This window comes from uncultured Draconibacterium sp. (assembly GCF_913060805.1).
GTDB lineage: Bacteria > Bacteroidota > Bacteroidia > Bacteroidales > Prolixibacteraceae > Draconibacterium.
The window spans coordinates 1-113,672 of the sequence record NZ_CAJXTC010000018.1 but is presented as its reverse complement, the minus strand read 5'-3'; the positions used below and the strand labels follow the sequence as shown (position 1 = coordinate 113,672).

The window sequence follows — 113,672 nt, the reverse complement described above, 5'->3', positions numbered from 1 at the left end:
TTCTTTTTGATGTTTATGGTTTTATTCAAAATTAATCCATTCTATTTCACCGATAATTAATACCTCAAATCTAAGGTCAAAGGAGGAGAATTGACCGTATTCCAATTCAACTTTTGGAGTAACAAACAAAGTCACAGCACAAAAATTACTATCATTGCACAACAAATCGCTTTGCGCCCGGCGCTTTGCTCCATGCCGTTATTATGACTTTTACATTCAAACATTTCACAGAACTCACTACAAACGAGCTTTATGATATCCTTCAACTTCGGGCAGAGATTTTTGTGGTTGAACAGGACTGTGTTTACAACGATATCGATGGTCTGGACAAAGATGCCATCCACCAGTTTTTGGAAAAAGACGGGCAAATTGTGGCCTACTCGCGTTTGTTAAAACCGGGAACTCGTTTTAATGATTACTCGATTGGACGTGTTGTGGTAAAAGAATCGGAGCGAGGAACAGGGCTGGGAATTCGGATGATGGAAGAAGCAAAAACTTACATTCTGGAAAACTGGAAGCCGGATAAAATAAAAATCAGCGCTCAAAAATACCTGCGTAAATTTTACGAAGACCTGGGATTTAAAATTGTAACGGACGAATACCTCGAAGATGGTATCCCGCACTACGGAATGTTGTTTGAAAACCAAGCCGATTAAAGAGATGCGAAAAATTGCAATTCTACTATTTGTTTTCCTGAGCAGTCAGTGTTTTGCGTCGCCGCAGGACAGTTTGGTTGAACGCATTTTCAACGAAATGTATAACCAGCATTATGGGCGGGCTGAAGAAATGCTTCGCGAAAACGAAAACAATATCGACTCTATTTTTTTCGCCGTTCTTTCTGTCGACATGAGTTACTGGAAAAATGTTACCGGCACCGACACTCCCGATTACCCGGCTTTTGAAAACGATTTGCAACAACTTTCGCCAATCAATCCCACATCGTCCACCCAGCAGGCGATTCGGCTGGTTACTTTGTCGTACCAATTGCGTTATGAGCTCAAACGTTTCAAACTCATAAAAGCCATTTCAACGCGACAGGATACAAAAACGCTATTCGCCTCGCTAAAAACAAACGAAGAATTACCGCCCGAACAACAGGAATTGTACCAGTTGTATTCCGCGTTATTTCAATATTTCGACAATTATCTGAAACCGTTTTTTGTTTCGGACAAAAAAGAAAACTGTAGCGAAGCATTAAAAACGATGACAAGTTTGTACCAATCGGAAAGCCGGATTACAAAAACGCTGGTTGCCTATTTCCTGGGAAAAACATGGCTGAAATACGAGAACGATCCTCAAAATGCCGTCGCCTATTTTCAGTGGCTGCACAAAAGCTACCCCGAAAATATCAGGTTCGAAGAACTATTGGATGAATGCAACAAGCAGTTAAAATAGGTTTTCAAACATTTCGTGCAATTTTCTGTATCTCCCGTAAGTTTTGATGAAAGAAACTTTTTACTTTACACAAAATTTGTGAGATGATTCAAAGGGTACTTTTTTCGATTTTTTTAGTTTGTTTTAGCTTGTCAACCTGGGCCAACAATGTCAATAACGACAGCATTGCCAACCGGGTATTCACCTTAATTTATCAGCAAAAACTTACTGAAGCTGAAAAAACTTACACAAACGGCAAAAACGAACTGAACGAATTTTACCGTACTTTTTTGAACCTCGATTTGCACTGGTGGAAATACCGCACCACCTATTCAAAAGAAAACTCGGACAAATTGGATGAGTTGATCGATGCATCGTTACTGCCCGAAACCGAAACGTACGAGCAAAAAATGCGTCAGATAATCGTTCGCTCGTACCAACTGCGTTACGACAAAAAGAAATTCAACATATTCGGAATGCTTTCGGCACGCTCCGACATCAGAGACCTGATTGCTGATATTGAAAAAGAAGATCCGCCTTTTACCGGCGATGAACAAAAGCTTTTCGAGAGTTATGTGATCATGTATCAGTACATCGAAAACATCAACTTTTTTGCCAACGCTAAAAAATCGGAAGCACGTGAAAAGAAACTAAAGCGGATGGAAAAATTTGCATCTGAAGATAACGTGATCTTAAATACGGTGGCCGATTTCTTCCTGGCACGCATGTATCAAAAAATTGAGGATAAGCCGGAGGTGGGACTGCAACACTTTAAAATTCTCACAAAAAAATACCCAACAAACAAAACCTTTGCCGAGTATCAAACGGAGTGCGAAGAAAAAATCTAATCCCAAAGCTCGTGCTGCGCATAATCGCGATGAAAAGTGCGCTGCCGGCAACGCGGGCAAATTGCCTTTTTCAGCCGATGAATATTCGTAAGTTTTAAGCGCGCATTACAATCGCGGCAACGGAATTCGCTTTTATGCACAACTGCTTCTTCATCAAAAACAGTTACTTCAATTTTATCATATAAAGTTTTGCAATGCGGACATTTATAAATCTGGAAACCGGCTTTCAAATGCAGATTACTGGAACTTTGTGCCATCTTCCGAAGCAGGTTGTGCGTTTTGTAATGAAAAATCCGAGTGCGCTGTTTCAGGTAGTCGCTAACCGGCTGCGAGTGAACCAGAAAACCATGACCCTGATTAAAACTTTCGGTAAAACCACAATGATCGCAACGATATGAATAAGCGTGTCCCATCGTTTAAAATTAAATATTTTCGGGCGGCTTTTTAATGTTATACAAATTGTTCTTTAAAAAAATCAACTCCACAGAAACATTTTTTAAACTCATCTGTATTAATGACATACATTAAAATATTCAGTAATGAAACGATTAATAATTGCAGCACTTCTACTAAGCATTACATTTGGCAGTTTTTCGCAGGAATTAAAAGTTGGCGACAAAGCACCTGCTTTTTCTACTGTGGCCGACGATGGCTCAACCTGGAATGTAGATGATTATTTAGGCGACAAGTTTATTGTGGTTTATTTTTACCCGGCGGCAATGACCGGCGGTTGTACAAAACAAGCCTGTGCCTACCGCGACATGAAAACACAGATTGACGCAGCCAATGCGGTTGTAGTTGGAATTAGCGGCGATAATGTTGATGGACTCCAACTTTTTAAAAAAGCCAACGACCTGAATTTCCCATTGCTTTCAGATGAAAATGGTGAGATAGCCAAAAAATTTGGAGTTCCGTTGCGCGACGGCGGAACCATTACCCGCGAAATTGATGGCCACAGTTTTGATCTTGTTCGGGGAGCTACAGCATCACGCTGGACCTTCATAATCGACAAAAAAGGAACAATTGTTTATAAGAATACAGAAGTGGATGCGACAAAAGACTCCGCTGAAATTTTGGATTTTATTAAAAACAATTCTTAAATTGCAACAATTACAAACCCATAAATAAGTGAAGATGATAAAATTAAGAGTTATTTTAATTATTAGCCTGCTGTGTTTTTTACTTCCTGTGAAGGATAGTAGTGCACAGGCAAAACCAACAGTTACAAATGATGTCACCATTACTTTTGGAAATGATGTAATTTCATTTACACTTGATTCAGGTGTCGAGATGACTAAAATTACACCATCGGGAAATTTTATGCGAATCCTTACTTTCCAACTGGATCCGGCTGATCCTCTGCTTGATTTGGCAATGCCATATGCAGTAGTAAAGGTTTCGTTAAATGCAGATACGGATGGTGATGGAGAAACAGACATGAGTTTAAAGGACAAACGGGCTGTAATTACACCAAGTGGAGTAGTAAAGCTTGTTTATCATCTAAATGGTAAAAAGAAAGAATAGAATAAAAAAAGGGAGCAAAATTGCTCCTTTTTTATTTCCAACTCTGCGTTAAAAACTATCTTTGCGCAAAACTCAGGTTTTGGAAACAACCACGTTTCTAAAATATTTCGAGGGGCATAGCGCTACTGCCAAAGTGGTAAAAAAGGCCGCTGCCCCCCCGGGTGAAAAAATTCACCTGCATGGGCTTATTGGCTCTGCCAAGACCGTTTTACTCGCCAACATCTTTCAGGAAACTCAAAAAAACTGTGTTGTGCTGCTTAACGACCGCGAGGAGGCAGCCTATTTTTTCGACGACCTGAACAACCTGGGATTTGCTGAAAACACGCTGTTTTTGCCATCGTCGTACAAACGATCGGTGCAGTATGATAATCCCGAGCAGGAAAACATTGTGCAGCGCACTGAGGTATTAAACCTGCTGTCGACGGCCGAAAAACCTTACTTTGTTATTTCGTATCCCGAGGCGATCATCGAGAAAGTAATCTCGAACGACAGTCTCGTAAGCAATACGCTGCAGGTAAAAAGTGGCGATAAAATCTCCATCGATTTCATCAACGAGTTTTTGTATGAATACGGTTTCGAGCGGGTAGATTTTGTCTATGAACCCGGTCAGTTTTCGGTGCGCGGAAGTATTGTCGACATCTTTTCGTTTTCGCATGAAGATCCGTTTCGCCTCGATTTTTTTGGCGATGAAGTAGACTCAATCCGAAGTTTCGATATTGAAAACCAACTTTCGAAACAGCGCTTAAACCATATCACCATCGTTCCGAATATTCAAAACAGTTCGGTTGAAGGCGAGCGCATTTCATTTATCGAATTTCAGAATAAAGAGAGCCTGTGGTTTGGTAATAACTCGAACCAGTTTGTCGATCGGATTGCTGAATTACACCGCCAAACAATAATCGCACGCGAAGATGAAGATATTGTTGACCTGCTTTTATCTGCCGGCGAATTAGAAAAGCAACTGAAGGCAAAAACGGTTTTTGATTTTGGTAATGATGTGGCTTTTACTCCTGACGAAAAAATAGAGATCAACACTTCGAGCCAGCCGGTTTTTAATAAGAATTTTGAATTGCTGGGATCGAACCTGACGGAGCATCAAAAAAATGGTTACGAAATTTTTATTCTCTCCAGCCAGGAAAAGCAAATCGAACGGTTACAAGCGATTTTTAAAGATACGGGGGTAAAAGTCTCGTTTAATCCGGTAAATTTTGTGCTGCACGAAGGGTTTATCGATCACGAATTAAAAGCTTGTTTTTACACCGACCACCAGATTTTTGAGCGTTACCACCGCTTTAAATTAAAAAACCGAAAAGCGCAACGCGAAGCAATTTCGTTAAAAGAACTGAATAAGTTGCATCCGGGTGATTATGTCGTTCACATCGACCACGGAATTGGGAAATTTGCCGGGTTGGCGCGCACCGAGGTGAACGGAAAAATGCAGGAAGCCATTCGTTTGGTTTACAAAGATAACGACTCGCTTTTGGTGAGTATTCACTCGTTGCACCGTATTTCGAAATACAAAGGCAAAGACGGTGGCGAGCCCAAAATTAACAAACTGGGCACGGGCGCGTGGCAAAAAATGAAAAACCGCACCAAGTCGAAGGTGAAGGACATTGCCAAAGAACTGATAGCCTTGTATGCCCAACGCCGCGCTGAAAAAGGGTATGCTTTTTCGCCCGACTCGTACTTGCAAAACGAATTGGAAGCATCGTTTATTTACGAAGATACACCCGACCAGGAAAAGTCAACTGCCGCGGTAAAAGAGGACATGGAAAAAACCATGCCGATGGACCGCCTTGTCTGTGGCGACGTTGGTTTTGGGAAAACAGAAATTGCCATCCGAGCAGCTTTTAAAGCCGTTACCGACAGCAAACAAGTAGCCGTTTTGGTGCCAACAACCATTTTGGCATTTCAGCATTTTAAAACCTTTACCGAACGTTTGCAGGATTTCCCGGTGAAAATAGATTATGTGAGCCGCCTGAAATCAACCGCGCAGGTAAAAGCTGCATTAAAAGATGTTGCCGACGGAAAAACAGATATTATAATTGGTACGCACCGTTTGGTTAGCAAGGATGTAAAGTTTAAAGACCTTGGCTTGCTGATTATCGATGAAGAGCAGAAATTTGGCGTTTCAGTGAAAGAAAAACTGAAGCAGTTTAAAGTAAATGTCGATACCCTGACTTTAACAGCAACGCCAATTCCACGTACGCTGCAATTCTCGCTGATGGGTGCCCGCGATTTGTCGATTATACAAACACCACCACCCAACCGTTATCCGATTGTTACCGAGGTGCACGGCCTGAACGAGCAAATGATAAAAGAAGCCATCCTATACGAAATGGATCGAAACGGGCAGGTATTCTTTATCCACAACCGCGTCCAGAATATTTACGAGGTTGAAGACATGATAAAGCGTATTGTTCCGGGTGTAAAAACGGTGGTTGGCCACGGGCAAATGGAAGGTCCGAAACTGGAAAAAGTAATGCTCGACTTTATAAACGGGAAATTCGATGTGCTGATTGCTACAACAATTATCGAATCGGGACTTGACATACCAAATGCCAACACCATTATAATTAACCACGCGCAGAATTTTGGATTAAGCGACCTTCACCAGTTGCGTGGTCGCGTTGGCCGCTCAAATAAAAAAGCTTTCTGTTACCTGATTGCGCCGCCGCTTTCAACAGTGAGTGCCGAAGCGCGCAGGCGTTTGCAGGCCATCGAACAGTTTTCGGAACTGGGCAGCGGTTTTAACATTGCCATGCAAGACCTCGATATTCGTGGTGCCGGAAACATGCTGGGCGCTGAGCAGAGTGGTTTTATTGCCGACATTGGTTTCGAGACTTATCACCGCATTTTAAACGAAGCGATTCAGGAATTAAAACAAGACGAGTTTAAAGACCTGTTTGCCGAAGAAGACAAAGCGCAATCGCAGGCATTCCTGAATATAAAATACGTAAACGACTGCACCATCGACACCGACATGGAGTTGCTGTTCCCAAGCGATTACATTCCGGGTAACTCGGAGCGCATGATGCTTTACCGCGAACTTGATAATATTGAAAGCCAGGACGCGCTGGACAATTTTACCAAAGGACTGCAAGACCGTTTTGGCGAACTTCCGCGCGAAAGCCGCGAACTGATAGATATTCTGCCACTACGTTGGAAAGCCATCGATTTGAGCATGGAAAGGATCATTCTGAAAAACAAAAAAATGATCTGCTACTTTGTTGCCGACCAGAAGTCGTCGTTCTACCAATCGGGCGATTTTATTAAAATTGTGCAGTACGTACAAAAAGGAAAATCGAAAGGCCGTATGAAAGAAACAAATGGAAAACTAACGCTGAGTTTTTCAAATGTTCCGAATGTTGAAACGGCCGATTACATCCTTCGAGAGATTATTGATGAAGTAAAAAGTTGATCGTAGCTTCACAAAAAATGCAATTTTTTACGAAGTTCAACGTTTCCAATACACTCAAATTGATGCATTTAGTAAACGGCATTTAAAAAAAATTCACGATATTGGCATTTCGAGACAACCAAATGAAGAGAAACAACATCTAAGAAATAACTTAACTCAAAGAAACATTTAAAATTAGAAATATGGACACAATGATGAAAATTGGAAAAACACTAACGATCTTTTTAATTGTTGCCGGGTTTTTTGCCTGCAGCGACGACGACAATTCAGTACCGTTCGAGGTAATTGGCGATGTGTTTGTTATTAAACGTAATATTGATGGCGAAGATCAATACGCCAATTCGTATGTAGCCTGGGGAAACCAGCCAATGAGCCACGCCGAGGTAACAACTCCCGGCGCCGCGAGTTTAACTCTTGATCCGGCATCTGAAAACATGAATACTTATGCCAAAGAGCCAGCTCTGGCTGAATACAGCTCTGCTGCTCCGGTTGAAGGCAACTACCAGTTTTTGGTAATAAATGAAGACATAACACATCAGGCAGTTGATCTGCTCGATTTTGATAATATTGCTTTTACTACCATCACTTCGGCCGAAGTTGACAACCAATTACTTGCCGTACATTGGGAGACAAACGCTAATGCCGATGCTTATGTGATACGACTGATAAATGAAGCCGGCGAAATGGCTTTTGTGAGCCAAACCCTTCCTACGCAAATGACAAGTTTGCAGGAAATTGGTGTTGGAACGGCTAACGGTTCGTGGCAAGAAACGCCTGAAGTTGGAAATGTTTACAACATTGAATTCCTGACGATAAGGTTTGAAGATGACGCCGTTAGTAGCGACGCAGCCTACCATATTCAGGAAATTGCTGTTACCGAGCAAGAAACTACATGGCAATAATAAAATTGCAAAAAATAGATCAACCGTCTGAATTTCAGGCGGTTTTTTTATGCCCTATTTTCTTTTTACTATTTTTATAGTAGTTTTTCTATTAAAATAGTTTTGTTTCTAAAATAATAGTACTATGTTTGTAGTAGAAAATAATTTGGCACGATAATAGAACCGATGAATAAGATGAAAACATTAACAAAAGCAGAAGAACAGGTAATGCATATTCTCTGGAGTTTAAAAGAAGGAGTTGTTAAGCAGGTAGTTGACGGATTTGGCGATGACAAACCAGCCTACACCACCGTGGCAACGGTTTTAAATGTTCTGGAAAAAAAGGGATTTGTTACCCACAAAAAAATTGGCAACACGAATCTTTTTTCGCCTGCAGTTAGTAAAACGGACTACACAAAAGTCCAGTTTTCGTCTTTATTGAAAAACTATTTCAACGGCTCGTTCCCGAAAATGGCCACTTTTTTTGCCAAAGAGAATAACCTGGGAATGGAAGAGCTGGAAGAAATGCTAAAAATGACAGAAAACGAGTTAAACAAAGAAAAGAAAGAATAGCCATGGAAACTTCTCTGTTCTATTTATTAAACGCATCCGGAGGAATTTTACTTTTCTACCTGGTGTACTGGTTGTTTCTTCGCAACGAAACGTTTCATGCAGCCAACCGCTGGTTTTTAGTAGCATCATTGCTTTTGGCTATCCTGCTACCTTTAATACCGGTTCGCTACGAGGTTTTAATTGAAGCAACCGAAGGAGCAAAAACCGGAGCACATACCATTGCCGATACGTTTAAATACATTCCGGTTTTTAAAGCCACCGAAGAAAGTACCACAACGTTTGGCTGGCAACAAGCAATTCTGTTGATATATCTTACCGGAGCAGCTATTTTTCTGCTTCGCCTGCTTACCCAAACCTTTGTTCTCATTCATTTAATGATAAAATACCGCGTTAGATCGCTATACGGCATGCGCGTAGTAGAAAACGAAAAATACGGACTCCCCTTTTCATTTTTTAATGTTGTATTTATCAATCCGAAATTTCATACACAGGACGACCTGCCGGAAATTCTGGCTCACGAAAAAGTGCACATCCGTGAGAATCACTGGTTCGACCTGCTTTTTATAGAACTGTTAACAGTCATCTTTTGGTTCAACCCATTTATTTGGATGTTTGAACGAGCAATTAAACAAAACCATGAGTACCTGGCCGACAAAGGTGTTCTTGCGCAGGGACACACTGTGGGCCGCTACCAGGCTTTATTAGTAAACCAGCTGATGGGCATGCAAATTATTGGTATCACCAATAACCTGAATTTTGCCCTTAGCACAAATCGATTAAAAATGATGACGAAAAAGAAAACATCGGCCCGCCGGCTGATACGATTTACCTGGGCGCTGCCCGCTCTTGCGCTGTTGTTGTTCGCTTTTGCCGAACCGCAATACAGTTACACCGAGACTGAAATTGTTGGAAACAAGCTTGTTTCTGCCGAAACGCAATCGGGAAAACAACTTACCATTCACGGAAAAGTAGTTTCGAAAGAAACCGGCGAAGTAATTCCCGGAGCATCGATTGTTATTAAAGGAACAACCGTAGGACGTGTATCCGATCGCGATGGAACTTTTACTCTGGTTGACGACAACCCGACGGTAAAAGCTGATGGAAGTTTAAGTACTGAGGTTGTGGTTTCGTTTGTAGGAATGCAAACCGTTGTAAACACAATTACTGCATCAGGTTCCGGAGTGGATAAAACGAAGTACACTTTTAAAATGGAGGAAGCAGTGCAGGTATTGTACAATCCGAATTATTCGGGCGAACAAATGGTTCCACCGCCACCTCCGCCACCACCAGCTCCGGAAAAAGCAAAACGGGCAAACGGAGAAACTCCTCCGCCGCCTCCACCACCTGTTGCTGATGGCGAAAAAGAAGTATTCTTTGTAGTGGAAGATATTCCAAAATATCCGGGTGGTTTTGGGGCTTTACAAGAACAAGTGGCAAAAATGCAGAAAAAACTCGCCCGTGAGAAAAATCTTAAAGGAAAAGCCACAGTTACGTTTACTGTTAATCCAAAAGGAAAAGTAACGGATATTAAAGTAGTAGAAAAAGACAACGATGCTGCAGCTAAAGGCGCTTATGCAATTGCGAATGAATTGGAAGACTGGAAACCGGGAAAACAGCGTGGAAAAGCTGTTCCGGTAAAATACATGCTTCCGGTAGAGTTTAAGTAAACAGAAAACAAGTGTCGTATCAGGTCTGAAATGACAGTTAAGTTGCGGTTATTTTTTTGAGTTTTACGAAATCAGAAAAAGTAAGCATAGCCGCAGCTACGTGAGTCTTTTTATGATGAGTAAAAACAAAAAAGAACAAAACTTGGGCTGTTAGAGCAGGCGTGACACGACACTTAAAATAATCCTTATTGATTCACCCGTTTTTCGTTATGGAAAGCGGGTGTTTTTATATAACTTGTTGGAATATTACGGTGGCATGAAAAAGCAATACTTTAAAAACGAGGAAGATTGGGCTGGATGGCTAGATAAAAACCATGATAAAGAAAAAGAATTATTGCTGGTCTATTACAAAAAGCACACCGGGAAACCGTGTATTTCTTACGACGATTCGGTGGAAACAGCGCTGTGTTATGGCTGGATCGACGGCTTGGTAAAACGAATCGACGATGAATGTTACACCCGGCGATTTACGCCGCGAAAAGAAAACAGTGTATGGTCGTCAGTAAATAAAAAACGCATTGCCAAATTATTGCAAGAAGGAAGAATGAAACCTCAGGGTTTAAAACTTGTGGAAGCCGCCAAACAAAACGGGAATTGGGAAAGGGCTTATTCCTTTCCACGAACTGGACTTGAAATATCTGATCAGTTTAAAGCTGAGCTAAACAATAACAGCAAAGCCAGTGCTTATTTTGACAGTCTGACTCAGACACAAAAAAATCATTTTATATTGTGGATTAATACAGCTAAACGACCTGAAACAAAAGAAAAAAGGATTAATGAATCGATTGAATTACTTACCAATAAAAAGAAGTTGGGTTTAAAATAGGGGCTGATTGAAATATAAAAGAAGCTACGATTTAGAATTGTCTTTCCAGACAGGAAATCCTTTTTCCTATAGCTGAAAAAGGATTCAAAAAAGCCACCGCTGACGATAAAAAACTAAAAATAAATTCCTTTCACTAAAATCAAGAAACTCCTCCTTTTAGCCCTTCATTCTTCAGGTCTAACGAGCGTTAAACAAACTTGATTTCTTGACGTTCTCTCCATTTATTTTCCTAACGCTTTTTCTCGAAGGCGGACTTGAGGGCAAATTTTGTGCGGGCGCATCAAAAATCCGTCAGTCGAGCTAATTGGCTACATTGAAAAAACGCAAAGGTTATTTTTTGATCCCGATTAATCGGGAGTCCCTTTTGATCGAATGCAAAAGGAACTGCCCGTCCGGCATTAGGACAAAAGCTTCTATAACATTTTAGCAATTCAATAAAATGGGTTTGTTCCAAATAAGATCAATTAGTGAAAATTAAAGCTGTAAAGAGAAAAACCTGACCGTTATAAAAAACGAAAGGCCGGTTCAACAACCAGCCCTTTCTCAATCAACCTAAACCTAAACTAAACCAAAAACCAAACCATCTTTTATGGTATGTAAATCTTTATGAAGAAAGATTTGTAACACTAAAACACCAGTTACTAGAAAAGGTTTACCGAATTGTGATTTTTTTTATTTCAATGCTAATTTTTCACGCAGATCGCGCGGATAATCGCAGGAACTTGTTTGTTGTATTTTATTCTGAAACATCTGAAAGCACATCCATTTTCAAAATGAATGATTCGAGTTCTGCCAATTCCAATTCAACCTTACCCTTTCCGTTTTTAACCTCCAGTACAAATTCATCTTCATTTGTCAGTTGTTCAGTTAGCTGATAAAACCCGTCTGTTAAATGCAAAGCTTTCACTGTTTTCTCATCCAGTTTAAGCTGAAACCTGTGCGAAACCTCTTCGAAATTACTCACTACTATCAATCGGTCATCTCCGTTCCAACGCACAAACGAAAATAATTTATCGGTATAACCTTCTGTATTTTGTCGATTGTACGAGTGAATCTCTTTATAATCGCCCATCAAAGCCGCAGAATTTGCAGAAAAACTCAGCAGGTTTTTGTAAAAAGTATTGAGTTCTTTCTCTGCATCGGTTGACTGCCCGCCATCAAATTTTCCATAATTCATCCAACGTTGATGCGCTGGTACACCGCAATAATCAAAAATAGAAGTGCGTGTTTCATCTCCAAATCCCATGTCGCCATCACCGGGTTCGCCAACATTTTGTCCAAAATATATCATGGTCGGCGATGTGCTCAAACAAGTTGAGACCACCATTGCCGGTTTTCCTTTTTCAGCTTTTCCTGCAAAATCTGCACTTGCAATACGTTGCTCATCGTGGTTCTCCAAAAAGTGCAGCATGTGATGCTCGATATCTTCCAATCCATCATAAATCGCCGGAAGATTATCGGTACTGCCGTGTCCTTGCATAATGTGTTTCAGCGTATCGTACAACTCCACTTTGTCGTACAGGTAATCCATTTTCCCTTTGTGGATGTAATCGCGATACAGAGCAGGATTATAAACCTCTGCCAGCAGAAAAGCATCCGGATTTTTCATTTTTATAGCCGAGTTCATGTAACTCCAGAATTCAACCGGAACCATTTCGGCCATATCATAACGGAAACCATCCACTCCTTTTTCCAGCCAGTAAACGGCAATGTCTCTGAACTTCTTCCACGAATCCGGCACGTCTTTATTTTGCCAGAATTCAAAATGAGCTTCATAATCTTCCCTGTCATAACCTTCGGGAAGCAAATCAAAATCGTAAGTTCCATCGGGTTTTACACCGTAATTTACTTTTACCGTTTCGTACCAGTCGTAAAATCCGGGTTGTGCCAGGCGCGCACCGTTACCGGTCCATTTGGCCGGATTCTCATCAAACTTCCCATCCGAAAGCGGATTGTCATCGCCTCCCAAAGGTTGGTAACCATTCAAAAACTCGGGTACCTGAAATGCCTCGCCGGGAATGTAATAGAAGTTATTATCGCGTTTGTATTCCACCGAAGTATCGTCGTTCTCTCCAAAATCGGAAACACCTTCAGGTTTCGAAATCGACTGGTAATTCCGGGCAACATGATTGGGAACAATATCGATGATCACCTTCATGCCGTGTTTATGTGTGCGTTCAATCAGGGCTTCAAACTCTGCCAGTCGGTTTGCAGGATCAATCGCCAGATCGGGATTTACATTGTAATAATCTTTCACCGCGTAAGGTGAACCGGCACGGCCCTTTACCACATCGGGATCGTCGTTTGAAATGCCGTATTCTGTATAATCGGTTATCACATCATGATGCGGCACTCCCGTGTACCAAATGTGCGTAACACCCATCGATTTAATCTCGTCGAGTGCCCGATCGGTAAAATCGTTGAACTTCCCAACACCGTTCTCTTCAATGGTTCCCCACGGTTTATTGGTGGTATTGGTATTACCAAACAAACGGGTAAACACCTGGTAAACCACAAATTTTCCTTTCGGCGAATCGGGTTGTTCAGGCTTCTGTTTTTGCGCTGGCTGGCAGGCAAAAAGAGCCAAAATTAAAAAAGATGCGGGAACAAAATTTTTCATTGGTTTTATGCTTTGATGTGTGTGCGGCGCATGTAACGGCATCATTTCATAAAACACGAGTGAATGCGCCTTTAGCTAATATACATTAAAAACCCGGGGCGCTGCCCCGGGCTAAAATATTTCGCCCTTACAGGGCTTTTGCTCTATTTACTTAATTCAACAATTACTGCTGATTTTGCAGGCACTGTAACTTCCGAGATATCAGAAATCGTATTACCAAAAATTATTTCTTTTCCAGAAGTATATCCGTCGATCACTTCCTCAAAACGATCGGTTTTAAGCGTTTTTGCTTCAGTGTTTTTATTCAGAATCACCATTACTGCTTCATCATCGTTGTAACGGAAATAGGTATAAGTACCATCCTCCGGAACAAAGTGCATCAATTTTCCATCGTGAATTACATCGGCATTTTTACGCCAGTTCTGGATTTTGGAAACATACTGCTGCATATCTTTTGCGGCTTCGCTCATTCCTTCGCCTGTAAAAGCATTTACTTTGTCGCCTTCCCAACCACCGGGATAATCAGCACGAATATCGCCGTGTTCACTTCCGTCGTGACGCATTAGAATTTCGGTACCGTAATAAATTTGCGGAATTCCACGGGTCGTTAAAAAGAACGTAACTCCCATTTTCAGCAGATCAACATCTTCGCCAACCTGCACATAAAACCGCGACATATCGTGGTTATCCGGAAAAATGGTCAGCTTGTAAGGATCAGGATACAAAAAATCGTTCGACAATGCATAATAAAGCTGAATCAAGCCAAAGTCGAAACTTTCTTCGTTTCTTAATCCTTCGGCAGCGGCGCTCTGCAACGGGAAATCCATCATACTCGGGGCATAATTCTTATAGCCGTCCTGATTGTATTTTCCCTTTTGCCAGTACGAAACAATCGCCGGATTGGTGGTCCACTCTTCGCCAACCACATTAAAATTCGGATATTCTTCCAGCAGTTCTTTTGTCCAATCGCTCATCATATTCTTGTCGGGATAAGGCCACGTGTCCTGTCGAATTCCTTCCAGACCAACATATTCAACCCACCAAATACTGTTTTGAATGAGGTATTTTGCCAGAAATGGATTTTTCTGGTTCATGTCGGGCATCGATGGAACAAACCAACCGTCCACCATCGCCTTTTTATCTGCTTCCGAAGCGTGTGGATCTTCATTTACGTTACGACGGTGACTGGTAATTTTCATATCAGGATAATTGTTGATCCAGTCGCTCATTGGCATATCATGCATCCACCAGTGTTCTGATCCACAGTGATTAAAGATCAAATCCATGATCAGTTTCATGCCACGTTTATCCAGCTCTTCATTTAGCTCCTGGTACTCTTCATTCGAACCATAACGCCGGTCAACCTGGTAAAAATCGGTACAAGCATAACCGTGGTACGACGATTCGGGCATATCGTTTTCAAGCACAGGATTTAACCAGACGGCAGTAAATCCCATGTCCTGCAGGTAATCCAGCGAATTGATAATACCGCGAATATCGCCACCGTGGCGGCCATAGTTATAATCGCGATCGAGGCCTTCTTTCATTCCTTCCACCTCATCGTTGCTGGTGTCGCCATTCACAAATCGGTCGGGTGTAATCAGATAAATTACATCCGATGAATTAAAACCTTCACGTTTTGCCGATCCTTTTTCGCGATCCCATAATTCGTAATTGTAGCTATCTACAACTTTATCGCCTTGTTTAAATTGAATCTCAAACTCGCCGGGTTTTACATCCTTTGCCAACTTCAAGTCGACAAACAGGTAATTCGGATTTTCCACTTTTGTGGTGGCCTCCAAAGTTACTCCCGGGTAATCGATTACTACATCGGTTTTTGAGATATCCTCGCCATAAACCAGCAACTGCAAATCTGGGTTTTTCATTCCGGCCCACCAGTTTGGCGGCTCAACCCGAGATACTTCCTGCCCCACAACATTCAGGGTAAGCAGGATGATAAACAAAGTGATAAGTTTCTTCATTTTATAACGTTTTAGTCGTTTCAAATTTGCGTTACCCCTTACCCTGTCGGGAGTTCCCCTAATTAGGGGAACATGAATCAAACCAGCTTTTACCTTAATCAAAGCTCCGGCTTATTTGTAACTGTTTTCCCTCGCGAGGGAAAATGTCGACAGACAAAAGGGTAAATTATTTACTTTTTAATTTCAAGAGTAGAGTTTCCGGCAATCTTGTGCTCAGTTCCCCAAACCGTTGCTTCAACAACAACCGAAGAATGATTGATTATAAAAAACTCCCCATGTTTCATTTTTACTTCGAGATGCGCACCTCCAAAATCGATTCGGAATCCGTATGATTTCCAGGATTCAGGCAGAAACGGATTAAAGGTGAGTTTGTTTTTCACCACGCGCATTCCGCCAAATGCCATTACAAACGACATCCATGTTCCGCCCATACTTGTAATGTGCAGACCGTCTTCGGTGTCGTTATTGTAATCATCTAAATCGAGGCGCGACGTGCGCAAATACATTTCGTAAGCTTTCTCCTGGTAACCAATTTTTGCTGCCAGAATGGAGTGAACACATGGCGACAACGACGATTCATGAACGGTTAAAGGCTCGTAAAAATCGAAATGTCGTTTCAATTCTTCGGTAGTAAAATTCTCCTGGAACAGATACAAACTCTGCAAAGTATCAGCCTGTTTTATGTAAGGAGCGCGCAAAATGCGGTCCCACGACCAGTTCTGGTTAATAGGTAAATCCTCAGCCGGAAGTTCGGCCACTGGTGTCAAATCCTTATCCAAAAATCCATCCTGCTGCAGGAAAATACCACGCTTTTCATCTCTTGCGAAATACATTTTATCAATGATATCTTTCCAACGTGCCGTTTCGTTCAACTCGTTGAATTTCCATTTTTTCACCAATTCCTCGAACAGGAACGGGAATTCCTTTTTCAGGTATTCAATGGCTTCAAGCGTATATTTTAATGTCCACACGGCCAAATAGCTGGTGTGGAAATTATTGTTTACGTTATTCTCGTATTCGTTTGGCCCGGTAACGCCCAGCATTACATACTTTTCTTTGTCGGCCGACCAGTTTACGCGCTGGCTCCAAAAACGACTAATACCCAGCAACACCTCAAAACCCATCGGAGCAAGGTATTCCTTATCGCCTGTGTAATTTATATAATCGAAAATGGCATAAGCAATCGCTCCGTTTCGGTGAACCTCTTCAAAGGTAATTTCCCACTCGTTGTGGCATTCTTCGCCGTTAATGGTAACCATCGGGTACAATGCTGCGCCATTTTTAAAACCAAGTTTTTCTGCATTCTCAATCGCTTTTTCCAGATGTTTGCGACGGTAAACCAACAAGTTACGCGAAACTTTTTGTGGGGCTGTACTCAGGTAAAAAGGCAAACAATACGCCTCTGTATCCCAATAGGTTACACCGCCATATTTTTCGCCGGTAAATCCTTTCGGACCGATATTCAGTCGCTCATCTTCGCCCGAATACGTTTGATTGAGCTGAAATATATTAAAGCGAATTCCCTGCTGGGCAGCAATATCGCCTTCAATTTTAATATCACTGGTTGCCCATTTTTGCAGCCAGCGGTTTTTATGACTTTCGAACAGAGCATCGAAACCGGCTTCAACAGCCAAATCAACGGCTTCTTTTGCCTTTTCGGGAAGCGATTCCTTTTCATAATCAAGGGAAGAAACAATAGAAGAGAATTTCTCAACTACTATTTCATCACCCTTCTCTACCGAAACATTTTGAGATGCCTCGACATATTTCTCACTTTCCCTGTTCGTGATATCTGTTTCTACTTTATTTCCGTTTTTTAGCAGCTGAAACCACATTCCGGTACTTACCTGAAATCCGGTTTTTAAGGTTTCAACCGTCAGATAACCTTCAGGTCCGCCAACGGCGCGGGCAATTTCTACCCAGAATTTCTCATCGTAATTGGAGTCTTCGTTCACCACATCGCCATCCAGATAAGGCGTAACTGTTATCTCACCGTCAAAATTCAGCGCTTTTACGGTGTATCGGATAGCGCCAATTTCGGTGGCTACAGTGCTTACAAAACGGTGCGAACAAACCTCAACCTGGTTTCCGTTTTTCATTTCAGCAACAAAACAACGGGTTAACAAACCGTGTTGCATGTCGAGCTCGCGTTTAAACGAAAGTACATTTGCCTTGGCAAGATCAAGTTCTTCACCATTAATGGTAACTCCAATTCCTATCCAGTTGGTAGAATTGATGATCTTGGCAAAATACTCCGGATAGCCGTTTTTCCACCATCCCACGCGGGTTTTGTCGGGGTAATAAATACCCGCAACGTATGTTCCGTTCAGCGTGTCGCCTGAATACTTCTCCTCGAAATTGGCGCGCTGGCCCATTTTTCCGTTTCCGATACTAAAGATACTTTCGGAAATCCGGTTATGTTCGGGAACAAAACCCTCTTCAACTATTTTCCAGTCGTGATGAATGATATAATTCTTCATCTCAGTGTTTTTAATTTTTTAATTTTCTGTTGCAATGTCTTTTACAAAAAGTACCAGCACGGCTGCTATAACCATTGATACTCCTCCAAAAACGAGTGCTAAAATCGACTCTCCTCCAAACAGATCTTTTACCATGAACCCCAAAATGGTTGCCGCCAGAATTTGCGGTATTACAATAAAGAAGTTGAAAATCCCCATGTAAATTCCCATTTTGTTCGATGGCAGCGATCCGGTAAGAATGGCATAGGGCATAGAAAGAATACTTGCCCACGCGATGCCAACTCCAATCATTGGCACAATTAGCCAGTTTGGATCGTTAAAAAGGTAGATGGAAGCCAGGCTCACACCACCAATTATTAAACTAATGAAGTGCGTAAATTTTCGGTTGGTGTACTTTGCAATTACAGGCAAAGTAAATGCCATTAGTGCGGCAACACCATTATAAACGCCAAAAAGAATGGTCACCCAGTCGGCACCATCGTTGTACAGTTTTGTCGTGGTATCCGAAGTTCCGTACACATGGCTGGTAATTCCTGCAGTGGCATAAATCCACAATGCAAACAAACCGACCCAGGTAAAAAACTGCACCAGCGCCAGTTGTTTCATGGTAACCGGCATGCGCAATAAATCGCTGAAAATCTCCACCAAAGCATTCTTGTCCTTCTTCTGCGATTTTAGCAGGGCAGCCATCATCATCAGTAAAAAGAACAGGAAAAGTATGCCTCCAAGAATGTACAGCTCTTTTTCAAGCTCCATCAGTTTCGTAACTACTACTATCAGTAAACCCAGCAGCCCCAGCATTCCGCCAACTTTGGCGAACCGGCTGCCGGCCACTTCTTTTTCATTAACTACCTCATCTTTATTGGTTGTCTGTCTTTCGCTTTCTTCAAACGCTTTCAAATCTTCAGGCGGGTATTCTTTGGTTGAAAAAATAGTCCACAAAATGGCCAGAAAGAAAACGACACCTCCAATGTAGAATGACCAGCGCACCGACGGAGGAATAACTCCTTCGGGAGCGGTATTTGGAATATTCAGCCAATTGGTCATTGCATACGGAAGCACCGATCCCACAACGGCACCGGTACCAATAAAAAAGCTCTGCATGGCAAAACCCTGCGTGCGTTGTTCATTGGGCAACATATCGCCAACAAAAGCGCGGAAAGGTTCCATTGAAACATTAATGGAAGCATCCATTATCCAGAGTGTTCCGGCAGCTACCCACAAGGCGGGCGAGTTTGGCATTAACAGCAGTGCCAGCGAAGCAAAAATGGCTCCGAATAAAAAGTATGGCCGTCTTCGTCCGAGTCGGTTCCAGGTTTTATCGCTCATGTGCCCTATAATTGGCTGAACAATTAACCCGGTAACCGGTGCGGCAATCCACAAAATCGGGATGTCCTCAACGTTGGCCCCAAGTGTTTCGAAAATACGGCTTACATTGGCATTCTGCAGGGCAAACCCAAACTGGATACCCAGAAAACCAAAACTCATATTCCAAATCTGCCAAAAACTTAACGTAGGTTTTTTGCGCATAATAGTAGTTTTAATTTGTAGCAAAGCTGTATGTATAAACAAGATAATACAGCAAAAAGAACTTTTGCTGTTAAACACGAAGTGTGTGAATTGAAAAATTGCCTGCACAAATATAAGTCAGAATCGAAGTAATTTCCAAACCTCCGATTGTGCGAACAGCTGTAAAACAGGGCTATTTAGCCAAAAATGATCATTTCAAACGTTTGCGGAAAGTGAAAATATATTCTACAACATGTTTTTGTGGATGACTAGTGATACACTCACTCTGAGTGAGGATATCACTATTTTATATTAAATGATGGAGGAGCCACGAACGATTAGATCGGCATTCAGCACTTTTGTCTCCGCCGGATATTCATCGTCTTCCGAAAGGATTCGTTTAAGCAGCATTTGTGTTGCCAGCGTTCCCATTTCGTAGCCATGCTGATCGACCGAAGTAAGCGTAGGATCAGTAATTCCTGAAAAGCGGCCATCGGAAAAACCAACAATTGCAATCTCATCGGGTATCTTGTAGCCCTTTTTCTGAATGGTTTGCATGGCGCCAATTGCAGTAAGATCGTTGGTGGCAAAAACGCCGTCAAACTTAATCTTCTGGTTAATCAGTTTCATTATTGCCATTCGGGCTTTTTCAAACGAGTCGGCTTCCACAATCAGGTTTTCGTCGGCAGGAATACCGGCTTCGTTCAACGCTTTCAGGTAACCATCTTTTCGGTTTTGCCCAATTAACAAGGCCATTGGCCCGCCCAAATGCGCAATCCGCGTTCTTCCACTATCTATTAAATGACGGGTTGCACGGTAGGCAGCGTCAAAATCGTCGATTATAACCTGGTCGGCAGCAATGCCCGGAACTACGCGGTCATAGAAAACCATCGGCACTTCGTTATTCTGGAAGTTATTTAAATGTTTATAGTCGGTAGTTTCTTTTGATATCGACACCAAAACACCGTCGACACGGCTCGAAAGTAATGTTTTTGCATTGGCCACTTCACGCTCGTAACGTTCGTTGCTTTGGCAAATAATTACGTTAAAACCGGCATCGTAAGCCACATCTTCAATTCCGCTAATTACCGACGAGAAAAAATAGTGTACAATTTCGGGGATGATAACACCAATAGTATTACTGCGCCTTTGTTTCAAACTTAGTGCAACGGCATTGGGCTGGTAATTCAGCTTTTGCGCCAGTTCCTGAACTGCTTTCTTGGTTTCTTTGCTGATATCGGGGTGGTCTTTCAACGCACGCGACACCGTAGACGCTGAAATATTCAATTCACGAGCCAAGTCTTTTATTGTTACCAGTCCGCTTTTCATCTTCCTCTATTCCCCTCTTGTTGATTATTGATTTTACTAACTCCTCGGTTTAAGGCTATACACAAATGTAACAATTTAGCCCAAATCTTCATATAAAATCGACCCGTTAAATAGGGCAACCAGTAACCACCTGTTTTATAACATATTGGGCGCAAACGACACCGCAAACGTTTGCATAAACAGGTGTGTTAAAAAACGTAATTTTTTCTTAACAATTATTATACATTCGCCCTTGAATTTTAGCATTTGTTGAGCACAAAGTCTCTGTAACGAATTGATTTATTGCCTATTTAAATGAGTTAAAGAGAATTTAACAAACAGGAAGATTCATAAACTAATAACATGTAAAATGAGGATTATTCGTAAAAACCTTAAAGTAGTCTTGTTTTTGTTTGCCATGCTGAGCTTTAGTCTTGGATATGCGCAGGTAAAAACAGTTACAGGTACTGTTAGCGACGCCGGCAACGACGAGCCTTTACCTGGTGTTACCATTGTAGTTAAAGGAACTACACAAGGAACAATTACCGATTTTGACGGAAATTTCAGCATCGATGTTGAGCAAGGACAAACCATTGTTCTCTCCTACATTGGCTACACTCCACAGGAAGTAGTTATTTCCGCTTCAAATCAGTTAAATGTTAAGTTGGAACAATCAATGGAAAACCTCGACGAGGTTGTAGTAATTGGTTACGGACAAGTTAAAAAAGAAGATGCTACCGGTTCTGTATCGGCAGTTAGTTCTGAAGATTTTAACCAGGGTGCAATTACATCGGCACAAGAGCTGGTAACCGGTAAAATTGCCGGTGTACAAATTACAAACAGCGGTGGTGCTCCCGGAGAAGGATCAACAATCCGTATCCGCGGTGGTTCTTCACTTTCGGCAAGTAACGACCCGTTAATTGTAATTGATGGAGTACCGGTGTCGAGCGATGGAGTTAGCGGCATGAGAAACCCGCTGAACATGATTCACCCAAGCGATATTGAAACAATGACCGTACTTAAAGATGCATCGGCAACCGCCATTTATGGTTCGCGCGCATCAAACGGTGTAATACTTATTACCACTAAAAAAGGTAGAAAAGGTGCAGGCCTTAAACTAAGCTACAACGGATTTAGTTCGTACAGCACTCCTTCGGGTAAAGTTGATATTTTGTCGACCGATGATTTCAGACAAGCAATTATCGACCAAAACGGAGCAGGCTCAAATGCAGCCAGCCTAATGGGTACAGCTGATACCGACTGGCAAGATGTTGTTTTCGATCCGGCGGTTAGCCACGACCACAACTTTAGTGTTACAGGTAGTGTTGCAGATATGCCTTTCCGTGCTTCAATTGGTTATTCTGACCAAAACGGTATTTTGCTAAAATCGAGCATGGAACGCTGGACAGGAACTGTTGGTTTAAACCCAAGTTTCTTCGACGATCATTTAAAAATGAACCTGAACTTTAAAGGAATGTTGATCGACAACAATTTCTCTAATCAGGGCGCTATTGGTACTGCAGTAAGTTTCGATCCAACACAGTGGATTTATTCCAGCAGCGATCGTTACGGCGGTTACTTTACCTGGTTGCAGGGCAACGGAAATCCAAATACGCTGGCACCAACCAACCCGTTGGCAATGATTATGATGCACGACGACACCTCTACTGCAAAAAGAGCGGTGACCAATGCACAGTTCGATTATAACTTCCATTTCCTTCCTGATTTGAAAGCCACCCTTAACCTTGGATACGAATACACCGATTCTGAGGGAACAACCATCGACGATGACGATGCTCCTTGGACAATTGGTAACGGTGGTGGTTATTACGGCGAATACACTCAGGAAAAGAAAAATAAATTGTTGGATTTCTACCTGACTTACGACAAAGATCTGGAATCGATTGATAGCAGACTTAGCGTAATGGGTGGTTACTCATGGCAACATTTCTGGAGCGAAAACTACAACTTTGCTCGCAGTGGTATTACCAACGAAATTATCAATCCTAAAAACTGGGATCCAACAGAATATTACCTGGTTTCGTTCTTCGGACGTATGAACTACACGTTTAAAGACAGATACCTGCTTACTTTAACTGTTCGTCAGGACGGAACTTCACGTTTCTCGCCTGATACACGTTGGGGCCTTTTCCCATCGGCAGCTTTTGCATGGCGTATTAAAGAAGAAGAATTCCTGAAAAACAGCGCTGTAGTTTCTGACTTGAAACTGCGTTTAGGATACGGTATTACCGGTCAACAAAACATTGGTAGCGGCGATTACCCATATTTGGCACGTTACACTTATAGCCAGGAAAATGCGCAGTACCAGTTTGGCGATCAGTATTATACAACGATACGCCCTGAAGGTTACGACTCGGAAATTAAGTGGGAAGAAACCACAACTTACAATATTGGTTTAGATTACGGTTTTATGGACGACCGCATTACCGGTACATTAGACGTTTACAAACGTGTTACCGACGACTTGCTGAACTTTATTCCGGTTCCGGCAGGTACCAACCTTACCAATATGCTGTTAACCAACGTGGGCGACCTTGAGAACCGCGGTTTTGAGTTCTCTATTCTTGGTCGTATCATCTCGAAACAAGACCTTTCGTGGGAAGTTGGTTTTAACGCCACCTACAACGAAAACGAAATTACCAAACTTACTGCAACACAAATGTCGCTGGAAGAATATCCTGGTGTAGAAACAGGTGGTATTTCGGGTGCTGTTGGTAACAACATTCAAATCCACTCGGTAGGTTACCCAGCCAACTCGTTCTTTGTATACGAACAGGTATACGACGATGCAGGAAACCCAATCCAGGGACTTTATGTTGACCGTAACGGCGACGGACAGATTAACAGCGAAGACAAATACCGCTACGAAAAATCGGCACCCGACTGGTTTATGGGTTTCAACTCGAAACTGTACTGGAAAAACTGGGACTTCGGTTTTGCAGGACGTGTTAGCTTAGGCAACTACGTTTACAACAACGTTTGGTCGTCAAGCGGTTCGTTGAACAACCTTTACTGGTCGTCGAACTATCTGCTTAATGTAAACCAAAATGCATTGACAACAGGATTCGAAAATCCTGAATATTTCTCTGATTACTATGTAAAAAATGCGTCGTTCCTGCGTTTAGACAACATTTCGCTGGGGCACACATTTAAAAATCTGAATGCAGACAAGATGAGTCTTCGTTTATACGGTACGGTTCAAAACGTATTTGTAGTTACAGATTACGAAGGTCTTGACCCAGAGGTTAATGGTGGAATCGACAACAACATTTATCCACGCCCACGCGTGTTTATGATGGGCTTAAGCATTGATTATTAATCTCTAAAAACTGATAACCATGATAATAAAGAAATTTAAATATTTAAGCATAATTGTACTTGCAGCACTGCTTGCAATTACATCATGTACCAACGATTTGGACACCGTGCCGATCGATGAAGATGTGGTTACCTCGGAAAGCGTTTACGAAAATCCGAACAACTACATCAATGTTCTGGCAAAACTTTATGCAGGTTTGGCAGTTAGTGGCCAGCAAGGACCAAGCGGAAACAACGACCTTAGTGGTTTGGATGAAGGTTTCGGTCAGTACCTGCGTGCCTACTGGTATGCACAGGAACTTCCAACCGATGAAGCAGTTATTGGCTGGAACGATGCTACTTTACGCGATTTCCACGATATGGATTGGTCGGCCGACGACGGTTTTATTACCAACCTGTATTACCGTATTTTTTACCAGGTTTCGTTGTGTAACGAGTTTATTCGCGAAACAACTGCTGAAAAATTAGACGGACGCGGAATCGACGGCTCTATCCGTACCGATATTGAATTATACCGTGCAGAAGCTCGTTTCCTGCGTGCATTAAGTTACTACCACGCTGTTGACTTATTTGGTAGCGTACCATTTGTTACCGAAGAAGATAACGTTGGCGCATTCTTCCCTGAGCAGATTTCAAGAACCGACCTGTTCAACTATGTTGAATCGGAATTACTGGCTGTTGAAAACGAACTTTCAGCACCGGGAAGTGCCGAGTACGGAAGAGCCGACCAATCAACCGTTTGGATGGTTTTGGCAAAAATGTACCTGAATGCCGAGGTTTACACCGGAACAGCAAGATACAGCGATGCACTCGAATACTCAGAAAAAGTAATTAGCGCAGGCTATTCACTCGATCCTGACTATACGCACATGTTCCTTGCCGATAACCATACATCAAGCGAAACCATTTTCCCTGTTATTCAGGATGGAACTAACATTCGTACCTGGGGTGGAACAACTTTCCTAGTTCACGCACCTGTAGGCGGAACAATGGATCCAGCTGAATTCGGTATCGACGGTGGTTGGAGCGGTTTAAGAACTACCAAAGAGTTTGTAGGCAAATTCCTCGATTTGGAAACTTTGGCTCCAAAGCTGAAAAGTGTTAATGCAACTACTGATTATCCGGTAATTTATGTTCCGGGTGGATACCAGAGTGGCGCAGGTTACAGCGAAGGCGACTGGGCTCCTGATGCAGCTCCAACACTGGCTTCAGTTAATTCTGACGACAACTACGAAGGTTATGTATATTTTGCCGATGCAGCCGAATTTAAATTCACTGCCGGACCAAACTGGGATTTAAACTGGGGAGACGACGGTGCTGATGGCTCACTGGAAGAAAACGGTGCAAACCTATCGGTTGATGAGGCCGGTTATTACAAAATCAATGTAAACACCGCTGACGGTACGTACTCGGTAATGAAAACTGACTGGGGAATTATCGGATCGGCAACTGCAGGTGGTTGGGACTCGGACCAAAACATGGAGTTTGATGCTGAAAGCAAAACATGGATTGCAGAAATTGACCTTGCTGCAGGCGAAATTAAATTCCGCGCTAACGACGGTTGGGATTTAAATTATGGTGATGCGGGTGCCGACGGTATTCTTGAAGCAGGTGCCGACAACATTGCAATTGCAGAAGGCGGTAGCTACAAAATTACCATGAAACTGGAATCTCCTGATTATACTTACACAGTTGAGAAATTCAGCTCTGACGGCCGCGCCTTGTTCTTCACCGACGGGCAAACGCTTGAAATTGACGACCTGTTTGAGTTTACAAACGGTTATGCCATTACCAAGTGGAAAAACGTAACTTCTACCGGCGAAACCGGATCGGATTTAACACATCCTGACACTGATTTCCCAATGTTCCGTTTAGCTGATGCTTACCTGATGTATGCCGAAGCAGTATTGCGCGGTGGTGGCGGAAGCATGAGCACTGCACTGTCGTACGTTAACGAATTGCGCGAAAGAGCTTATGGCGACGACTTTGGAAACATGACCGAAGCCGATCTTACTCTCGACTTTATTTTGGATGAACGTGCACGCGAATTGTACTGGGAAGGACACCGCAGAACCGACCTTATCCGTTTTGGCAAATTCACCGGCTCAGACTACGTTTGGGCATGGAAAGGAGCTGAAAAAGATGGTATTGGTGTTGATGCGAAATACAACTTGTATCCACTTCCTTCTTCAGATGTAAGTGCCAATCCAAATCTAACTCAAAACTCAGGATATTAATCACTTGCAAAAATTTAGATCATGAAAAAGATAAATTATATATTAAGTATTCTGGCTGCTTTGCTGGTGTTTGTTTCTTGCGAGGACGAGACATTCGACCCGGTGATTAGTTACGGAAACAGCCCGGTTCTTACCGCCTCAGAGGCAGCGGGTGGCACTTATTTGCTTACTGAAGAAGACGCAGATAATGTGTTATTCTCTTTCGACTGGACGGAAGCTGACTTTGGTTTTCAGGCAGCAATTTCTTACGAGCTAAAAATTGACGATGCCGGTAACGACTTCGCAAATTCTTCAATTATTGCTTCATCAGCTGAATTAGGCTACGAAATTACAGTTGGCGAATTAAACTCGTTGTTAACATCGATGGAATATCCGACAGGTGTTGAAACTCCGCTTGAAATCAGAGTTGAAGCATCGGTAAGCGATTATGCTCAGGCATTGCCATCACAAACGTTCAATTTCAATGTAATTACTTATTCCATTAAATTGCCACCGTTGTACTTGTTAGGAGACGCAACCGACGCAGGATGGGATAACAATACTACTCTGGAAGCACCTTACATGTCGAGCGGCAAGTACGGAATTGCAGCCCACTTACAAGCCGATGCGTACTACAAGTTTATTCAAACTCAGGGACAATGGGCTCCGATGTGGGGAACTGACGACGCTGCAACAACTACCGGTGGAAATCTGGTTTATCGTCCAACTGAGGATGATACTGACCCACCATCAATTCCATCTCCTTCGGTTGAAGGCGACTACCGCATTGATGTAGACATCACCAACCTTACCTACTCGGTTTATCCAATTCCGGATGAAATTTACCTGGTAGGTGGTGCAACAACAGTTGGCTGGGATCCGGCAAACGGAATTGCATTCACAAAAGACGGCGTTGGCAAATACTCAGTAGTAACCGATCTTTCTGTTGGAAACGGCGGAATGAAAATTATGGCTACCAACAGCGGTGCATGGGCTCCACAATGGGGTTCAGATGGTAACGGAAACAGCTTGTTGGGTAAACTTGCTTACCGTTCGGGCGACGCTGATCCTGATCCGGCAGAAATTCCGGAACCGGCTTCGGCAGGTACTTACAAAATCCAGATTGATTTCTCAGAATATACCTATAAAATTACAGCACAATAACTGTAAGCTATAATACAACAGGTAGTGCTTTTTAGTAGGCACTACCTGTTTTTTTATCCTAAAACAATTACAATGTACAAGCCTTTTTTATTTCTGATAAGCCTGGTTGTTTTTGCCCTAAATGCGACAGCCCAAATAACAACCGAGCCCGAATTTCCGGTGGCCAGCCAGCCTGTAAAAATTACGTTTAACTCGGCAGAAGACAGCCGGCTTAATTATTTTACCGGAGACTTGTATGCCCACACCGGAGTTACGATTGGCGAAGACCCTTGGCAATATGTAATTGAATCGTGGGGAAACAACGATACGCAACCTCAGCTAACTTACATTGGCGATGGCATTTATGAACTGGAAATTACTCCGGACATCAACAGCTTTTATGGTGTTGACGCTGGTGATGTAGTTACAGAACTCTGCCTGGTTTTTCGATCGGCAGATGGTAGCCAGCAAACAAACGACATTTTTATAACCATTTTCGAAGAAGGACTGGTTGTGAATATTACTGAACCTTCCGGCTCTTCAATTCTCAACACCAACGAAGAAGTTACTTTTTCGGCCCAAACATCGGTAGAAGCCGATTTAAAACTCAGCCTCAACGAAACGTTATTAACCGAAACCACAGGCACCAACATTACCACCACATATACTTTTACCGAAAGCGGAAACTACTGGCTGATTGCCGAAGCCACCGCTAACGGTGAAACGGTTTTCGATTCGCTGAATATTTTTGTGGGCAGCGAAGTGGTTAACGAACCGCTACCCGCCGGATACAAAAAAGGAATCAACTACATCGACGATAACACCGCAGCATTGGTACTGTGGGCACCATTAAAAGAATTTGTGTACGTACAGGGCGACTTTAACGACTGGCAACTTTCCGACGAGTACCTGATGAAGAAAGACGGTGACTATTTCTGGCTCGAACTTAACGGTTTGGAAGCCGGAACTGAATATGCCTACCAGTACCTCATCGACGGAAACATTCGCATTGCCGACCCGTACACCGAAAAAATATTAGATCCCTGGAACGACAGCTACATCGAAGAAGCAACTTACCCCAACCTGAAAGCTTATCCTGAAGGGAAAACCGAAGGAATTGTGTCGGTACTGCAAACGGCTCAAACAGATTATAATTGGCAGGTTACAGATTTTGATACTCCCGATAAAAGTAAACTGGTGATTTACGAATTGCTGGTACGCGATTTTATGACGGAGCATACTTACCAGGCCGTTATCGACCAGCTGGATTATCTTGAAGATTTGCGCATAAACGTGCTGGAGCTTATGCCGGTAAACGAGTTTGAAGGAAACAGCAGCTGGGGATACAACCCGTCGTTTTACTTTGCACCCGACAAATATTACGGGCCGAAAGATAAACTGAAAGAATTGATTGATGAATGTCACCAGCGTGGAATTGCGGTGGTAATTGATATGGTACTGAACCACAGTTACGGACAAAGTCCGTTTGTGCAAATGTACATGGACAACTGGGTGGTTACATCCGATAATCCGTGGTATAACCAGGAAAGTAATTTCCAGAATTCGAGCCTGCGATGGGGTTACGATTTTAACCACGAAAGCGACCCAACAAAAGAGTTGGTTGACAGTGTTTCATCTTTCTGGATGAACGAATATAAAGTTGATGGTTTCCGTTTCGATTTTACAAAAGGTTTCTCGAATACGCCTTACAGCTCATCGAGCTGGGGCAGCGAGTACGATGCTGATCGTATCGCCAACCTTAAACGAATGAGCGACGAGATTTGGAATCGCAATCCGGATGCGCTGGTAATTTTCGAGCACCTGGCTGACAATTCGGAAGAAACAGAGCTGGCCAACCACGGAATACTTCTTTGGGGAAACATGCACGGAAGTTACCAAAACGCAGCCGCCGGACAAACCGGAGATTCAGACCTTAGCTGGGCCGTTTACTCCGAAAGAAACTGGAATGAGCCAAACCTGGTTTCGTACCCCGAAAGCCACGACGAAGAGCGTATAATGTACACCATAAAAAACTCGGGACTTAGCAACGACGATTACAATGTAAGAAACCAAACAACCGCCTTGCAGCGAATTGAATTGAATTCACTATTCCATTTGTTGTTGCCCGGCCCAAAAATGATCTGGCAATTTGGAGAGCGCGGTTACGACTTGTCGATAAACCGTTGCACCGATGGATCAATCAGTAACGACTGCCGCCTGTCGGAAAAACCTCCTTACTGGCAGTATTTGAATAATACCGATCGCACCGACCTGTTTCAGGTAATGGCAAAACTGAATGAGTTAAAACAAAGCTACAATGAGTTTTCGCCCGAGACTTTTACACACAGCCTTTCGGGAGCAACAAAATGGTTTATTTCAAGTAGTGCCGGTAATCACGCGATTGCACTGGGTAACTTTGGCATCACCGAAAACGATGTAGCTATCGATTTCCCGGAAACAGGAAAATACTACGAGTTTTTCAGCGGCGATTCAATTGAAGTAACAAGTACAAATCAGACGTTTACTTTTACTCCGGGCGAATATCGTTTATATTCAACACAACAGTTTGAAGAGCCAAGTATTGTAACCGACATTGACGAAATTGAAAGTACAAGCAGCGATTTGCAGGTTTATCCAAACCCGGTTTCGAGCCAATTAACGGTAGCTTCAGAAAAAACCATTTCTGCAGTTCAGGTATTTTCAGTTGCCGGAACGTTGCAATATCAAACTACCGACTTACACGAAAACAAAGTTGAAATTGATGTGCACGATTTTACGCCGGGTGTTTATTTAATCCGTGTTGTACAAAACGGAAACAGCACCACTCAAAAGGTTTTGGTAAAATAATTTTCTAGAAAATATATAATTCAGAGGCCGGGGTAACTCCCGGCTTTTTTATGCCCGAAAAATTACTTCGCAGCAGTTTCCGGCTGATGATCGCGGCCACGGCCAAAAAGATCGAGATTGTAGCTGAACATGATTTCGTGGGTTCCGTTGTTAAACGCGCTCAATTCGGAAATAGTGATATCATACGAATAACCGATCGACATTTTCGGCGAAGGATTAAACTTAACCAGCATTCCGTAAGCATCATCGAAACGGTACATGGCACCCACCCAGAATTTGTCGCGGAAACCACCCATCACCGTCATATCAAACGATGCCGGAGCACCACTCACCCAACGCATCATTCCATTGGTTTTTAACTGAAAGTCCTGGTTGAAATCAAATCGCTGACCGGCCACCAAATAAACGTGCATTAGCTGCTTATTGATGTAATCGGTGGTAACATCCTCGTGCGTAATGGTATTCTCAATCAGCTTGGGTACCGAAAGTCCGAAGTAAGTATTTTCAGAAAATAAATACATACCCACACCGATGTTGGGCAGAAAGTTCTCGTAAATATCGCGGCTAAATACCGGGTCGGCATCCACCGTTTTAAGTGCAACAAGATTAGCACGGTAAAAACTCACTCCTCCTTTAAGTCCGAATGCCAACTTAAATTTTTCCGAAACCTTGAGAAAGTAAGAGTAATCAGCATAAAATCCGGTTTGTTTTAATGGCCCGATCCGGTCTGACATTAGCGAGAAACCAACACCAACATTCTTCTCGTCGAACGAAGTATTATAGGTAAACGAGCGCGTTGCCGGAGCTCCATCGAACTCCACCCACTGGCTACGTGCTACCATCAGAATATTTCCAATTCCCTGAGATCCGGCATAGCCCGGATTTATTACCTGCAGATTGTCCATATACTGGGTGTACATGGGATCTTGCTGGGCACTGGCCTCTTTTCCTTGCATTAAAACCACAAGTGTAAGAATCAAAAATGCTGCTATTTTAGTTCGTCTTCCCATTATCTGTCGATATATACCGAGCCGGCAATTGGTTGTTCTCCGTTTCCTAAATCAAGTACATAAAAGTATGTTCCGGTTGGCAAGTCGCTGTCGCCGCCAAGCTGGTTCGATTTACCATCCCAAAATTTTGGCGATGTAGATAGACCATAACCACGGGCTTTGTACACTGTTTTTCCCCAGCGGTTTATTATGGTTATTGAATTTTGCTCAAACAACTCAATTCCTTTAATTTCAAAGTAGTCGTTTACGTTATCGCCGTTTGGTGTAAATGCTTCCGGAATAAAGAAATCGGCCGCCATTACATACACAAAAACATTGGCGTTATCGCACTTTTCGTAGTAGTTACAAATGCGGTACTGAAATACATCGCCACCCAAAAAGCCATCGTTTGGCGTGTAGGTTATCGTGCCGTCGCCATTAATGTCAACAAAACCATTCTCCGGGTTTTGCAGAATTTGTAACGACAACGGATCGAGCTCCTGCTGCGGATCTTCATCATTCGCAAGCAGATCAATTGTCACTGACTGTTGATATTCAGTGGTATCGTAATCATCGCGGGCAATTGGCGCCGAAATAAAACGGCTAACCACTACCGAGTCTGTGGCAGTACATCCGAAAATATCGGTAACCTGTAAATAATAAGTTCCTGCTGAACCGATCTCAGGAGTAGCCGTATTTTGTCCGCCAATAAAACTTCCGTTTTCTGTTGTCCAGTTAAATTCAATTTGCTCACCAACACTTCCCAGTCCGTTTAACAGAGCCGAAGTTTCCTGATCGAGCATAATATCTTCGCCGGCATTGGCAACCAGGTTCGCTACACTTATTGTAACCGTATCGGTAGCCGTAAGTCCTGATTGCGAGCTCACGGTCAACACATAAGTACTTGTTTCTTCCGGCGTAAATACCGGATTTGCGATAGTCGGATCACTTAAATACTGAGACGGTTCCCATTGATACGAAAATGTATCGGCAGTTGGAAATACTTCTGAAAAAGTGTAAGGCTCGCAAGCACCTACTGTGGTATCAGTACCGGCGTAAATGAATAAAATCGGAGGCTCAACAACTGTCGTGTCACCTTCTCCTTCTTCATCCGATGCAATCAACTCAACCAGTGTTTCAATAGTGTCAGCCAAACATCCGTTTCCGTCGGTAACTGTGGCCGAAAGCGTATAAATTCCTTCCGGTCCGTCCCAAAAAATATTCGCACTTGGTCCGGTCAATGCTTGCAAGTCTGTACTGGTGCCATCCGATGGTTCTACCTTCCAATTGTAAACAGCACCTTCAGTAGTTCCACGGGTCATTTCAACTTCATAGAAGCCATCACCTACATATTTAATTGTATCAGCTGCGGTAACAAATTCGATTTCAGGTTGTGCAAAAACTGTTATCCGATGCACATCACTTCCCGTAAGTGGTTTTATGCTTTGACCTTTTGCGTCAGTAGCTTCAAGAAGTGTTATCGCCACCTGCACATCCTCTTCAGGCGCAGTCAACATAAAACTATCGGGAACGCTAATTCCCCGATCGTCGTTATTTATCTGAAATGTAAATTCCGATCCGTTAATATCGACTTTTACCTCTACCGGAAATTTTGATGGATCAAGCTCTGCCCCCTCGTTGTCAAGCAATTGCAATAATCGGGATTCATCGGGGTGGGGATTAAAACATATTGCACTCGACCGGTTGGCAAAGGCCACACTTCGCGTGGTTGACAAAACAGTTACCACCACAACTTTGCGGTTAGTACAGCCTGAAATGTCGGTTTCAATTACATCGAGATAATACAAGCCTGCGCTCTTCCATCGGACAGTAATCTCGTTTGAATTCGAAGAACCTACGAAAGTATAATTATTCGCGGCTGCTTCTGTGTCGGGATTAAAACTGGTTAATACCCTCCAGGAATAGTCACTCCCCGAATGATTCTCAACAAAATAATTTTGTTCGGCACCTTCAAAAACGACAAAGTCCTCCTGAGCCGCCCCGTAAAGGGCAGCCAGAAGGGTTAATATCATTATGAAAAATGCCTTTGTTTTCAATTAGGTGGGGTTAATTCGTTCCGATACCACTGGTGTTTGGTCTTGATACATCAGTTGAATCAGAGTTATCATCATCAGTATTGTTTTCAGAAACACCATTTACCGTCTTACCATTTAAGATTTCAACTGTAGCTGTGAAATCCTGAGCATTAGGAAGAGACTCGTTATCATACGTATTTTCATTATCCACAAGGAAGCTAATTGTAACATCATTGTTATCTGATACAAATACCGTTGTCCCGTCAAAAGATGACACATTTGATGAGAAAGTAGTATCAGCCGAAAATCCGGCAGGAACAGTCAGAGATAAATCAAATTGATAACCACTATAAGATGAAGCTTGTAGTTCCTCTCCAGGAGATACGGTAAATTCCAGATCAGCTGTACCATGATAATATTCAGGAGAGTTGTTTACAATAGAAACAGAAACTGCATTATCATAACATGCCGTTGCATAAGTTGCCGCAAGCGTTAAGGTAAAGTCGCTTTCCTTTATTTGCACTGGAAGAACTTTAGTATTTGAGCAATCTCCTTCAGATTCCACAACTTGCACGTAATACCAGGTGTTAGGAGTGACAGTTGAAGCCCATGTGATATTTACAGAGTCAGAAGTAACGGTTACTACTGATGCTTCACTTGCCACCGTTTCAAAATCATCTTCATAAACGGTCCAGGTTATTGTATTCGAACTATTTCCCGGTGTAATAAAATAACTATGTGTTGCACCCGGAGCCGGATTTGTTCCAGTACTTTGTGCAAAAACACTCGAACTAAATGCGATTGCAATAACCGCAGTTAAAAGAAAGACTAATTTTTTCATACTCATAAATTTTATTGTGTGTTGTAATTTCTAATCTGTTTGAATTGCTGATGTGTTCGGTATTGGATTAATCGTTGCTGTTGCGCCCCAATCTCCACCGTCTGTATCTGTGGTGTTATACTGTAATTCTTTAGCGGAAGTAATAGTAAAAACTGAAGTTAACAACGAAAATGCATCACCGGCAACATCAACTGTTACAGTAACAGTGCCATTTCCCGATGTTGAACTTAATCCGGTAAGAGAATAAGAACCTCCACCAGTATCAGTTAACGAAACTCCTGAAACATTAACATCTTCAATTGACGGCGAACCAGTTCCTCCTGATACAGTGAACGCAACTTCCCAGTTTGGACTCCAAGTGGAAACCCCTGTTGTCATTTTAATGACATAATCAACCGATGTAATATTGTTGGCTGCATTTGCAGTATCAGCTGCAGAATTACAGGCCATTTCAGGTCCTGTTATACTTACCTCAAAAGCACTGGAAACGTTTACTTCCAACTGTTTTGTAGTTGAACACGAATTGGCATCGGTTTCGGTAACAGTAAGCATATATGTTCCTGCCTGCATCCATGTTATATTTACGGTACTTTCTGTTTGTCCGGAATTGATCATGAAACCTGTTCCTGTTTCCGCACCATCAACCTGCCAGCTTAATCCATTAGATCCATTGCCCGGAGTTACAGAATAATCATGAGCTGATCCGACATATGGGGCTTCTCCTCCCTGTGCCATAACTACTGCGCTAATTATTATAAAAGCTGCAGTTACAATTAAATTAGTTAATGTCTTTTTCATTTTTTTGTTTTTATCTTTTTGTTTGCTTAATCAGGTATTATGTCGCCGGTGTTCGGTAAAGGATTTACCACCACCGTAGTTGTTTCTGTTAAATTCTTTGAGCAAATTCCATCATCTACCGAAATCAGTTTTAAGATCTGGTCTTCATTTGCAATTGCAATATTTTTTTGTGCTGTTCCTCCGGTTAATTCCACTGTTTCGTTTACGCCATCGTTAATAGTATAGGTTACCATGGCTCCAATTGTACCCGAAAAGGTAAAAATGACTTCATCTCCTTCGCATACAGGGCCGTTAGTGGAAGAAATAGTTGCGGTTGGAAGCGGATTAACCGTCATCGTGATTTCGTTGGAAGTTGCCGGACTATTGGTTACACCACTTAAATTGCTTGTCATTACACAGGTGATCGCCTGTCCATCTGTTAATAAAGAACTTATGTAAGCTGCAGAATTAGCTCCCGTTATATCCACTCCATCAATCTGCCATTGATAAACCGGAGTTGCCCCTCCATTCGTCGGAGTGGCAGTAAATACAACTTCCTCTCCCTCACATATTGCAGTATCAGAAACAGCAATAATAACACCTGCTACACTAGTTGCTTCTACAATCGTCACCGTAATTGGATAACCGACACTTTCACATTCGACAAGATTATATGTTTTAACGGTTAATATACCATGGTAAATACCGGGTGTAATCCCCCAACCTCCATCCGGAATATTAATGGCCAAAGAATCTGGACTAAGTTTATAATTATTATGATCATCAAATCCTGCCGCCTCTGAAACTGCGTCAAAATCAATACTATAATTCGTTGGATTTCCTGTTGTTGATACATACGGAATATATGCAGCTCCTACCTCTGTTTCAATCACAGGCATTGTTCCGAGCGAAATCGTTGGAGGCTGAATTACAGTTACAGTTACAGATTCACATTCATCCGATTCACATCCGGTCGTTGAATTAATTGCTCTAGCATAGTATACAGTCGTTGTATCCGGACTAACAGACAGTGTGTTACCTGTACCAACCATAATCCCGGAACTACAACTTCCAGCATACCAATTGACATCATCGCTAGCGCTTGCCCCAATACTTGCAGCTCCACCAACGCAAATTACTCCTCCGTCGTTATTCCAAGCTGAGTATATGGCAGGAAGCGAATTCATCACAACTTTTGCTCTGTGTGAAATAGTTGGATTTTGATCGAGTTCAGAATCATATATTTTTACAAAATACTCGCCAGGTTCAGAAACTTCAAAACTACCGGTCGTATTTTCAGAAATTGGAGTGCCTGTTGAATCGCACAACTCATAAGAATCTGCAGATTCGTACACCGCAGAAAGTATAACAGAACTTCCGGAACACAGCTCAGAATAAACCGGAGTTACTCCTTTTTCAGCGTCGCCTAAAACAAACAAATCGTATATACCGGTGCTATCGTTTTCATTGTCTTCCAATGAAATTATATCGCCATAATTACAACTATTGTCCCCGGGTGGATCATAATTGGAGGTATTATCACATATAAAATCTGTACTGTTATCGGAAACCGTTCCTAAAATATAAAAAGCAGCTGATGGGTCAACGTACAAATTTACTTTGTTACTAGCGGATGGTGCTTCTACATTACCTCCTACGATGAGATGAGCTCCTACACTTAAATTTACAGAATTCTTGACAATTAAGTCTCCATAGATAATACAAACAGCATTCGTTTCAATAGTCAGTGTTGCTCCCTGCTTTAACTCAAGTGTTCCTGTGATTATAAGAGTATCATTTTCCGCAATTATTTTTGCTTGATTTGTTGCAACGAGAACATCACCTTCAACTACAGTTTTTGTTTGAGCAGTAGATCCCAAACTCAGAATAAGAAAAAACAAGACAAGCAGAGACATACCCCTGACCTTAGCAAACATCTGGTTTACTTGAGCCATCCGCATATTGATAGCATGGGGTATAGTCAATATGTCCCTACAGCACACTGTCCGCACAATTCTTTTACTCTTACTTTTCTATCTTTTTGTTCCTACAGCTATTCCCTGCACATGAGAATAGCAGTTTTGTTGGTTTTTCGGGCAAAATGCAACTTTACCATTTTGGGTCTTTTACATAAAACCTTTTGCTTGTGTTTTTACTAATTTTTAAAACAACAAATCCCAACATGCAATCACTCGTTCCAAATATAACAATTACAACTTGTTACACTTAAGCCGCCAAAAATAAAGAATTAACATAAACGTGTGAATTTAGAAGCCTTTATTGGCGGGGTTTGTTTCATTTTGGGACAAGATTTAACATTGAATATGGTTAATTGCAACAATTTACCGCAAAACAAAAGGTCGTTACAAGCACATAAGCTTATAACGACCTTCAGAAAAGTATCATTTGTCTGTCTTATTCCGACATATCCTGTCCCTGCGATTTTAGTTTATCAATATCATTTACATTAAAATCGCCAAAGAACGAAACAACAAAACTGTTGCCTTCAGCATTTTCACTGGTGATAAAAATATGACACTCAGAGTATTTTTTCTTTCCTCCCAATAAATAGATCTCCGCATCCGAATCTTCATCATCATCTTCGAACTTTTTGTATTTAGCTGGAAGAAGCGCAATAGCCTTTTTGGTAAACTCGCTGTTTTTCAAACTTCCTTTTTCAGGGTTATACGACATAAACCGAATTCGACTCAAATCGCCGGTTACATTCTTTTCGTCATCATCGCCTAAATCCATATCAATGGCATCGATCATATCCTTTGAGAACGAAAAGCTGGTAATGCCGTCTTTATTGGCAAAGACATCATACATTTTATCCGACTTGCTTTGCCCCGATGCCAGCAATCCTGCCAACAAAAGACCAAGCGCAAAAAGTAGTGTTGTAATTGTTTTCATCTGTTAAAGTTTTTTGGTAATTAACGTTCTAATTTCGAGGTGTTTTCTTATTTAAAATCCGCTCGGCTCTTAAACCGCGGGCAGCATAAAACATCATTGAAGACGAAATAATAAAAACGGGCAAACAAGTTTGAATGATCCAAAACCAGTTGATATTATGTAATCCGTTTTTTCCCATTTCATAGGCAAATGATGCTCCAAAGGTCAGCCATAAAAGCACGGCCGGTACTACCAGGTAAACGAGTGTTTCTATCTGTTTTCTATCTTCTTGCATAATAGCTGTTTAATCTTCGTTTTCTGTATCGGTTACTTTTTCTGTCAATCCTTCAGGTTTCATTTCCCAGTATTTTCCAACCATATCGCCATCCCAGGTGTTCGAAACGTTTTCAATATCATGAATTATCTCGTCCATGTCGTTTCCAAGGAATACTGCTTTTCCTTCAGGTACGCGTACTTTTATATCCACTTCCTGTCCTCTCCATTTGGCCTCGTCGCCGATAAAGAAATACGGATCGAAATAAAGCGTTGAATCAGTTCTCTCGTAAGTGTACACCATTTCTTCGCACCACTGTTTTGCATTGTCGCGTGTTTTACCGCGTGACGAATAGCGAACTGTTACCACAAAATCATCGCCCGACGAACGGATAACATCCAGCTGCGGATAACCAACCACTACTTCCTCGCCATCAATAACAGCTACTTTAAAACCTTCCACATCCCAGTCGATTTCGGCGTAATCATCCAATTTATCTTCGGCTACCCTGAGGTACAAGGTCTGACACGAATCGCACGAAATGGTTTCGCTTTTGGTAATCGATGAGCTTTGTTTGTAGTTTCCAACCTGACCAACCGAAAGAATTAACAGGGCGAAAAGCGATACCAACCATACACCAACCATCGACAAGGCAACTGCTGCATTGTTCGATTTATACCTGAAAACCAACTTGGTTCCGATATAAACAAGAGCAAGCAACGGAAGGCCTGCAATCAGTCCAACCAATATCAATCCCCAGGTAACTGCACCCGGCTCAATAAAGTGGTTCAACATATTTGGCACATGAATTTCGGGTCCCCAAACCAGTGGCATTCCTTCAACAAACGAATGGCCAATAATCATTGACGAAACCAATCCAAGTATTCCGAAGAAACCGGAAATGATAAGGAACACACCAAACACAATTACAAATACTTTCAGAATTACTTTGAAAATATTATAAACCACGTCGCCGGCTCCTTCCATCGACTTTTTTCCTTTCGAGTAGGTATCCGATTCTTTAAATTTCTTATAGCTTTCTTTTACTTCTTTTACCTCTTCTTTTATCGATTTCTCGATGTTTTTAACGGTAGCTTCCTGGCCACGCATTTCAAGACGTTGAGCAGTGCTAACCGCTTTCGGTACGGCAATCCACAAAATCAGGTAAGCCAGTCCGGCAGCACCCGATGTTACAAAGAACAGGATCACCAAAATGATACGCAGGATTACCGGATCCATGTTAAAGTAGGCTCCCAAACCTCCGCAAATTCCCCCCAGCACACGATGATCGGGATCGCGGTACAAACGACGTTTACGTTTGGCTTCCGATGCAATAGAAACATCTTCATCTTCGCCTTCTTCCTCGGCAAAATCTTCGGGAGTTCCCATTATTTCAACCATGTCGTTTACCCACTCAACGGTAATAACCTTTTTCTCGTCGGTACTTTTCGAGCTAAAAATCTCGGCAATACGTGCCTCAATATCAGCAATAATCTCTTTTCCTTCCTCGTCAACTCCAAAATGGTTTTTCAGGTTGATAAGGTATCTTTGCAGCACCTCGTAGGCATCCTCTTCAATGTGAAATATTGTGCCGCTTATATTTATTGTGAATGTCTTTTTCATCTTGTTTTTTGTTTGAAATTATTAGGATGGACTAAGCTTTGTTGTCTCTAATTGTTTGCACTGCGCCAACCAGTTCGCTCCACGAACCTTCAAGTTCAACTAAAAAAGTACGCCCGGTTTCGGTAAGCTCATAATATTTTCGAGGTGGCCCTTGTGTTGATTCTTCCCAGCGGTAAGCCAGCAACCCGGCGTTTTTCAGCCGTGTTAACAAGGGATACAACGTTCCTTCTACCACTATCATTTTTGCTTCTTTCAACGATTGAATAATATCGCTGGCATAAAGTGGTTTTCCGTCGAGAACGAGCAGGATACAGTATTCCAGTACTCCCTTTCTCATTTGTGCTTTTGTGTTTTCTATCTTCATTTTATGTCCCTTTCTATCTGTTAGTCCTCTATTTTCCTCACTGTTAATTGGCCATACCCGCTACTAAATAGCCCAGGTATTTTCCGAAACCATCCAGGCTTCCAGCTCCAGCGCTGCTTCCTCTTCTACAACCGGCTGAAAAAATGTTTCGTTCATCATCCAGTCTTCCACTTCAAGGCTTGTTTCTGTTGCCTCGCTGTATTCAAACTGAGTGGTGGTAAATCTTGAATCGTCGGTCATCCATGCTTCAACTTCCATGGCCGGTTCAACTTCGTTAACAAAGTAATAGTTAGCCTCGGTCTCTGCTGGAATTCCTTCCACATCTGCTATTTCAGCGGGTGCTGCCATTGCCATGGCAATATCGCTAAAACCTGTATTTTCCAATAAACGTTTCCAAAATGTTTGTGCGCTCACTGTAAAACTAATAAGAACAAAGCTAACTACTACTGCTGCTGATCGTAAAACTGCTTTCTGAACATTGTTTTTTGTTTTCATGACTTTGAGTTTTTGTTTTCTGTTTCTGTAATTGTTTTTGTTTTTTGGCTTTGCGATTTTTTCTGAAGTTCGCTCTTCATTCGTTTTCTAATTGTTTTCTGTTTCCGTCTTTAAGACGATTGTTTTTTGTTTCCGTTACAACCTGTAAAGAACTTTTTTTAAGAATGTACTTTTTTTTACATCGTTGTTTGCATTACAAATATATGTCATTAATCTAGTACTTTGCAACACATAGTACCATATTTTTTACATTCAAATTAGCAAAAACTTTCTTTTTCGCTGATTTACTGATACTTGCGAAATGCAATATTTTTCAATAATTTTTTAAGAAAATGAAAGTCCGTCACTCTGATTAACAATAAGATGCAGTTTTGCCATTTACATAACACCTACAAAGTGTTAAAATGTGAATAAAAATGTTAATAACTCAAACAATTTATTTAACAACTTAATTCGTGTTAGTTTGTTTTTACTGAGCATTAATAGGAATTTTATCTTGTTAGAAGTGGGGCAAAAGTTAAGGCATAGTACACAATAAGATAACATCTATTTAACAAAAACGACTGAAAGAAAAGTTTCCTTTGCTGCACGTTTAGGAAATTGGGGGGAGTTTGATTTTACAGTCAAAAAAAAAAGAAAAAGCACACAGATAAAAAATGAGAGCCACATTAGGATACACAAAAAAACATGTTCTAACTAACCGCGCCTACGATAGTGGGATGAAGAGCCTCAAACACATACAAGTCATTCAGAAATTGATTTAAATTCAATATTTATTTTTAATCCAAATTAATAATTCTATGAAAAAAGCAATTTTTTCGATTGTATTACTGGCTGTTTTTAGCCTGTATTCATTTGCAACTTACGCGCAGGGTACTATTACCGGCGTGGTTGTAGATGCAGAAACCAGTGAGGCACTCATTGGTGCAAACATTGTTGTTGAAGGAACAACAAAAGGTACTATCGCCGATATTGATGGTAAATTTAAATTGTCTGTTCCTGCAGGCGAAGTAAACCTTATCGTTACTTATATCGGGTATACGCTTGAAAAGATTACTGTATCAGTTTCAGGTGGTCAGACAAAAGACCTGGGAACGATTCAGTTAAAATCAGACGCAGTTGGTATTAACGAAGTTATGGTACTGGCATCGGTGGCAATTAGTCGCGAAACGCCTGTTGCTGTTTCTAACATTCCGGCCGAAATGATCCAAACAAAACTGGGAACGCAGGAATTTCCTGAGATCTTAAAAACTACTCCCGGTGTTTATGCAACAAAATCAGGTGGTGGTTTTGGTGACGGTCGTGTAAACCTTCGTGGTTTTACTTCAGAAAACGTTGCGGTAATGATCAACGGTGTTCCTGTAAACGACATGGAAAACGGTTGGGTATACTGGAGTAACTGGGCCGGCCTTTCTGATGTTACAAGAACAATGCAGGTACAGCGTGGTTTGGGAGCTTCTAAAGTTGCCGTTCCATCAATTGGTGGTACCATTAATATTGTAACCAAAACAACCGACATGGAACAAGGTGGTAACTTTATTTCAGGTTTTGGTAACGACGGTTACAAAAAATTTGGCGGAACATTGTCAACCGGTTTAATGGATAACGGTTTTGCTGCTACTGTATCGTTTGCCCGCACAACTGGTAACGGTTATGTTGACGGAACTGAATTCAGCGGTTACAACTACTTCGTAAACATCTCGAAAAAAATTGGTGAGAACCACCGTATCTCTTTAACTTCATTTGGTGCACCTCAGCGTCACGGACAACGTCAGAACAGAAGTTTGATTTCTGACTACAGAGAAGCAGAGAGCGGAAGAAAATTCAACCCTGACTGGGGTATTATGAATGGCCAGGTTACTCACGTTGAAGATAACTTCTACCACAAATCGCAAAACTCGTTGAACCACTATTGGTCAATTACACCAAATACTACTTTATCTACTTCGCTTTACGCATCGTGGGGTAACGGTGGTGGCGGTGGTAGAGGAGGCGAAAACAGCCTTTTCAACCAACGTTTAGGTGATTTCGATCAGCCAATGGATTTGGATGCAATTGTTGAAGCTAACCGTGCAAACGGTCCAAACGGTGCAATTTCGTGGTTAAGAGCATCGCATAACGACCACAGCTGGTACGGAATTTTATCTTCGTTAGATACAAAAATTACCGACGACCTTACTTTTGTGGGTGGTATTGACTTAAGAACTTACACCGGTCACCACTTTTACGAAGTTACCGATTTGATGGGTGCTGAGTATGCATTGAGCGACGACGATATTAACGAGCCAAACAAAGCCTTAAAAGTAGGCGACAAATACAACTACTACAACGACGGAGTTGTGGGTTGGCAAGGTGTTTTCGGTCAGCTTGAGTACTCGAACGATGTATTGTCAGGATTTGTTTCAGCATCTGTTTCAAACACTTCTTACAAACGTATCGACTATTTCAACTACCTCGATTCTGATCCACTTCAGGAAACAGATCGTTACAACTTCCTTGGTTTTATGGTTAAAGGTGGTGCAAACTACAACATTAACGAAAACCACAACGTTTTTGCCAACATTGGTTATTTCGAAAAAGCTGCCGGTTTTGATGCCGTTTTCCTGAACTACGATAACGAGCACATTAACGAGGATGCTGAAAACCAAAAAATCTTTAGTGTTGAGTTTGGTTACGGTTACCGTACTAAAAACTTCAGCGCTAACATTAACGTGTACCGCACAGCCTGGAACGACCGTACATTTACCGATGTATTATACGGACCGGAAAACGAAGAGTATTTCCTAAACCTGTTAGGTGTTAACGCACTTCACCAGGGTCTTGAGGTTGACGCAAACTGGGATGTAACAACAAGCCTGAAACTTACAGGTATGTTATCTCTTGGCGACTGGAAATGGAACAACAACGTAGAAAATGTTCAGGTATACGACGATCAGCAAAATCCAATTGGAGATCCTATCAACCTGTACATCGACGGTTTGAAAGTTTCGGATGCTGCACAAACTACAGCTGCTGTTGGTTTGGAATACCAGTTATTAAGCAAATCATACTTTACTGTTGACTATACTTATTTCGCCGATTACTATGCTGATTTCGAGCCAACAAACGTAACCAGCGAAGGCGCACCACAACCTTGGAAAGTGCCTGATTACGGTTTATTCGATGTAGGTCTTCGTCACGGTTTCAAAATTGGTGAATTCGATGCAACACTTATCGGAGCGATTAACAACGTATTCGACACCGATTACATTGCCGATGCAATTAACGGTAAAGGCAACGATGCTGCAACAGCTCTTGTATGGTACGGTTTCGGTAGAACTTTCAGTGCCAGCTTAAAAATTGATTTTTAATTAAAAAGACAATATTACGATGAAAAAGATAACATACTTATTCGCAATACTTGCATTGATTTTTGCAACTGCGTGTAATTCACTCGATGATATACACGAGGAGATTGATGCAATGGATAATCCAATTGTAGGAGATGTTGAGTACACGCTTACCGACGAAGACTACGATGATTTGGATCTGGGCTACGGAAGTTTCAACAGCGTTGACGATGCTAAAGAAATGCTTCCGGCTTTCTTAACCGAGAAATACCCGGTTTGGGGAAATGGTTCTTCAGTACTGGTAGGCTATAAATTATATGTAGGTTCTGCTCCTGGCGTTGGCGATTACACTTATGCCGACGAAGTTGAAATGGAAGACGCAGACTACCCACAAAGCGAAATTGGCGCTGTAGGTTTCTTGCCTTCAGAAGATGCTTTGGCACTTATCCCTGATTACCTGGATGGCGCTGTTGCTGATCCTGCAGAAGGCGATATCGTTTTAGTACGTTACGAAGAGCACGTATCAAACACAGTAGCGCAGTCAATTACTCTTCTTGAAGAAGGTTTTAACGGAACTTTGGGTGATTTTACTCCTGAATATGTTGCCGGACCAACTGAATGGGAAAACAGAGACTACAGCGGTGTTGAATACGCATACATGTCGGCTTACGGCGACGGTGTTGTTGAAAACTACCTGGTTTCTCCTGCAGTTGATTTATCAGACTACAGCAATGTTGTTGTACGCATCAACCAGGCAATCAACTACGCTTCGGGTAACTTAGATCTTGCAAGCGTTTTGGTTTCTACTGATTACGATGGCGATGTAACAACTGCAACATGGGATGTACTTACACTGGAAGAAATGCCAAGCGGTGGCGACTGGACTTTTGTTTTGTCTGAGCCAGTTGACCTGTCAGCTTACGAAGGTGAAACCATCAATATCGCTTTCAAATACCAATCAACTGAAGACGTAGCTCCGGCCTGGGAAATCGATAACATTGTAGTTTCAAGCGGTATTAAAGACGAAACCATCAGCAAAGCAGCTTACTTCACTTATAACGAAGATGGCGAATGGGAAGCTTCAGAAGGTGTTTACTTCTTAAGCAGTGCCGATTTAGATGCAATGGGCGAAGATTATGGCCGTCCGGGTTACTACAATAACTTCAGCAGCTCTATTTCTCCACTTGATTATTTACCTGCATTTATGGTAAATACTTATCCTTACGGACAGGAAGAGGATGCGATGACTATCGTTTACGATTATTACTCAAGTTCAACAGGTGCACAACTGCGTGGTACTTTGTTCACTTTCACAGCAGGCGAATGGGCTGCTTACGAGTCGACTCAAGACGTTACACTGCAATTTGCACACGACGGAACTACCTGGGTACCTGACAATACAATCAAGTACACTTTCACAAGCGGTGATTATGCCTTAGTTGTTGATCAGCTAGGTTCAACTTACCCATCAGAAACCGGTAACCTTGCCAGCTACGGTAACTTTAACCTGTTCTCGTGGACCGATGAAATGTTGCTTGAAGCAGTAACTTTGGTTATCGAAAACAACTACCCATCAGCAGAAGAAGGACAGAAGTTTGCAGTTACTTACACTGTTTACGATGGTTCTACTCACGACGATGTAATGAACATCATTCTTGAAGGTGGTGTTTACGTTATGCAATAAGGATCTACCTTAATTCAATATAAAGAAGCCGCTATTAAGCGGCTTTTTTTATGCTTCAAAACCAAACATTTAACCGTAATCACTGTTTTTTTTAAAGGAATTTATATTTTTGCGCCCTGTTTATTCAGAATCTAAGAGATGGAACAGCTTCAGATAAATAAAATGTTGGACGAGAAGGGTTATATTGAGGAAACAATTGATCCGAGCCTGAAATTGGTTGAAGAAATTAAGCGCCTGAAAAAGGAAAAGAATGCTGTAATACTCAGCCACTTTTACGTTGAAGGCGCGCTGCAGGACATTGCTGACTACGTTGGCGACAGTCTTGGATTGGCGCAGGCTGCAGCGAAAGTAGATGCCGACATGATCGTTTTTGTGGGGGTGCATTTTATGGCCGAAACAGCCAAGATCATCAATCCTGATAAAAAAGTGATCCTTCCCGACCTGAAGGCAAGCTGTTCGCTGGCAGAGTCGGCACCGGCAGATAAATTTGCGGCATTTAAAGCGAAATATCCCGACCACAAGGTAATTACCTATGTAAATGCAACGGCTGCATTAAAAACCATGTCCGACATTGTTTGTACATCGGCCAATGCCAAAAAGATTGTCGACAGTTTCCCTGAAGACGAAAAGCTGATCTTCGCTCCGGATAAAAACCTTGGAAACTATATTAACAGCATAACCGGCCGCAGCATGGTACTGTGGGATGGCGCCTGCATGGTTCACGAGCAATATTCGGTAGAAAAGATTATCGACCTGATGGACGCACATCCTGATGCCGAGTTTATCGCCCACCCCGAGTGTGAGAAACCGGTTCTTTTGCTGGCAAAACATATCGGATCAACAACTGCACTGCTGAATTACGTACAGAGCAGCGATGCCAAGAAATTTATTGTAGCCACCGAAAGCGGTATTCTGCACCAGATGACCAAAGCGTGTCCGGATAAGATATTTATTCCGGCGCCGTCGAACGATTCAACATGTGCCTGCAACGACTGTGAGTACATGAAATTAAACAGCCTGCAAAAGCTGTATATCTGTTTAAAACACGAACAGCCGGAGGTTACACTTCCACAAGATGTAATTGAAAAAGCCCGCATCCCGATTCAACGGATGTTGGAAATATCGAAATAGTTTAGGAAGACACGAGTGGCGAGTAACGAGTAACGCGAGCTACTGTCATTTCGAGCGCAGCGAGAAATCTGTTACTGGATACTGGTTACTGGATGCTAGATGCTGGATACTAGATGCTGTTTTCTCATCACATTCCTTTTGCCTTTCTACTTTTTCCTTTTGCCTTTTGACCAACGACTAATCGTAAAAGAATCCACGTTTGCGACCATGGCGTTTCAAATTCCGGTACTCCCAGGGCTGCATTTTTTTCTGGCTCCGGAAAAACTGCGAGAAACTGCTTTGCGAAAATCCCAAAATCTTACCAATGGTTTTAAACGTATAATCGGTGTGTTCCACTAAATCGCAAGCCACCAAACACAGGTAATTATTTATCCATTGGTGGGCGCTCATTCCCGACATACAGCGGATAGCCCCATCGAAATGCCGATAATTGGCATTTAACATTTTGGCATAATCTTTCGCATCGCGCTTGCCGTAAATCCGCACCAAATTGGCAAACATATCCATGTAGTTATTTTCGCTGGCATTATTCTCACGAACCAGCTCTGTGCGCTTTTTAATTTCTTTCCCGGGGTTATCAATCAAACCATTAAAGACTAATTCGGGCGTAATCGGGGTAAAATTGTTTGTGGACATAACAGGTTTTTCCTTAAAAGTAAGAAAATCTTATCACCCAAGAGTATTACCCGTTTAATTATTTATCATATTGAGAACTTTCCTAAAGTATTGATTGCAATTCTTTAGGAATTGTTTTATTTTCCTAAAATATCAGCTTTTACTTTTTATAAAACTGTACAATTTGATTAAATATCACGATGTACATTTTAGAAAATTGTACATTTTGATTAATTATTGCCACTGATACTTTAGGAAACTGTATAGTTTCATAAAATTACGTACGAACAATATCTCTACCGCCAGTTATTTCTACATAATCCAATTTATTTCGTCCGGGACGGCGAACAAGCGTAATCCAGCTTTCTTCGCCGGACGAGATCTTCCTCATTCTGTTTCCCGGCGCTTCCTGACTCCGTCAGTCGCACCGGGTTATTGCCTTCGCCCCCTTGCGGCTATTAATAAATAGCGCTGAACCCTGCCTCGGGTTTCACCCGAGATAAATCCTGTTTTATCCCTTCGTGATTTGAAAAACGGAAAGCTATAATTGAAACGATAGCTTTTTACGATGCTGGAAGCGTCGAATGTGAATAACCCGGTGCGTAGCGCCGGGGTTAAATGATCAAAGGGAAATCGTCCGGCGAAGAAAGCCGTTCAACGCTGATGGTTCTTCCGGACGAAAGTTAAAACAGCTCCATTAAAAAACGGTGTGTAAAGAAACGACTGCCTTAATTCAAAAATAGTCTTCCACAAAAAAAATCCGGGTCGTTTATCTTTTCAGATAATACGGCCCGGATCTTTTATACTAAGCAAGTTAATGCGCTATTGCGCAAAGGGCACCACCACCGAATCGGTAGCCACCACATTCTGTACCATCAGGTTTTGCTGCGACACCTCGATGGCACGCAACAGCGTTTTATCAATTTGTTTGATGATCGGGTAAAAACCTTCTTCGCCAATAATATTCCGTGCAACATAGGCTTTCATTTGCGTATTAATCACTTTCCCCGACACCTTCAATCCTTCGTTATCCTTTTTCACGCCCTTTTCTTCGGCATACGCTATAAAGTCGTTTAGCGCTTTGTTCTTATCCAGGTAATTCTCAAACTCGTCGGCCGAGGTCAATTTTGTTAGCTCCTCGCGGTGCGAATCGGCATAAGCATAAGCAAACGAATAAATCAGCCCTTTGCGGTAAATCTGGTTGAAATAGGCCGAGTTCCCAGTGGTATCAACCGGAACAAAAAAGTCGGGCATAATGCCGCCACCGCCGTATACCACACGTCCGCCTTTGGTTTCGTAGCGCAACGAATCGGCAAAATGAATACTGTCGGCCACCAACTGCTCCATATTATGGAAACGCTCGTAAATATGGTTGTAATATTCTTCGTTACCATCATCGTACGAACTTTGAATACAGCGTCCGCTGGGCGTGTAAAAACGTGCCACAGTAAGGCGCAAAGCCGAACCGTCCATCAGTGGAATTTGCTCTTGCACCAGTCCTTTTCCGAACGAACGACGACCGATCACAAATCCGCGGTCGTTATCCTGCATAGCGCCGGCAAAAATCTCACTTGCCGATGCCGAAAATTCGTCGATCATCACATAAACACCGATATCGGCAAAAGTTGCTTTAGCTGAAGCATTGTATGTTTTTCGTTGCTGATGCATACCTTCGGTGTACAGAATCGGTTCCCCCTTTTTAAGGAATTCGTCAACCATTTGCAGCACGCCAACAAGCGATCCGCCAGGGTTACCCCGCAAATCGATAATTACCTTTTCGGCACCCGCATCTTTAAGTTTCAGCATTCCCTCCACAAACTCGCGGTAAGTGGTATTGGCAAAACGACTCACTTTTATAAAACCGGTGTGGTCATCAATCATGTACGATACATCAACGCTGTACAGCGGAATATCGCCACGGGTAATTTCAAACTCCAGCTCGCCATCAAAACCCGATCGTATTACGCCAACGCGAACTTTCGAGTTCTTTTCGCCGCGCAACAACGACAGCACCGTATTATTATGCACATCAACACCCGCAATTACCGAGTCGTTAACACTTACAATGCGGTCGCCGGGCATTACGCCCACCTTGCTCGACGGGCCACCTGAAATCACTTCAATCACGCGCACCGTGTCTTCCTGAATGGAAAACTGAACACCAATACCTGAGAAATTTCCACTCATTTCTTCCTGCACTTCCTGCATATCGCGTGCGGGAATATAACTGGTGTGCGGATCGAGACTTTTCAGTATTTCCGGAATTGTTTGTTCAACAATATCGCCGGTATTTACACTGTCTACATATCCTGTATTTACCAAGTCGAGAATAGTGGAGATTTTATTGGGCTGCGCGAAACCCATTCCGTGAAATGCCGGAGTGGTGGCATTCCTGCTTAATAGGTTTCCGATAAGAATACCTGCTGCAACAGCAATTGCAATGAGAACAGGTAAAAGTATTGTTGTTTTCTTGTTCATAGGCTTTCTTCAATGGCCAGTACCTCTGCGAACGAAGCCCGGCCTGATTTTAATGTATAACATGGCGGCAAACAACCGGTAGCGTATAGCAAAATCTCACTTTTGCCTTTCCACTTGAAACTTTTGCCTTTAAATATCAACCTGCTTTACTTCAATATCAGCACGTTTTAGCAGGTTAATTCCATCCTCCAGGCGGTAACTTTCGGTAAAAACCACACGCTTAATTCCGGCCTGAATAATCAATTTCGAACACTCTAAACATGGCGAAGAAGTGACGTACAAAGTGGCACCGTCGCTACTGTTCCCCGACTTGGCAACCTTTGTAATTGCATTGGCCTCGGCGTGCAGCACGTAAGGTTTTGTAATGTTGTCTTCGTCTTCGCATATATTTTCAAATCCTGCCGGCGTACCATTGTATCCGTCAGAAATTATCATTTTATCCTTTACAATTAAAGCACCTACCTGGCGGCGTTTACAGTACGAGTTTTGCGACCATACATCAGCCATTTTCAGGTAGCGTTGATCAAGTAACTTCTGCTTTTCGTCTTTACACATACAACTTTTTCTTTCTAGAATGGGTATTCATTTTTTGCAATGATTACAAATGTAATACTGATTTCCAATAAATTCTGAAAATATAACACCGATACACCCTTTGTTGTTGATTTTAAGAATTTTTAAAGATTGGATTCCTTTTAAAAAATCAATCGAGAAATATAGGCAGGTGAGTATTACATTCATTTATTTCCTGCCGGAGGCCATACTATTTGGCTTGAAACAAATAGTATGCACAAAATTCAAGGCTCCTTTTGATCTTCGCCCTCCGTTTTTATAAAACCTAAATTCGGACGGGTGATCTCCTCATCCTTCGGAGCTTCCCGCTCTCATTAAGGTTTCAATTCAACTTATGCAAAGACCAAAAGAGGCCGTCCACTCATGCAAAGTTAGTGCGAATGAAAAGGCTGCTTCGAAGCTTCGGCCTCGGCCGGTGAGCCGGAAAACAAGCGTTGTCAGCGTAAAAAATTACTGTTGTTTGAGGAGGCACGACGAGTTTCAGGAATTTTAGCTGGCATCGCGTAGCTTTTCCGAGGGAAGCGGGCGCAGCCTTGGATTTTCTGTTTACTCTTTGGGCTAAGCCAAAGAGTAAAATCCGCCTGATAAGGCTTAAGCTACCTCAATGCTAATCAATTGAAATTTATTGGAGGCTTCACTTCTCTATGGACTATAAGCCAAAAGAACGGTGCAAAACGCACCAACAAAAGACGCCGCATAAAGCGGCGTCTTCAAATCAATTTAAAATATTTTCTATTCTTTAATTAAAAGCCATACATCCGAGTATTTCGGGAAAGCATTGCGCACCTGTGCAACTCTTCCGCGTGCTTCGGTTTCTGCTTTGTACGAATTAACACAAACACGGTAATAACCGGTTTCGCTGTGCAAAATAATTGGCGTAAAACCTTCGTCGATAAGTGTTGAACGGTAATTCTTAGCATTGTCTAACTGGCTAAACGAACCCAAAATCACAAAGAAAGTATTTCCGGCGTTTGCAGTTTGATCCGTCTCGTTGGTAAACGAAACCTGCTCTTTACGCATTGCAATTGGTTTCTCGTCGGCTACCGGCTCAGGTTTTGTTACAGCTGTTGGCTGCGTGGTTGTTTCGCTACCCGGAACGGTAAACACTTTTGTTGGTGCTGTGGTGTCGGTTGTATAAGCCGATTCGGCCTGCCCCGACGATTTTTGAAATATCTTACATGAAGATGCAGTAATTGCAAGAATCGCTAAAAGAACAACTATCCTATTCATCTGTCTAAAATTTAATTTCTGTATTCTGTTTAAAATCCAATACGAAGATACGCATTACGCCTGCGTCCGTTTTTGTAATCAAACGCAAGTTTTACACAGCATGTTGTTCGCAACTAGCAAATTTATTTTTCGGCAGGCTATTTTTTACACTTCGCGCCGGCACCACCACCGCCAAAGAACATCATCACACCAATAAGATAACCAAAGTTATACCAGCCTCCTGCATTGGGGAAAGCATAAATTTCGTAATCGGTAAAAAGGCTGGCTATAAAGCTAAACAGCAAAATAAAACCATGAAAGATACCTTTTATAAATCCCGGAGGATCGCCAATATTTTCAAACGATTGTGTTGCGCATCCGGCAAAAAGAATTGCTGCAGCTACTACCACTGCCAATAAAATAAATGTACGTTTCATCTAATTGTTTTTTTTGATTTATGCGACGGAAAAATCCCGTGCTCTCCGAACAAGTTAGGCTTTATTTATCAAAAAGTGAAATTGAGTAACTACTCTTGAATGATCTGCTGCATAAAAGCAACAAAATCGGGGGTATTTAGCCGCTCATTAAGCATTACAAAATGCGGGTTTTTAAGAATGGCTTTGTTGTAGGCCATGGTTTCAAAAGTATCCTGACGAAAAACAGTGCCGCCAAATTCTTCCACCATTAACTGGCCGGGTGCAGTATCCCATTCGGAACAGGGACCGGCTTTTAGGTACATATCGGCATTTCCTTTGATAATCTCGATTTGTTTTTTCGAACTGCCGCAATGCAGGATCTCCAACTCAAAAGTGCCTCTCATTTTTTCGATCAACTCGGCTTCGCGGGGCTTAAAAAACGAGCGGCTGGTGGCTACTCTTATTTTTCCGTTGTACGGCTCGGGCTTATCCATTTTTGCAAAATTCCCTTTGCTGTCGAACTCATAAATCCCCTCGTCTTTACCACAGTACCAGCCTTTTTCTTTCAAGGGTTCGTAAATCCATCCGTTTACCGGGGCTGTTTTGTTAATCAACCCGATGTTGATGCAGAATTCGCCGTTTCGTTTAATAAACTCTTTGGTGCCATCCAGTGGATCGACCAAAAAGTAATTCTCCCAGGTTTTGCGAATTTCGTACTCCGGGAAGTTTGTTTCTTCATCTAATACGGGAATCTCGGGGAATATTTTTTCAAGGCCTGCATTAATGATCTTACTCGACGCCTTGTCGGCCCGGGTAACTGCTGTATTATCCGATTTCCGTTGCTCATCGAAGTCGTTACTTTCATACACTTCAATGATCGCGCGTCCGGCTTCGGCCAGCACATCAATAACATTATGTACCTTGTTTAAGTCCATTCAGATTTAGTATTCACGTAAATTTACGTTATCTGTTCTATCTTTAAAATCACTGCGCGCAAAAACCGATGCTATTTAAATGTTTCTTCACAAACCGGGATCTAAACCAATTTTATTGAGATGCGTAATAGAATTACTACCTTTTAGCTGAAAGGAAACTATGATATTCAATAAAAATAAAAACCGCGAGCCGGCAGTGGCCGGGCAATTTTACCCTTCATTGGGCGGCGTATTACGAAATGAGCTGGAAGAACTTTTCAGTAATGCCACGACTGTAAAAACCTCACAACCGCTGCGGGCTATTGTTTCGCCACATGCAGGCTACATTTTTAGTGGAGAAGTTGCTGCGGCTGCTTTCAAACAAATTCCGGCAACCAAAAGCTACCGGAATATTTTTGTATTGGCATCGAGCCACCGCTATAGTTTTGGCGGAGCGGCGGTTTACACGGAAGGAAACTACGAAACTCCGCTGGGCGAAATTAAGGTGAATAAAAAGATCGGGAAAGAACTGCTGATCTCATCGTCGGTGTTTACCGAACACGATGAATCGCACCTGTACGAACATAGTCTAGAGGTTCAGTTACCCTTTTTGCAATATCGTTTGGGGAATGATTTCACGCTGGTGCCGATAATCCTTGGAACTCACTCGTCGGGCATTTGCAAAAAGCTGGCAGAAGCACTTCGTCCATATTTTACACCGGATAATTTGTTTGTTATCAGCACCGACTTTTCGCATTTCCCAAGCTATGAAGATGCAAACCTGGTAGACCACATAACGGCTGATGCCATTTGCAAGAACAAGCCAAACAAACTGTTGAAAGCCATTGAAAAGAACAAAGACAAAAAGATTGGCAACCTTGCTACTTCGTTGTGCGGCTGGACATCAGTATTAACGCTGCTTTACCTGACTAAAAAAGGGGATTTTGAGTTCAAACAATTGGCCTATAAAAACTCTGGCGACAGTAAACTTTATGGCGAAAAAGACCGCGTTGTGGGTTACTGGGCCATTGCTGTTTACGAGAAAGCGGTTTTTGAAATAAGCCCCGCGGAAAAACAGGAAATTTTGCAGCTGGCACGAAATTCAATTGCCCGTTTTTTAGGCGAGGACGTAAAAGAAAAGAAGCATAAAAAAAGTAACGACAGCATTCTCGACCAAAAAGCCGGTGCATTTATCAGTATTTATATCAACAATGAATTACGCGGATGCATTGGCGGTTTTGCCGGCGATAAAACATTGCGCCAAATGATCAAACGTTTTGCCGTTTCGGCCACAAACGACCAGCGTTTCGACCCGATTGAACCTTCGGATTTGGACAATATGACACTGGAAGTTTCGGTTTTAACACCTTTGAAAAAGATTAAATCGATCGATGAATTCGAACTTGGCAAACACGGCATTTATATAATAAGCGGCTTCAACTCCGGCACGTTCTTACCGCAGGTTGCCGAAAAAACCGGTTGGAGCAAAGAAGAATTCTTGGGAAGATGCGCAAAAAACAAAGCCGGAATTGGCTGGGACGGATGGAAAACCGCCGAACTTTACACCTACGAAGTCGTGATTGTGAAAGACGATCAGGAAAAAACTTCCTGAAGCACTTTAAGCGATTTTATTTCACCCAGCGTATCAAAATGCAGGCGGTAATAATCAACTAATTTTTCAAGCAGCATATCGCGCATGCTGCGTTTCAATTTCAAAGTGTCCAGTTCATTAATTTTCAGCAAAGCCAGTTTTACCAGAATTGCCGTTGCCTCTTTGTTTACAAACATCGGGTGCGAAGGCTCGAATGGAACAACTGCTCCTTTTTGCAAATCGAGCCAGCCTTCAAAACCGGTTTGTGTGGTGTCGGGCATAAAACCAAGGTACTCGGTTAAATGAAAAAGGAAATAGAGGTGAAAATTTGTTTTGCCTTCCTCCATCAAATCAAGATAAAGCAAAGCGTTTTTCATAAACTCAAACAGCTCCGGGTAACTTTCCTGTTCGTGGATGGTTTTATAAAGCACCTCGGCGAGAAAAATGGCTTGTGTTGACTTTGCAATATCAAAAGGAATTTCCTGGTAAGTAGTGAGGCTTTTCATCGCGCGGATTCGTTGCAGGTCGCGCGATTGTTTCTGATATGCTTCCAGTTCAACCATAAACAAAGGCTGCAACAAACCGGCTTTATTTTTCGATTTCCGGCTACGGGCAGCGTTTATCAGATAGCTTTGCCGCCCAAATTCTTTGGTAAAAATAGTGGCAATAACACTGCTCTCGCCATATTTTATCGTGTGCAAAACAATGCCTTCGGTAGCAGTAATCATAACTCAGTTAAACTTCTGTTGAATCCTGATCAATGGATGAACAATATTTTTGTGATGTGGGTTTCTTCCCCATTTTCATCGTTACAAAATACCAGGTAAACACCGGTTTTTACACGGTTGCCGTTCAGGTTCTTTCCGTCCCAAACGGCCTGCCCGCCAAATGAAGTTGTTTTATACACCAGGTTTCCGCTGATGTCGGTAATTTTTACATCAGTATTTTCAATCAATCCGGCAATTGTAACCGGACCATCGTAGGTTTCGCGCACCGGATTTGGATAAACGTAAACATCGCTGTAGGTGTCCGCTCCTCCTGTGGCTTCACCCTGATAGGAGATCAGTCCCTTATCGGTTCCAAAAAACACCTCGCCGCTTTTCTGATTAATTGCAATCGACAGAATATTATTCGAAAGCAACGGGCTGTTTTCAGTTGTAAAATGTAACACTTCAGCTTCACCCGTCTCCGATACCAAAAACACTCCTGAGTTCTGTGTTCCCAGCCATTTCCGGTTAGCACCGTCAACGGCAATGGCAGTAACAGTTTCGGTTTCCAACAGCGGATGGTAAATACCGTCATTCAAATCAAGTCCCGGATGAGTGGCATAAAAGGTCTCCGAATTCCAAATACGCGACGGATTGCTATACACCGCCACACCTTGCGAACTGCCAATCCAAATAGCCCCTTCCCGATCTTCTGCAATGGAGAAAACATCATGCATCGGGGTAATAATATTGTCGGTACCATTACTAAAATAGGTCTGCACCAATAATCTTCTTTTCTGGTCGCCGGTTTTATTAATCACGTAGGCATCATGTCCTCCCGGAATGAGCATCCATTTGTCATCGTTTTCATTCACGATAATATCTGAAACATTGTATCTGTTGGCGATTTCGGGCAATTCAAACGACTCCCACTCGCCCGATGGCGTTAACTTATGCAGGTTATGTGCGCACTCGGCATTGTTAACCCACAGATTTCCTTCCGAGTCGAAACTCATACCGCCAACACGTGTAAACGGTTCGTTGGGTTGTTCCGGCAAAGCTGTTTCCAGTGGGCTGTTCAGGTTATAATACCGTTCCACCAGCTCATCGTTACGATATTCCAACAATCCACCTCCCCAGCTGGCTACAAAAAAATGATCCGGATCGCGGGGATCAACTTCAATAGCCAGAATGTTATGAAATCCTGTCAGTTCAGGATGTGTTTCTTCGGTAAAATACGTCCAGCCATCGTTGCCAAAACGCTGAAAGAGTGGCCTGACATAACCGACCGTACTACCCGGTGTCATCCAGACTTCCGAGTTAAAAGCACCTACAAAAAACATGTTATTATTAATCGGTCCCGGAGGCAAGGTTTGCTCAAAACTTTCACCATAATAGCGCACCAAAACTTCGTTGTTATCAGCAATCCAAATCGAGCCGTCGGCAGACACACCTGCACTTCTTGGGTCGATACTATCTTCTGTTCTGTTACCAAATTCGTAGGTATCAATCCGTCCAATTAGCGAATGATTACTGTCGATGATAAACACCACTTCGCGGCTGGCAATGATAAGATACCCACCACTGCTCTGCATATCAAAAGCATAATGAATGGGTGAATTGTAGGGCTCCCAGCTGTTGTTGTCAAGAATATACATTTCGTCCTGATACCACTCGCCGGCTGCATAATTGGCAATAATATTGCCAGCATGATAAACCAGCTGATTAAAGATACCATCAGGGTGCGGAATATCATCCACATGAATCCAGTTGGCAAAATTGGCCAGGTTCGGCTCATTTTTATCGGCCCGGTAAATTCCCTCGTTGGTAGCGGCAAAAATCGAACTGTAATCGGTTTCTATATCATTCACTTCCACCGACGATCCGCCATCGCCGATGTAATACGTATCTTTTACTTCCTGACGATCAAGATCGAGCACTACAATACCAAAACCACAGGCCAGATAGGCCTCATTTCCTGAGAAAGAAATATTGTTGATGACCTTATTTCCGGCAATAGTTTTTCGTTTTATGTCCGACAGGTTAACCACCTCGCCATCATCGAAAAGCAAATCGATATTACTGTTAGAATAAGCAATTACCAGCACATTGTTCGCTTCGCTGTAAGCAATGGTGCTTACCCCAAAATCGGACAACTCAATGGCATCGCCAAACTTATTTACGCTATTGTCTTCCAGGTCGTAATAAAACAGTCCGCCCTCGGTAACGCAGAAAACCTTATCGGACGAAACCGCAATTTTGCTGGCATTATTATACGAAAGATAATCTTGCCACGAACCCTGTTCGCGCTGGGCTTGCGAAACAAAAAACAACAGTAAAATAAGTATAGAAAGTATAAATCTTCTCATCATTTAATCCAGCTTTTTTAAATAGTCGACCAGTTTTTGTACGGCTCTTCCGCGGTGACTGATCTTGTTTTTATCTTCGAGGCCCATTTCGGCAAACGACTGATCGAAACCGTCGGGTTTAAAAATAGGATCGTAACCAAATCCCGAACCTCCACGTTTTTCCTTCAGAATTTCGCCGTTTACAATGCCTTCAAATTGTGTCTCTTCGCCGTCAATAACCAGCGAAATTACAGTTCTAAAACGTGCTTTCCGTTCATTTATTTTAGCCAGTTTTTCGAGCACCTTCTGCATGTTCGCCTCCGGATTTTTGTCTTCGCCGGCATAACGTGCCGAAAAAACTCCGGGCTCACCGTTCAGGGCTTCAATTTCCAGTCCGGTGTCGTCGGCAAAACAGTCTATTTTAAATTTATCATAAATATAAAAAGCTTTTTGGCTGGCATTTCCTTCCAATGTGGGCTGTTCCTCAGGAATTTCGTCGAAACATTCAATATCTTTTAAGCTAAGCAGGGAAAAATGATTGCCCAAAATAGCCTGCAATTCTTCCAGTTTGTGTTTGTTGTTTGTCGCAAAAACGAGCTTCATAATCGAATAATTTTAGGTAAAAATAAGAAAATGGCTCTACTTTGCAGGCACATTCGGGAATAGCTTCTCATTACCATTACACATTTCCACTTTTAGGTTATCAACATCAAACCGGGCTTGTGTTCTATTCCATAAATAAATATGAATTACATCTCCCGAAAGCAAATCAAAATCAACAGTTTTTATCACCGCAAAACGCGACCAGACTCCTGAACCATAAGTGAAATCACTAACCTTTCGGGTATAATAATCCAATTCCTCTTTCCCCCGCGATACGGAAATAACCATATTTACCTCAGCAAATTTTTCAGGGAATCGTAAATCACCCGATACCGTTATTTTTTGCAGATCTTTAATCGCCTCATCAACGATAATTTTCAATTCAGTCCCCCATTTTTGAGTTGGCATAAAGGTGTAATATCTATCTGCAGAAATAGAGTCGATTTTAATTCTATTTTTATCTGTTTTCCATAAGGACGTTGTTCCCTGCTCAAAATTCTCATCAAACTCTGAAACTGCATTATCGCCTTTTCCGGCCAGAATAAATCCAGAGTTTCCGGAAATCATCTCTTTTTCAACAGTCGGGAAGTAGGAGGTAAAAAGTGCTTTCACCTCTTTGCTAATGGCACCATTTACCCAGGAAAGCGCAAATTGCTGCGAGTGCGTTTCGGCCAGCAACTTACCAAAAGCGGCCACATTCATATTGTCATCCAAATAAAACTGATGATCGACATTGGGAACCTCAACCTGAGAATTTGAAGCATAACTCAAAAAGGTGGTTACATCGGTGTTTTTTACGGCTTCGAATTCTTGTATGATTTCGGGCAATAATCTGCTTTTACTTCTATGATAGTGCCACCTGTTAATTACGCTAAAGACAACAAAAAGCAGCATAAATCCAACAACCAGCAACAGTATCATTCTCCGGTGTTTTGAATACTCTTTCCAATGTATAAAAATCATCAGACTAGCCAAAACCAGCATTACCAAAATCGACACAACAAAAAACACGATTATAAGCCTATTACTGTAACTGAACTGAACGACATGCTCTCCTGCAGGAATGAGCGTGCCCATTAAAGCATAGTTTGCCTGAACTATTTTCTGCACTTTTCCGTCGATAGCCACTTTCCAACCCGAAAAGTAATTTTGTTGAAAAACCAGCAGTTGTTCACTTTGTGTTTTGGTGTGTACAACGATTTTGTTCGGAGAAAAGCTCTTTATTTCCAACTGGTCTGATTGATGATGTTGCAGCGTTTTCCCTTTGATATTTTGCAAGTCGGAAGATTCCAACAAAATGGTTTTCGGGCCAATATTAACCGTGTCGGCGTTTTCCCTTACATCGTCGGAAAAGAAAAAAAGTGGCTGCTTTTTCAACATTTCCAGTAGCTCCGGAAAATCATCACTCAATCTTGAGTAACCATCGGTTTTAAAAGAAACCAACCCATCGAAAGTGGGACGCTTGGGGAACACATTGTTATTTCTCCAGGTAAATTTACCTGATGCATTTTTGTCTGAATTTTCGCCAATCGGATGCAGTTCAGGAATAGGAAATCCTTTGGGTTCAGAATCTAAATACTCTTGAAATACAATAGGATCAATATTACTAACAACCGTGTAATGCAAATTCAGCTGTGCTGAAATAATTCCATCAAAGGCAAACAGGATTACAAATACCACAGGCAAATATTTCTGTTTGCTGCCGAGAACTAATACCAGAAAAAAGCATCCCAACAACAACAAATGAATGATGCCCTGCAAAATAAAAGCTTCATTAATTGTCGCCGTTTCTAAACGATCGGCCAATGATAAATTAAAATCAAAAAGACCAGCAGATTCGAGCTTGCCCGCCGATCGAGCAAGTACAAAAAGAATAAAGATTACCACCAGACCAACAATAGCCAATAGCTTCTTTTTATCCACCGATGTAAAATCATTGAGTTTACAATTAAGCCCCGCATAAGTTAGAAAACCAAATATGCTCAATGCTCTAAAAATCGATGGATATTTAAACATGTTCATGAAAGGGAAATAATCGTACAGAAATTCCCTTAAAAAGAACTGGTTGCCCAATGCGGTAAACAAAGCTAATACCGCAAACAGCAAAAAGACAACCCCTAGTTTTTGTTTTATTTTACCGCTTAGCGCATGAACCAATAATACAAATCCGAATAGTCCGAAATATGCGTTCGACATGGACGGATCGGTGTTGAAGTAAACCACATCGGTTGTTGTACTGAATGGAAATAAGAACGACCAAAATGAGCGCAAAGTGAACGGGTGCCTTAAAACGGCTTCGAGCGTTAATCCTGAATAACGACTTAAATAGGGTTGCGCCTGCGAATAAGCCAACAGCAATACGGAACTTCCAACAAGTACAATACCAGCCAAAATGAGATGAAAAACAAGCAGCCGCTTAACATTCTCTTTTCTCTTGATGGACAAAACCAAATAGTAGGTAAAGATACCCAGCAACAAATAGGAAAGTATTATTGTAATGCCCGGGTAGCTGGCAAAAACCATCAATAAAAATACGAGGCTCATGCGCACCAAACTTTTTGTTTCGGGCTGCCAGACAAACTGCACATAAGCGGCAACAACAAGGGGGAACAATGCATATCCGGCAATAAACCCAAGATGTTGTGCATTGCCCACCGTGAAACCGGAAAGCATGTAAGCAATTGCCAAGGAAAGCCCCAGCGATTCGTCTACCTTGAATCGTTGCAAAAAATACCTGAAGTTGATCCCGGCAAAAAATACATATGCTAAAAAAACATATTGAAGGGTAATATTCGAATAACCAAACATGTTCGCAACCAGCCAAAATTCGGGATTAAAAACAGAAACCAGATCGGCATAAAAGGGCACGCCATACAACATGTAAGGATTCCAAAACGGAAAAACATTATTTAAAACTGCTTCAGATAAAAAGTAACGTGCCGGTAAATAGGCATCCACAAAATCCCATTTCATCCCATTTTGAAGGAATGCAACCTGCCAAAAGGCTACAATACACACAGCAAATAATAGTATGCTTCCGTACTTTCTTATGAAATGGTCGATTTTCAAATTAGTTGAAAAATTAGATTAAAATATCCGGGCTATTGAATCATAAAAATGATCTACAAAATAAGAAAACCTTTAAAATTATTGCATAAAAAAACCGCTTGATCTTAATCAGCGGTTTTTCCTATCGTAATAAATTCTTTTAATCGCAGGTGCAGGTTTCCAGGCAATCAACAATCTGGCTTAAAATATTGTATCTCAGGTAATAATACGTATTCTTTCCTTCGCGCTTCGAGCACAAAACACCTTTGTCGCGCAAAATGCCCAAGTGATGCGATGTGGTTGACTGCTCAATTTTTAGCAGTTCGTGAATCTCGGTAACAGTTAATTTTTTTCCTCCCTCCAGATGCTTCAAAATCGCAATTCGCATCGGGTGCGCCATTGCTTTCAGCATACTGGCAGCAACCTCCAAACGTTCGACGTTTATCTCCTTGATATCTACCATGGTTATACCTTTAAAAATGCAAATATATAAATATTTGAGACTTGTTTACTGCTTTTTTGCGTGCGGATATCTAACATTTGTACAAAATCCGTAATTTTTAGAATTTTTAAATAAAATGTCTGTTTTTATTTAAAATTATTCTAAGTTCGTTCATCGAAAGAGAAGCGGAAAAAGGAATGACCACGATAAAGAAAATAAAGGCCCCCATTGAACAGGAACTGCATGATTTTGAGCCTTATTTTAAGAAATCGTTGCAGAGCGATATTCCTTTGCTGGCAACCGTTTTAAACTTCCTTTATCGCACCAAAGGCAAGCAACTTCGCCCCATGTTTGTGTTCTTATCGGCAAAATTGCACGGCGGAACCAATGAATCTTCGAAATTAGCGGCTTGTTCTGTTGAATTATTGCACACCGCCACGCTGGTACACGACGATGTTGTTGACGAGTCGTACGAGCGCCGCGGGTCGTTTTCGGTAAAGGCACTTTGGAAAAACAAACTGGCCGTTTTGGTGGGCGATTATATTCTGGCCCGCGGACTGCTATTGCAACTCGAAAGCAAAAAATACAATTTCCTGCATTTGATTTCGCGTGCGGTTCAGGATATGGCCGAAGGAGAAATCCTGCAGATGAAAAAGAGCCGCAAACTCGACATCGACGATGAAACCTATTTCGAGATCATCCGCAAAAAAACAGCTTCGTTAATTGCAACAAGCATGGCCATTGGCGCTGCATCGGCAGTTGACGACGAAGTGATCATTGAAAAAATGTACAGCATTGGGCAAGATGCCGGAATTGCTTTCCAGATAAAAGACGATATTTTCGATTACCAGTCGAAAGGTTTGCTGGGCAAACCAACGGGCAACGACATTAAGGAAAAGAAAATCACGCTGCCGTTACTGCACGTATTAAATGAAGCCGACCGTTCGGAACGGAAACGTATTCTGAGGCTGATAAAACGCAAGAATAACAGTTCAGCAGTTGTTGAAGAACTGATTCAGCTGGTAACCGAAAAAGGCGGCCTTGAGTACGCCGAGCAAAAAATGAATGAGTTTAAAGACCGGGCAATTGCCGGCCTACAGGAATTCCCGGATTGTGAAGCTCGCGAATCGCTTATCGAACTGATGAACTACATCGCTACCCGCAAAAAGTAACCATTGTGTTTCCGGATATTCAGTACCCGACTATCATCAAAGATTAAATACTGCCCTTTTATACCGGCCAATGTTCCGGTAATTTCAGGTAGTTTATCAAAACCAATACTTTTTATTTTCATAGGAAACTGCTCAACCGGGTAATTTATTTCCGTCACCTCATTTTCCGTATCCATGTACTTCTGTAATTCCAAAGGAAGCAGATTGGCAATACGTTCCTTTTCTGCGGCCAGATCAAAATCTGCCAAGACTTCGTTTTTCAACATCGACCGCCAGTTGGTTTTATCGGTAAAATGATCCTTCAAAAATACCTCGATAACACCGGCAATATGACGGTTTGGCGTTTTGGCAATTTTAATGGCATAACTGGCTCCCTGATCGATCCAGCGCGTTGGAATTTGATGACCGCGGGTAACACCAACTTTTAAAGCGCTCGACACGGCCAGGTATACAAAATGGTCGATCAAGTCGTGTTTTTTGGCCCATTCCATATCGCGTGCAATTCCCAAATGTGCTTTCGACAACTCGGGGCGAATGATTGATTCACTTGCTTCGGGAGCGGTTTGAAGACAGTTGTAGCAAAATCCCTGGCTAAACGATGTTTTCGTTTTCTTCCCGCACGACACACAATTAATCTGCCCGTCGAATTTCATCGAGATTTCTTTCCCGATCAGCGCATTCATATCAATTTTTTCGTCGCCAATGGGCAGCGTATATTTTACCGGCGCATTAAGCTCGGTAATCATTTTTCGTATGTTGCCTTCAAATTCCATGTTGAGTATTTTCTGACGTGAAAATAATACAGAAGTAGCAGGATACAAGGAAAGATTGGAAATTAATCATCAAAACCCGGACGTTTGAATTCCATTACGCCCGGAAATGTTTTTAGCATTTGCTTTTTTATCTGCGAAAGTTCGAGTAAAAACTGCAGGATTTCGTCTTCCATTTCACTAAAACCGGAGTAGAATACTGACAGTGCATCCATCGATCGTTTAACGGCAATAATGGCAATTTTTGCCGATCCCAGGTTGTCGGCGTATAAACCGTATTCATCGTGGGGGTCGTTTTGCCGCTGCTCCAACTCCAGATGAGCACGATGAACTTTAGCCCCGATAAAAGCACTGTACCACTGAATTACCTCGGCGGCGTCGCGGTATTTTATCATCGAAGCATCGTCGTCTATCATCACCAGCTTTTCAGCTTTCTCTGAAAAAAGCTCTTTGTGCTTATTCATCCATTTATGAATGTTGATTCCGTAATTCCGCGCTTGTACTTCCAATGGCGTCTCAATGTGCTCGGGCAATTCAATATCTTCAACATCACTAAGGTCGATCCCCTCTTTGTCGGCATCCTCTTCAATCATTTCCATGGTCACTTCCCATGCCAGGCGGATCTGATCCCAAAAGTTTTTGTTCTCCTCATCGGGATTTAGCGAATCCTCTTCAATTTTGTTTTCCTGTTCGTGCAAATAGGTCAAACATTTCTGCGTCATGGTACAACGTTCGCACCAACGATCGCAATAGTTGTATATCCCCGGAACGAGATCTTTTCTGTTCGCCAGATCGAGTAGGGTTCGTTTAAAGTGTTCTTTTTTCGATTTCATAGGTGCCACACAAGTAGTATTAGCACAGTAACAAGACTAATCGATAAAAAGTTGAACCGATTTTTGCCGCTGCTAAAGTTTTGTGTCGTTTGCCACGCCCAAAACGCCCAAATAAAGCAGTTTTGCGGCATCTTCCATAATCTCCGGAGTTAGCACATTTGTTTTATCGGCGGGCATGTGGTAGTGCACCGGATACACCGAGTTACGAGTCCACAAGCCAAATGTTTTTATGCCTACATTTTCAAAATTTGAAGCATCGGAGCGAGGTCGTCCGTAGTTTTTGCTAACTGCTGAAGCTCCCATCTCGCGGTGGATGTACTTATTATTGGCATCCTCGAAATGATTGAACAATGCCGAATGCGTTTTTCCTCCCGACATAAAAAACGAGGTGCCGTTTCCAACCATATCCAGGTTGATCATCATTTTGGTTTTCTCCACAGGGAAGAGCGGATTTTCGCAGTAATATTTCGAGCCGTACAAACCACACTCCTCGCCACCGATAAGAATAAAAAGTACCGAACGTTTAGGCTTTACTTCTGACGTTGCCAAAGCTTTTGCAGCCCCCAGAATATCGCTGATTCCGGATGCATTATCGAGTGCGCTGGAAAAGGTAACATCGCCCATTATACCCTGCCCATCGAGGTGACCGCCAATAATTATAACTTCATCTTTCAGTTTTGGATCGGAACCTTCGATCATTGCAACCACGTTGCAAGCCTGCGCATCGGGGAAATATTTTGTTTCGGCGCGGATAAACACTTTTTGTTCTGCCGGAAGCTCAAACGATGGCGTTTCCATGTTTTTCAACTGCTCGCGAATCTGCTGGTAATCTTTTCCGGCATCGGCCATAATTTGCGTCACCACTTTTGTATCCACATGCGCATAAACAAAACCTTCGAGATTTACCGTGTTCGGATTGGCCAGTTTGCTGGCATAGATCATTCCGGCAGCACCGTGTTTTACTGCATTTCTGAATTTATAGCGGTGATAAGCATAAGGCGTCCATTTTGCCAGTGTTTCATCGTTTTTGGTATAAGGTGTCCCACTTTCCAAAATGATAATTTTACCTTTTACATCTACGTTTTTATAGTCGTCGTAACCCAGTTCCGGAGCAGTAATTCCGTGGCCAACATAAACCAGTTCGGCCTGAACGGTGCCACTCGCCGAGTTGGAGCCGGGTAAATAATCTTCCGGAAAATCGAGGTATGTTTTTTCATCTCCGTTAAAATAAACCACCGAACCCAGTGAGTTCACCTCGGAATATTCGTTCGGGAAATACTGAAAGTAACTATCACCATTTGCTGGTTTTACACCAAACTCTTCAAACTTTGAAGCGCACCATTTGGCCACTTCCATATATTCCGGAGTGCCCGACAAACGCCCCTCATATTTATCAGAACTCAGTTCGGTTGCAAACTCCATTAACTCGTTGCTCGAAATAGAGTGAAAAGTTTTTAAACGCAAATCATTATCACTCTGCTGTGCAAATCCATTCAGTGTAAATGCCGCCAATAACAGCACGCAAAATAGTGTTACTCTCATTATTAAATTTTTGGGATCGTTAAAAGTATAATTTTTTACACCGATCGGCAGCTAAAAGCTAAAAAGATGATCATAAAATTGGAAAATTGGCGCAATACAACCTTCTGAAGTTATCTGTCGTAAAAAATAAACAGCTAAACTTTAAACAACTGCATCATGAAAATTCTAAGAGGAACTATTTTTGGCGGCATTGCCTTTTTCTTTCTGGGCTGGCTGTTTTGGGGAATTCTGCTCATGGATTTTTCGGCGAACAACTACAATCCTGATTTTTATTTGAAAGACAACGAAATGGTTTGGTGGGCACTCATTCTCTCCAACCTTACTTATTCCCTGCTTCAAACCCTGTTTTTAAAATGGGGAAAAGCAAAAAAATGGATCGACGGTTTAAAAATCGGCATTCTATTCGGTGGTTTGTACGCATTAACTACCGACCTGGCTATTTATTCCATGACCAATATATTGCTGAATGTGTGGGCCGTAATTGTTGATGCATTGGCTTATGCAGTGATAACGGGACTGATGGGAATTGTAATTGTTTTGACGTGGGGAAAGAGTGAATAAGTCAGGATAATAATTTTTGAGACGGTACAAGAGAAAGTATCTGGAGTCGCCAGAACGTCATTCTGAATTTATTTCAGAATCTATGCATTCCAATTCCACTGAGATCCTGAAACAAGTTCAGGATGACGAAATTCACTCTGTTGATAATCCGTCTTTTTTATTCCTCCTCATAAACCAATTCCACGTCGTCAACAATTAATACACTGCCGACAGCACCTGCAAAGTTTGCCCCATCGTAACTCGAGGATGCTACAAAAGAGATGTGTGTTGGCAATAGGTAAGTTGCTGAATCGCCCGACACGAAATTCCCGTCCTCAGGTTTCATATAGTCAGGATACGAATCATCAAGCGGGCCGTAAATTACAGGCATATCAGTTGTGATGAGCTCTGATTGTACTTCACTACTCCTAAACCAAGCCGTTCCCAAACGTTGTGTTTCTCCGCCCAAACGCACTTCCAGAAAGGCGTAAATATCGCAGCTGTCGTCGTAATCCAGCACATTACCATATCGGTCTTCATTCACTGCACCCGGAACATAAGAATAAGTAAAACGGATTTTCACGGGTCGGCCGGTAAACGGCGTTCCAAATATAACTGCAGCTTCGGGGTCGGTAGGGTCAAGTTTATCCGAATCAAAATAACCGGTAAACAGCGATCCTGCAGCAATCGGCGTTTTTAACGGCACTCCTGCCAATCCCAGGTCGTATGTTTCCATGCGCGCTGCCAGGTTATTATTTCCCAAATCGTAAGGTGCTGTTGCAATTTTCCCCAATATCTGCGTGCCCTGATTCCCGGTTCCCCAAATGGTGGACGCCGCATCGGCTCCGGGCTCGTAATAATCGGAGCTGGTTTTGTACCATGCATTTAAATCGCCGTTATCGAGCTGCGGAGTGGCCGACGCCACAAACGATTCAATGGCCCACGCGTGCTCGCTGCCATCTTCGGCAATTACATTTATGGTTGCCTCGTCACTCAGGTCGATGACATCGCCAACAGCTTTATCGGCAGTGGCAAACGACGAAAGTTCCATTTCCTGAATTACCAGCGACGAAAGCTCAACACCGCCGGGAATTTCGATGGTTACAGTTTGATTTTCGTTGTCGATTACGGCATTTCCGGCCTGGTTGCTTACCAGAAACTTTTTAATATTTCCGTAGGGCGACAACCCAAAATGATCTTCCTTAACGCAGGAAAACAGCACCAAAAGAATTACGGTTATGTATACTGACTTTTTCATTTGCGGGCCCCCTTCCTGTTTTTATCGGCACCGAAATAGTAGGCCAGCCCCAGATCGAGCGAAAGCAGGTTAATCCGAAAGTCGACATTCTGACGCACCTGTTTCGATTCAGGTCCATCGTTGGTGCTGCTTTTCGCAACATTGAGTTCGTAGCCTAAAACGTTGTTCAGCTGCACCTCGAAAGCAAAATTCTCCATGGCAAAAAAGGTAATACCCGGACTTAATCCCAGCCCAAAAGTGAACTCCTTTTTGTGTTTTTTATTAATCTCGTCGATATTCTTTACATCGCGGGTAAGCGAGCTGCTGCCACCCAACGTAAAACCAAATTCGGTGAAAAAACTGAGTCGCTCGTTTGCTGTTAACGGCACCGACGAACGAAAACCCGGACTAACAGCAAATCCGCGCGTTAGCGTGTTCGACTGCACCGTGTCGGGATCCTGAAAAACAGTGCCCCCAAAGCGATTCTGAAAATAATTTAAGTTAATGATCGCCATTCCGTAATCGCCGGTATAATAACCGCCTTTCAACAATAAATTGTAATCGAGCCGGTCGCCTTCCACAACCTTTTGAATCAGGTAATTGGTGTTGGTAAGGTTTTTATCGGTTATCGAAAAAGCCAAGCCCACATAAAAATTACCTTTTTGAAAGGGATGGAAATTATCGGTATAATAACTCGACAGCAGATCGTAAGGCGTGGTTTTCTGATTGGTCAATGAATCTTGCTGAGCGAATAAAAAAGCCGGCAAGATCAACAGAAATGCGAGTATCGGGATGCTTTTCATTTTCATGGATTAACAGTTTTGTCTATCAAATATACGGCATTGATTTCAAAATAGCTGTACCGATTTGGCGAATAATGCCCTTGCACGAAATGGTTTCACCATCGCTTCGGAGGTAATTTTAGGTCTTAATTTTTATCGGGATGTAATCCGTACCTCAGCCAGCAGCTAACAATTTGATCATTTCATTTCTACCGAATTGTCCTAACACCACGCGAACGAATTCGCGCGGTAGCGAGGAGTGGGGGAACAAATGATTTAATTCACTTCGGGCAAGGTAAAAGAACCATCAAGAACAGATTCACCCGGTCGGTAAATCCGAAATAGTATATTCCACCCGTCAGGAGCATCCAGCCTGTTTGGCACATCGCCACACGCTTCTTCCGATCCATAATAAACCGTAAAAGTATTGTCATCGTTTAACGTAACGTTAGAGCCATTTAACAGACAATTTTCCGATTTAATATAGCCGTCGGCACCGTAAACCGTAATCGACCAAAATCCATTGTTTTCAGGAATTGAATAGGTAGCAGTGTAACATTTATCCGTGTTGCTTTCTTTTGGTTTGTAGTTTAAGTAAGTCGCCGCTTCTTCGGGCAACAATCCCCAGGCTGCTGCTGCTGCAATATGCCTTGTTTTTTCATTTACTTCGCCACGTTTTCCTTGCATACCTTTCCAACTTGAATAGTTGGCACTTTCCGCATTATAGACATTTCGTAACGAATCCAGCGACTGCTTATCCCATGTAAATTCAGGAAATTCTTCATTTGTAACCGACTTGATAATAAATTGGTCTTGCAGGCCATTTACCATCTCAACTTCCCCGGCATCCTGCGAATTATACACCTGAACACGAACAATCACATACAAAAACCTGGTATTGCCCTTTACATTATACACACCCGGTTTATAAAATATGTCCTGAACGTAGTGGTCGTTATCGAGAATATAAACTGATGCATAACGAGTGTCGGGCATTTCAGGGAAGGTTATTTCAAGCCCTTCTTTCGAGTCGAAAACTCCACCCGAATACAATACATCCCTATTCATTCTGATTACGGTTTGTTTGTCTAAAGGAGTGGGTGTTCTGAAGTGAAAAAACTGGTTTGTACCCCCGGCATTCTTAATCATTTGGGTATACATATTGTCTGTTTCAGCTCTTATAAATGTTTCAGGAGTAACTTTTTTGGGAGCAGTACTGTCGGACTTATCGTTTTTCCCAGATTGGCCACATTAGAGTAATAAAACTGCGAATAGAGTGAGAAGGATTAAATAATTTTTTTTCATAATAGAAGGTGTTTTAAGATCTATTGGTAAGTTACAAAATTATATTCAATATTTCCGCTGAATTTTTGCCATCGGAAAGGAGTGATGAATCCGTACCTCAGCCAGCGGCTGACAGTTTGTTTATTTCAATTCTACCGAAGACACACCGTCCGTCGGCTGACGGATCGGCGCGAGCGGAGGGTGTTTTTGTTATTAGAGAATTGTCTGGATTGATCATGAGATCCAAATTGCATAGTGACGTTTAATCACCCATTTTCCATTTTTATTCTCCACATAGATTAAGCTTCCGGAGCCATCGTCCACTTCCCAATAACCAACAAAGTAAAACAGCGCATGTGTATAATTAGCGTCAAAAACCATTCTCGAGTAAAACGCTGATCCCAGGTAAGTAAATCCCATTTTCCTAAATTCAGGCGGCCTTTCCGCTTGCAATGTATATTCACACAAACTGTCGATTACTGAAAATTGAATCGACTTTGGTTTTAGTGTGTCGGCGCGTAATTTACCTAGCAGCCCATTATACGCTGAATCCTGAAGATGAGAGAATTCAGCGGTGTCGGGCAGTACTAATTTATCGTTTAAATGGACGATAAAAACAGTAGTATCAACTCTGCGTTCGAAATCTGCTTTTACCTTTTCAATGCTGTCGTTAAATGCCTTTCTTATTTCCGTACCTACAAATGGAGGAGGTGGCGGTGGATATTTTGGGCGCAACAACTCAGGAAGCGTTTGAGAAATTATCTCTGATTCATATTTCTCCTGGTTTCCACTCTTGTCGATTTTTGTACACAAGGTGAAAACCAGTGCTCCGAATACGCCAATTAATAAGATAAGTATTTGTTTCATTTTCTAATATTGCGGAATAGTGTATATCACTACACCTCGTGAGACTTCAACCAATAAATTCATTCAGTATTCACCCAGTGGCTATAAAACTCCATATCGCTAATCGATAGTTTGTAATCAACCTCCCTGTCCATAAATGCAATTTCAGTTTCTTCTTTTGTGTTCATTTTATACACCGATTCTGACTTGCGGATAAATTCTCCCTGAGAACCAAAATATAAGCTTTTCTCAACTGTTACAGGCTCTTCCGCGTGAAAGCTATTCATTTTCCAATTCACAAAATATAGTTGTCCTGACTTATCGAAATAGTATTCAGTGTTGATAAACCAATCACCGGAAAAGGAGTGACTTTCAACATTTACAAAGTATCCTAAATTGCTTTGTTCAATTACCGATACAACTTTTGTTAAGGCTAAAGAATCGACATCACTACTTTTGTTTGTCCATTCAGAAAATTGATAAACACTCCCCCAAGAATACTTGTACAGTTTATCGCAGCTATCAAACTGCGTGTCGATTATGGATTGCCATTTATCCAATTCTGCTTCAATTTTTACAAGAGCTGAATCCGGCTGGGCGAATCCAAGAGCAAAAATCAGAAGTCGAAATACATTAGTCAATATAATTCTTTTCATAGGATTTGTTGGTAATTCTGACTGACTCTAATTAGGCAAAATAGTTTATACATTAATTTTTTCTTCAAATTCTTTTATAAACAGAAAAAAATCCAGGCCATATACCACCTGGGCATTTTCATAAGTCTGATTCTTAAACAATTCCAGGTACTTTTCCTTTCCATACTTTTCAATAAGTTCTTCCACAAATAATCCGGCTAAAGGATATAATATTTCTTCAGGATAATCTCTTCCATTTTTCCAAATTTCCTTTATTTCAATTTTCTCATCATTTGTTCTAATCCAAGATTTCACCTTTTTTAATCTATTTTGATTTGATAGATCGAAACAAACAGCGGTACCTTCATTAATAAATCGGGTTTTGGAAGAAATGCCCGAGGTGTAATGCGATAACACATGCGTTAGCTCATGTCCTCTGCTTTGTTGAAAATAGGAGTGTATAATACAGCAAGAAGGTTCTGCAAACCCCAAATCTCTAAGTACTATTTGTTTTGCATCATCTCTCGAATTCCATACAAAAAAGTCGATCTTTTTAGGTAATGAACTTTCAAAAAACGTGTTAATCTCTTCGAAAGCATTTTCTCTTGACTCCATATATTGCTGAATTTCATAGTCGCTCATGTTTTGAAAATGAAAACGAATATTTTTCGATTCTTTAATCGTCCAGCTGTTGTAGCAGCTATCGTATCCAAAAATCCCAACTCTTCGGGCAGAGAAATTCGTAGCATTTTTGGTAGCATTTACATTTATACACGACTTTAAGGCCGACTCCGATTTTTCAAAGTCGGAAAGCATATAATAACAAGTACCCAAATAGCCCAGTCCCCAGGCTTTTATCCACGAGTTATCGTTATCATTATCAACAGCAAATTGCAGGTGTGGTATTGCTTCGTTATAGTTACCTATGTCTGCCAGCGCCCGCCCCAAAATAAGCTTGTATTCAACTTTGTCGGGCTCAGTTTTTAAATATTCGTTTACCTTATTAATTACCTGGTCATATTTCCCGGCCCCGTAAAGGTTACCCAATTCCTGTACTTGCGGACTTTGTGCATTTACAATAAAGCCGATGATAATGAAGATGAAGGTGAGTTTGGTTTTCATTTTATTGCCGTTTATACTAACAAAGAAAACACATTAATATGTTAAGCCGACTTAAGAAGCTATAAGTTATGTTAAGATGTTTAGGGCAAATACATTATACCCCAATCCGTGAGCAATATCTTTATAATTAGTTTTTGATTCGACTTTGAGCTCTTAAACGAAAAACATCATTCACCATAAAAGTTACAAGTGCCAGTATAATAATATGAATAACGGTGAAATTCAGTACTCCGTTCTCTACGATATAAAGAATGCAAATTGCAACTATAAAAGCCCCAATCGACAGGCCGATAAAAACCAGGAATCTGGATCTGAGGTTTTTCATTTTTACTTGTGTCCATCCGCTTTGCACCAGATAAAAGCAAAAAACAATCAACAACACATACGCGAACAAAGATTCAAGATCAGAGTACGTCCAGGAATCTTTAGTAAAAAGTGTCATTATTGCGGCTGCAACAATTACAGCCACCGAAAATAGCTTAAGGTAGCCTAAGGTTTGATTAATTAATTTAGTACTCATATGCATTCACTTTTAGGGTTAAAATAATAATTAGATAGGTTATATTTTCTTCATTTTCATTTCGATAGCTCGTCTCAACTCTGCCTCCTTTTGAGTTCCGATTAACAATTTTTTCCCATTCGAAAGCTCTATTGCCAACCCTTTATTTCCTCTCACATTATACACCACACCATATTTTGTCCAAATTCGAATTCCCCAACCGCCAACAAATCCATAATTCACAACTTCTGCTTTCTTAATTTTATCCCATTTAATTTTCTTTTTCACAAATGGAAAGAAGCTCATTCGAATTTCATTGTCGTTAATCGTGGTTTTCAATTTTATCAGTAAAAAAAGCCCGATTAATGCGAACATCAGTATTGAAAAAACAATAAGGCCAGTGTCGGACATAGGATTATTGCCAAATTCGTCTCCAAGTATTAATTGCTTGTAAATTCCGTAGATTGGAATAATTGCTATCAATATTATTATCAACCACACAAACCACCATTGGGTAAATTTCTGTTCTTCCTTGAAGTTAATTCTCATTTTTTCGGGTACGTATTCAACGGGTTGATTCTTTTTTGTTTAAAGTTACTATTCCTGTTTAACAAAAACAATTCGGATTTTACAAAGTGAACAGACTGAAAACGTAGCACCATTCGAAAGGATTCGCACGGTAGCACGTTAACAATCGCCGCAAACGGCAACTTATCATTTTCCGGTTAAACTTCTTATCTCTATTTTTACCCTTTGCAATAATCAGCGAATAACTTTAATATGCTTAAAACTATATCCCACATTTTATCCTTTATTCTATTAATGGGCACATTTATGTGTTCTTGTAGTCAAAATGCGAAGCAGGTAGCCCGGTCGCCTTTCCTGGTAGACACCGCAATGTTTGATACAAGCGACAGTACACACCTTGGATGTACCTCTGCCGAAGGAACACAATCCTTCAGGGTATTTACCCCCGATTCGAACGACAACCGGTTTAATAACGGCGTGGTGATGATTGGTTTTAAAGGAAAACTTTATTGCCAGTGGCAAAGCTCCCGAACCGATGAAGATGCACCCGACACCCATGTTGTATACAGTATCGGATTAAACGATAGTACATGGACTTCCCCCCGGCAACTTTCCCCGACATTCATCAATGGTTTCTGTACTTCGGGAGGATGGTGGGCCACGGCAGATACCCTGGTTGCCTATATCAATGTCTGGAGGTTGAACCAGTCGGTGTATACGGCCTACACCACCAGTGCCGATGGAACGCATTGGTCAATCCTTCGTCCCGTGCTGATGGCCAATGGCGATACCTTAAACGGAATTTTTGAACAAGACCCTCACCCCCTTCCGGATGGACGAATAATCAATGCCGCTCACTTTACTCCGGGCATACGGGTAAACCCAATTTATACCGACGATGCCATGGGTATCCGCGGCTGGAGGAAAGCCAACTACACGCTCCTGCCTTCCACAGGCGAGAAATCAAGAGAAATGGAACCGAGTTGGTTTCTTCGCGGCAGCGATAGCCTGGTGATGACCTTCCGCGATCAGCAGAGTAGCTTCCGTCGGCTGGCTTCGGTGAGTACCGACCGTGGTGAAAGCTGGACCACGCCGGAACTCACCTCTATGCCCGACTCGCGTTCGAAACAAAGTGCAGGTAACCTGCCCAATGGAACCGCCTTTATGGTAGGCAACCCTGTAAACTACAAACTACGGGTACCGCTGGTTGTAACACTTGGTGCTACCGGAGCGAACTTCAATACGGCTTACCTGCTACGATCGGGAGGTGAGGATCTCCAGCCCTTGCGCTATCCGGGAAAAGCCAAACGACCCGGCTATCATTATCCTAAAAGTATGATTTGGCAGGGCGCTTTGTATGTAGCGTATGCCACCAATAAAGAAGATGTGGAGTATACCAGGGTTCCGTTGGAAAGCCTGAAGGTAAAGAATTAAGGATTCGCGCGGCAGCGAGGGTGCCAAGGTTTCGGGAGGCGCGAGCAGGAATTCACTAACCCCAGGCTAAAGCCCTGCTGTTGCCGGAAATTCACTACCCTCGCCCGATAGTTATCGAGATAAGCCTGTAGCTATAAGAATCAGATTTAGGAGATTCTGAAACAAGTTCAGAATGACGTAAAAAAGGGCATCCGTTTTGGATGCCCTTTTATTTGAACCAAGGGATCCGATCCGTATTTAAGTCAACTTAAACGGATCGGATCCTTTTAGCATTGTTGTATCCTATTATCACGCGAAAGGATTCGCGCGATAGCGGGGAATTTTCGCTACTGTTTTCCTTCGCTTAATTGTTTCATCAGTTCAGAGAAATCCAGAGTTGCTGCTTTTTGTACCGGTGGATATTCGGCCAGCGACTGAATATGTTCTCCCAGAATCTCCTGAACCGGCTCATTAAGAAACTGCTTCCGTTGCACAATATCCGATCGGTCGGTAAGGTTATCGAAACTTTCATAAGGATCGAAGTGCAGATTGTAAATAATCGGGAATTTCTGTTTCACGTAAGGAGCATAATAATTTTCACTGGTCTGGAAATGTAACTTCCACTGATTTACACGAATTGCCCGAATATCGGACTCGTGGTAATAAATAAAATTATTCCGGTTACTTTCATCCGATTTACCCAACCAGTAATCCAGGTTATTCACCCCATCAATATACTGATGGCGCTCTTTTTCCATTTTTTCCGCAACATCAGGCTCGCCGGCTGCAGCAGCCAGGGTAGTAAATATATCCATGTGCGATTGAATACCTCTTAACACTTTGCCTTCAGGAATATGGTTTTTCCACATCACCATCATCGGAACTCTCACTCCGCCTTCGTAGGTTGTCATTTTTTCGCCTCTGAACGGTGTAGTTCCCCCGTGTACGCGTGCGCTGTGCTCAGGACCATTATCGGTAGAATAAACAACAATTGTATTTTCCAATACGCCCATTTTCTCCAGCTCGTCGAGCAGTTCTCCAATCATCATATCGTGTTCCATCATACCACTTCCATAAAAATCGTGCTCGGTAGTGTATGGTAAAGCCAGGTAACGATGCTCGGGTTTCAGGTGGGTGAACATGTGCATTCTACTTGGATTGAACCAGCAAAAGAACGGTTTTCCATCGTCTTTGGCTCTTTTCATAAAGTCGAGTGAAGCTGCCATAAACTCCTCATCAACGGTTTCCATTCTTTCTTTCGACAGTTGACCAGTATCTTCAATTTTTTGTTTTCCAACACGTCCGAATCGTGGATCAACAGTAGGATCATCCTCGTCGGTTGCCCAGGTATGTAACACTCCGCGGGTTCCATACTTTTTAAAGAATTCAGGATCTTGCGGATAATCTTTTTGCTGGAACTCTTCCTGCGTATTCAGGTGATAAAGATTTCCAAAAAACTCGTCGAATCCGTGAACAGTAGGAAGATGCGAGTTTCTGTCGCCAAGGTGGTTTTTACCAAATTGTCCGGTGGCATAACCCTGTTCCTTCAATACTTCTGCCAGTGTAGGCGATTCTTTTTTCAATCCTAACTCACCACCGGGGCGGCCAACGGTTGTCATTCCACTACGAATGGGGTACTGCCCGGTAATCAGTGCAGCACGACCAGCAGTACAGGATGGTTGCGCATAATGTTCGGTAAACATGATTCCATGTTTGGCTATCCGATCGATATTTGGAGTTGTGTACCCCATAACGCCGTTTCCATAAGCACTTACATTGCTCCAGCCCACATCATCGGGGAAAATGATTAAGATATTAGGCTTCTCCTGCGCAAATGTTACAAACGGTAAGAAGAGCAGTAGCAATAAACTCTTCTTTAAAATTCTAAAGTTGTGTTTCATAATTGTTAATGTTTATGCACTTAATCTGTGTGTTATTAAATGAATTTTTACAATACTTGATATTAAGGTTGTATAAGTTATGAAAGTTGACTCAGATTTACCTAATAAAACCGGTAAAAAAGTCCTTCTTGTTTACATAACATATGCTAATATAAAAAGGTTGAGGGTGTTAACATAAATAATAAAAGGGCACCCGCTTTGGATGCCCTTTGCTATTTTATTCCGAATAAAATTCGTTATTGCCGTGTATCCGATTTCAAAATCGCATCAATAGCTTTGTTGATATCAAGCGACGCAGACTCCTGCCGCGGAGGGAAATCTTTGAAACTTGACAGGTGCTCATTCAAATAGCCAATAGCCGGTTGGAAAACCCACGATTTATGCATGATGAGTTCGAAACCGTATACACCATCATATTTTTCGTAAGGGTCTTTCCTGAGGTTAAACAACTGCGGCATAGTATGTACTACCATATCTTCGTAGTAACGTTCCTTGGTGGCAAAGTGCATTTTCCACGGGCCAACACGCATGGCAGTTAAACCACTTTCGTAGTAGTAAAAGAAATAGTTACGGGCCGACTCATCGGTTTTTCCTTCCCAGTAATCGAGGTTGTTAAATCCGTCGATATACACTTTGTAGGTCATGTCGCCAATTGTTTTTCCGGCTTTCAGTTCATCCTTAATTTCAGGCTCGCCAACGGCAGCCATAATGGTAGGCACCACATCTTCGTGAGCCGAAATACCGTTACGGATAAGTCCGGCAGGAATTTCATCGGGCCAGCGCACCATAAACGGCGCACGCACACCACCTTCGTATGTGGTCATTTTCTCTCCACGGAATTGTGTTACACCGGCATCGGGCCAGGTACTTTGTTCCGGTCCGTTATCGGTGGTATAAATTACGATTGTATTGTCGGCAATTCCCAGCTCATCGAGGTAATCCAGAATTTCACCAACATGTCCGTCGTGTTCCATTAACCCCGAACCAAACAAGTCCATATCAGTACTTATCGGCGTTGCCAGGTTACGCGATTCCTCTTTCAGGTGCGTGTAAACGTGCATGCGGCTTGTTGCATGCCAGATAAAGAATGGCTTGCCGGCATCGTGTGCGCGCTTCATAAAATCTTCGGTTTTGGCAACCAGTTCTTCGTCGAAAGTTTCCATACGTTTGCTGGTGAGTTTACCAATATCGGTTACTTTTTGTTTTCCAATTACCCCAAAACGCGGATCTACCGTATCGTCATAAGTATCGGTAGCATACGATTCGATAATGCCACGCGGACCATATTTTTCATAGAATTCTTTGCTTTTCGGGTAATCAGCCTGCTCTTCTTCTTCCGAAACATTCAGGTGATAAAGGTTTCCAAAAAACTCATCGAACCCATGCACGGTTGGCAGATGCTCGTTACGGTCGCCCAGGTGGTTTTTACCAAACTGTGCGGTCATATACCCGTATGGTTTCAGTAATTCAGCCAGTGTTGGATCTTCCTTTTTAATTCCAAGTGGATTACCGGGTTGGCCAACGGTAGTTAATCCTGTACGAATCGGTTTTTGTCCGGTAATAAAAGCAGCACGCCCTGCAGTACAACTGGGCTGCGAATAGTGGTCGGTAAAAAGTACGCCTTCTTTTGCAATCCTGTCGATGTTTGGTGTCGGGTACTGCATTCCCAAACTGTAACAGCTAAGCGAGTTTGGAGCAACATCATCTACCATTATAACAAGGATGTTGGGTTTATCCTGCGCAAAAGTTACAAATGGTAAGAAGAGTAGTAGTAATAAACTCTTCTTTAAAATACTAACATTGTGTTTCATAGTTATTAATGTTTATGCACTTAATGTGTGTGTTATTAAATGAATTTTTACAATACTTGATATTATGGTTGTATAAGTTAAGAAGTTCATCTCAGAAACGCATAATAAATCCGGCAAAAAAGCCACCTGTTTTAATTAACATATGCTAATGTAAAAAGGTTGAGGGTATTAATACCGATTATTAAAAACATTGAGCCATTGGTTCGCACACTCCCAATGACTTTGTTTTTATATATCGGCATTTAACCAATTTGAAAATAATAAAAAATAGCTTAATCATTTTCATAATTGGTATAACATAAAACAAAAGGGCACCCGCTTTGGATGCCCTTTTATTTTGAAGGTCTACTGAAAATCAATAGCAGAATCTGGGTTGTAGTTTATGGACTCACCCTGATTGTGCCTTCGACACAATCGTGGGGCTGTCCAAAAAGATATTCTTTTAATAGAATAACTTATAATCTGTAAGTAACCACTTAATTTCTCACCCCTAAATCCCCTACAGGGGACTTTAAGCCTTCCGACAGCTGGCGGAGAGGTTTGGAGGGGTAAAATTAAAGTGTGTTATAAACTGAAAGTTTCATCTTTATTTGTTGCACTTTTGGGACAGCCCCAGTGAGGGAGAGTTTCTGTTGAAGGTTCCAAAGAATCATGAATGTTTTTAATACTTTCACGACTTACAATCTAACCACCAACCTCCGCCTCTATACCATATTTTTCGAATATGGCGATTGCCCTGCTCTGTTCCTCTTCGGTGGGCTCTTCCATATTGAACTCGTTGTATTTTGACCCCAATTTATTGTACTTATTGGCCGCAATATTATGGTACGGCAATAAGTTTACCACCGGCTTTTTGCCCGGTAAAGCAGCTATAAATTCCGCCATTTCGGTAACTGTGTTATGGTCGGCATTTACATTGCGGATAAACGGCACACGAATATTGATGTTTGCGCCGCTTTCGGCCAGCAACTGCAGGTTTTTCAGAATAAGTTTGTTGCTTACGCCTGTCCACTTTTTGTGTTTTGCCTCATCCATCAGCTTCAGGTCAAACAGGAAAAGCTCGGTTTTTTTAGCCACTTTCAGCAAGGTTTCAGTGTCGGCAAATCCGCAGGTATCAACGGTTCGGTGCAGTTTACTTTCGCCACAGGCATCCAGCATTTTCATCAGAAAATCGGGATTCATCAAGGGCTCACCACCCGAAAAGGTAACACCGCCATTCGATTGCTCGATGTGTACGCGCTCGCGTTCGATGATCTGCATCAGCTCGTCAATCTCGTAGGTACGCCCCGACATTTCGATGGCTTTCGTTGGGCATACATCAGCACAAATACCACAAAGGGTACAGGCCTGGTAGTCGGTAACAATTCCTTTCGGCGTAAGTGTAAGCGCATCTTCCGGGCACATCTTCACACACTCCTGCGCCCCGATACATTTCGATTCGGTATACAGCTTTTGTACACCCGGCGACTGGCTTTCGGGGTTGTGACACCATTTACAGCTCAACGGGCATCCCTTCATAAACAGGGTGATTCGAATACCCGGGCCATCGTTAATGGCGTAACGTTTTATATCGAATATTAATGATTGATTCATTTTAATGTTTACCAAATGTGAAAAGTAACTTCACGTTGTAATCCTGACCCCTCCCAACCTCCCCAAAGGGGAGGAGAAGTCCCCCTTCGGGGGATTTAGGGGGTCTATATAACTCTTATAGTCTTCAATTTTAAAGCACCTCGTTCTGTGTACGGTCAATAACTTCCTGTTGCAGATCGGCATTCATGTCGTTAAAATAATCGCTGTATCCGGCCATACGCACCAGCAGGTCTTTGTAATCTTCGGGACAAGCCTGTGCCGCCAAAAGCGTTGCCGTATCAACAATATTAAACTGAATGTGGTGACCACCCAACGAGAAATAACTGCGGATAAGGTGACCCAGTTTCTCCACGTCCTTGTCGCGTTTCAACAAACTTGGTACAAAACGCAGGTTTAACAAGGTACCGCCTGATTTCGACTGATCGAGTTTACCCAGCGAACGGATCACGTTTGTTGGCCCGTGTGTATCGCAACCGTGCGACGGCGATGTACCGTCGGAAATCGATTTGCCGGAAAAACGTCCGTTTGGTGTGGCTCCCAGCACCAGCCCAAAATAAACGTGGCAGGTGGTCGATAGCATATTTAAATGATATACTTCTCCTTTGGTATTTGGTTTTCCTTCAATGGCAGCCAGCAGGTCGTTGTACACCTGTACGGCAATCGTGTCGGCATATTCGTCGTCGTTACCAAAGAACGGTGTACGATTAAGAATGCGTTGACGCAATACTTCTTCGCCCTCGAAGTTTTTGGCTACTGCATCCAGAATGGTATCCATAGAGAAAGTCTTGTCTTCGAAAACATGCTTTTTCAATACCGAAAGACTGTCGGTTACCGTAGCCAAACCGGTACACTGAATGTAGTTGGTGTTGTAGCGCGGGCCACCGTTGTAGTAGTCTTTTCCCTTCGAGATACAGTCTTCAATTACCACTGAAAGAAATGGCGCCGGTGCATATTTGGCAAACATCTGGTCGATGTAGTTGCTTACGCGTATTTTTTGGTCTACCACAAAATTCAGCTGCTTCAGGAATGCCTCGTACAACTCGTCGTAGCTTTTAAAATTGCGCGGGTCACCGGTTTCAATACCTGCAACTTTTCCGGTTACCGGATCGATACCGTTATTCAGCGTGATCTCTATAACTTTCGGAACGTTCAGATAACCGGTCAACAGGTACGCTTCTTTACCAAAAGCTCCTACCTCGATACAACCGCTGCAGCCACCTTCGCGGGCATCTTGCAAGGTTTTTCCCTGGTTCACCATTTCCTGGATGTACATATCAGGATTGAAAACCGATGGGTAACCGTGTCCCTGACGGATCAGTTTTCCGGCAGCCTGCAAAAACTCGTCGGGTGTAACTTTGGCAATGTGCACCGAGTTACCGGGTTGCAAAATGTGCAGCTCTTCGATAACTTCCAGCATCATATACGAAACCTCGCTAACACCACTGGTTCCGTCGGGTTTTACACCGCCGATATTGATGTTGGTAAAATCGTTGAAAGTACCACTTTCGCGCGCTGTAATACCTACTTTTGGTGGCGCAGGGTGGTTATTTACTTTTATCCAGAAACAGCTGATCAGTTCCTTGGCCTCATCGCGGGTCAGCGTTCCTTCGGCCAGTTCTTTTTCGAAGAACGGTGTAAGGTGCTGATCGAAATGGCCCGGATTCATCGCATCCCAACCGTTTAATTCGGTAACGGTTCCCAGGTGCACAAACCAGTACATCTGAATGGCTTCCCACACGTTTCGAGGCGCGTTGGCAGGTACCCAGCGACACACTTCTGCAATTCGCTTCAGCTCAGCAACTCGTTTCGGATCGCTTTCGGTTTTTGCCATTTCCTCAGCCAGATCAGCGTGGCGCTCTGCAAAAACAATGGCAGCATCGCACGACACGTCCATGGCTTTTAATTCTTCCAGCTTTTCGGTGGCTTCAACATCGTTCATAAAATCGAGACGGTTGATGTGATCGTTGATCTCTTTTTTATAATCGAGCATCCCTTTTTTGTAGATCGTTCCGTCGAGCGCGGTATGACCGGGAGCACGCTGCTCCATAAACTCGGTAAATACACCGGCTTCGTAGGCACGTTTCCATTCGTTTGGCACGTGACTAAAAATACGCTCGCGCATAGTGCGGCCTTCCCAGTATGGAATTACCTCTTTTTCGTAGGTATCAATATCTTCCTGCGAAATGGTGTACTGTTGCTGATCGCGCGTGTTCAACACATGAAAATCCTCAACGCTGTGGCAGGTTAATTCCGGGAAAGTTGGAACCGACTTCGGAACCGGGCCACGTTCGGCAACAATCAATTCATCGTCGCCTATATAAATGGTTTTTTGTTTACAAATTTCCAGGAAATTCAGGGCACGCATCATCGGCTCCGAGTACTTCCCGTAGTTTTCTTTATAAAACTTAGTGGTGATCATGGCGCGCTCAATCGACAGCGACTCCTGTGTTTCAACACTTAGTTTGCGCAAACGCTGAACGCGTTCGTTCATGCCGGGACCAATAGCATTAGGATGCGGCGTGTAAAAATTACCTTCAGCGCCAGCCGGGCGCTCGGGTGTCTTTATGGTTAGTTCATCTGCTAAAGACATGACTTCAAAAAAATTAAATTAAACAATAAGTAAAGAAACAGGGTTAACCTAAGCGATAGATTCTAAGCATACAAGATCCAGCACTCGAACAAGCACCGGTAGCTTACCAGTAGATTTGATATTTTCAATTTCGATGTCAACTTGACAAATTTAATTTAATGCCGTAAATTTAGTCAAAAGTTAATTACGATGTTACGATAATACACAATAGAGCAAATAATTTCAACAAATTGTCAACTACTTCAGAACATAATTAAAAATAACTATATCATGTCTATAAAAAAAGCAGCCAACACACTTGGAAAAGAGAACATTGAGACCTACATTAAAACAGCGCTAATTTTCGCAATAGTAGTAATTTGCTTCTTGATTTTTAAGCCTTTTTTGGTACCTGTAATCTGGGGAATAATCATTGCAATAGCATTTCACCCCTTACATGTTCGGTTTACCAAATTGCTGAAAGGTAAATCCGGATTGTCGGCCACAATCATTACGCTTGTTCTTTTGGCCCTATTACTCATCCCCACCGGAACATTTGTCAGCTCCTTGTTCGAGAATGTAAAAGACCTCTCGACGCAGCTAAAAAGTGGAGAACTCATAGTTAACGAGCCACCTGAAAAAGTTGCCGGCTGGCCGTTGGTTGGAAAATCGATCTACAACTCGTGGCATCAGTTTGCAGTAGATGTTTCTGCCGCAGCCACTCAATTCAAACCACAAATAGAGGCTTTAGGACAAAAGGTGCTTAACTTCTTTAAAAGTTTTATGGGAACCACACTGGTTTTTATGCTGTCCATTATTATTTCAGGCATGTTTTTGGCCAATGCAAAGTCGGGCTATCCTTTTGTTTATAAACTTTTTAACCATTTGGTTGGCGAAGAAAAAGGTACTGAATTTGTAGACAATTCCAGAAAAACCGTAAGCAGCGTTGTAACCGGCATTTTAGGAACAGCGGTTATTCAAACAGCAATTATTTCTGCCGCACTTTTTGTATTTAAAATACCACTTGCCGCCCTGTTAACGTTGGTTACATTTTTCTTTGCAGTAGCACAAATACCGGTCTTTCTGATTATCATACCACTCATTATTTATATGTTTTCGGCCGTTGGCGGAGCTCCCGCAGTACTGTTTACCATTTGGGGAATTGTGGGTGCCTTAAGCGACAATGTTCTAAAACCAATGTTGCTGGGCCGCGGACTTAATATCCCCATGCTCGTTATTCTTATCGGAGCAATTGGCGGAATGTTGCTTATGGGAATGATCGGCCTGTTTATTGGCGCAGTAGTTATGGCTTTGGGTTATCAAATTCTTCAGCTGTGGCTTGATGACGTTAAAGAACAATTAGAAACTACAGATGTTAAAAATGCAGAAGATTAACCGCAAAACACATTTTGATTATAAATACATATTTTAAGCATGTTACTATGAATAGAAAGTACCCCATTTTTGCTCTTCTCCTCTTAGCTTCGGCCCTTCTTTTTTCGTGTCATCCGGATTACGATGCCACCGTTGAGGAATTGGACGTTGCCATTACGCAATACGACGAAGAGCAGGATTTCTCTCAACTCCAGACTTTTTACCTTGAAGATTCCATCGTTTATATCAACGATGAAGAAGCCGGATCGTCGGTAAATGTCAACCACTCGCAAAACGATCTGATTATTTCTCTGGTAAGGCAAAATTTTCTTGATATGGGCTGGACAGAAGTTACCGGCCCCACCGACGGACAAATAGACGCCGATGTTTCGATAATGCTTTCGGTTTTAGAAACCGATGTAAACAACTATTATTACTATTGGTGGGATTGGTGGTACTGGTACCCCTGGGATTGGTGGTTCCCGTGGTACGACGATCCATGGTATCCGGGTTACCCCGTTTGGCCGATTTTCCCAACATACCCGGCGCAGGGTTACACTGTTGGAACTCTGTTTATCGATATGTTGAATATGAACGAGGTTGAGATACCTTCAGATGACGACAGTTCGTTTAAACTGCCCATGCCGTGGCAGGGAGCTGCAATGGGCATACTGGCCGGATCCGATACATTTCTTCAGCAACGCCTGACAAACGAAATTAACCAGGTATTTGAACAAAGCCCTTACTTACTAAAATAAACCCAGCAATTATGAAGAAATACATCATTATATCACTTATACTTCTGGCTACCACCACATTAAAAGCACAGGAAGGAACGAGTATTTTTATTAATTATCTGCCTTCGATGCCGATGGGAGGAACAGCCGACTTTAGCGATAATATTAGCCCGCGTGGAATTGATTTTGAAGTAGAACGATTTTTAAGCGAAGACCTGTCGGTGGGTTTTAACATTGCATGGAACTTATTTCGCGAGAAAATTCCGGAAGAAACATTTTACCATAACGACCTGACGATTACCGCTGTTCAGTTTCACTACACCAATATTTTTCCGGTGCATGTAAATGTGAAGAAATACTTTTCGGGACAAAGCGATTACATTCCTTATGCTGGTTTTGGTCTGGGAACTTCGTACAACGAAACCCGAAACGATGTTGGCATATTTACCTTAACCGAAGACAAGTGGCTGTTTAATCTCGCTCCTGAAATCGGGATGCTTTACGATATGAACTACAAAGCCTGGCTTTCTGTGAAATTAAAATACAACTACGGATTTAAAGCGGGCGACTTCCCAAGTCAGTCGTACCTGAGCTTAGGTCTCGGAATTGGCTTAAAATAGACATACAACAGTTTGAAGATATACGAAAGGTTCGGTTTTTTGCCGGACCTTTTTTGTTGAAACAGGTTCTTGAAATTTCACCCCACCTGGCCTCCCCAAAGGGGAGGAAATATCCCCCTTCGGGGGATTATAGGGGGTCAAGAACCAATTTACTTGATTAAAACGAGTTCCCTCAATTATAGATGATCTTAGTAGCTACTGGTATCGTTACTCTCCCAAATTGTGGGCGATTCGGCGGGGGGTAATCCCTCATCGGGGTTTTCAATTACACTCTCCGGTTTATTTTCATGGAAATAGATCCAGACTGTAACTTCATCTTTCGCCTTATTAATCTTTTCCAGCTCAACCCGCAGCACATCAATACCTGTATTTTGCCTGATCTCTTCCAACAAACTCTGGTTATCGTTCAGTATCGAAAAATCGGATGGAGTAAAAACCAAAGCACGTTTTAGCGCATAAGCCCTGGGTTTGTAATATTCCATTATCAGCGCCGAAACGTTTATTAGCAGATTCGCGAGTATGAGCCCAAACAGGGTTTGAATATTAAATTCGAGTAAAGCATTTATGATGGAAACACCAATAACCAGAAACAGGTAAGTCATTTCTTTCAGGTCGATTGACGGTGAGCGGTAGCGAATGATGCCAAATATGGCGAACAAGCCAAGGGCAAATCCCATGTCTAAACTTACCCGGTCGAGGATGGATGCGATCAGGAAGATCATCATTCCCATCAGGAAAAAAGTAAACAGGTATTTTATGCGGCTGTTTTTAGGGTAGTACACCACCCTGATCAGAAAGAAAATAGAAACAATATTTATGGCCAGCCGGACAAGAAACTCGGTCCAGGGTGCACTGCTAATACTTATGGCTTGTAAATCAGTCATTATTATTGGTTTAAAAATCAAGGTCTCTGCATTCTCCCTGTAATTTACGGATTAAAATCTCAGGTTCTTCTGCCATTCTGAAAAAATCGTCCACAAATTTCAACACCTGATTTTTATTCTTTTTATCGAGGTACTCAAATGTTTCGATGGTGCGAATGATCTCCTCTTTTTTGCTGTTGAACAAGTTAATGGCTTGCAGGTAATTTTCTTCGTCTTGCTGGCAGTAACCAAGGTATTCGCGATCGGTAACTTTCTCCACACTGCTCCATGTTTGGGGCATTGAGTAACTGGTATTCACAAAACCTGCATGATCGAAATCGTAAGGAACCGGAACAGGATACGGCTTTTGCAGCTCCGCCAACTTTATGTATTTCATGTTATGGCCACTGGTAAAACGCCAGTCGGTGTTGCCCAAAAAATACTCGAAAAGGGCCACAAATGTACTTTCACGGGGCAACAGGTTTTTTCCCTGCATAATTTCCTGCCGCACTTCAACTCCTTTCAGTCGTTTGACTAACAAATCCATCGGCTCCAGCAAAAAGCCAATTTGCTCGTAGTTGCGTTCTTTCCTCCCCGTATCGATATAATTAATATTCAGCAGCCTCACCCGAAAGCTGTTTTCGGTAAGAATATTATAGATTTTGTATGCCAGAAATTCGCGAAACACATAAGCCTGGTAAGCATTTGAGGTTGAACAATGCGTAACCATTTTTATCTTTTTGATTCCGGCTAACTCGGTTTCCTCAATGGGGTCGGTTTTAAAGTTCAGGAAAATAGGTGGGAAAAAACAATGACCACGACGGAAGTTGCCGCGTGCTTTTAACCTTATATTTTTTAGTACGGAAGTGCTGTCGGTTGGATGAATAGTAAGCTCGGCCGGAAAGTACTCTCCTTTTGCTTTTGTTCTGATAAAGGATGAGATATCGTATTTTAAAGTAATGGTAAGTGCTTCCTCATTATCGAAAAATCGAATATCAGAAAGGGTGTGCGAAACCGGATCAAAAAGCGCACTGTCGGCATTTTGCTGCGCGTAACTATAATTCAGGAGGAGTAATAAAAGCAGACTAATTATCAAACGTTTCATTGCCGGACAGTTTCGTTCAAATAGATATTTAATTTGTTGAGCTATAACACAATCACTATGCAAAGATAATGTCATCAAATTATTTTATTGAAAAATGAGGTGCTGTTTACAACATCTCTTAACTCATCATAACAATGACTCATCATAAATTTTGTATTATTGTACATAACAACAACACATTTAGTTACAATGAAACAATTAAGTTATCTTCTGATCGCCGTAAGTTTTCTGCTTACCAGTTGCTCATCAACCAAACTCATCAATTCATGGTCGGACAAAGACAATACTCCGAAACAGTACGACAATATTGGTGTTACGGTTCTTTTCCCCAATTCGTCGAACCGGTATGTTACCGAGCACGCCATTGTTGATCAGCTAAAAGAAAAAGGAATAAACGGTATGTCAACCGTTGATGTATTTCCGTTGGCAGCACGTGTAAGCCAGGGCGAAGAGCTGTTGAAAGACTCGGAAGCAGTAAGAAAATCGGTGGTTACCAAAGTGAAAGAAAACAATATTGACGCGCTGATGATTGTTACGCTTTTTGATATGACACATGAAAAAAGATGGGTGAACGACCGGAATATTGCAGTAGGTGGAACGGGTTACTATGGTTCGCCATATGGAATGAGCGGAATGTACTACGATTATTACGCTTATTCGCTCGGTACGATCTATAACTCGGGTTACTACACCGATGATGTTACCTACTTTATTGAATGTAACCTGTACGACGTTGACTCGGAAAAACTGATTTACCGGGCACAAACAAAATCGACCAACATAAAATCGGTTGAAGAAGAAGCAAAAGCTTTGGCTTATCTTGTTGCCAAACAACTGGTGAATAAAAAAGTAGTTTCGCGCTAATAAAGAGCAGGCGAAAAGAAAAAGAGCAGGCACTTTAGTGTCTGCTCTTTTTTTATGCTTTACCGTCTCATACCTCCGCCTCGTGCCGGCATTGGGCGACTTCGGGGAGTAGTTGTTGGCCTACTACGCTGGAAATTATTGTATCGCGTTGTTCCCCGGTTTCGGCTGTTGAAATCACGCTCCAGAGTATTTGGCCGTGTTGCCGGCCTTGCCGACGGACGTTGTGTTGGTTGCGTTGGCCTTGTTGATGGCCTTTGCGTTGGTTGAGTCGGGCGGGTTGACGGGCGCTGAGTTGGCTGCGTGGGTCGTGTAGATGGCCGCGTTGCATTCGTATTTCCCGATTTGTTTGGAAGATCGGGGCGCGTACTTGGCCGTTTATTCTCTTGCTGCCAGTTGCCGTTATTGTCGCGACGCATAATGTTTCCATCACGGTCGGTATAAACATTGTTCGGACGCGATGACGGACGCGACGAAACGTTATCCCGGCGGTTTGGCATATCTCTATTTCGCACATCGCGTGTACTTCTTATACCACGGTCTCTGCGGTTATAAATATTGCGAGAGTTGTAACGGCCGTTGGCATAACCGCCTGCGTAACCCCTCAAATAACCATCGCGGTAACCATGATGATAGCCGTGATGATAACCATGGCGGTAGCCGTGACGATAACCTGCCGGCCCCCAATAACCGTAGCCTCCACCGTAATAATTCATATGAAACCATCCGTAGCTAAAACCTACATTAAAGCCCCAGCCGGTGTACGGGTTGTAGTGCACTCCGAAACCAAAAGTCCACGGACGCGGATAATAGTAACTGCCATACCACGGGCGATAGTAATAACCGGTTCCGTAAAAAACAGAGCCGTTGTACCAGTATGAATGGCAATAACCGGGAGTGTATCCTACATAAACCACGTCGGGTGTTGAATCGTAGATGTACACATATTTTACGTTGTAAACCGGGGCGCTTGGCGGAATTTCGTCTACCTCGGCCGGACGCGAATCGCTAACAATCCACGGGCCGGTTGCTTTTGTCGACTCAAACCATATTCCATCGTCGACACAATAATATTTTGCTTTAATGCGCAACACCGTGCTTGCCGTGTTTATGGCATATTCCACCTCCGAATCCTCAATTTTTTCAAATTTCGGATCGCCATCATATTCCACAGTTACCGATGCTGTTTTTCGGTCGACCACTGCCGTTTGCGGCATTTGCTGTTCGTATTTCGCCTCCTTTGCCTCGGGTGTTCCCGGCACGCTGGCCCTTACCGTTGCAATCGATTCATCTTCCGGAATTTTAGCAAAATCTTCGGGCAGATCATCCGGCTCAACAAATGTCCAGTCGCCATCGGCCAATGTTTTTGAGCTAAACCATCGGCCATTCAACAACACAAAATGATGCTGCGAATTGATGTCCATTATAATATCGTTCTCCGAGTTTTTCACAAAAAGCAAGGATGTGCCTTTTATGGTTTCGTACTCCAGTTTACCATCGGAACTGATGAGCTCGGCAGGAACGGAACTAACGATGATTTCCGGGATGGCGTCGTTTCCTTCAACTTCCGGTTCCTCCTCTTTATCCATCATTTTGTCGGCCGCCTTTTTTACATCCTTCGGAACCGATTTTGTTTGTTTCCAGTTTTTGCTCAACACATCAGAGGCAGTAAACCAATAGTCTCCGCCTTTCAGGTAATAGTCCGATTTACGTTTCAGAATCAGGAAAGGCGTATTCAGCACATATTCCAGGCTCGATTTTTCCACCGTTTTCATAATCGGATCACCATCGATAATCACCAAAACCGAAGGTTCTGAACGATAATAAATTTCGGGCGGATTATTGTTGAGCTGATCATTCAGCAATTCCAGGTTTTCCTCATCTTCAAGATCGGCCAAAATACGATCGATCGACATTTTTACATCGAGCGCTTCCATGTCGTCAATAACCAATTGTTTCAACTGCTCCAGTTTCGATTCGTCTTCCACGTCGGGAAATTTTATCATCGGAATCTCCACTTTTACCAGGTCGGCTGTCCGCGCTTCCATATCGGTTAAAAGCGTTGCGTTAAACCACAGCGCACCAAATATCATGTCATCGCTTTTGGTTTTAATCGAAACTGCCATTCGGCCATCGAGCATATTTCCATTCAGCGACTCGAGTTGTGGCTGGTATAAGGTAATTACATTTCCGGAGGCCTCAATTTCGCGAGGCCAAACAAGCTTTTCTTCGCTGTTTGCCGCAAAAGCGGTAAGCGTAGCCAGAAAAAGGCAAATAAGCCGTAAAGTCTTCATAATATAAATAATTTGTTTCTAGTCTTGTAAACGAATAATTAAACCGGCACCCATGTCCCAATGAACAATAGGCACGTTAAAACTCACCCCGCCTGAACATCCACTTCCTCCGGTTCCTACACCACACCAAAAACCGGCTCCATCAAACTCAAGCGGCAACATCAGGTTGGTAAACAATCGCAGGCCAATCCTGTCAGAAAGAAATAGCTTGGCACCTGCCCCTATCCCTCCGGAGAAAAGCCATAATCGTTCGTCGCCACCCGACTTTTGCGCATAACGCGTTGTACCAAGACTTACCTTGGTAAACGGAACAATCTTACCAATACCAAATTCACGAAGCATTCCAACCTGGTAGTGCTCAACTGCCATGTCAGCCGATCGCAAAAAGCCATTGCCTTTGGTATCGTTTCGTTCGTAACTCAATTCTACGTACATCATATCATCAAACTGTACACTTAATAATCCGCCGTAAAGTGCACTGTTCTCCACATTTAGATACCGGCCGTAGTTGTCTACTTTCCCGGCAACTGTATAACCAAATATTGGTGTTAACTCAATACTCTGTGCAAAAAGAGCCAATCCGGAAAACAGGAAAAGCATGGTAACAAAGGTTTTTCTCATGATAAGATATAATTGATTATGTTTGATAAAATCGCATCACAAAAGTTCGGGCTTTTAATCCTGAATAACAAATAAAATTACCCGCATCCGCCGTAAACAAAAGTTCTTTTTACCGGCCAGCAGGCATTGCCGTTCAATGGTTTTATTCCTATCTTGTAATCAACTTGCAATACCGAACAATCGTTGAAAAAACTGATTAATGAAGAAAATACTGATTATAAGCGCATTTCTTCTGCTGGCTAATCTTTCAAACGCACAGGTAATTATTTCCCTGCTGCTGGGCGATAAGTTAAACTCCCCCAACATCGAGTTTGGCCTCGAAGGTGGAATAGACTTCACAAACGTTAACGGATTCGACAACGACGGTAACCTCCGCGCCTTTAACCTTGGAATGTATTTCGATATCAAAATGAAGAACAACTGGTATTTACACGCCGGATTTCAGGGCATTTCGAACCTTGGAATGCGCGAACTTTCGGCTTCCGATCTTGAGTTTCTTGAAGCTGAAACTTACGATGTAGAAGGCAAATACAATCAGAAAGTGAATGCTTTTATGGTGCCGATTTTGGCCAACTACAAATTCGACAATCACATATACTTGGAAGCCGGCCCACAACTCGGTTGGCTGTACAACGGATGGGTCGCTTTTTCGTCGGACGAAGACAATAAAGACATTAATATTAAAGACTACAATAAAGAATTAGTGAACTGGTTTAATGCCGGAATAGCCGTTGGCGCCGGATACAAACTTGTAAAAGGCACTGGCTGGAGCATTGGAGTTCGTTACTACCAGGGACTTACCGATGTATTTAAAGACCGCTCATCAAGTCTTCATCACTCGGTGCTTTTAAAAGTAAACGTTCCGATTGGAGTGGCTAAAGCAGCCGAATAAAATTCAGTTCAGAACTTTTTCTACTATTGTTTCAAAACTCCCGATTTCAGCAAGGTTTTCACCATTGAATAGGCATGATCTTTTGCTCCCGATTCGTACGAAACCGGATCGATCAGTTCTGATTGCCCCGACCAGATAATTGCATCTTCTTTTGTTGTTGCGCGAGTATCGAACAAACGCGACTCGATTACAAAAGAAGTTTCCTGGCGGTAATAACCCGGACGGTAAGCATAACCATAGCCGTAATAAATGTGCCGTGGATAAAAATAAGGATAGGGACGATAGAAACTGTCGTAATCATACACTTCCTGCGATTTTACGTCGACAAGGCTCGACACAATTACTGCATCGTAATCAGACGCTTTAATCTTCGACTCGATTCCCTCCACGCTTAATTTGTCGATATTAACAACTGGCGGAAATAATTTCAAACTGTTCTCTGCCTGAAATCCTTCTTCCTCCAATGCTTTCACAATCGTGTTTTCAAAAATAGTTCTGGCTTCCAGGTTTTGAGTAATGGCTAAAACCAGAATGTTATCAAAACTTTTTGCGGTGTAGTTCTCTTTTGTCCAGGTGTATTTCATTGTTGGAACACAAGCTGAAAACAAGAGACACACAAGAGCCGCAACTATCCATTTATTTTTCATAACTCGAAGTATTTATTTCGGAAATAATAAAACCACCTGAAAACGCAACTCGTTCTCAGGCCCGTTTACCGGTTTTTCGATGTAATTATACCACCCCAGCTGCGCATTTACAGGTTGCTGGCCAATTGTAAAAAGTCGTCCGAAACCGGCACCCAGCGGTATTGTCCACTGATTTCCGGAGTCGGCTTCCCAGTTCGCCGTTATAACCGGGGCACTATTCAGGTACCAGCCTTTTGAAAGGTTTTTGCTGATAAAAATCTGCGAATAAAAAAGATTCACATCGGCGCGATTGCTTTTTCCGGCAAACGACCAGTTGTTTTGGGCCAGCGCTCCGAGCGTCCATCCGTTTGGCTGAACCAACATTACTGCACCGGGGCCGGCACTCCATTTTCCACTGCCCAAACCGTTCATTGCAGTTGGCAACAACAACGACAAACCATAGGCAAAAGTTACTTTGTGCGGTTTTGGCGAGGTGATGTACAAATTCAAACTTATATCTCCCAATCCCGATTTTGAATCTTCAATATCGAGCGGCAGCCTTTTTATTGGAATAATGGTGCGGGTGATAAGATTAAACTTTTCGAAGGAAAACGGATAAACAGGCTGGATGTTAAGCGTATGAATGGCGCGATCGTGATAAACACCCTGAATAGGATCGTAACTGTTTGCTCCAAAATCGATATTATACTGAAAAGGCAGACTTATTAAGTTAGCCACCGGGTTTTGGATTTTTTTGGCCAGATCACTTTCCGTTTCTTCCTGTGCAGCTACTGAAAAACACACAAACAGCACCATTAATACAACAAGAAACCGATTCGAAATTTTGTACATTCTGAATAATAATATTACCAGTTAATTACTTATCCTTTTTGTCGCTGTCCTTACGTTTTTTGCCCCAAATCTCTACTTTTGCACGCTTATTGGTTACGATGGTTCCCATTGAATCGTATTCCAGTTCAAGCTCGGTAAGCTTGTTGTCTTTTCCGGGCAAATCAAAATTCATGGTCGACATTCCTTTATTAAGTACTCCGGCAGCCGGGTCGATTTCTTTCTTTTCGCCATCCGACATTTTTACATGAATCTTTTTGATTTTTACCGCCCCCTGAACACAGGTAAGCTTAATTTTAGAAACATTACGCTCTTTTCCGGTTAAGGTAACTTTGTCTTTATCAGCTTTAAAAGCCACATTTTTTTCTCCAAGTTTAATCCAGTCGTCGCCGGGTTGCGCCATCGATTGAACGGCAAAAGCCATAACAATCGCCAATATAAATACTACTTTTTTTCCCATTTTAATATATGTTTTGGTTATACAATTTTCAATACGGTTCTACAATTTACAAAATCATGTTCTTTAATCCACATTCAAACTTTACTAAAATCCAAAACGGTAATTATACGAAAGCAACAACGACTTTCGGTTACCAATAATTCCGCCTTCGGCCCTGAACTGATGGTGTTTATTCAACTGATATTGCCCACCAATAATAACATTCCATTTCTGTTTCGGTTCTTTCCGAAGCCGGTATTTAATCACTCCCGAACCATCGGCAGCCTCCAATCGATCAACAATTGGAGTTAACACCTGGTCTGCAAGAATCTTCTGAGGCAGTGTTGCTTCATTGTCGTACCAGTTCCTATAATTGTTTACAATTTCATCTCGACGCACCCATGTTTCTTCAGGCAAAATATCATTCAACAAAATTGCACCTTCGGTAACTCCTCCCATTTTTATGCGCATTCCACCAATCCATGGGGCGATGTTCGAATCCGGATTTTTCCCCACACGAAAGGCACGCCCCAGTCGGCCGGAAAAGGTGTAGGAACGCACCGGAGCTTCAAAATTCGACATGCTCGTCCAAATCCAGTTCCCGTCCACCACAAAGAAATATTTTCCTAAACCACCAGCACCGGTCACTCCAAATCCGAGGCTTGTTCCTTCAAGTTTAGAGACTGCTTTTAAGGTTATCGGATAGGTTAATTCCACTTCGGTTTGCGCCCAGGCTTTTCCGAAAATTCCATACACATTAAAAAAGGGAAAAACCCACAAATCAGGACGAACGTTAACCGATGTGGCCTGTGCATTAACGGTACCAAATTCCAATAATTCGGTCAGGTCAAGCATTTCGCTGTTGTTGAAACCAATGGCTATTTCAGGAATTTCAACATCTTGTTTGGCGACAAAATAGTTGAGCATTCCTCCCGCCGGATACGGAATATTAAAACCCCGCTCGTAGGCTTTACTACCTAAAATCGGAAATTTATAGGGGTAGCTGACAGCCACCGAATCGCGTTTCTGCAACTGGGAATATTGGCCATAACTCGTTTGTGCAAGGCCAGCCCAAATGAGTAAAAGAATTAAAACGCTTCGAGATTTTATCATAACCATTCTGCTTCAGGAATACATTTAGAATTAACCGGAGTTTGGCGTTTTTAGAACACTTCGTTTATTCCAAAATAGAATCCACGGGCACCGTATTTTCCAAAAGCATAATCGATGCTGAGGTTGGCGCGCGATTTTTTGTTTACCATCACCCGCAAACCGGCTCCATAACCATAATCAAGGTATTTAAACAGGTTGATATCGGCATTACGATTGCTGGCGGTTGTTGAGTTAACAAAAACCACTCCTCCAAATGTTTCTTTCGTTTTTTGCAATGGAAAACGGTATTCCACTTCGCCATACATCAAATCCTCTCCACGAAAGCGCCCTTGCGTATAAGCGCGCCCCGAACGCCCGAACTGATCCCACCCAACGGCAGGCAGATCAAGATAAGGCACCTTGCCCGAGGTTACAAACGAACCATAGGTCCAGAATCCGATCAAATGCCGTGGCCTGTTCTGGTCGAGGTGAAGATAATCGCGGTATTCGAGCCACAACAACGACGAACTTTTTGTGCTTCCCAAAAACTTCGGATTAATTCGGATATTGGCAAAGGCATAACGTCCGCTGTAAGGATTTACCGCATTATCGCGGCTGTCGAGCAAGGCATTTAAGGAAATACCCGAAAGTGTGTACTTATCAGTTGGTAATCCACTTATGGTTTGATACGCGTAGTGACTTGTAATTACAGGCTGCTCGGCTTCAAGGTCTAACAGGTTGTCTTCAATTTTTGAGTGCATATCGAGATGGTAACCAACGCCCAAAAAGTAACGTGTATCGCCCATACGTTTTAAAACGGTTTCGTGAAAGCGCAGGTAATTAAAATCCATCATCTGAGCGTCAGGAATCGTACTGCTAAACAAACCGTCGGCGTATTCAATGCCGGTTCCCACGGGTTTCCCCGATTGTGGCCCGGTTCCTAAACCAAATGTAGGTTGCGAGGTAACAAAATAACGCCAGTCGCCCATAAGGTTCCAACTGTCGCCATCGAGGAAAATATTGGTTTTGGCAGTAAACAAAAACTGCTTTTTTGTGGTATAAATCAAAGTTCCCAAACCCGATGAAATGCTAGTGTTTTCAGGGTTTCCCATAAACCAGCTGGCTCCCGGAGCAACCCCCAGCAACCATCCGTTACTTGGGTTGTAAGCAATGGCCGGTAAGGGAACTATCGACAAATTCTTTTCTGATTTTTCCTTCTTCTCTTTTTTCTCCTTGGTTTCAGCAAAAACAATACTTACACTTAAAACCAAAATCAACGCAACAACTATCCTTTTCATTATTCAGGGTTTTAATCCACTTTTTTCATAACGGCCAAAACTTCGCCTTTTTCGTCCAGCAACGTAAGTTTGAGGTTGGCAATTTTATAACTCCTGACCTGCGGAATTACTTTATTAAATTTGTCGGCAAAGGTCATATCCGGACACATTTTTCGGGTGCCGGCCAGCGGGCCAAATACCAGCTCGTTGTTGGTTAATGTTGTTATTGAACCTGTAAAATTATTGCACCCATCGCTTCCCATTGCCTTCATTTCCGAACTGTTAATTTCAAGTCGTGGTGCTGCGCTTGCATCGGTGACTGCCGCGCCGTCAACAATTTCGGCTACCCAAATGTCATTCAGCAAAACTTTTGCTTCGGTAGCTTTGGTAAACTCCAGCAACTCAGTGCCTGCTTCGTCGGTAAATACCAGGTTGTTTTCTCTCAACTCATATTTTTTTACCGCAAGTAGAGCCTCGTTAAACGCTTTTGAGATGCTCATGTCAGGACACATTTTCTGTGTACCGGCAATGGCTCCTAATTCGATTGTACTTTCATCTATTTCAGTAATCTGACCGGTAAAATTGTTGCAGTTATCAATCCCGTTAATTTGCATGTCGCGAATATTTATCTGCAAATTTGGAAGTAATCCGGCCCCACGCATTCGGGGTAATTTAATCACCGAACCATTAATTTTAAGCGCCTCCCAGCTTCCATCCAAAGCGAGTTTGGTGTCTTCTTTTTTCTCCAGCACTTCCACCAAAATATATTTAATCGACGAGGCATCGGCAGGAACATTTTCCAGCTGCTCTTCTTTTACTTTTAGCTTGTAAATAAAACCGGGTTCATACTCAAATCCTTCAATTTTTGAATAGAAATTGGTCCACTTTCCGGCTTCCGGAGTTTCTGCTTTTTGAACCAACAAACATTTCATTGGGCCAACGCCAACACAATCAACCCGATAACTGTTCACCCAGTAAATTGCTGCTTTCTCGCTTTGATTACAGCTAGCTAATAACAATATCATTGCAAAAAATATCGTGTATCTCATTTTCTTATGAATTTAATTTTCTGACAATTATAACCTTCCACCACTATACAGATCGAGGTTTACATGCGGATCAAGTCGCGGGCCATTGGGGCCAAAGCGAACATCGACACCGGCATTGGCTCCCCAACGCATATTCGAACAGGCAGACACGGCAAATCCGGTTGCCAAAATCACTAAAACGATTACTATTTTTATTTTTCTCTTCATGACGCTTATCTTAAAATCCATTGTTGTATTGTAAACTGTGCTCCCGTTGGATCCATTAAAACGGCCACCGTTCCCTTTCGGATCGATTGAGTTGGCTCCAACATTACATGAGCTCCGGCAGCTTTTGCTTTTTCTAAAGTAACATTCACATCTTTCACTTTTATGTAAGGCATCCATGCACTTCTGGCACCTTCAACCGGGTTGCCAATAACTCCCGAAAAAGTGTTGTTATCCTGCTTAAACAAAAAGTAGGGGACTTTCGATCCTTTAACTTCTTCCGTTTCGTAATTAGCAAGTCCTTTGTAAAAATCCATCGACCCTTCCATATCGTTTGACCAAAGCTCGTTCCAAAGCCACGAGTTCATTTTTATGAATCCGGCACGCTGAGGTATCGGATCTCCACTTTCCGAATTCAGAAAGGCTACGAATGCGCCTTGCGGATCTTGCGCCAAAGCGGTTTCGCCACGACCTTTAAAAGCTGCTTTTTTGAAAATAGTTTTACCGCCTGCTGCCAGATTATATTGCAGTGCAGCATCAACATCCGGAACCGACATTGAACCGATCCACTCGGCTGCTTTACCATATTCATCGGCTAATTTAAACAGGCCGCCAATGGCAACTCCATCGTTTTTTATAACGTAATAAACGTTCTCGCCGGCGCCCAGTGTTTCAAACTCCCAGCCAAAAACATCAGCGTAAAAATCCTTTGCTGTCAGCGGATCGTAAGAGGCCAAATCGTGCCAAACAAACTGCCCCTGGTTATGGTTGTTCGTAGGTGTTTGCGACACCGGGGGAAAGGTAATGACTGAATTACAAGCCATTAACACTATTGCCGAAACAATAATTGTGGAGATTACTTTAACTTTTCGTTTCATTTGATATTTGTAATTGTTGTGTACTTGCGTTTCATAGGAGTAGTAAGTTCGGAAAAATATTTCAGACTAACATAAAGTTTTAACCGGAATGTGCTAAACTAGTTCGTGCTAAAAATCTCCTTAAAATCATCTTTCATACTTACCACATGCCAGCCTTTTTCAGCAGCATCGTTCACCGCATTTTCGGTGCCGTGCATGTAGCTGTATTCACGTGTTTCATCGTCGTGATGTACCAAAATAGCCATCGATGGTCCGTTGCCCGAAAGCGTGTATTCCATCATTTGGTAATCACCATCGCTGTTGCCTGCTGCAAAAATGGGTTTGCGGCCAATGTGCAATTCAATATTGGTTGGTTTCACCGCTTTATCGTTGTTCGAATTTATTTGAGCCGTGCGCACCAAATAAGTTCCGTTTTCATCCGAAACATACTTTAGCAAAACACTGCTGCCCACCACATTTTCTTTCGGGATGTTGTATATCTCTTCGGAAATAGTGCGCACCGAAGTGATTTCGCCACCGGTAACAATGTACACATCAAAATCGTTCGCCTGCAGGTAATGAACCAGCTGAACCATTGGCGAGTAGGTCAGTTCTTTTAAAGGCCGGTTATATTTTCGGTGTTGAACTTCAGAGAGTGTTTTGTAGCAAAAGTCTTTATAGTCTTCCTCTTTCATTCCTGATTGAGCGCTAAAAATTTTACTGATAATTTCTACCGTACTGTAATCATTTAAAACCGAAAGATTATCACCGGCCAGTCCGCTGAAGAATTTATCTTCTTCCCACTCCGGACGATTGGGATACTCGTTTTTTACATAGGCCAACTCCAGTTCTACCGGTATATACAGTGGTTTTTCGCACCACAGCGTTCCGTCGTTATCAAAAACTGCGATACGGTCCTCAACCGGAACATAATTGACTGAACTTTCATCGGTAACATCCGATATAAATTTTGTTATCGATTCTTTCACAAGGCCATCATTCCACAACGAAAGTACCGGCGGTTTTGTAGTTTCCTCTGGTGAAACAGTACACTGCGTTAAGAGTATTACGGTCAGAAAAAAGAAGAAGTATCTGCGATTCATTCTGTTTTATTTAAGTATTTAAAATTTGATTATAATTCCAAAAGTTCGGAATAATTATGCGAAGTCACGAATTTATTTTTTGGATTTCTGCAAAAAAAATGGTACTCTCCTCATCACAGACTTTTATTTCAGGAGTTTTTGAGTGGCTATCTTTTTTATTCGTCGAAATAAAATTTTCTCAAAATCAAACTTTAAAAGTCTTATACATAAAATAGGTATCGAAAAAGAAAAACGACATAAAACAATCTATTGATCAGGCATATATCACTTAAAAAAAGATTATGGCAAAAAAAGAAAATGTTCCTCACAAAGGGGAAGCACACCTGGTAAGCAACAACAAATATTTTGATGTAGACGGCCCTGTTTTTTGGCCTGCCGCAATATTAATCGTTCTTTTTATTGCGGTTACACTAATTGTTGGGCAACCCATGAACAAAGTCTTCTCCACTATTCAAACCTCAATATCGGATTATGGCGGCTGGTTTTTTGTGATCTCCGTAAATATATTCCTCTTTTTTGTTTTGTTTATCGCTTTTAGCAAGTTCGGAAAAATAAGACTGGGTGGCGCCAAGGCAAAACCCGAATTCTCGAAAGGAGCTTGGTTTGCCATGCTTTTTAGTGCGGGTATGGGAATTGGTATTTTATTCTGGAGTGTTGGCGAACCCATCAACCACTTTATTCATCCGCCAAGCGGCGAAGGCCGAACAGTGGAAGCTGCCCGCATGTCGCTCGAAATTACCTTTCTACACTGGGGATTGCACGCCTGGGGAATTTACGCTTTGGTAGGAATGGCGCTGGCATTTTTTACTTTCAACAAAAAATTACCACTTACCATCAGTTCCATTTTTTACCCGCTTTTAGGAAGAAAAATCTATGGCCCGTGGGGAAAAGCAATTAATGTACTGGCTGTGGTTGCCACACTTTTTGGTTTGGCAACATCGCTCGGAATGGGCGTGCAGCAGGTAAGTGCCGGGTTGGCCCACCTCTTTAACATGCCCGACACCATTACCTCGCAGGTTATTCTTATCACCGTCATCACTTTTGCCGCAACTGGTTCGGTAGTTGCCGGACTGAGTGGCGGTGTAAAACGTTTAAGTGAGCTGAACATGATCATTGCAGCGGTATTTCTGCTGTTCATGATAATTGTAGGACCAACACTTTTTATTTTCGATTCGTTTATCCAGAACCTTGGAGGATACGTTCAGAAGTTTTTTGAACTGTCGACCTGGACTGAAACCTACCAACAATCGGACTGGCAAAACGACTGGACCGTTTTCTACTGGGCGTGGTGGATTAGCTGGTCGCCATTTGTTGGAATGTTTATCGCCCGTATTTCGCGAGGTCGCACATTAAAGGAGTTTGTTTTGGGCGTGTTGATCGTACCCACACTCATTACCTTTTTGTGGCTGTCGACATTTGGTGGAAGCGCCATGTTCCTCGAGCTGAACTCGATAGCCGATGTTGCCGGTGCTGTAACCGATAATGTTGCCACATCGTTGTATGTTTTGCTGGAACAATTTCCAATATCAACCGTAACTTCAACGGTTGGAGTGATTTTGGTAACCAGCTTTTTTATTACCTCGTCCGACTCGGGTTCATTGGTAGTCGACTCATTAACAGCCGGCGGAAAACTGGATGCTCCGGTTCCTCAACGTATTTTTTGGGCATTAACCGAGGGAGCAGTTGCGGCAGTGTTATTAGTTGGCGGCGGACTGGGAGCTTTGCAAACAGCAGCAATATCAACCGGCTTGCCATTTGCCATTATACTGTTGTTTTTGGTTTGGAGCCTGTTAAAAGGATTACGTGCCGAACACCGCGATTTAATGGAAGTTAAACGCGAAAAAGAACACAAAGAATACCTGGATACGATTTCGAAAATGTTGCAAAAACGCGGCAAAACGCAATCGGTGCCAAAACCACAAGAGAATAAAGACAATTCATAACCCTTTAAAAAGTATAAACATGTATCGATTAAATCACATTCTGGTGTGCCTCGACCTTACCGAGATGGACGATTCGCTTATTCGTTATGCCGGACTTCTGGTGAATAAAATTAAACCGGATAGTATAACATTCCTGCATGTAATGCGCCCTTACGATATTCCGAAAGAAATACTTGAAGCTTATCCGGAACTGGACGAGCCCGTGCCTGAAATTATCCGCGAGGAACTGCAGGAAAAAATAAACGAGCAATGCAATCCTACTTCCGATGTACAGGTGAAGGTGGTAGTTAAAGAAGGCTACACAATGGAAAGCATTGTGAAGTATGCACAAGAAAACCATACCACCCTGACTTTGATGGGCAAGAAAATGGGTTATGAAGGAAACGGAAGTGTGGTACGAAAAGTAATTGGCATTATGCCATCGTCGGTATTGCTGGTATCCGAATCTGTTCACGATCGCATTGAAAACCTTTTGGTGCGAATGGATTTTTCAAAAGCCAGCGAAATGGCCCTGCAAATGGCTTTCCGCTTAAAAGAACTAACCGGTGCAAATGTGGCTTGTCATCATACCCACAAATTGCCTGTTGGTTATTTCCCACAGGTTGATCTCGAAAAAGACGAAAAACTAAGTAAATACGTGGAGAAAATCAGCACTAAGGAGTTTACCAAATTCAAAAAACAATACAAACACGAAGCAGATGAAATTGAGTTCTCGTACTCGGTTGATGCCGAAAATGAAGAAGACCAGATTTTGTACCGCAAGGCGCTGAACACTGGTGCTGACATGATTGTAATTGGCTCCTCATTAAAATCGGGACTGGCTGATATTCTGATCGATACAACATCTGAAAAGCTGGCTGAATCGGATAAAAACATCCCGGTACTGATTGTAAACGACAGGAGCAAAGCAATCGTTTTTCTAAAAAGATTATTCCAATAAACTACTATGAAAATGACACAATATTTTTCTAAAACATCAGCACTGATCATCTTGCTCGCCCTATTTTCATCATGTAAAACAGGCACCAAACCGGAAGATGAGCGTTCGCTAAAAATTGTTTACACCGATTGGTCGGAAAGTGTTGCCATCACTTACTTGTCGTCTGTTTTGCTCGAAGAACATATGGACTACAAGGTTACGCTAAAAATGACCGATGTAGAAGAAGCTTACCGCGAAGTGGCCAACAGCGAGGCCGACGTTTTTACCGACGCCTGGTTGCCCGAAACGCATAAACAATATTTCGACAAGCATAAGGATAACCTGGAAATGCTGGGAATTACTTATCCCGAAGCACGCACCGGGCTTGTTGTTCCTGCTTACAGCGAGCTACAATCGGTAGCCGACCTGAAAAACTATGCTCACCCGATTGTAGGAATTGACGCCGGAGCCGGGGTAATGCAAAAAGCACAGGCAGCTATTAACAAATATGCCCCTGCAAAAACGCTGCTAACACTTTCGGAAGAAAAAATGGTTGAACAGCTTGGCGATTCCATTCAACGACGCAAAGACATTGTGGTAACCGGCTGGGAACCGCACTGGATATTTGCGCGCTACAACATCCGTTTTTTAGATGATCCGGATAATATTTTCGGACAGAAAGAAAACATTTACACCATTGCCACTAAAAACCTTGAAGAAGAGCACCCCAATGCAGTTCGCTTTTTCGAGCGTATGCAGCTATCTGAAAACCAGCTAAACAGCCTTGTGTACGAAATCAGTTTAAGCGAAGATCCGGTTGAAGGCGTTAAAAAATGGATGGAGCAAAACGAGTTTGTGGTAAACCAGTGGATGAAAAACCTGACCAAGGAGCGTATAAAAATCTATTGATCAGGCTAACTACTCATCTTTTACGCACCTGAATCCGGTGTGGCTCATTCCGGTGTAAATTTCGCCGGGCATACGCGCTGCCACCCGGTAACTCGAGCAGTAACTGTCGTTACATAAAAATGATCCGCCACGAATAGTTTTTCGTTTGTCGTAAGGATTTCGTGCATCGTTACTTTTTTCCGGTCCTTTCGGATCAGCAGTAACTTTATTGGTTGGCAAACTTTTGTAGTAGTCCATATCGTACCAATCTGCAGTCCATTCCCAAACATTTCCGGCCATATCGTAAAGTTTGTACGGATTCGGAGCATACGATTCAACAGGAGCGGTGCTGTAAAAACCATCCTTTTGCGTATTCATATTCGGAAAATGTCCGTTCCACGAATTCGCTTTTGGCGAGCCGTCTTCAATGTGTTCGTTTCCCCACGGATAAATATTGTTTTCCAGTCCGCCGCGCGCAGCAAATTCCCACTCGGCCTCGGTTGGTAATCGTTTTCCTGCCCATTTACAGTATGCAACTGCATCATTCCAGCAAATATGAACTACCGGATGATTCTCGCGACCAAAGATCGTACTTTCAGGCCCTTCAGGATGTTTCCAGTTGGCACCAACCACCCACGACCACCACTGCGAATAATCGTTTAGCGGAACAGCCTGCGACGGCGGCGTAAAAACCATCGATCCGGCTTTTAACATTTCTGCCGGTGGCTTTGCCGTACCCGGCGGGACCTGTGTTTTCATCACTTCCCAGTCAATATCCTTTTCGGCTTCAGTGATGTAGCCGGTTTCATCCACAAATTTTTTGAATTGCGCATTGGTTACTTCATGCACGTCCATCCAAAAACTATTCACTTTTACAGGGTGCTTGGGAAATTCATCGGGTCGGGCCTGGTCGTTGTCAGCGCCCATTTCAAAAGTGCCTCCTTCAATAAAAACCATTCCTTCGGTTCCGGTAATTTGCGGAATAATCTCCGACGAATCGGCCTGTACAAAAAAGCGCGATTTTGAATTTACATTACAACAGGATAAGTCCTGATTACTATCAACAACTGCAGTTTTTGATTCTTTTTTCGAATTACAAGCTACGAACACAACAAGCACCACAAAAAGCAAGGGAAATAATCGATACATTTTGCCAGGTTAAAATTTCTATCTATAACCTGAAATCGAACAAAAGGTTTATTGGTATTTTTTTCAAAAGTAAAGGCCGGTTCAATAACCGGCCTATTATGAATGTGTTTCTCTTAATGCTTGCTAAAGTCTATATACAGCACATTAAGTTTAACCTTTACAAGGTACAATAAATAAGTGTAAACACGTATATTCGAGCACATAATTTTTCATCTAAACAACTACAGAACAACTAATTAACAATACTTAAATTATTAAAAACAATAGGAATGATTAATCAAGATTTTAACGAAAAGAGTGTGTATAAAAACGAAGAAAGGGCAGTTCAACAACTGCCCTTTTACTAATGTTAACCCCCAAACACACATCGTGCTGAACGCACGACATTACAAATGAACGAAAAAGTATTTAGTTATCAAAACATTGAGAAATATTTTTCTGTTTTTTTAGACTTTTTCACATTTTTCATGCTTCGAAATCGGCTTAACAGGCTTTTAATGTGTCTGTTTTACAAAAGGCTTGTAAATGCAATGCTTTTTATATCCTTCAGAAAAAATTGTAGCTTTGATAGCAATTCGAATAAATTAAACCAATAGCATGAATACACCCATTTCCGCCATAAAAGAATTCGGCAAAGATTTCCCTACTGATTATTCCATTCCCAAACGAAAATTAGGCAAAACCAACGAAGAACTTTCCATACTTGGATTTGGAGGCATTATGCTTAACGATAATCCACAGGAATTTGCCAACGAATTGGTGGCCAAAGCTTTTGATTTAGGTGTAAATTATTTCGACGTGGCACCCAAATACGGAAATGCAGAAGACCGTTTGGGCCCCGCACTAAAGCCCTACCGAAAGAATTCGTTTCTGGCCTGCAAAACCCGGCAACGTGATGCTGCCGGAGCACAAACGGATCTGGAGAACTCGCTGCAAAAACTACAGACCGATTATTTTGATTTATACCAGCTACACGAGCTAACTACCGACGAAGAAGTACAAACTGTTTTTGGTAAAAACGGTGCGCTGGAAACCCTGGTAAAAGCCAAAAGAGATGGAAAAATAAAACATATTGGATTTTCGGCGCACTCGGTTAAAGCAGCTTTATTTGCACTAAAGAATTTTGAGTTCGATTCCATACTGTTCCCCATTAATTTTGCCTGCTGGAATGCCGGTGTCTTTGGGCCACAGGTGTATGCCGAAGCCGAAAAACAGGGTATCGGAATTTTGGCTTTAAAAGCCATGGCACTAACTACGTTTGGAGAAAAGGAAGACCTGATATTTAAAAATTGCTGGTACAAACCCATCGACGATGAGAAGATAATGAAACAGGCACTTCGTTACACTTTATCGAAGAACGTAACCGCAGCCATTCCTCCGGGAGAATACACGCTCTTTTTAAAAGCCCTGGAGTTTATGCAGGATTTTAACCCGATTGAAGAAGAAGAGACAAAAGAATTGCTGGCATTGGCCCAAAATACCAGGCCGGTATTTATGCATGGTTGACTAAAAAAACAAAAGGCCACTGATAATCAGCGACCTTTGTAGTCCCGACGGGAATTATATACTATTTTACCGCCTTTTATAGAATTGTCTAATATTACTGACATTCTGCTCTTTACAGCATTTTTGTTTATTAATTTTTTGTAGGCTTTTATGAAATTTATTCTGAAAAGAACTACCAAAATGCTACCAGAATTGTAAATTTATGACATAGAAACAAAATCAAACTATGCCAAATATAAGCTTTTACCTTAATACTTCATCTAAAGGGAAGAAGGGAACGTCGCCGGTTATGGCTAAGGTGATTTACAACAAAAAGCGGTACTATAAATCGATTGCGAGGGTAAACGTTGACGACTGGGACGATGAAAAGCAAAGAATAAAAAGCTCATACAAACAATACAAAGCAAAAAACGCCACAATACAGCACCTCAAGTCGTTAATGCTCACATTCGACAACTACTGCCAGCTGAATAAATACCCGGATATCGAAAACGCAATAAAAATGATATTGAGCGGCATCGATCCCATTCAAGGCAAACGTTCACCAAATATTCCAGAAATAAAAGTATTGGACGCTTTTTCAGAATTTGTGGAATACTCCAAAAATAATTTCGAGAATAACACCTACCGCCGCCGCAACACTGTGTACAATTTTGTACAAGCTTTTAGCGAAAAAACGAAATACAACATCACCTTTCAAAATATCGATGTGCAGCTCTTCGATAAAATGAAAGAGTACTCTGGCAAAAAAAAGCACTCAAACAACACTTTCGCCCAAACCGTAAAAGTCTTTAAACGATTTCTAAGCTGGAGCCAGGAAAGAAATTACTTTGATGGATCGATTCCAAAATATAAGGCTACCGAAAAAGATATCACCCCAATAATTCTTACTATCGACGAATTTAAAACACTCTACGATTTTGAATTCACAGATAAAAAGTTGGCCCGGGTGCGAGATATCTTCTGTTTTGGATGTCTCACCGGTTTAAGATTCTCAGATCTGCAACGGGCACGACGCGACTGGATCGTTAATGATCAGCTGGTAATTACTATGAAAAAAGTAAAAGAGCCGGTAAGGATCCCTTTAGTTGATCGATCAAAGAAAATAGTTGAAAAATATAAGCATCAACCGGTTTGGATCCTCCCCAGGATAAGCAACCAAAAGTTTAACGACTACATTAAAAAAGCCTGCAAAGCTGCAGAAATAAAAGCACCGGTTACTATTTCCACGCATTCAGGTAATAAATTCACCGAAAAAACCTTTCTCAAACACGAGGTTATTACCGCCCACGTATCTAGAAAAACTTTCATAAGCATGAGCCTTTACCTGGGAATGACACAAAAGGTTGTGCAGGAAATAACCGGCATTCGAGAAGAAAAAACACTCCGGAAATACATTTCCATTGTTGACGAAATGAAAACAAAGGAAATGAATAACACCTGGGGAAAAGTTTAATCTTCATTTTAAAACTAATGTTGCTATTTAAAATTTTGAATACATTTTAAAATTACCAACTTCTTTATTTAAGTTTTGTGCCATTTTCTTAAATAAGAAATGAATTCGAAAAATTTCGAATATGCGAAATATTTCGTATCTTTGTGTGAAAATATTCACATCATGGAAGCAAGTGATTTTTTATCAGTTCAGGAAGCAAGAAAGGGAATTGACAAGGCAGCCTTTCAAAAAGTAGTAAAGCAAACCAATTTATCATTTAAGGAGTTTGCTAGTTATCTGCATGTTTCTGGAAGATCTATCCAAAGCAAAAAAGAGCATGAAAAATTATCCATTAAAGTAGCAGAGCACACTCTTTTTATAAAAAGACTCTACGAATTAGGTGTTAAGATATTTGGAAATACTGAGCGCTTTAATCAGTGGATGAAGAATCCTAATCCTACTCTTGGAAATGAAATTCCAAAAACATTTTTAGACACCATATCCGGGATAATGTTTTTAGAAAACAAATTAAATGAAATCGCCCACGGATTTTCCGCCTAACATATGATACTACACAGAATATCTTATAAAGAATACGCAGATTTGGGCGGAATTGGAGGCATGACTACTTCTGGAAGATGGAGTCAGAGAGGTCATCCTGTTGTTTATCTTTCTCAAAGCCTATCATTGGCCGCCTGGGAAAAGTTCATGCAGTTCGAATCAATTAACAATATCCCGGATGTTTATGTTTCACTAAAGGTCGAAGTACCAGACAGCAGTATACAGGAACTGACAAAAATAGAATTAGTAAAAGGGTGGGATTCTTTTCCACATCAAGCAAGTACAAGGCTAGCAGGAACACGTTTTTTGAAAAAAAGAAAATTCCTATTACTCAAAGTTCCGTCAGCTGTCATTCAGGATGAATTTAATTACATTATGAATCCATTTCACCCTTTGAGCATAGAAGCTAAAATCATCGAAAAGAAACCTTTTATTTTTGATGAACGCCTAAAAAAGAAATAGAAAACTCCATACGCTTATTCATGCCCAAATATTGGCCCTCTCTTATTTTCAAACAACATCCTCTCACGCCCCTGCAAAATACCGGTGGGGGAGGGGTTGGCAAGATGTGTGTTTGTATATACAAACACTTCCGCCCAGTGGCGGCTTGACTATAAAATTTACAGGTAATTTTCTTTTCAAACACCCTCCCCTTTTAGTGTTTACGAGGGATATTTGAAAAGAAAATTTTTCAAAGTTTAAGATTCCCGATCCATTCAATTTTCGAATTTACACCAAACGGTGGAAACTCCTTTTATCTGTCTTTCCAGCTCCAGGATCTTCACATTAGCTTTAAGTAACACTTAAAACAGTTTTGCTATGAATTATGAAGCTATTGAATATCCAGAAGGACAGGCCAATCTTGGAGGGTTACGATCAGTAGGTTATTACGGTTTTATTGCCGATGCAAGTGTAATCCCAGATGTTCCTGCAGATCCTGCCGATTTACAATCGGTAAGTGTAATTGCCAATAACATCATAATGAAGAGCGGAAAATACATGCACGCCATGTACGGAACGCTTGAAAAACTGAATCTGAAGGGAGAACTTCAGGGCGAGCGCGATGGAAGATCCAGCAAAGTAACTCTTACCTGGGTGATTCCGAATCATGCAAAAGAAAACCTCGGAGCAGCCAGGTATTTTCCAAAACGTCGTATGTTTTTTATAGTGCGCGATCATGAAGGTAGATATCGACTGGTAGGTAATATGTATTTCCCGGCTGAAGTAGCAGCAACCGACGACTCAGGAACTGCAGTGGCCGACCTGAAACATGTAAGCTACGAAATTACCACTTTTAGCGACGGACCAGCTCCGATTTACGAGGGTGAAATTCCGAGCCAGGACGACAGTTCTGCAGTATAATCTGATCGTCACACAAACAAAATGACGTCCTGTTTCTGCTAACAATCCTAAAAATCAATTCACACAACACATATATCGCTGAATATCAATGTCTAAAAAAATTTGCTAGTGATTTGTCCTTTTCAGGGGACATCTGTTTATTAACAAACAGGTTTGTTAAACTCCAGAATCAGGGTCACCGCCACCGCTACCCTGAATCTCATCAAAGAACTCTCTTACACTTTCACGACTTACCGAAACAAATTCATTCCAATAACCAGTAAGCTTATCGATAAAATCTTCTGAATCTTTAGTTGATTGAATTAAATTAAATATCGAAGGATCCTGTGAATACATAACGTGGAAAAGCCCAAAGTCTGATTTAAAAAGATGTGCTCTAGACATATGAATATTCTCACGAATTACTCGTTTAACAGCCTCCTTTTTAACCATGTATGTATGTTTCCTTTTTTCATTATCGCACGAATCTATCTGTTTATCGATTTTAAGCATCTCTTCAAAATGTCCGTTAAGGATAATCTTAAAATTTTCGTTTTCGAGATCCTTGTTAATTTTAGTTACGAGGCTGCTATACTTTTTTTCTTTTTCAAGTTCCAACTTAAGTTTCGCCACTTCCTTTTCTAAGCCTTCTATTCGGTCAGTAAGATTCTGGTCACTTGCAATTTCAACGTCGAACAGTAAACTAAAAGGAACCTCCAAGGCTCTGGCAATCCCCTTACCAACCTCAATCGATATGTTTTGAGTTTTTCCGTTCTCTATAAAAACATAGGTAGCACGAGTTACACCAATTATATCTGCAATTTCACTTTGTGTTAGCTTTTTTTCAGATCGAAGGTGTTTTATTCTTTCGTGTATCTTTTCCATACTTCAAATTTAGATATTGTAGGATAAACCACACACATGCCTTATCTATTTTTTACATTATTTATCTATTTTATACACTTATTGTTTATTTTATATATATTTGTGTATAATTTTTAAATATTAAAATCATGACTAAAAAATTAAGCACAGTACTTATTTCTGGCACGCCAGAACAAATTGCAGAAGGACTAGAGCTTTTTAGAAAAAAAGGAAAAGCTTCGAATCCCTTAACAGATTTTAAAAACGACCGGATAACCACTACGGATGCCATTAAACTGGCCGGCGTATCAGCACCCACTTTCACAAAATGGGTGCGAGCTGGATTAATCCCGCGGCATGGAACAGGTAAAACGCATTACTACTTCAAATCAGAAGTAATTGACAGTCTCCGAAAAATGGCTGATGAAAAAGAATCGTAACGACTAAAATCCAACAAAAATGCAAACAAAGAATGAATTTTTTGCGGAATACTTTCTCGCCCGGTTAGAAAAATTAACAGAGGAAATAAAGAAATTTTCGGAGCAAAATAAAAATGCGTTCGGGGAATATGATGTAGAAAAATCAACTACAGAGGAATTAGTAGGCAGACTAAATTCTAGCAACATCTCAGATGATTTCGCCGCAATATCGGAAGAATGGGACGAATGCGTTATAGGCGAAGCCGCAGAAGGATTCCCGGTGATTGACACCTGGGAAGAATACAAAAAGAGCAATAACAATTAAAATCCAAAAGAAATGAAAGTAAAAAGAATGTCCAATCTCGATCCAGCAGAAGTAGATTACGTAAGAAGCAGACTGCGCGATTTTAAGGACGAATTTATTGAAAATTCTGTTAGTGATGATTCTCCCGCTGATAGTCCTGAAGAAACTATGTTTCATATAAAAACATTTTACCTCGCCGATTCGCTGATTTCATCGCTATACCGTCATCTTACCGGCGAACAAAATTACGACTACGAAGAATAACTACAATGAAAAGAGAATCCGTAGGATTAGTAACACTAAAACGCTGCAATGGTGATGAAACTGTTCGAATAAACCTGAACGGACAAATAGGCCATAGCCGCAATGAGTTGCAGGACTATTTAAAGTCGGAACTTGAAGGAGAAACAGAACTCCTGCAGGCGACCCAAAAAAGGATCGACCGAATTAAAAAAGCGCTTGAAATTTCTGAATCTGACGATTTTACGGCAACCGGAACTACGCTCTACCCCGAGCGCATTTCAACTTTCACATATAAAGGCGAGAAGCTGGAAAACACTACGGGTGCTTTTTGGGATTAGTTTTTACGACTGCTTGATAATTGGGGCAGTTTTTTTGTCCTTTCTGTAAATGTGCTTTTGTCCTAACATTGGCAAAAACAAATGCAATACATTATGAAAAAAGAAAAAATTAAAGTTCCTGTAAAAGATCGTAAGACATCCAACTTCACGATTAGATTTTCGGAAAGTGAAAGAAAGCAGCTGGATGATTTTTGCGAAAAAAAGAATACCACCCTTACCGAGCTAATCCGATTTAGTTTAAAAACCGTAATGGATCGAGCCGAATAAGCATGGAAGTAAAAGGACTTAATATTAATAAAAACAGGGAAGCCCGAATAATAAGAACGGCTAACCAGCGAAATGAAGACGCTGCATCGCTCCCGGATATTATGCCAATGGTTGGCGAAATATGGCAAAAAGGCGAAACCGCTTTCCTTTTCGCAGATACCGGTATTGGAAAATCAATTGCTGCAATTCAGATAGCAGATCGATTAAGCAGGGGCAAATCATTTTTACCAATGTTGAAAAATGAATGTGAACCACAAAGAGTACTTTACTATGATTACGAGCTATCTGACAGACAGTTTTTTAAACGATATTCAGACCAAGAAAATATTCATCAATTCTCTGACAACTTTTTTATTGACAATGTAGATTTTGCTGAACTTTATGACAGATTCCCAGGGCGTTCATTTACCGAAATGCTTTTTGAGCAAATCAGGGAAGACCTCGCAAATACAAAAGCTACAGTTCTTATCGTTGATAACATTTCTTATTTGCACACCCAAACAACACAGGATCAACAAGCCTCGCTCGATATCATGCGTTTTTTGACAACTCTTAAAAAAGAACTGCAATTATCGATCCTTGTACTGGCCCATACACCTAAGAAATCGGAGTTCTCACCAATTACAATGTCTGATATGTCAGGATCTAAACATCTTCCAAATTTTGCCGATTCCGTTTTCTGTATTGGCAAGTGTTCCCGCGACAACCGCAACAGATACATTAAGCAAATAAAACCATCAAGAAGTGCAGAGATGGTTTACGATCAATTTAATGTTATTGAACTTCAAATCGAAAAAAAGAACACCTTCCTGGGATTCGAATTTGTTGGATTTAATAATGAACTGGAATTATTAAATATTGCTGACAAACAAGACCCACGGCTGCTGGCCATTCATCTAAAAAAAACAGACCCTTCACTTTCCGTTAGAGCCATAGCACAAAAGATAGGTGCTTCGAAATCAGCAGTACAAAACTGGATAAACGACAGTACTCATAATTCTTAGTATTAATCAAAAAAAATGAAAAATAGATTTGGACATAATGGACACCGTGGACAGATAGGTCATTCTGTACGCAATGGACAATGTGGACACTCTGGACATAATGGACGCAATGGACATATTGTACAGGTATTTTTAACATCCGGGGGCCGCTGTCCACAAAAAACAAATTCTATATATCTCTATATCCATATATTATTATTAATAATAAATACATATGGACAGCAACTGGACAGAGGCCGGACAAGTGGACACCACCCTATTTTTACTGTCCATCTGTCCAGAGGCCCTAGAGAGTGCTGTCCAAAAACTGTCCACATTCAGTGAAAAAGAAAGAAAATGAATATATCAGAAGCAAAACAAATACCGATTGAAAGCTACCTTAGTAGAATAGGTATAAATCCCGATCGTCGCGATAATCACAAACACTGGTTGTGGTATTGCTCTCCTATTCGTGGCGAAAAAGTTCCAAGCTTTAAGGTCGATCAACGATTGAATCTTTGGTACGACCATGGAGCAGGTACCGGTGGCTCAATTCTGGATCTTGTTATTGCGATGAATGATACCGATATCACTGGAGCCGTTAAAATACTATCGGGCGAAAACATATCCAGGCG

Annotated in this window: 98 protein-coding genes; 41 read left to right on the top strand and 57 right to left on the bottom strand. The window is 42.0% G+C overall.

Annotation, left to right across the window (positions count from 1 at the left end; all coding sequences use genetic code 11):
- Positions 1 to 203: 203 nt before the first annotated feature.
- The 3 genes from QZ576_RS12700 to QZ576_RS12690 all read left to right on the top strand — a co-directional run bounded on the left by QZ576_RS12700 (position 204) and on the right by QZ576_RS12690 (position 2,222).
- The gene (locus QZ576_RS12700; protein WP_297097727.1) at positions 204 to 656 is read left to right on the top strand and encodes a GNAT family N-acetyltransferase; all 453 of its coding nucleotides are present in this window, start codon (positions 204 to 206) and stop codon (positions 654 to 656) included.
- Between the two features lie 4 nt (positions 657 to 660).
- Positions 661 to 1,395 carry a hypothetical protein gene (locus tag QZ576_RS12695; protein ID WP_297097725.1) on the top strand — a complete coding sequence of 245 codons (735 nt, stop codon included), beginning with the start codon at positions 661 to 663 and terminating at the stop codon, positions 1,393 to 1,395.
- A gap of 83 nt (positions 1,396 to 1,478) precedes the next feature.
- Positions 1,479 to 2,222: a hypothetical protein gene (locus QZ576_RS12690; RefSeq protein WP_297097723.1), complete on the top strand. Its 744-nt coding sequence runs from the start codon at positions 1,479 to 1,481 to the stop codon at positions 2,220 to 2,222.
- On the opposite strand, the gene QZ576_RS12685 is transcribed toward QZ576_RS12690, so the two are convergent.
- Complete coding sequence (locus QZ576_RS12685) at positions 2,219 to 2,635, bottom strand: hypothetical protein (RefSeq protein WP_297097721.1); 417 nt, start codon at positions 2,633 to 2,635, stop codon at positions 2,219 to 2,221. The two genes, QZ576_RS12690 and QZ576_RS12685, sit on opposite strands and share 4 nt — an antisense overlap.
- Before the next feature lie 126 nt (positions 2,636 to 2,761).
- Between QZ576_RS12685 and QZ576_RS12680 the strand changes: the two genes are divergently transcribed.
- The 7 genes from QZ576_RS12680 (at position 2,762) to QZ576_RS12650 (ending at position 11,114) form a co-directional block, all read left to right on the top strand.
- On the top strand, positions 2,762 to 3,322 hold the full coding sequence (locus QZ576_RS12680) for a peroxiredoxin (RefSeq protein WP_297097719.1): 561 nt from the start codon (positions 2,762 to 2,764) through the stop codon (positions 3,320 to 3,322).
- A 34-nt stretch (positions 3,323 to 3,356) separates the two neighbouring features.
- Positions 3,357 to 3,746 (top strand): hypothetical protein, encoded by a 390-nt coding sequence (locus QZ576_RS12675; protein ID WP_297097717.1) that lies wholly within the window; start codon positions 3,357 to 3,359, stop codon positions 3,744 to 3,746.
- A gap of 79 nt (positions 3,747 to 3,825) precedes the next feature.
- Positions 3,826 to 7,167, top strand: a complete 3,342-nt coding sequence (mfd, locus tag QZ576_RS12670; RefSeq protein ID WP_297097715.1) for a transcription-repair coupling factor — start codon at positions 3,826 to 3,828, stop codon at positions 7,165 to 7,167.
- Positions 7,168 to 7,358: 191 nt separating this feature from the next.
- On the top strand, positions 7,359 to 8,069 hold the full coding sequence (locus QZ576_RS12665) for a hypothetical protein (RefSeq protein WP_297097712.1): 711 nt from the start codon (positions 7,359 to 7,361) through the stop codon (positions 8,067 to 8,069).
- A gap of 174 nt (positions 8,070 to 8,243) precedes the next feature.
- Entirely contained in the window at positions 8,244 to 8,621 is a 378-nt protein-coding gene (locus QZ576_RS12660; protein ID WP_297097711.1) for a BlaI/MecI/CopY family transcriptional regulator, read from the top strand.
- A 2-nt stretch (positions 8,622 to 8,623) separates the two neighbouring features.
- Positions 8,624 to 10,288, top strand: coding sequence for a M56 family metallopeptidase (locus QZ576_RS12655; protein ID WP_297097709.1), 1,665 nt, complete (start codon positions 8,624 to 8,626; stop codon positions 10,286 to 10,288).
- A gap of 256 nt (positions 10,289 to 10,544) precedes the next feature.
- The gene (locus tag QZ576_RS12650; protein WP_297097707.1) at positions 10,545 to 11,114 is read left to right on the top strand and encodes a YdeI family protein; all 570 of its coding nucleotides are present in this window, start codon (positions 10,545 to 10,547) and stop codon (positions 11,112 to 11,114) included.
- A gap of 736 nt (positions 11,115 to 11,850) precedes the next feature.
- Here QZ576_RS12650 and QZ576_RS12645 read toward each other — a convergent pair.
- The 5 genes from QZ576_RS12645 to QZ576_RS12625 all read right to left on the bottom strand — a co-directional run bounded on the left by QZ576_RS12645 (position 11,851) and on the right by QZ576_RS12625 (position 21,034).
- The gene (locus QZ576_RS12645; RefSeq protein WP_297097705.1) at positions 11,851 to 13,734 is read right to left on the bottom strand and encodes an alpha-amylase family protein; all 1,884 of its coding nucleotides are present in this window, start codon (positions 13,732 to 13,734) and stop codon (positions 11,851 to 11,853) included.
- Positions 13,735 to 13,877: 143 nt separating this feature from the next.
- Positions 13,878 to 15,716 (bottom strand): glycoside hydrolase family 13 protein, encoded by a 1,839-nt coding sequence (locus QZ576_RS12640; RefSeq protein WP_297097703.1) that lies wholly within the window; start codon positions 15,714 to 15,716, stop codon positions 13,878 to 13,880.
- 170 nt (positions 15,717 to 15,886) lie between these two features.
- Complete coding sequence (locus tag QZ576_RS12635; RefSeq protein WP_297097702.1) at positions 15,887 to 18,196, bottom strand: family 65 glycosyl hydrolase domain-containing protein; 2,310 nt, start codon at positions 18,194 to 18,196, stop codon at positions 15,887 to 15,889.
- Positions 18,197 to 18,214: 18 nt separating this feature from the next.
- A complete protein-coding gene (locus tag QZ576_RS12630; RefSeq protein WP_297097700.1) occupies positions 18,215 to 19,726 on the bottom strand; it encodes an MFS transporter in 1,512 nt (503 codons plus the stop codon).
- Positions 19,727 to 20,017: 291 nt separating this feature from the next.
- Complete coding sequence (locus QZ576_RS12625; protein WP_297097698.1) at positions 20,018 to 21,034, bottom strand: LacI family DNA-binding transcriptional regulator; 1,017 nt, start codon at positions 21,032 to 21,034, stop codon at positions 20,018 to 20,020.
- 349 nt (positions 21,035 to 21,383) lie between these two features.
- On the opposite strand from QZ576_RS12625, the gene QZ576_RS12620 reads away from it, so the two are divergent.
- The 4 genes from QZ576_RS12620 to QZ576_RS12605 all read left to right on the top strand — a co-directional run bounded on the left by QZ576_RS12620 (position 21,384) and on the right by QZ576_RS12605 (position 30,558).
- The gene (locus tag QZ576_RS12620) at positions 21,384 to 24,353 is read left to right on the top strand and encodes a TonB-dependent receptor (RefSeq protein WP_297097696.1); all 2,970 of its coding nucleotides are present in this window, start codon (positions 21,384 to 21,386) and stop codon (positions 24,351 to 24,353) included.
- A gap of 19 nt (positions 24,354 to 24,372) precedes the next feature.
- Complete coding sequence (locus QZ576_RS12615; protein ID WP_297097694.1) at positions 24,373 to 26,589, top strand: RagB/SusD family nutrient uptake outer membrane protein; 2,217 nt, start codon at positions 24,373 to 24,375, stop codon at positions 26,587 to 26,589.
- A 21-nt stretch (positions 26,590 to 26,610) separates the two neighbouring features.
- The gene (locus tag QZ576_RS12610) at positions 26,611 to 27,732 is read left to right on the top strand and encodes a SusE domain-containing protein (RefSeq protein ID WP_297097692.1); all 1,122 of its coding nucleotides are present in this window, start codon (positions 26,611 to 26,613) and stop codon (positions 27,730 to 27,732) included.
- Between the two features lie 72 nt (positions 27,733 to 27,804).
- Complete coding sequence (locus QZ576_RS12605) at positions 27,805 to 30,558, top strand: alpha-amylase family glycosyl hydrolase (protein ID WP_297097689.1); 2,754 nt, start codon at positions 27,805 to 27,807, stop codon at positions 30,556 to 30,558.
- A 62-nt stretch (positions 30,559 to 30,620) separates the two neighbouring features.
- Here the strand turns inward: QZ576_RS12605 and QZ576_RS12600 are convergent, their stop codons facing one another.
- From QZ576_RS12600 to QZ576_RS12555, 10 genes are all read right to left on the bottom strand, one after another.
- On the bottom strand, positions 30,621 to 31,568 hold the full coding sequence (locus QZ576_RS12600) for a type IX secretion system membrane protein PorP/SprF (protein ID WP_297097687.1): 948 nt from the start codon (positions 31,566 to 31,568) through the stop codon (positions 30,621 to 30,623).
- The gene (locus tag QZ576_RS12595) at positions 31,568 to 33,580 is read right to left on the bottom strand and encodes a gliding motility-associated C-terminal domain-containing protein (RefSeq protein ID WP_297097685.1); all 2,013 of its coding nucleotides are present in this window, start codon (positions 33,578 to 33,580) and stop codon (positions 31,568 to 31,570) included. The genes QZ576_RS12600 and QZ576_RS12595 overlap by 1 nt, the downstream gene beginning before the upstream one ends.
- A 34-nt stretch (positions 33,581 to 33,614) precedes the next feature.
- Positions 33,615 to 34,424, bottom strand: a complete 810-nt coding sequence (locus QZ576_RS12590) for a hypothetical protein (protein WP_297097683.1) — start codon at positions 34,422 to 34,424, stop codon at positions 33,615 to 33,617.
- Between the two features lie 30 nt (positions 34,425 to 34,454).
- Positions 34,455 to 35,222, bottom strand: coding sequence for a hypothetical protein (locus QZ576_RS12585; protein WP_297097680.1), 768 nt, complete (start codon positions 35,220 to 35,222; stop codon positions 34,455 to 34,457).
- 26 nt (positions 35,223 to 35,248) lie between these two features.
- Positions 35,249 to 37,156, bottom strand: coding sequence for a hypothetical protein (locus QZ576_RS12580; protein ID WP_297097678.1), 1,908 nt, complete (start codon positions 37,154 to 37,156; stop codon positions 35,249 to 35,251).
- A 460-nt stretch (positions 37,157 to 37,616) separates the two neighbouring features.
- Entirely contained in the window at positions 37,617 to 38,114 is a 498-nt protein-coding gene (locus QZ576_RS12575) for a DUF4252 domain-containing protein (RefSeq protein WP_297097676.1), read from the bottom strand.
- Between the two features lie 28 nt (positions 38,115 to 38,142).
- On the bottom strand, positions 38,143 to 38,388 hold the full coding sequence (locus QZ576_RS12570) for a hypothetical protein (protein ID WP_297097675.1): 246 nt from the start codon (positions 38,386 to 38,388) through the stop codon (positions 38,143 to 38,145).
- 9 nt (positions 38,389 to 38,397) lie between these two features.
- Positions 38,398 to 39,990 carry a PspC domain-containing protein gene (locus tag QZ576_RS12565; RefSeq protein WP_297097674.1) on the bottom strand — a complete coding sequence of 531 codons (1,593 nt, stop codon included), beginning with the start codon at positions 39,988 to 39,990 and terminating at the stop codon, positions 38,398 to 38,400.
- A 31-nt stretch (positions 39,991 to 40,021) separates the two neighbouring features.
- Entirely contained in the window at positions 40,022 to 40,354 is a 333-nt protein-coding gene (locus QZ576_RS12560; protein ID WP_038557465.1) for a PadR family transcriptional regulator, read from the bottom strand.
- 63 nt (positions 40,355 to 40,417) lie between these two features.
- Positions 40,418 to 40,849 (bottom strand): hypothetical protein, encoded by a 432-nt coding sequence (locus QZ576_RS12555; RefSeq protein ID WP_297097671.1) that lies wholly within the window; start codon positions 40,847 to 40,849, stop codon positions 40,418 to 40,420.
- An 800-nt stretch (positions 40,850 to 41,649) separates the two neighbouring features.
- Between QZ576_RS12555 and QZ576_RS12550 the strand changes: the two genes are divergently transcribed.
- The 3 genes from QZ576_RS12550 (at position 41,650) to nadA (ending at position 46,993) form a co-directional block, all read left to right on the top strand.
- A complete protein-coding gene (locus QZ576_RS12550; RefSeq protein WP_297097669.1) occupies positions 41,650 to 44,199 on the top strand; it encodes a TonB-dependent receptor in 2,550 nt (849 codons plus the stop codon).
- Between the two features lie 19 nt (positions 44,200 to 44,218).
- The gene (locus QZ576_RS12545; protein WP_297097668.1) at positions 44,219 to 45,862 is read left to right on the top strand and encodes a choice-of-anchor J domain-containing protein; all 1,644 of its coding nucleotides are present in this window, start codon (positions 44,219 to 44,221) and stop codon (positions 45,860 to 45,862) included.
- A gap of 138 nt (positions 45,863 to 46,000) precedes the next feature.
- Positions 46,001 to 46,993, top strand: coding sequence for a quinolinate synthase NadA (gene nadA / locus QZ576_RS12540; protein ID WP_297097666.1), 993 nt, complete (start codon positions 46,001 to 46,003; stop codon positions 46,991 to 46,993).
- Positions 46,994 to 47,170: 177 nt separating this feature from the next.
- Here nadA and QZ576_RS12535 read toward each other — a convergent pair whose 3' ends face one another.
- The 6 genes from QZ576_RS12535 to QZ576_RS12510 form a co-directional block, all read right to left on the bottom strand.
- Complete coding sequence (locus QZ576_RS12535; protein WP_297097664.1) at positions 47,171 to 47,629, bottom strand: helix-turn-helix domain-containing protein; 459 nt, start codon at positions 47,627 to 47,629, stop codon at positions 47,171 to 47,173.
- A gap of 801 nt (positions 47,630 to 48,430) precedes the next feature.
- Positions 48,431 to 50,086 carry a S41 family peptidase gene (locus QZ576_RS12530; RefSeq protein WP_297097662.1) on the bottom strand — a complete coding sequence of 552 codons (1,656 nt, stop codon included), beginning with the start codon at positions 50,084 to 50,086 and terminating at the stop codon, positions 48,431 to 48,433.
- Between the two features lie 129 nt (positions 50,087 to 50,215).
- Positions 50,216 to 50,641 carry a dCMP deaminase family protein gene (locus QZ576_RS12525; RefSeq protein ID WP_297097661.1) on the bottom strand — a complete coding sequence of 142 codons (426 nt, stop codon included), beginning with the start codon at positions 50,639 to 50,641 and terminating at the stop codon, positions 50,216 to 50,218.
- A 750-nt stretch (positions 50,642 to 51,391) separates the two neighbouring features.
- Complete coding sequence (locus QZ576_RS12520; RefSeq protein WP_297097656.1) at positions 51,392 to 51,889, bottom strand: SPOR domain-containing protein; 498 nt, start codon at positions 51,887 to 51,889, stop codon at positions 51,392 to 51,394.
- 137 nt (positions 51,890 to 52,026) lie between these two features.
- Complete coding sequence (locus QZ576_RS12515; RefSeq protein WP_297097654.1) at positions 52,027 to 52,305, bottom strand: hypothetical protein; 279 nt, start codon at positions 52,303 to 52,305, stop codon at positions 52,027 to 52,029.
- Positions 52,306 to 52,394: 89 nt separating this feature from the next.
- Positions 52,395 to 53,219: a 3'(2'),5'-bisphosphate nucleotidase CysQ gene (locus QZ576_RS12510; RefSeq protein WP_297097652.1), complete on the bottom strand. Its 825-nt coding sequence runs from the start codon at positions 53,217 to 53,219 to the stop codon at positions 52,395 to 52,397.
- Positions 53,220 to 53,379: 160 nt separating this feature from the next.
- Here QZ576_RS12510 and amrB point away from each other — a divergent pair, with 160 nt between their 5' ends.
- Entirely contained in the window at positions 53,380 to 54,810 is a 1,431-nt protein-coding gene (gene amrB / locus QZ576_RS12505) for an AmmeMemoRadiSam system protein B (protein WP_297097650.1), read from the top strand.
- Here amrB and recO read toward each other — a convergent pair.
- From recO to QZ576_RS12480, 5 genes are all read right to left on the bottom strand, one after another.
- A complete protein-coding gene (gene recO, locus QZ576_RS12500) occupies positions 54,792 to 55,517 on the bottom strand; it encodes a DNA repair protein RecO (RefSeq protein ID WP_297097648.1) in 726 nt (241 codons plus the stop codon). The genes amrB and recO overlap by 19 nt on opposite strands.
- Before the next feature lie 29 nt (positions 55,518 to 55,546).
- Positions 55,547 to 57,868 carry a two-component regulator propeller domain-containing protein gene (locus QZ576_RS12495; RefSeq protein WP_297097646.1) on the bottom strand — a complete coding sequence of 774 codons (2,322 nt, stop codon included), beginning with the start codon at positions 57,866 to 57,868 and terminating at the stop codon, positions 55,547 to 55,549.
- The gene (locus QZ576_RS12490; protein WP_297097644.1) at positions 57,869 to 58,447 is read right to left on the bottom strand and encodes a non-canonical purine NTP diphosphatase; all 579 of its coding nucleotides are present in this window, start codon (positions 58,445 to 58,447) and stop codon (positions 57,869 to 57,871) included. It abuts the gene before it with no gap.
- Between the two features lie 36 nt (positions 58,448 to 58,483).
- Complete coding sequence (locus QZ576_RS12485; protein ID WP_297097641.1) at positions 58,484 to 61,420, bottom strand: YfhO family protein; 2,937 nt, start codon at positions 61,418 to 61,420, stop codon at positions 58,484 to 58,486.
- A 235-nt stretch (positions 61,421 to 61,655) separates the two neighbouring features.
- Positions 61,656 to 61,958: a helix-turn-helix transcriptional regulator gene (locus QZ576_RS12480; RefSeq protein WP_045025876.1), complete on the bottom strand. Its 303-nt coding sequence runs from the start codon at positions 61,956 to 61,958 to the stop codon at positions 61,656 to 61,658.
- A gap of 176 nt (positions 61,959 to 62,134) precedes the next feature.
- Between QZ576_RS12480 and QZ576_RS12475 the strand changes: the two genes are divergently transcribed.
- Positions 62,135 to 63,109 carry a polyprenyl synthetase family protein gene (locus tag QZ576_RS12475; RefSeq protein WP_297097638.1) on the top strand — a complete coding sequence of 325 codons (975 nt, stop codon included), beginning with the start codon at positions 62,135 to 62,137 and terminating at the stop codon, positions 63,107 to 63,109.
- Here QZ576_RS12475 and QZ576_RS12470 read toward each other — a convergent pair.
- From QZ576_RS12470 to QZ576_RS12460, 3 genes are all read right to left on the bottom strand, one after another.
- A complete protein-coding gene (locus QZ576_RS12470) occupies positions 63,085 to 63,882 on the bottom strand; it encodes a DUF2797 domain-containing protein (protein WP_297097636.1) in 798 nt (265 codons plus the stop codon). The genes QZ576_RS12475 and QZ576_RS12470 overlap by 25 nt on opposite strands.
- Before the next feature lie 62 nt (positions 63,883 to 63,944).
- The gene (locus tag QZ576_RS12465) at positions 63,945 to 64,712 is read right to left on the bottom strand and encodes a hypothetical protein (protein WP_297097634.1); all 768 of its coding nucleotides are present in this window, start codon (positions 64,710 to 64,712) and stop codon (positions 63,945 to 63,947) included.
- A 72-nt stretch (positions 64,713 to 64,784) separates the two neighbouring features.
- Positions 64,785 to 66,254: a M28 family peptidase gene (locus tag QZ576_RS12460; RefSeq protein ID WP_297097632.1), complete on the bottom strand. Its 1,470-nt coding sequence runs from the start codon at positions 66,252 to 66,254 to the stop codon at positions 64,785 to 64,787.
- A gap of 156 nt (positions 66,255 to 66,410) precedes the next feature.
- On the opposite strand from QZ576_RS12460, the gene QZ576_RS12455 reads away from it, so the two are divergent.
- Complete coding sequence (locus QZ576_RS12455; RefSeq protein ID WP_297097630.1) at positions 66,411 to 66,815, top strand: hypothetical protein; 405 nt, start codon at positions 66,411 to 66,413, stop codon at positions 66,813 to 66,815.
- 157 nt (positions 66,816 to 66,972) lie between these two features.
- Here the strand turns inward: QZ576_RS12455 and QZ576_RS12450 are convergent, their stop codons facing one another.
- The 8 genes from QZ576_RS12450 to QZ576_RS12415 all read right to left on the bottom strand — a co-directional run bounded on the left by QZ576_RS12450 (position 66,973) and on the right by QZ576_RS12415 (position 73,748).
- Positions 66,973 to 68,052: a PCMD domain-containing protein gene (locus QZ576_RS12450; RefSeq protein ID WP_297097629.1), complete on the bottom strand. Its 1,080-nt coding sequence runs from the start codon at positions 68,050 to 68,052 to the stop codon at positions 66,973 to 66,975.
- Positions 68,049 to 68,840: a hypothetical protein gene (locus tag QZ576_RS12445; RefSeq protein WP_297097628.1), complete on the bottom strand. Its 792-nt coding sequence runs from the start codon at positions 68,838 to 68,840 to the stop codon at positions 68,049 to 68,051. Before QZ576_RS12445 ends, QZ576_RS12450 begins: the two co-directional genes overlap by 4 nt.
- Positions 68,841 to 69,089: 249 nt before the next feature.
- Positions 69,090 to 69,962: a DUF1254 domain-containing protein gene (locus tag QZ576_RS12440; RefSeq protein WP_297097728.1), complete on the bottom strand. Its 873-nt coding sequence runs from the start codon at positions 69,960 to 69,962 to the stop codon at positions 69,090 to 69,092.
- A gap of 369 nt (positions 69,963 to 70,331) precedes the next feature.
- Positions 70,332 to 70,964 carry a hypothetical protein gene (locus QZ576_RS12435; RefSeq protein ID WP_297097627.1) on the bottom strand — a complete coding sequence of 211 codons (633 nt, stop codon included), beginning with the start codon at positions 70,962 to 70,964 and terminating at the stop codon, positions 70,332 to 70,334.
- A 59-nt stretch (positions 70,965 to 71,023) separates the two neighbouring features.
- The gene (locus QZ576_RS12430) at positions 71,024 to 71,599 is read right to left on the bottom strand and encodes a hypothetical protein (protein WP_297097626.1); all 576 of its coding nucleotides are present in this window, start codon (positions 71,597 to 71,599) and stop codon (positions 71,024 to 71,026) included.
- Between the two features lie 45 nt (positions 71,600 to 71,644).
- Positions 71,645 to 72,700: a M48 family metallopeptidase gene (locus QZ576_RS12425; protein ID WP_297097625.1), complete on the bottom strand. Its 1,056-nt coding sequence runs from the start codon at positions 72,698 to 72,700 to the stop codon at positions 71,645 to 71,647.
- Between the two features lie 127 nt (positions 72,701 to 72,827).
- The gene (locus tag QZ576_RS12420) at positions 72,828 to 73,220 is read right to left on the bottom strand and encodes a hypothetical protein (protein WP_297097624.1); all 393 of its coding nucleotides are present in this window, start codon (positions 73,218 to 73,220) and stop codon (positions 72,828 to 72,830) included.
- 39 nt (positions 73,221 to 73,259) lie between these two features.
- Positions 73,260 to 73,748: a hypothetical protein gene (locus tag QZ576_RS12415; RefSeq protein ID WP_297097623.1), complete on the bottom strand. Its 489-nt coding sequence runs from the start codon at positions 73,746 to 73,748 to the stop codon at positions 73,260 to 73,262.
- Positions 73,749 to 74,033: 285 nt separating this feature from the next.
- Here QZ576_RS12415 and QZ576_RS12410 point away from each other — a divergent pair, with 285 nt between their 5' ends.
- A complete protein-coding gene (locus tag QZ576_RS12410) occupies positions 74,034 to 75,161 on the top strand; it encodes an exo-alpha-sialidase (protein ID WP_297097620.1) in 1,128 nt (375 codons plus the stop codon).
- A 326-nt stretch (positions 75,162 to 75,487) separates the two neighbouring features.
- On the opposite strand, the gene QZ576_RS12405 is transcribed toward QZ576_RS12410, so the two are convergent.
- The 4 genes from QZ576_RS12405 to hypD all read right to left on the bottom strand — a co-directional run bounded on the left by QZ576_RS12405 (position 75,488) and on the right by hypD (position 83,035).
- Positions 75,488 to 77,041 carry an arylsulfatase gene (locus QZ576_RS12405; protein ID WP_297097618.1) on the bottom strand — a complete coding sequence of 518 codons (1,554 nt, stop codon included), beginning with the start codon at positions 77,039 to 77,041 and terminating at the stop codon, positions 75,488 to 75,490.
- Between the two features lie 236 nt (positions 77,042 to 77,277).
- Positions 77,278 to 78,852, bottom strand: coding sequence for an arylsulfatase (locus tag QZ576_RS12400; RefSeq protein WP_297097616.1), 1,575 nt, complete (start codon positions 78,850 to 78,852; stop codon positions 77,278 to 77,280).
- A gap of 684 nt (positions 78,853 to 79,536) precedes the next feature.
- Positions 79,537 to 80,445, bottom strand: a complete 909-nt coding sequence (locus QZ576_RS12395; RefSeq protein ID WP_297097615.1) for a glycyl-radical enzyme activating protein — start codon at positions 80,443 to 80,445, stop codon at positions 79,537 to 79,539.
- Positions 80,446 to 80,575: 130 nt separating this feature from the next.
- The gene (gene hypD, locus QZ576_RS12390; protein WP_297097613.1) at positions 80,576 to 83,035 is read right to left on the bottom strand and encodes a trans-4-hydroxy-L-proline dehydratase; all 2,460 of its coding nucleotides are present in this window, start codon (positions 83,033 to 83,035) and stop codon (positions 80,576 to 80,578) included.
- A 270-nt stretch (positions 83,036 to 83,305) separates the two neighbouring features.
- Here hypD and QZ576_RS12385 point away from each other — a divergent pair, with 270 nt between their 5' ends.
- Genes QZ576_RS12385 through QZ576_RS12375 form a run of 3 tightly spaced genes read left to right on the top strand, consistent with a single transcriptional unit; the run spans position 83,306 to position 85,745 of the window.
- The gene (locus QZ576_RS12385; protein WP_297097611.1) at positions 83,306 to 84,409 is read left to right on the top strand and encodes an AI-2E family transporter; all 1,104 of its coding nucleotides are present in this window, start codon (positions 83,306 to 83,308) and stop codon (positions 84,407 to 84,409) included.
- A 47-nt stretch (positions 84,410 to 84,456) separates the two neighbouring features.
- On the top strand, positions 84,457 to 85,146 hold the full coding sequence (locus tag QZ576_RS12380) for a DUF4136 domain-containing protein (RefSeq protein WP_297097608.1): 690 nt from the start codon (positions 84,457 to 84,459) through the stop codon (positions 85,144 to 85,146).
- 11 nt (positions 85,147 to 85,157) lie between these two features.
- The gene (locus tag QZ576_RS12375; RefSeq protein WP_297097606.1) at positions 85,158 to 85,745 is read left to right on the top strand and encodes a hypothetical protein; all 588 of its coding nucleotides are present in this window, start codon (positions 85,158 to 85,160) and stop codon (positions 85,743 to 85,745) included.
- 188 nt (positions 85,746 to 85,933) lie between these two features.
- On the opposite strand, the gene QZ576_RS12370 is transcribed toward QZ576_RS12375, so the two are convergent.
- On the bottom strand, positions 85,934 to 86,629 hold the full coding sequence (locus QZ576_RS12370) for a DUF4956 domain-containing protein (RefSeq protein WP_297097604.1): 696 nt from the start codon (positions 86,627 to 86,629) through the stop codon (positions 85,934 to 85,936).
- Positions 86,630 to 86,639: 10 nt separating this feature from the next.
- Entirely contained in the window at positions 86,640 to 87,713 is a 1,074-nt protein-coding gene (locus tag QZ576_RS12365; protein ID WP_297097602.1) for a hypothetical protein, read from the bottom strand.
- 189 nt (positions 87,714 to 87,902) lie between these two features.
- On the opposite strand from QZ576_RS12365, the gene QZ576_RS12360 reads away from it, so the two are divergent.
- A complete protein-coding gene (locus tag QZ576_RS12360; protein WP_297097600.1) occupies positions 87,903 to 88,577 on the top strand; it encodes a hypothetical protein in 675 nt (224 codons plus the stop codon).
- Positions 88,578 to 88,636: 59 nt separating this feature from the next.
- Here the strand turns inward: QZ576_RS12360 and QZ576_RS12355 are convergent, their stop codons facing one another.
- Both QZ576_RS12355 and QZ576_RS12350 read right to left on the bottom strand, forming a co-directional pair.
- Positions 88,637 to 90,868, bottom strand: coding sequence for a hypothetical protein (locus QZ576_RS12355; RefSeq protein WP_297097598.1), 2,232 nt, complete (start codon positions 90,866 to 90,868; stop codon positions 88,637 to 88,639).
- Positions 90,869 to 90,886: 18 nt separating this feature from the next.
- Positions 90,887 to 91,489 (bottom strand): hypothetical protein, encoded by a 603-nt coding sequence (locus tag QZ576_RS12350; protein WP_297097596.1) that lies wholly within the window; start codon positions 91,487 to 91,489, stop codon positions 90,887 to 90,889.
- A gap of 199 nt (positions 91,490 to 91,688) precedes the next feature.
- Here QZ576_RS12350 and QZ576_RS12345 point away from each other — a divergent pair, with 199 nt between their 5' ends.
- Positions 91,689 to 92,381: a porin family protein gene (locus tag QZ576_RS12345; RefSeq protein WP_297097594.1), complete on the top strand. Its 693-nt coding sequence runs from the start codon at positions 91,689 to 91,691 to the stop codon at positions 92,379 to 92,381.
- Between the two features lie 23 nt (positions 92,382 to 92,404).
- Here QZ576_RS12345 and QZ576_RS12340 read toward each other — a convergent pair whose 3' ends face one another.
- The 9 genes from QZ576_RS12340 to QZ576_RS12300 all read right to left on the bottom strand — a co-directional run bounded on the left by QZ576_RS12340 (position 92,405) and on the right by QZ576_RS12300 (position 99,877).
- The gene (locus tag QZ576_RS12340) at positions 92,405 to 93,028 is read right to left on the bottom strand and encodes a hypothetical protein (RefSeq protein WP_297097592.1); all 624 of its coding nucleotides are present in this window, start codon (positions 93,026 to 93,028) and stop codon (positions 92,405 to 92,407) included.
- Between the two features lie 12 nt (positions 93,029 to 93,040).
- On the bottom strand, positions 93,041 to 93,859 hold the full coding sequence (locus QZ576_RS12335; RefSeq protein WP_297097590.1) for a hypothetical protein: 819 nt from the start codon (positions 93,857 to 93,859) through the stop codon (positions 93,041 to 93,043).
- Between the two features lie 25 nt (positions 93,860 to 93,884).
- Positions 93,885 to 94,316, bottom strand: coding sequence for a hypothetical protein (locus QZ576_RS12330; protein WP_297097588.1), 432 nt, complete (start codon positions 94,314 to 94,316; stop codon positions 93,885 to 93,887).
- 84 nt (positions 94,317 to 94,400) lie between these two features.
- Positions 94,401 to 95,408, bottom strand: coding sequence for a hypothetical protein (locus tag QZ576_RS12325; protein WP_297097586.1), 1,008 nt, complete (start codon positions 95,406 to 95,408; stop codon positions 94,401 to 94,403).
- Positions 95,409 to 95,458: 50 nt separating this feature from the next.
- Positions 95,459 to 96,685: a BamA/TamA family outer membrane protein gene (locus tag QZ576_RS12320; protein WP_297097585.1), complete on the bottom strand. Its 1,227-nt coding sequence runs from the start codon at positions 96,683 to 96,685 to the stop codon at positions 95,459 to 95,461.
- A gap of 11 nt (positions 96,686 to 96,696) precedes the next feature.
- Entirely contained in the window at positions 96,697 to 97,713 is a 1,017-nt protein-coding gene (locus QZ576_RS12315) for an META domain-containing protein (RefSeq protein ID WP_297097583.1), read from the bottom strand.
- Positions 97,714 to 97,740: 27 nt separating this feature from the next.
- Complete coding sequence (locus tag QZ576_RS12310) at positions 97,741 to 97,920, bottom strand: hypothetical protein (RefSeq protein ID WP_297097581.1); 180 nt, start codon at positions 97,918 to 97,920, stop codon at positions 97,741 to 97,743.
- Between the two features lie 5 nt (positions 97,921 to 97,925).
- Positions 97,926 to 98,795, bottom strand: coding sequence for a VOC family protein (locus QZ576_RS12305; RefSeq protein ID WP_297097579.1), 870 nt, complete (start codon positions 98,793 to 98,795; stop codon positions 97,926 to 97,928).
- 98 nt (positions 98,796 to 98,893) lie between these two features.
- Entirely contained in the window at positions 98,894 to 99,877 is a 984-nt protein-coding gene (locus QZ576_RS12300; protein WP_297097576.1) for an HAD family hydrolase, read from the bottom strand.
- Between the two features lie 281 nt (positions 99,878 to 100,158).
- Here QZ576_RS12300 and QZ576_RS12295 point away from each other — a divergent pair, with 281 nt between their 5' ends.
- The 3 genes from QZ576_RS12295 to QZ576_RS12285 are packed head-to-tail and all read left to right on the top strand — an operon-like array spanning position 100,159 to position 103,648.
- Positions 100,159 to 101,820 (top strand): BCCT family transporter, encoded by a 1,662-nt coding sequence (locus QZ576_RS12295; RefSeq protein ID WP_297097574.1) that lies wholly within the window; start codon positions 100,159 to 100,161, stop codon positions 101,818 to 101,820.
- 19 nt (positions 101,821 to 101,839) lie between these two features.
- Positions 101,840 to 102,760 (top strand): universal stress protein, encoded by a 921-nt coding sequence (locus QZ576_RS12290; protein WP_297097572.1) that lies wholly within the window; start codon positions 101,840 to 101,842, stop codon positions 102,758 to 102,760.
- Positions 102,761 to 102,772: 12 nt separating this feature from the next.
- A complete protein-coding gene (locus tag QZ576_RS12285; RefSeq protein ID WP_297097570.1) occupies positions 102,773 to 103,648 on the top strand; it encodes a glycine betaine ABC transporter substrate-binding protein in 876 nt (291 codons plus the stop codon).
- A 9-nt stretch (positions 103,649 to 103,657) separates the two neighbouring features.
- Here the strand turns inward: QZ576_RS12285 and QZ576_RS12280 are convergent, their stop codons facing one another.
- Positions 103,658 to 104,776 carry a formylglycine-generating enzyme family protein gene (locus QZ576_RS12280; RefSeq protein ID WP_297097568.1) on the bottom strand — a complete coding sequence of 373 codons (1,119 nt, stop codon included), beginning with the start codon at positions 104,774 to 104,776 and terminating at the stop codon, positions 103,658 to 103,660.
- A gap of 597 nt (positions 104,777 to 105,373) precedes the next feature.
- On the opposite strand from QZ576_RS12280, the gene QZ576_RS12275 reads away from it, so the two are divergent.
- From QZ576_RS12275 to QZ576_RS12255, 5 genes are all read left to right on the top strand, one after another.
- A complete protein-coding gene (locus QZ576_RS12275; RefSeq protein ID WP_297097566.1) occupies positions 105,374 to 106,282 on the top strand; it encodes an aldo/keto reductase in 909 nt (302 codons plus the stop codon).
- Between the two features lie 226 nt (positions 106,283 to 106,508).
- Entirely contained in the window at positions 106,509 to 107,738 is a 1,230-nt protein-coding gene (locus tag QZ576_RS12270; RefSeq protein WP_297097565.1) for a site-specific integrase, read from the top strand.
- Positions 107,739 to 107,900: 162 nt separating this feature from the next.
- Positions 107,901 to 108,278: an antitoxin Xre/MbcA/ParS toxin-binding domain-containing protein gene (locus QZ576_RS12265; protein WP_297097563.1), complete on the top strand. Its 378-nt coding sequence runs from the start codon at positions 107,901 to 107,903 to the stop codon at positions 108,276 to 108,278.
- Positions 108,279 to 108,281: 3 nt separating this feature from the next.
- A complete protein-coding gene (locus QZ576_RS12260; protein WP_297097561.1) occupies positions 108,282 to 108,740 on the top strand; it encodes an RES family NAD+ phosphorylase in 459 nt (152 codons plus the stop codon).
- Positions 108,741 to 109,097: 357 nt separating this feature from the next.
- Positions 109,098 to 109,640 (top strand): hypothetical protein, encoded by a 543-nt coding sequence (locus QZ576_RS12255; protein WP_297097559.1) that lies wholly within the window; start codon positions 109,098 to 109,100, stop codon positions 109,638 to 109,640.
- Between the two features lie 156 nt (positions 109,641 to 109,796).
- On the opposite strand, the gene QZ576_RS12250 is transcribed toward QZ576_RS12255, so the two are convergent.
- Positions 109,797 to 110,504, bottom strand: coding sequence for a helix-turn-helix transcriptional regulator (locus QZ576_RS12250; protein WP_297097557.1), 708 nt, complete (start codon positions 110,502 to 110,504; stop codon positions 109,797 to 109,799).
- Between the two features lie 128 nt (positions 110,505 to 110,632).
- Between QZ576_RS12250 and QZ576_RS12245 the strand changes: the two genes are divergently transcribed.
- The 7 genes from QZ576_RS12245 to QZ576_RS12215 all read left to right on the top strand — a co-directional run.
- Positions 110,633 to 110,923 (top strand): helix-turn-helix domain-containing protein, encoded by a 291-nt coding sequence (locus QZ576_RS12245; RefSeq protein ID WP_297097555.1) that lies wholly within the window; start codon positions 110,633 to 110,635, stop codon positions 110,921 to 110,923.
- A 19-nt stretch (positions 110,924 to 110,942) separates the two neighbouring features.
- Positions 110,943 to 111,227, top strand: a complete 285-nt coding sequence (locus tag QZ576_RS12240) for a hypothetical protein (protein WP_297097553.1) — start codon at positions 110,943 to 110,945, stop codon at positions 111,225 to 111,227.
- A 12-nt stretch (positions 111,228 to 111,239) separates the two neighbouring features.
- The gene (locus tag QZ576_RS12235) at positions 111,240 to 111,470 is read left to right on the top strand and encodes a hypothetical protein (protein WP_297097551.1); all 231 of its coding nucleotides are present in this window, start codon (positions 111,240 to 111,242) and stop codon (positions 111,468 to 111,470) included.
- A gap of 5 nt (positions 111,471 to 111,475) precedes the next feature.
- Positions 111,476 to 111,787: a hypothetical protein gene (locus QZ576_RS12230; protein WP_297097549.1), complete on the top strand. Its 312-nt coding sequence runs from the start codon at positions 111,476 to 111,478 to the stop codon at positions 111,785 to 111,787.
- Between the two features lie 93 nt (positions 111,788 to 111,880).
- Complete coding sequence (locus tag QZ576_RS12225; RefSeq protein WP_297097547.1) at positions 111,881 to 112,054, top strand: hypothetical protein; 174 nt, start codon at positions 111,881 to 111,883, stop codon at positions 112,052 to 112,054.
- A gap of 2 nt (positions 112,055 to 112,056) precedes the next feature.
- Complete coding sequence (locus QZ576_RS12220; RefSeq protein ID WP_297097545.1) at positions 112,057 to 113,058, top strand: AAA family ATPase; 1,002 nt, start codon at positions 112,057 to 112,059, stop codon at positions 113,056 to 113,058.
- Positions 113,059 to 113,394: 336 nt separating this feature from the next.
- Positions 113,395 to 113,672: CHC2 zinc finger domain-containing protein (locus QZ576_RS12215; RefSeq protein WP_297097543.1), on the top strand; the 278-nt coding region annotated here is incomplete at its 3' end.

Coding starts and splice junctions, on each gene's coding strand:
- QZ576_RS12550 (WP_297097669.1), top strand. CDS start 41,650: ATGAAAAAAGCAATTTTTTCGATTGTATTACTGGCTGTTTTTAGCCTG.
- QZ576_RS12605 (WP_297097689.1), top strand. CDS start 27,805: ATGTACAAGCCTTTTTTATTTCTGATAAGCCTGGTTGTTTTTGCCCTA.
- QZ576_RS12660 (WP_297097711.1), top strand. CDS start 8,244: ATGAAAACATTAACAAAAGCAGAAGAACAGGTAATGCATATTCTCTGG.
- QZ576_RS12475 (WP_297097638.1), top strand. CDS start 62,135: ATGACCACGATAAAGAAAATAAAGGCCCCCATTGAACAGGAACTGCAT.
- QZ576_RS12615 (WP_297097694.1), top strand. CDS start 24,373: ATGATAATAAAGAAATTTAAATATTTAAGCATAATTGTACTTGCAGCA.
- QZ576_RS12610 (WP_297097692.1), top strand. CDS start 26,611: ATGAAAAAGATAAATTATATATTAAGTATTCTGGCTGCTTTGCTGGTG.
- QZ576_RS12260 (WP_297097561.1), top strand. CDS start 108,282: ATGATACTACACAGAATATCTTATAAAGAATACGCAGATTTGGGCGGA.
- QZ576_RS12590 (WP_297097683.1), bottom strand. CDS start 34,424: ATGAAAAAATTAGTCTTTCTTTTAACTGCGGTTATTGCAATCGCATTT.
- QZ576_RS12620 (WP_297097696.1), top strand. CDS start 21,384: ATGAGGATTATTCGTAAAAACCTTAAAGTAGTCTTGTTTTTGTTTGCC.
- hypD (WP_297097613.1), bottom strand. CDS start 83,035: ATGTCTTTAGCAGATGAACTAACCATAAAGACACCCGAGCGCCCGGCT.
- QZ576_RS12595 (WP_297097685.1), bottom strand. CDS start 33,580: ATGATATTAACCCTTCTGGCTGCCCTTTACGGGGCGGCTCAGGAGGAC.
- QZ576_RS12625 (WP_297097698.1), bottom strand. CDS start 21,034: ATGAAAAGCGGACTGGTAACAATAAAAGACTTGGCTCGTGAATTGAAT.
- QZ576_RS12340 (WP_297097592.1), bottom strand. CDS start 93,028: ATGAAAAATAAATGGATAGTTGCGGCTCTTGTGTGTCTCTTGTTTTCA.
- QZ576_RS12220 (WP_297097545.1), top strand. CDS start 112,057: ATGGAAGTAAAAGGACTTAATATTAATAAAAACAGGGAAGCCCGAATA.
- QZ576_RS12265 (WP_297097563.1), top strand. CDS start 107,901: ATGGAAGCAAGTGATTTTTTATCAGTTCAGGAAGCAAGAAAGGGAATT.
- QZ576_RS12455 (WP_297097630.1), top strand. CDS start 66,411: ATGAAAATTCTAAGAGGAACTATTTTTGGCGGCATTGCCTTTTTCTTT.
- nadA (WP_297097666.1), top strand. CDS start 46,001: ATGGAACAGCTTCAGATAAATAAAATGTTGGACGAGAAGGGTTATATT.
- QZ576_RS12370 (WP_297097604.1), bottom strand. CDS start 86,629: ATGACTGATTTACAAGCCATAAGTATTAGCAGTGCACCCTGGACCGAG.
- QZ576_RS12225 (WP_297097547.1), top strand. CDS start 111,881: ATGAAAAAAGAAAAAATTAAAGTTCCTGTAAAAGATCGTAAGACATCC.
- amrB (WP_297097650.1), top strand. CDS start 53,380: ATGATATTCAATAAAAATAAAAACCGCGAGCCGGCAGTGGCCGGGCAA.
- QZ576_RS12415 (WP_297097623.1), bottom strand. CDS start 73,748: ATGAGAATTAACTTCAAGGAAGAACAGAAATTTACCCAATGGTGGTTT.
- QZ576_RS12690 (WP_297097723.1), top strand. CDS start 1,479: ATGATTCAAAGGGTACTTTTTTCGATTTTTTTAGTTTGTTTTAGCTTG.
- QZ576_RS12565 (WP_297097674.1), bottom strand. CDS start 39,990: ATGAAAAAGACATTCACAATAAATATAAGCGGCACAATATTTCACATT.
- QZ576_RS12345 (WP_297097594.1), top strand. CDS start 91,689: ATGAAGAAAATACTGATTATAAGCGCATTTCTTCTGCTGGCTAATCTT.
- QZ576_RS12300 (WP_297097576.1), bottom strand. CDS start 99,877: ATGAATCGCAGATACTTCTTCTTTTTTCTGACCGTAATACTCTTAACG.
- QZ576_RS12230 (WP_297097549.1), top strand. CDS start 111,476: ATGAAAAGAGAATCCGTAGGATTAGTAACACTAAAACGCTGCAATGGT.
- QZ576_RS12270 (WP_297097565.1), top strand. CDS start 106,509: ATGCCAAATATAAGCTTTTACCTTAATACTTCATCTAAAGGGAAGAAG.
- QZ576_RS12410 (WP_297097620.1), top strand. CDS start 74,034: ATGTGTTCTTGTAGTCAAAATGCGAAGCAGGTAGCCCGGTCGCCTTTC.
- QZ576_RS12640 (WP_297097703.1), bottom strand. CDS start 15,716: ATGAAGAAACTTATCACTTTGTTTATCATCCTGCTTACCCTGAATGTT.
- QZ576_RS12350 (WP_297097596.1), bottom strand. CDS start 91,489: ATGAGAAAAACCTTTGTTACCATGCTTTTCCTGTTTTCCGGATTGGCT.
- QZ576_RS12530 (WP_297097662.1), bottom strand. CDS start 50,086: ATGAACAAGAAAACAACAATACTTTTACCTGTTCTCATTGCAATTGCT.
- QZ576_RS12545 (WP_297097668.1), top strand. CDS start 44,219: ATGAAAAAGATAACATACTTATTCGCAATACTTGCATTGATTTTTGCA.
- QZ576_RS12375 (WP_297097606.1), top strand. CDS start 85,158: ATGAAGAAATACATCATTATATCACTTATACTTCTGGCTACCACCACA.
- QZ576_RS12240 (WP_297097553.1), top strand. CDS start 110,943: ATGCAAACAAAGAATGAATTTTTTGCGGAATACTTTCTCGCCCGGTTA.
- QZ576_RS12535 (WP_297097664.1), bottom strand. CDS start 47,629: ATGTCCACAAACAATTTTACCCCGATTACGCCCGAATTAGTCTTTAAT.
- QZ576_RS12470 (WP_297097636.1), bottom strand. CDS start 63,882: ATGGAATTTGAAGGCAACATACGAAAAATGATTACCGAGCTTAATGCG.
- QZ576_RS12560 (WP_038557465.1), bottom strand. CDS start 40,354: ATGAAGATAGAAAACACAAAAGCACAAATGAGAAAGGGAGTACTGGAA.
- QZ576_RS12490 (WP_297097644.1), bottom strand. CDS start 58,447: ATGAAGCTCGTTTTTGCGACAAACAACAAACACAAACTGGAAGAATTG.
- QZ576_RS12355 (WP_297097598.1), bottom strand. CDS start 90,868: ATGAAGACTTTACGGCTTATTTGCCTTTTTCTGGCTACGCTTACCGCT.
- QZ576_RS12320 (WP_297097585.1), bottom strand. CDS start 96,685: ATGAAAAGGATAGTTGTTGCGTTGATTTTGGTTTTAAGTGTAAGTATT.
- QZ576_RS12480 (WP_045025876.1), bottom strand. CDS start 61,958: ATGGTAGATATCAAGGAGATAAACGTCGAACGTTTGGAGGTTGCTGCC.
- QZ576_RS12630 (WP_297097700.1), bottom strand. CDS start 19,726: ATGCGCAAAAAACCTACGTTAAGTTTTTGGCAGATTTGGAATATGAGT.
- QZ576_RS12440 (WP_297097728.1), bottom strand. CDS start 69,962: ATGATTAAGAATGCCGGGGGTACAAACCAGTTTTTTCACTTCAGAACA.
- QZ576_RS12275 (WP_297097566.1), top strand. CDS start 105,374: ATGAATACACCCATTTCCGCCATAAAAGAATTCGGCAAAGATTTCCCT.
- QZ576_RS12425 (WP_297097625.1), bottom strand. CDS start 72,700: ATGAAAACCAAACTCACCTTCATCTTCATTATCATCGGCTTTATTGTA.
- QZ576_RS12380 (WP_297097608.1), top strand. CDS start 84,457: ATGAATAGAAAGTACCCCATTTTTGCTCTTCTCCTCTTAGCTTCGGCC.
- QZ576_RS12685 (WP_297097721.1), bottom strand. CDS start 2,635: ATGGGACACGCTTATTCATATCGTTGCGATCATTGTGGTTTTACCGAA.
- QZ576_RS12250 (WP_297097557.1), bottom strand. CDS start 110,504: ATGGAAAAGATACACGAAAGAATAAAACACCTTCGATCTGAAAAAAAG.
- QZ576_RS12495 (WP_297097646.1), bottom strand. CDS start 57,868: ATGATGAGAAGATTTATACTTTCTATACTTATTTTACTGTTGTTTTTT.
- QZ576_RS12400 (WP_297097616.1), bottom strand. CDS start 78,852: ATGAAACACAATGTTAGTATTTTAAAGAAGAGTTTATTACTACTACTC.
- QZ576_RS12310 (WP_297097581.1), bottom strand. CDS start 97,920: ATGAAGAGAAAAATAAAAATAGTAATCGTTTTAGTGATTTTGGCAACC.
- recO (WP_297097648.1), bottom strand. CDS start 55,517: ATGATTACTGCTACCGAAGGCATTGTTTTGCACACGATAAAATATGGC.
- QZ576_RS12295 (WP_297097574.1), top strand. CDS start 100,159: ATGGCAAAAAAAGAAAATGTTCCTCACAAAGGGGAAGCACACCTGGTA.
- QZ576_RS12335 (WP_297097590.1), bottom strand. CDS start 93,859: ATGTACAAAATTTCGAATCGGTTTCTTGTTGTATTAATGGTGCTGTTT.
- QZ576_RS12635 (WP_297097702.1), bottom strand. CDS start 18,196: ATGAAGAATTATATCATTCATCACGACTGGAAAATAGTTGAAGAGGGT.
- QZ576_RS12435 (WP_297097627.1), bottom strand. CDS start 70,964: ATGAAACAAATACTTATCTTATTAATTGGCGTATTCGGAGCACTGGTT.
- QZ576_RS12360 (WP_297097600.1), top strand. CDS start 87,903: ATGAAACAATTAAGTTATCTTCTGATCGCCGTAAGTTTTCTGCTTACC.
- QZ576_RS12450 (WP_297097629.1), bottom strand. CDS start 68,052: ATGAAAAAGTCAGTATACATAACCGTAATTCTTTTGGTGCTGTTTTCC.
- QZ576_RS12510 (WP_297097652.1), bottom strand. CDS start 53,219: ATGGACTTAAACAAGGTACATAATGTTATTGATGTGCTGGCCGAAGCC.
- QZ576_RS12700 (WP_297097727.1), top strand. CDS start 204: ATGACTTTTACATTCAAACATTTCACAGAACTCACTACAAACGAGCTT.
- QZ576_RS12695 (WP_297097725.1), top strand. CDS start 661: ATGCGAAAAATTGCAATTCTACTATTTGTTTTCCTGAGCAGTCAGTGT.
- QZ576_RS12600 (WP_297097687.1), bottom strand. CDS start 31,568: ATGGGAAGACGAACTAAAATAGCAGCATTTTTGATTCTTACACTTGTG.
- QZ576_RS12385 (WP_297097611.1), top strand. CDS start 83,306: ATGTCTATAAAAAAAGCAGCCAACACACTTGGAAAAGAGAACATTGAG.
- QZ576_RS12465 (WP_297097634.1), bottom strand. CDS start 64,712: ATGAAATCGAAAAAAGAACACTTTAAACGAACCCTACTCGATCTGGCG.
- QZ576_RS12650 (WP_297097707.1), top strand. CDS start 10,545: ATGAAAAAGCAATACTTTAAAAACGAGGAAGATTGGGCTGGATGGCTA.
- QZ576_RS12525 (WP_297097661.1), bottom strand. CDS start 50,641: ATGTGTAAAGACGAAAAGCAGAAGTTACTTGATCAACGCTACCTGAAA.
- QZ576_RS12555 (WP_297097671.1), bottom strand. CDS start 40,849: ATGAAAACAAAAAACAATGTTCAGAAAGCAGTTTTACGATCAGCAGCA.
- QZ576_RS12675 (WP_297097717.1), top strand. CDS start 3,357: ATGATAAAATTAAGAGTTATTTTAATTATTAGCCTGCTGTGTTTTTTA.
- QZ576_RS12580 (WP_297097678.1), bottom strand. CDS start 37,156: ATGGCTCAAGTAAACCAGATGTTTGCTAAGGTCAGGGGTATGTCTCTG.
- QZ576_RS12460 (WP_297097632.1), bottom strand. CDS start 66,254: ATGAGAGTAACACTATTTTGCGTGCTGTTATTGGCGGCATTTACACTG.
- QZ576_RS12680 (WP_297097719.1), top strand. CDS start 2,762: ATGAAACGATTAATAATTGCAGCACTTCTACTAAGCATTACATTTGGC.
- QZ576_RS12420 (WP_297097624.1), bottom strand. CDS start 73,220: ATGAGTACTAAATTAATTAATCAAACCTTAGGCTACCTTAAGCTATTT.
- QZ576_RS12285 (WP_297097570.1), top strand. CDS start 102,773: ATGACACAATATTTTTCTAAAACATCAGCACTGATCATCTTGCTCGCC.
- QZ576_RS12235 (WP_297097551.1), top strand. CDS start 111,240: ATGAAAGTAAAAAGAATGTCCAATCTCGATCCAGCAGAAGTAGATTAC.
- QZ576_RS12430 (WP_297097626.1), bottom strand. CDS start 71,599: ATGAAAAGAATTATATTGACTAATGTATTTCGACTTCTGATTTTTGCT.
- QZ576_RS12305 (WP_297097579.1), bottom strand. CDS start 98,795: ATGAAACGAAAAGTTAAAGTAATCTCCACAATTATTGTTTCGGCAATA.
- QZ576_RS12405 (WP_297097618.1), bottom strand. CDS start 77,041: ATGAAACACAACTTTAGAATTTTAAAGAAGAGTTTATTGCTACTGCTC.
- QZ576_RS12315 (WP_297097583.1), bottom strand. CDS start 97,713: ATGAGATACACGATATTTTTTGCAATGATATTGTTATTAGCTAGCTGT.
- QZ576_RS12365 (WP_297097602.1), bottom strand. CDS start 87,713: ATGAAACGTTTGATAATTAGTCTGCTTTTATTACTCCTCCTGAATTAT.
- QZ576_RS12645 (WP_297097705.1), bottom strand. CDS start 13,734: ATGAAAAATTTTGTTCCCGCATCTTTTTTAATTTTGGCTCTTTTTGCC.
- QZ576_RS12245 (WP_297097555.1), top strand. CDS start 110,633: ATGACTAAAAAATTAAGCACAGTACTTATTTCTGGCACGCCAGAACAA.
- QZ576_RS12325 (WP_297097586.1), bottom strand. CDS start 95,408: ATGATAAAATCTCGAAGCGTTTTAATTCTTTTACTCATTTGGGCTGGC.
- QZ576_RS12280 (WP_297097568.1), bottom strand. CDS start 104,776: ATGTATCGATTATTTCCCTTGCTTTTTGTGGTGCTTGTTGTGTTCGTA.
- QZ576_RS12330 (WP_297097588.1), bottom strand. CDS start 94,316: ATGGGAAAAAAAGTAGTATTTATATTGGCGATTGTTATGGCTTTTGCC.
- QZ576_RS12655 (WP_297097709.1), top strand. CDS start 8,624: ATGGAAACTTCTCTGTTCTATTTATTAAACGCATCCGGAGGAATTTTA.
- QZ576_RS12570 (WP_297097675.1), bottom strand. CDS start 38,388: ATGCAAGAAGATAGAAAACAGATAGAAACACTCGTTTACCTGGTAGTA.
- QZ576_RS12665 (WP_297097712.1), top strand. CDS start 7,359: ATGATGAAAATTGGAAAAACACTAACGATCTTTTTAATTGTTGCCGGG.
- QZ576_RS12485 (WP_297097641.1), bottom strand. CDS start 61,420: ATGAAATGGGATTTTGTGGATGCCTATTTACCGGCACGTTACTTTTTA.
- QZ576_RS12395 (WP_297097615.1), bottom strand. CDS start 80,445: ATGAATCAATCATTAATATTCGATATAAAACGTTACGCCATTAACGAT.
- QZ576_RS12255 (WP_297097559.1), top strand. CDS start 109,098: ATGAATTATGAAGCTATTGAATATCCAGAAGGACAGGCCAATCTTGGA.
- QZ576_RS12290 (WP_297097572.1), top strand. CDS start 101,840: ATGTATCGATTAAATCACATTCTGGTGTGCCTCGACCTTACCGAGATG.
- QZ576_RS12585 (WP_297097680.1), bottom strand. CDS start 35,222: ATGAAAAAGACATTAACTAATTTAATTGTAACTGCAGCTTTTATAATA.
- QZ576_RS12515 (WP_297097654.1), bottom strand. CDS start 52,305: ATGAAACGTACATTTATTTTATTGGCAGTGGTAGTAGCTGCAGCAATT.
- QZ576_RS12520 (WP_297097656.1), bottom strand. CDS start 51,889: ATGAATAGGATAGTTGTTCTTTTAGCGATTCTTGCAATTACTGCATCT.
- QZ576_RS12575 (WP_297097676.1), bottom strand. CDS start 38,114: ATGAAAACAATTACAACACTACTTTTTGCGCTTGGTCTTTTGTTGGCA.
- QZ576_RS12445 (WP_297097628.1), bottom strand. CDS start 68,840: ATGAAAATGAAAAGCATCCCGATACTCGCATTTCTGTTGATCTTGCCG.